The sequence below is a fragment of the Psychroflexus planctonicus genome, from assembly GCF_014640195.1.
Taxonomy (GTDB): domain Bacteria; phylum Bacteroidota; class Bacteroidia; order Flavobacteriales; family Flavobacteriaceae; genus Psychroflexus; species Psychroflexus planctonicus.
Genome location: NZ_BMGM01000001.1, coordinates 115,344 through 230,686 on the forward strand (window position 1 = coordinate 115,344; position 115,343 = coordinate 230,686).

Sequence of the window (115,343 nt, forward strand, 5' to 3'; positions counted from 1 at the left end):
AACAAAATAACTTCTGAAATTTGAAATGTTTCAGCACCTAGAAAATATCCTGCAACAGAAGAAAATACAACACTTAATGCCAAACGCATTTTAGTGATGGTCTTAAAGTCTTGAAACAAACTTGTAATGGAGTTGTATGTAAGATTATCAGGCAAAAATGCAGATATTTTTTTTGCAAAGATACTGCTAAAAAGTGTTTTACAAAGGGGAAGACTTCGTTAATATTACCTTCTTAGCTTAAGCTTAAGTTTATTTTAGTAATCGTAATACCAGTTGAAGATGTCTGTCCTAAAACCTAGGTTTAACCAAGATGTATTGCGATCGAAATTACGGCTATTATTTTCTGCAATATCAAATTTTCGCTGTATTAGATTTAAATATACTTTTAAATTGGTTGTAGGATTAACTATATATCCAACTTCTAATTCTCCGTAATACGAATTTGCTTTATTTCCTTGACCAATTTCAATTTCAGTGTCTCCTACTCGGTCGCGTTCATCCCCGAATAAATCTGAGCCATAAAACGGATTGCTGTCTGCGGAAGGCTCAAATCCACGTTCTCCAAGAATGAACTTAGCGTGACCGTAAAATCGGTCTTTTTTATAACGGGCGATCAGTATAATTTCTCTGAAGTTAGCTCCCCACAAATGAGCCATAGATTGATTGTTGTGTGTATAATGCAAAGAAAGCGTATTATGCGAATATGTATAAGGTCTAACTTGGTTATATTCCATTTGAAAATACAAGTTTTTCACTTTAAAAGCATCAAAGTATTTAAAACCCAATTGCAAGCCAAATTTATTTTTCCAACTTTTATTCATTGCAGTAACGTCTTCAACTGAAAGTTCGTCTATTAATACTTGACCATAGGTATTAAATTTATTGCTCCATTTGTATTTATAACTCAAACCAATCATAGATTTGCCTGACCGCGTTCCTGTTGCATATTCTACCATATTATAAAATATAACAGGATTTAAAAAGTTCCAATCGAAACCTCGGTTAGGTTCACTTTCAAATAAAGCAGTTTCAAACAATCCAATATTTAAACGCTCCGTTACATTGTAGCTTAAATAATGGGTTGCCATGTATTTTGTAGTGTAAGCACCACCTTCTGTTAAGGTATTTAGGTTTCTTGGTGCAGACCAAATACTGGTATATTTAAACTTCCAAAAAGTGGTGTTCATTTTAAAATAAGCATTCGGACTTGCATTGTCGCTTAAAAATAAGGAACGGTATCCATCACCAATGAAGTTTTTCCCTGTCCCGAATTGCAAATCTAAAAAGTTTGTAGCTTCATAGTTTAAGTAACCTTCTACAACTGGATAATCAAAACCACTGCCTCGAAAGGACTCTCCTATTCCTCGGCCAGGCACTAAGACACTATTTGTTCCTTCTCTACCTAAACTTCGAGCTAAGTCGTTGTAATATCCTGCAAATTTTCCTTGACTCTCGTATATAACGCTATAAAAATTTAATTTTTCGCCTAAACCACCTTGTATAATTCCAGCTCGTGTGTTGTTGTAGGTAGTAAAATTTTCTTCTGCATCTCTACCTATTTGTAGATCTGCAGCAATATCAAAAGTAAACCAATAATCTTCTCCTTGAATGCGGGCTGTATTTTCATTAAAAAACTTTCTACCAAACCAAGATTTTTTATCGTAAAAGAGTTTTTCATTTTCTTCAGCTATGTCGTAGTATGGTTTTACCTCACTATATTTAAATGGCTTTGAAGATGTGTGCGCATTAGTACCAATCAGGTTCATTTCAGAATCGAAACGATTGTAAAATTCATGAGAAAGTGGAATATTTAAAGCACTACTAGCTTGCTTATTTTGATAAGGTAAATTGATGATTTGCTGGTATTCATCCTGAAAAGATTTTCTTTGAGGCTGAATAATGGTTTCGGTCTTAGTTTCTTTCTGGTAATTTGAACGAAGTGGAATTCTTAATGGCGTTCTAAATTGAAAGTAAGTAGGTTTACCATCGTAAGTGGCTGGTTCGAGTTTGGGCATTTTATCAAAGGCTTCCTGAAGTGCTTGTTTTACTTCATCAAAGTCCGCTTCAATATAAATAATTTGAAAAATACCTTCTTTATCTACTTCAAAAATAAGCGATGCGCTTCCTTCATATTCTTCTTCTGAAATGATATCTGGCTCTTCATAATTAGCATAAAGCGCTTGTTGAAACGCTTTCCTAAAACAACTTTGTTCTTCGGCAACGCTTACCTCTTTACAAGCTTCGAAACGCGGATAACTTTTAATAAGTATGCCATTTTGAGCAACAGTTACAATTGTAAATAAACCAAAAAGAACTGATAAAATATTTTTCATAGGATAACTTGCTTAGCAATTAGCAAATTAACACAATTTAACTCAAATTGCTTCAAAAAAGTAGCACTGCTTAAGAATTTTCTTTTTCAGGGTCAGGATAGCTAAATTCCAAATCTATTTCAAGATCGTTTTTACTATTTGGGCTGTTGCGCTTAAGTTTATAATTTACTTCAAAATTAAACTCTACAGGTCTATCTTTATCGTTTAAAACTGCTTTCAATTTTGGAAGTTTTTCTACAGCTCTACTTATAGCTAGAAAAATTGGAGATTCTGGAGTATCATAACTTAGTTGTTTTATAACTCCTCTTCTATCTACCAAATAAGTTCCTTTTGTTTCTCTTTGGTAAGTGTAATCTGAAGCAATTTCTGTTTCTTTATAGGCTTCTTTAAACATCTTTCTGAAGTTATTTTCGAAACAAGATTTGCCAGCTTGGTCATCGGTTTCACATTCTTCAAATTGTGGAAACTTTGGTTTGCTTTCAGCATCTTCTTGCGCTATTGACACTTGAAAAAAACCTATTAATAGAATTAATATGTATTGTATTTTCATGGGGTATAATTAAAATTAACCCGAACAATGTTCGGGTTAAGTGGTAATTTAAATTATAATTTTAGTCTTGTACTTGAAAAGTAATGGGCAAAGTGTAAATTACACCAACTGCTCTACCGCGTTGTTTACCGGGTTTCATGCTAGGCAACTGTCCAACCACTCGCTCTCCTTCTCTTGTTAGTCTTGGATGAGAAGATCTTGCTTGAACATCTACTACTTTTCCAGTTTTGTCAATTTTAAAACGAACATAAACTCGATTTACACCAGAAAGACCTAATTCGCTACCAAGACTTGTATCAAATTTTTTATTTACGAAGTTTTGTATTTTTTTACTCATACAATTTCTTCTATCTTCATTGGTCTTTTCTTTTTCGCAACCTGGAAAAATTGGCACGTCTTGAATACTTGAAAATGGCACATCGTCAATTTCTTCTTCTTCTCCTATATCTGCAACATCTTCTACTTCTACAATTTCATCCATGCTTGTTTCTGTAGACTCGATAATTGTTTCTTCCACTTCTTCATCGTCTTCTACCACTTCAATAACTTCTGGAGCTGGCGGCGGCGGCGGTGGCGGTGGTGGCGTTTTTAATTGCTCGGTAATTGGCACATCTTCATCATCAAGCATATCTAGCTCAACAACACCAGTGTCTAAATCTTCTTTGTCGTAGGTTTTAAATTCAATTAAAAACAAAGAAGTGGCTAACATAAAAGCAAGCCCTAATTGGAAAAATAGAAAGCTCTTTTTGCTCAAGTCTGCTTTCTCACTTTTTTTAGATTCCATAATAATTAAATATTAGGCGTTAAAATTAAAAAAATAATCTGATTATACATTTAATTGATGTCTCAATTTTACAAGCTTGGTTTTATTTAATTTAAATATAAAATACACAATCAATGTCCCGGCCGAGTTAGATAGTATATCCCACCAATCAAATGTTCGGTAATCAGTAAGGGTCGACTGTAGAACTTCAACAACAATGCCAAAAACAATTAAGGCCGCAGCTATAATGTTAAAAGACAAGTTTTGTTGTTTATTTTTAAAAACAATAAAGTAACTAAACCAAGTTAAAGATAGAAAAACGTAAGCTATTAAGTGGTAAAGCTTATCGGCTTGTTCTATTTCTAAAGCTGGCAAATTATCGGTAGGCATTAGTGACAAGTACATTATAAAAAGTGTTGTACTTACAGCTAATACAAAAGAAAATTTATCCGTCAATATGGGCTTTATAAGCTTCAGCATCCATTAAATCGTTAAGCTCTTCTTGGTTTGTAAATTTCATTTTGATCATCCAACCTTCACCGTATGGATCTTCATTTACTTTTTCAGGCTCATCTTCAAGATTTTCGTTAAATTGTATAACGCTTCCTGTAAGAGGTAAAAATAAGTCAGAAACTGTTTTAACGGCTTCAACACTTCCAAAAACTTCATCTTGATCTAAGCTTTCGTCTACAGTTTCAACTTCAACATAAACAATATCTCCTAATTCGCTTTGCGCAAAATCGGTAATTCCTACTGTTGCCGTATCACCTTCAATTTTTACCCATTCGTGATCTTTTGTGTACTTTAATTCTGCTGGTATATTCATTTTTTATATGTAATTAGTTGTTTTAATTTCCGAAGTTATAAGTTAAGGTTAATCCTGTTCTAATTGTGGTTTGTGGAAAAATTGTAGAGATTGCATTTTCTGTGAAAATATGATCGTAGAAAAAGATTACTGTAAGTTGTTTGGTTATCATATAATCTGCTAAAAAATTGATACTCCATATATCTTGCCCTGCTGTTGTTCTGTTGTTTATTACGTCTAAGCCTCTAATAATGGTTTCATTTCTTCTATAGGCTACGTCTAATTTCAAGTTTAAATCGCTACTTATTACTCTTCTATTTCCTTCAAACTGAGTAACTATTCTCAAATCTTTAATTCTATAACCCAAACCTGCAATGTATTCTTGACCTATCATTTCAGTTAGCAGGTTATTATCGAAACTTAAGGACAAAGTACGGTCTTTTTTTATTTCTGTTAAAATACTAACGGAGTTTTTCATTTCAAAATCTACTTGAACCAATGGACTAAAGACTTCCATTAAGTTCATATTGGCAATGTAGAGTTCGTTTTTAAAGTTTCCGTTTTGATCTCTATTGAATTCGCCATAAGGATCTCTGCGGTCAAAATCTAAGTTAGACTGAAACGCGTTCATAGTATACGAAGACTGATAGCCATGTTGTATTGAAAAACGATTGAAGTTGTCTTTAAACCATTTCAATTTCATCAAGCCCGTGTACTTAAAATTCCAATTAGGCAGAGGCGTGTCTCGAAACGGACTTAAGCTCACACTTTCTGGATTTTGATCTGTGTAAGCAGATAAAAACGCTGGAATTAATACCGCTTGGTTGGTTCTTCCGAAACCGCTAGGGTAGCCATTATCATCTACGTTTTCTGGATCATCTGGATTTATTCCTGCTTGTATTGCTAATCTTCTTGCAATTGCCAACCTGTTTTCACGGAATTGCTCAAAAACCGGTGAGTTTTCTCGTGTACTTTCGCTAAAAGCAGTACCAATCATCATTGTAGAAATACTGAAGTTTCCGAAGGTGTTTGGTGTTAAAGATTGGTATTGTAATGATTCTCTATCTACTCTAAAGTTTTCTGTATAGGTTTCTGCATATTGTCTATTGGCAATTATATCTAAAGTCATTCCAGGAATAAGCTTCACCGATGCATTAAAATCTAATTGTTCTGTATTGGTTGCCATGTACTGTTCATTGAATTCTTGGTATTCGGTTAACCATCTATTCATTGCAGCTCTTTGTCTTACATCGCGTTGTCCACCAAAAGTAAATAAAGGCGAAGGTGTAAGCGTGCCTGTAAAACCAATATCGTGAGTAAACCCAGGAATAAAAGTTCCTCGATTTTCTGTATAATTTAATTGTACTCGGTCTACCATAGTTAATAGACTTACACCAAGGTTGTAAAAATGATCTCCAAAACTCAACTTATCTTTTGCGTCTTCATCATCCTGTTTCTGGTCGTTAGATTTAGTAAAACTACCTTTTGCACCTGCTCTTGGATTTCTTCTATCTGCACCACGTTGTAATTGCTGACCAGCAGCATCTCCTTTTGCTTTGCGCTTTTTAAGGTTGAGGTAATTATACAACCTAGACATATTAAGTGTATTGTTTATTTGGTGCGCAGATGAATTTTGAACGGTGTTTCCAATATTTGGGATTCCTTCTAAATTTCGAAGAATTTCTGAACCTTTTTGCCATTGAAAATCTCCAGTAAAAGAATAATTAGATTGAATAAATTTTAAAGCTGGGATTTTATCAAATGGCAATGAATAATTTAACTGCAAGGTTTGCATGTGTGTATTTGGAACACCCACATCAAAAAAGCCATCCCAAACTCCAACACTGTCGTCTTGGTTTAAATCTTCATCAAGAAAATTTCGTACTATTCGGTTTTGTGAAGCATTAAAGTTAATGTTTAAATTCTTTGTTAAGTCCCAATCTAAAGCATATTGCCAATTGTAAAAATAATTGCGTTGATACAGTTTTGGCAAACCAATGCTTCCAGGTGGCAGGTTTAATTCTCTAAACCGAACTTCACTATATTGTCTAATTACACTGCTTGATGCAGTTAAACTTGTTGGCAATAGATTTAAATTAAAGTCTTTTAACAAATCAAAATATTTGCTCTTATTTAAAAACTCAATATTTTTTAGTGGCTCTATTTCAACTTCAGCAAAATTGTAGGCATAATTTGCATTGAAATCTAAATTTTGATCAACGGATTGTTGAATTTCAAAATCACGATGCTCAACTTGATTATAAGTTCCTGAAAGGGTGAAATTTTCAATATCCCATGGCTTCGGAATTCTATCTTGATTGGTTCTATCCTTTCGTAAACCTATTATACTTATTGATTGTCTTTTGGTATACGCTTCTGCTCTTTCGCTAAATTCATCTCTTAATTGTGGATCTTCTGTATTATCTAACAGATTATCTAATTCTATATCTAAAAGTACAGGATCAAATCTTGGTGTGACCAATTCTTCACCACGTCCGTAATTAAAAGGAATTTTTATTCCCCAATCTTCAGGTAAAAGTTGCCCTACGTTTAATCCAGTTACAAAATCGTATTGTTGCGTATCTTCTATACTTCGCTGATTTGGTCCTTGGTCTATAGATCCAAAACCAATGGTGGTTCTGCTTGCTGAACCTGAAAAAGTAGCAAAATCTGCAATGTTGGTATCTAAATCTAATACAGCTGCCCAGCCACCTTGACTTTTCAATTCAGAAACACGTAATTCATTAAACCAAACCTGCCCAGAGATGTTTTGGTCTGATGCGTTTCTAAGACCAATCATAAGGACGCGTATGTTTCCAAAACTCGGGTTTCCTTTTATACCAAGCCTTAAACCTTCGGTTTGAAAATCTGGCGATGGATTTAAGTTTTCATCAAAAAAGTTTAAATCTAGGCTACTAAAGTTTTCGCTTCCAATAACAGTAGCTTTTATTTGTTGTAATAACTCCAAGTCTAACTCCAAATCATTTTCTAGTGGCCAAACGCCTCTAGGCGAAGTGTCTGAAATATCACTTACTTTTAAAGGAACTTCAATTTCATAAAAGTTATTGGTAAAATCGACTCCCATTCTAATGTAAGCAACCATTTGTCCGTCTTGTAGCTGTGTTTCTGGTGGTGGCAAAGCTTCAGCATGTAAAAACATTTCTAAAAAGCGATACTGACGCATATCTACTTGAAAATTCTTAAATACCGCTCGCGAATCTTCTGGTTGAAGGTTTTTTACACTAAGTGCTAAAGATTGTTCATCTTCTCTAATTACCACATTATTATTTACAATTTGTTCTCTAATTACTCCGGGTGGTGTTACATATCGCGAAGTAATTTCTTCACTTACTGGAGTAATGCTAAATGATGTAGAAGAAGTAGTAGTCGGGTCTGTGCCATCGGGAAGCACAGGTTGGTCGTAAGTTAAATAATCTCCACGCACTAAATCTAAAGAGCCCATTCTTAAAATGGTTTCTTGTGAAAAATCAGTCATAAACATCCGCATGAACCGGACAGCTCTTAAATCTGAAATCCCTCCAACAGAATATTCTGAAGAAGTGCGTAATGGAACTCTAAATTGAACCCATCGCACTGGGACTTCTTCCCCATTTGGTGCAGTTGTTGTTAACTCCTTCACATCGGTAATGTAATCTTCAGAAACGCCTGCAATAGCGCTTGTATTGTTATCTACACTCATGTTGGGATACATTGGCACTTCATATTCAAAGTAGCTATCAATAGTATTCATGGTGTTATCTCTATTTACATCTTCTACATCTGGAAGTGGTGAGTTTCCTCTAAAATTTTGAGTAACTTCAACAGGATTATTTCCTTCTGAACCATTGTATTTTTCATATCTATTTAAAATACCACCATCGCGTTGTAAGTAAAAGTCGTAATCATCTCCTGCGGGGTCTTCAAAATTGGCAAAATCTGGAAAGTTAGCTGCTTCAGCTTCATTATCGTAACCATCAAAACCTACATCCTGATTGGCTCTTTGAGCACCTTCCGTATCAAAGGCGTACACTAGAGATTGGTTTGCAGGAACTTTAGCAAAAGTTGTTTGTAATGTGTTTTGAGTCCCTCCATCTTCTGGTAAGCCATTTTCATATTGTTTTCTTCCGTCTTTTAAAACATCTTCTGAAACACTTCCGAAATTTAAAACTAGTTTTCCTCCATCATTTCCTGCATTTTCTGGATAAATGAACGGATCCATCACCCAAAACTCAACAAATTCAACATTAGAACGCTCAAAATCTGTAGTTTCAAGACCACGCATAATACCACCAAAGTTCTGATCTGGATTAGGTAGGTTTCCGTTACTGGCAGCGGCTGGATTGAAATTATACATTCCGCGTTCTGTAGGTTTAAAAACCAAATCGAAAGTTGGAATGGTTTGAAACTGACCTGGTACAATATCTCGATTTGGAAATATTTCATTAATTAAAATACGTCTGGAATACCAAAAAGATAGATCATCGTCCGTCATGTTGGCTGGACGTTGCGTGCTGTAAAAAATGGGATCTATGGTGTACCAATTCAATTTTGCTCGGTAATGATTGATACTAATATCATCATTAGCATTAAAATTTCCACCTGCGTCGTTAGGTCCACGATATCCAACTGGAACACTAGAAAGTGACCATGGCTGTGGATTTAAAAGTGAAATTGAAGTTTGTGAAGCTTCAAAATCATCTATATAGGAAGCATCTCTTCCACCAAAATTATCAGCGTCTGGAGTACCTGGTTGAATGTATGCAAACTCACCACGAATAGAAAAATTAGACTCTACTTCTGTATTGATATTTGGTAATTTATTTACAATTCGTGTAAAAAATGGAACGGTGGTATTGTAGTTGAAATTGATTCCATACATGGTATTGCTTATCGGCTCGCTACCATAATTTGATTTTTGGGTAAGCGGTCGCTCGTTCATGTTTAAAAAAGTACCGCCTAGAATAAAATTTTCTGAAAATTCATGCTGCACATCAATTCCTGTGAAGCGTTTGGTTTGTCTACCAAAAACAGCATTGTTTTCAGTTGAAACCTGTATAGGTGTATCGGAAGCTTTTAGTGCTTCATCTAATATTTGAACAAGACCCAATTCGTAATTCACCACATAATCTACTCCCTCTTGAAGCGTTCTTCCTCCAGCGGTAACTTCAACAGAACCACGCGGAACATTAAATGCACCTATGGGAATTCCTTCCTGCCCTGAAGCTCTATATTGACCGCGCAACTGAAACTTATTTCGCTCTGCTTCTTGTTGCATAGCTTGAGTCTTGGTTGTTTCATATAAAGCTTGAAAAACATATTGCAACTGGTTTTCATTCCAAGTAGATTGATCTTGATAAGTAGCTCCTGGAGTGTTATTTAACTCTTCAAATAAAAACTCTCCAAAGGGTTCTACTTTTGTAAATTTTATAAACCCGTTTTGCCGATCGATAGTTATACCTGGCACAAAGTCGAAAAAACCGTCACTTCCAGGTAAATCCCCATTGGAATTTAATCTATCAAAATTAAGCAATTGTAATAAATTTTGATCGGCTACATCTTCAGGCAAAGCTGTATTTGAACCAGGTGCTTGTTGCAGAAAATTAACAGGTTGTGGATCGGTGTATAAAATATTAAAGCGAAATCCTTCTTGTTCTATATCATAACCACCGATGCTATAAATGTTTTTCATCATCAAGTCCCAAATTGGTTCATTTACATTGGTAATAGGACTTTTCAACATCTTTACTACCAAGTTTTGGTTGATGGTAACGGGTTGGTTTTCTTGGCCAGGTTCTGGGTTTTGATTTTGAGAAGGTTGCGAAGAATCTACACCATCGTTAGCAAATTCTCCAACTTTATAAACTCTTCCATTGGAAGTATACTCGTAAGCAATAGCTAAAATTTCATCGTTAGAAATACGTTGATTTAAAGAAACGTATCCCAATTGTGGGTGCAGCGTATATTCATTGGGAGATAATTGTCTAGCATTTTCTAACACTCCGTAATCTCTACCTTCGGTAACAAATTGAGAAGCGGGACCAAAACCTTGTGCTACAGTAGAAATATCCCGTATTGCTGGTGTAAGAATAGAAGAGCCACCACCATTTATTCCTAAAGGATTAAAATCATTATTTCGGTTATCTGGAAGCGCATTCAACTGATTAATAAAATTAGGAATAGGTGGCGCAATTGGATTTCCATTGTTGTCTAAGAACAAACCTACTTTATCTGGATCAGATTCGCCTAAATCCTGAATGGCAACAATGTTTCTTGCGTTTTGTAAACTTTGCGGGTTATTATTTCTGTTGGTTACCCAAATTTGAACTCTGGTAATTTGAAATTTACTGTTTATAAAAGGGTAATTTAGTAAAGCCGTATCGTACTCATCACGAAAAGCTTGAGACAAGAAAAAGTGTTTATTCTCATCGTACTCCAATCCAAATTTATCAAATTCATCAACTGTTCCACCACCTTCAACATTTACGCTTTGTCGTTCAGAGTTCATTTCTGAAAATACTCCAGTTATGGTAGTTTTACCAAACTTCAATTGAGCTTTTACACCAAATAAACTTTCAGCACCTTGTATAAGCGAGCTGTTGAGCGGCATATTTACGTTACCTACTTCAATTTTTTGAACTATATCATCTTCTTCAGGTGTGTAATCTATTTTGATTTGGTTTTGAAAATCGAAAGTAGATTGTGTATTGTATTGTGCAGCAATGTTTACACGTGTTCCAACAGTTCCTTCCAAACTCAAGTTGATTCGTTGATCGAAATCTAGAGTAGTATTGCTTTGGTTTCTTGGAGAAAGTGAAGGGTTATCTTGTTTGGAGTACAAAACACCTAAATCCATAGAAACTTGACCTTGTGGAATTACTTCTATTTTACTGCCTCCAAAAATACTTTCAAAAAAACTGTTATTTACGTAAAAAGCAGGAATTAAGTTTTTAGACTCTTCATTTTCTGGATCTTTAGCAGCATCGCTTTTTTGTTTGAAGTATTCTTTCATTTGCTCCCTAAGCACCAAATCCTGATATTCTTCAGGAGTAAGCACCATGGGGTAGCTTATGTTAACATCTCCAATTTTTTGTGAAAAAATGTAGCGGTCTATAATTGGGTCGTAAGTATACAGATTTTGTATACTTTCTGGATCCTTGATTTTCACCTTCCCAAAAGTATAGCCTTCTTGAATACTATCCTGTTCGGTTTCTTCTTCTTGGGCAAAAGTAAAAGCAGTTATAAAAAGTATAACTGCTAAAAAAATAAATTTCTTATGCTGGCGTAAAAAGTTACGTTTGTTACTCAATGTGTTACAAGTTTTTTAATGCTTGTTTTAAAATAAATTCAACACTTGCTTCGGGCTCAATTTTAACAATTCTAGCAACAACTTTTTCAACTTGTTTTTTAGAATAGCCCAGTGTTTCTAAAGCTGATAACGCTTCTGTTCGGTTTGTATTGTTTGAAAATGTTAAATTTTCTAAAGAAGTATTTACTTCTGAAACTTTATCCTTTAAATCTACAATTACACGTTGAGCAGTTTTGGCTCCAATTCCTTTTACGCTTTTAATGGTTTCTACATCTGAAGTAGAAATGGCTTCTACAATTTCAGATGGAGAAAGCGAAGAAAACATTAATCTAGCTGTATTTGTACCAATTCCTGAAACTGAAATTAATTTTCTAAAGACTTCTCGTTCTACTTTACCCGCAAAACCATATAATATTTGCGCATCTTCTCTAACGTGCAAGTAGGTAAAGAGTTTGATGTTTTCGTCTTTTGGCAATTGTTCAAATGTATGTAATGAAATATTGACTTCATAGCCTACACCACCACAATCTATAACCACATGAGTTGGATTTTTTTCAATCAGTTTTCCTGATAGCTGAGTAATCATAAAAACAAGGAATTTGAGCGCTCAAATGTAGTAAAATAATCTAAAGCAATGCTTTTGAAAACTGATTTTTAAAGGATTCAATTTTTGAAATTCAATTTTCTAATTGAATTGTCCTATACCAGTCAATGAAGTAAGGAATATAAATTACACTGACTGGTTTATAATCATCTATCAGTCTCTTTTCCGCTTTGCTTTTTGTTGTGCATCTAATACGGCAACAGCACTCATATTTACCATTTCATCTACGCTTGCACCCAATTGAAAAACATGTGCAGGCTCATTTAATCCCATTAAAATTGGACCGATGGAATCTGCATCATTTAGTTCTTTAAGTAGTTTATAAGTTCCGTTAGCTGCATCCAGATTTGGATAAATTAGCGTATTTACTTTTCGATTTCGCAACTTACTGAATGGGAATTTGTCCATTCGCATTTTTCGATTCAAGGCAAAGTCTACTTGCAATTCACCGTCAACTGCAATTTCTGGATAATGTTCGTGCAAATAGGCCACTGCTTCGGTAATTTTTTTAGCCATTGGATTTTTAGACGAACCAAAGTTGGAATAACTGACCATAGCAACAATGGGTTCGATGCCAAACATTTTTACAGTGAAGGCGGTCATTTGAGCAATGCGCGCTAATTCCTGCGCACTTGGATCGATATTGATTGATGTATCACTTATAAAAATTGGCCCTTTGGAAGTCATCATTAAATTGGTAGACGCTACTTTTGAAACGCTGGGTTCTTTTCCTATAATTTCTAAAATAGGTTTCAATACAGAAGGATAAGCTCTAGAATATCCAGAAAGCATGGTGTCTGCATCACCTTCAACCACCATCATAGCGGCGAAATAATTGCGCTCACGCATCAACTTCTCCGCTTCATATAAAGTAATTCCTTTTCTTCTTCGTTTTTCCCAAAGGGATTTTCCGTAACGTTTTAATTGTTCCTTTTGCTTATCCGATTTAGGATCGATAATCTTTACATCTTCAGCTTCAAATTCAATTTCATGCATCAATTCCTGTATCACATCTCGTCTTCCTAGCAAAATAGGAATTCCGATGCCTTCGTCATAAACCGTTTGCGCTGCTTTTAGGACGTCTAAATGGTCTGCTTCTGCATATACAATTCGTTTTGGATTGTTTCTCGCACGGCTTAACAACAAACGGGTAATTTTATCTTCGCTTCCCATGCGCTCTAAGAGTTCACTTTCGTAAGCTTCCCAATCTTCTATTTGTTCTTGAGCAACTCCACTTTCCATGGCAGCTTTAGCAACCGCTGGTGGAATTTCAGCAATTAAACGCGGATCGAAAGGTTTGGGAATAATATATTCTCTTCCAAAAGCTAGTCGAGTTTCAGAATAAGCAATATTTACTTGTTCAGGAACGGGTTTTTTAGCCAGTTCTGCAATTGCCCTAACTGCCGCAATCTTCATTTCTTCATTGATTTTGGTTGCGCGAACATCTAACGCACCACGGAAAATAAATGGAAAACCCAACACATTGTTTACTTGGTTAGGGAAGTCTGTTCTACCCGTTGCCATAATTACATCCGATCGGGTTTCTACTGCCGTGGGATAATCAATCTCGGGATCGGGATTAGCCATGGCAAATACAATAGGATTTTTAGCCATGGATTCCAACATTTTTGGGCTCACAATTCCCGCTACTGAAAGACCTAAAAATACATCGGCATCTTTCATGGCATCTTCTAAAGAAAGGTCTTCTTCTGCAAATGCGTAGGATAATTTTCGGTCGGAAAGATTGTTTCTTCCTTTGTGTAACAAGCCTGAGCTATCGTACATTAAAATGTTTTTTCTTTGTACGCCAAGCATTACATACAAGTCTGTACACGCCATAGCAGCTGAACCTGCGCCTGAAACCACTAATTTTACATCTTCAATTTTTTTATCAGCAATTTCTAAAGCATTGAGTAAGGCGGCTGCCGAAATGATTGCCGTGCCATGTTGGTCGTCGTGCATCACAGGAATATTCAACTCTGCTTTTAAACGATCTTCAATTTCAAAAGCTTCAGGAGCTTTGATATCTTCTAGGTTAATTCCACCAAAAGTAGGTGCAATGGCTTTAACGGTTTCAATAAATTTCTCAGGGTCTTTGGCATCTACTTCAATATCAAACACATCGATGTCCGCAAAAATTTTGAACAACAGTGCCTTTCCTTCCATCACGGGTTTGGATGCTTCTGGACCGATATCACCTAAACCTAAAACCGCTGTTCCGTTGGAAATTACGGCAATCAAATTTCCTTTGTTGGTATATTTATAAACGTCTTCTACATTTTTGGCAATTTCATTACAAGGAGCAGCTACACCAGGCGAATAGGCCAAACCTAAATCGCGTTGGGAATTATGTTTTTTGGTTGGAACTACTTCCGTTTTTCCTGGCCTCGGTTTAGAATGATAAACTAATGCGTGACGTCTGAGTCTATTTTTATTGATGTCCATTTGTGAATGTGTTTAGTACAAAGTTAAATTTATTTGCTGCTGTACCTATTTTTTAAAATAAAATTAAAATTTGAATATTCTTACTCATCAGATACAAACTTGATGTTTCGTTTGAAACCTTCATATTTTGTTCGTTTTACAGCAGATTTTCGGAAGATATCCTGAAAAACGTCTTTGGTGATTTCTTCCCATTCTTTTTTAGAATAATTCAACAAACGTTCATCTGGATTAAATAAGGGTTCTTGGTGTGCTTTACTGAATTTATTCCATGGACAAACATCTTGGCAAATATCACACCCAAAAGCCCAATCGTTAAATTTTCCAGCCATTTCGGAAGGTAAATCGTCTTTCAATTCGATCGTAAAATACGAAATGCATTTGCTGCCATCTACCACATAAGGTTCTACAATGGCTTGGGTCGGGCATGCATCAATACAAGCGGTGCAACTACCGCAATGGTCGGTTACAGGCGTGTCGTATGCCAAATCTAAATCGATGATTAATTCGGCTATAAAATAAAACGAACCGACTTGTTTTGTTAGCAAATTGGAATGTTTTCCTACCCAACCCAAACCGCTTCTTTTTGCCCAAGCTTTGTCCAATACCGGAGCAGAATCTACAAAAGCTCTGCCATGTACTTCGCCTATTTCTTGCTGAATGAACTGCATTAAGTCTTTCAATTTGTCTTTGATAACAAAATGATAATCGCGCCCATAAGCATATTTACTAATTTGGTAGGTATCTTCCCGCTGAAGCTTTTGCGGATAATAATTGTATAGTAAGGAAACAACCGACTTGCTTCCTTCTACTAACTTGGTTGGATCTAAACGTTTATCGAAATGATTTTCCATGTATTTCATTTCGCCGTGCATGTTCTGTTGAAGCCATTTTTCTAAACGTGGGGCTTCGTCTTCCAAAAATTCAGCTTTGCTCATGCCACAACTCAAAAAACCTAATTCTTTGGCTTTTTGTTTGATGAGTTGGCTATGTTTTTCGGCAATGGAATTCATGTTCGCGCTTTAAAACTCAAATGAGCATTTTTAGGTTTTAAACTGATTAAAGGTAAAATTTCAATCGGTTTATCGGTGTATTCCGCTTCAAAATGGCTGAATAATTCGTGTAGAACTAAAGTGATTTCATACATGGCGAAATTGTTCCCTATGCATTTTCTAGGTCCAGCACCAAATGGGAAATAGTATGCCGAATGGTTTTTACCATTAAGAAATCGTTCAGGATTAAAGCTTAATGGATCTTCCCAAAAATCTTCTTTTCGATGCATTTCATATAAAGAAAATAACAAGCTTGTATTTTTAGGAATTTCAAAATCTTTAAAATGAAGGGGTTTGGTGTTTACCCGATCGATGAAATAAACCGGTGGATACAAACGCATGGATTCTTCAATAACCGCGGTTATGTAACGTGAATTCTTCAACTTATCCAGCAGCGATTCGTTTATATTTTTGTCTACTTCAGCACTGATTTTTTGTTGTACTTCAGGATTTCTAGCAATCAACTGAACACAAAAACTCAATGCGTTGGAAGTAGTTTCGTGGCCTGCAATAAACAAGATTAATATTTCATCTAGGAGTTTTTCATGGGTCATTGTGCTTCCATCTTCGTAGGTGGTGTGCAACAACATATCAAGCAAATCTTCACTTTGTTCATCCTGATTTCTACGTTGAGCTATAATTCCTTCAATGATTTGTAAAGCCTCTTTGGTAAGCAAAAGCGTTTTTTTGAGTTCGCCACTCCACATGAACCACCATTTTTTGTAAGGCTGGCGAAGTTCTTTTACCAACATTTTCTGAGCTTCTTCAGTAATGAATTGCAAACGTTGGATTTGCTCATCGCTAATGGCATCACTGAACAAACTTTTTGCCACGACTTTAAATGCTAAATCATTAAAAATAGGAAAGACGTCGATGGATTGCTTCGGTTGTATACGTTGAACTTCTTTTTTGATGGCAGCTTGCATCAAATCTAACAATTGAAAAATATTCTTCTTGTAAAAGGTGGGTTGTAGTAATTTTCGTTGGGTTTTCCATTCTTCCCCTTCTACCGTAAGCAAACCTTTACCAACATATTTTACTAAATCTTTGGTTTGAATGGGTGATTTAATAAAGTCTTTTTGTTGCTTTTGAAGTGCTAAAATGGCTAAATCTTGGTCTCTTGAAAACACCACATGATTGCCAAAGCCTAAATTAAGTTGAAATGTATCTCCGTGTTTTTTGAAATTTCGGTGATGAAAAGGCAAAGGATTTTTCAAAATTTGAAGCGAATTCTTCAAAAACAAATAAGCGGGTACTTGTGGTAGTTTTTTCAATCTTATGTTTTTAAACTTTTTAATACTCCTAACTATCGAGTTCATCATCAATAAGGAAGGCGTCGAGTAAAACGTACTTCTTCAGGCTGTTTAATATTTAGCGATGACTTTTCCGTTCATTTATTAATTTTTTCAATTCTTCTCTGCTCGGTAAAACAGTCTGATATTTACTTGCAAAAACCTGTTCATTGTTTTCTGGTAAAGTATATTCCACTACCGATTCACTTTTGTCTTTACACAAGACAATTCCAATTGTTTTGTTTTCATCTTCAAGCCGTACTTCACGGTCGTAGTAATTTACATACATTTGCATTTGTCCAAGATCTTGATGTTTGATCTCTCCAATTTTTAGGTCAATCAATACAAAGCATTTTAAAATTCGATTATAAAATACCAAATCAATTCTAAAGTGTTTATCATCAAACGATATTCTTTTTTGTCTAGCAACAAAAGTAAATCCGTTACCGAGTTCTAATAAAAAATGTTCGAGTTTATTTATTAATTCTTGTTCTAGGTCGTTCTCAGAATACTCTGAGTGTTCTGGAAGACCTATGAATTCAAGAACATAAGGGTCTTTAATTGCATCTTCAGGTGTTTCAATAACAAGGCCTTTTGTAGAAAGCTCTTTTACTTTTTCCTTATCTCTACTCAACACCAACCTTGCATACAATGCAGAATCGAATTGACGCTGTAATTCCCTAACGCTCCAATTGTTTTTAAAGGCTTCAATCTCATAAAACTTTCGCTCATTTTCATCACCTATCCGCATTAGTTTTAAGTAATGCGACCAACTTAAACTAAAATTTCTTGACAATGTTTTAGAAATGTCATTTTCAGATAATACGGATGATTTTTGGGGATTGCTTTTGAAATCGTCAGACAGTGTCTGACCAATTGAATAAACCAGGTAGAACTGTCTCATCTGCTTCAAATTGGTTGTAGAATATCCTTTACCAAACTTTTTTGTTAAGACATCGGAAAGTTCTTTTAAGATTTGTTTTCCATAATCAGCTCTTTCTTTACCTTCTTGCTCTTCTTCTACTAACATTTTACCAATTTCAAAATAGGTAATTACCATTGTTTGATTTACGGCACGCACTACTTTGCTTCTTGCAGATTGTAATAAATCAACAATTTGAGAGAAGAATTTAGTATTTGAAGTTTTTTGTTTGTTTGTCATAATTAAAAAGGGTCTTCTGTAAAATCTGTAGCACTTTATTTAATCATTTCATTAATTAGAATAGATTTTAAAACCTGTTGTTTAGCATTCGCATTTCTATTTAGTATTTAAGGTTCTATCTTCGTCAATTAACTTATATACAAATTCAATTACAATAGCTTAATATTCTCCTTCTAAAAGAGTCCACCTTGCTTAGCTTGCTTCACTTTTCCTAAATGTGTATAAGCTGCTTCCGTTGCTTCTCTACCACGGGGTGTTCGCATAATGAATCCTTTTTGAATTAAAAAGGGTTCGTACACTTCTTCGATGGTTTCTGCATTTTCACTTACTGCCGTTGCTAAGGTTGTTAAGCCAACTGGACCACCTTTAAACTTATCAATTATGGTCAGTAGTATCTTGTTGTCCATATCATCTAAACCGTGTGCATCAACATTAAGTGCATTCAGTGCATATTTTGAAATATCTAAATCGATTTTTCCGTTTCCTTTTATTTGAGCAAAATCGCGAACTCGTCTTAAAAGCGCATTGGCAATTCTTGGTGTTCCACGGCTTCTTCCTGCAATTTCAATGGCTGCAGTTTCAATGATGGGAACGTTTAAGATGGCTGCACTTCGCTGTACGATATGTGTAAGTAATTCAGTAGAATAATACTCTAATCGACTTGAAATTCCAAAGCGGGCGCGCATGGGTGACGTTAACAGTCCTGAACGGGTGGTAGCGCCAACTAATGTAAACGGATTCAGGTTAATTTGAACGGTTCTAGCGTTGGGACCACTTTCAATCATGATGTCAATCTTGTAATCTTCCATAGCAGAGTACAAGTATTCTTCAACTACAGAACTCAAGCGGTGTATTTCATCTATAAATAACACGTCTCTCGGTTCGAGGTTGGTCAATAAACCCGCTAAGTCGCCAGGTTTGTCAATTACTGGACCCGAAGTTACTTTAATGTTGGCATTTAACTCGTTGGCTAAAATGTGGGCTAAGGTAGTTTTTCCTAAGCCAGGTGGCCCATGCAACAAAGTATGGTCTAAGGCTTCATCTCTTAAATTGGCTGCCTTTACAAATATTTGAAGATTGTCTAAAGTTTTTTGTTGACCAGCAAAATCGTCAAAATTGAGCGGTCTGAGTGCTTTTTCAATTTCAAATTCTTCATTTGTGAAGTGCTCTCCGGATGCATCCAAATTTTCATTCATAATACAAATATAAAGATTAGCAAGCAGAAACACTCTTATTGCTTAACTGTAAACCAAAATAATTAAGACAAGAATTCAATAAAATAGAAATCAAAAAAAAAGTGCTTTTCTTAAATAGGAAAAGCACTTTTCATTGATCAACAAATCAAGTTAATGATTCATTTCTTCTTCATTTTCTTGAAGTGGGACATTTTGCGGGACATAATCCTGCCCAGCAATAACGTAGTCTGATTCGTCTTCGTTCAACTTACTATAATCATATGGCCAACGGTAAACGGTTGGTAATTCTCCGTACCAGTTACCGTGAATATGCTCAACAGGAGCAGTCCATTCAAGAGTATTTGCTTTCCATGGATTCTTCTCTGCACGTCTTCCATAGAAAATAGAATGAATGAAATTATAGATGAAAAACAATTGACCAGCAGCAGTTAAAAAGGCAAATAAAGTAATTAAAACATTTGTGTCCGCTAAATCATCAAAATATGGAAAAGCGGTATTGGTATAATATCTTCTAGGTAAACCAGCCATTCCGATAAAATGCATTGGGAAGAATACGCCGTAAGCACCTACAGCAGTAATCCAAAAGTGCGCGTAACCTAAATTTTTATTCATCATTCGTCCAAACATTTTAGGGAACCAATGATATACTCCTGCAAATAAACCATACAATGCAGAAATACCCATAACCAAGTGGAAGTGAGCCACAACAAAGTAGGTGTCGTGTACATTTATATCTAAAGTTGAATCACCTAAAATAATACCTGTTAATCCACCAGTAATGAAAGTGGAAACCAAACCAATAGAGAATAACATACCAGGATTCATTTGCAAGTTACCTTTCCACAGCGTAGTAATGTAGTTGAAAGCTTTTACCGCTGATGGAATAGCAATTAACAAAGTGGTAAATGTAAATACGGAACCTAAAAATGGATTCATACCAGAAACAAACATGTGGTGACCCCAAACAACTGTTGACAAGAAAGCAATAGCAAGAATGGAAGCAACCATCGCACGGTAACCAAAAATTGGTTTTCTAGCATTTGTTGCAATCACTTCTGAAGTGATACCAAGTGCTGGCAATAAAACAATATATACTTCAGGGTGACCTAAAAACCAAAATAAGTGTTCATATAAAACAGGCGAACCACCTGAGTGACTAAGCACTTCTCCTTGTATATAAATATCACTTAAAAAGAAAGATGTTCCAAAACTTCTATCCATGATTAATAAAAGAGCTGCCGATAATAACACAGGAAAAGAAACCACACCGATAATAGCAGTTACAAAGAATGCCCAAACTGTTAAAGGCAAACGCGTCATTGACATTCCTTTAGTTCTTAAGTTTAATACTGTTACTATGTAATTAAGTGAACCTAATAATGAAGATGCGATAAAAATTGCCATGGAAACTAACCATAATGTCATACCCATACCTGATCCTGCAATTGCTTCTGGCAAGGCACTTAATGGTGGGTAAACTGTCCAACCAGCTGAAGCAGGTCCAGATTCAACAAATAAAGAAGATACCATGATGACAGATGAGATAAAAAATAGCCAATATGATACCATATTCATAAAACCAGATGCCATATCACGAGCACCTATTTGCAATGGGATTAGAAGGTTACTAAACGTACCACTCAAACCTGCAGTTAACACAAAGAAAACCATAATTGTTCCATGAATGGTAACTAATGCTAAATAAGTTCCTGGCTCCATTACACCATCTGGTGCAAATCTTCCTAATAAAGTTTCGAAAATACCGAATGAACGCTCTGGCCAAGCGAGTTGCATTCTGAATAATAGAGACATGGCAATACCGATAAAGCCCATAATTAAACCAGTAATTAAATACTGCTTAGCAATCATTTTGTGATCGGTACTAAAAATGTATTTCTCTATAAAAGTTGGCTCGTGGTGATGGTGATCATCGTGAGCATGATTATCAATGTTTGCTTGTGCTGCTACAGACATAGTACGTTAACTTCTTTAGTTATTAATTAATTCTCCAAATGTTTGTTGGTTGTCTATCCAATCTTGAAATTCTTCTTCCGTTTCTACAACAATTTTCATTTGCATATTGTAATGAGAGACACCGCAGATTTTATTACACAATAAGTAATAATCGAATTCGTAGAGTTTGTCATCTTCAGCGATATCATCATTATTTTTGCGAATTTCGTTAATGTTTCTCACTTTGTCAACCATGTAATCGGTATTTCTGATTTCTTTAGAAGTTGTTGTAGGGGTAAAACCGAACTCGGTTACCATGCCCGGAACAACATTCATTTGAGATCTAAAGTGTGGGAAATATGCAGAATGCAAAACATCTTGAGATCTGAATTTAAATAATACAGGACGGTTTACAGGTAAATGTAATTCGTTTACAATAATATCATCCATAGCATACTCGTCAGATTCGTCTACTCCTAATTGATTGATGCCTTCGATGAAACGAACATTGGCTTTTCCAAGTGTTTTATCGTCTCCTGAGTATCGAGCTCTCCAATCGAATTGATAAGCATAAATCTCTACTACTAATGTGTCTTCTGTTTCTTCGGGATTCATGATTTCAGACCAACTGAAAAGTCCGTATAAAATTAAACCAGCTAAAACTACAACCGGTATAATAGTCCAGATGAATTCTAATTTATCATTATCTGCGTAAAATAATGCTCTTTGTCCTTTTTTACCACGGTACTTATATCCAAACCAATGCAAAAGAGCTTGCGTGATTACTTGAACAAACATGATAATACCAATTGAAATAAACATCAATCTGTCGTAATCTGAACCATGCTCAGACGAAGCTTCTGGTAAATAAAATTTGCTAAGGCTCCAAAAGGAATAAATCATTAAGCCGTAAAAGAAAACCATAAAGGCTAATAAAATCTTACCTTGTGTATTATTGTCTTTATCGTCTGCAATCTGGCTATCTGAAGCATCAGCAGGTTTTGACAATTCAAAAACTTTTGATATTTGCCAAAACGTTACTCCTAGAAGCGCGATTACAATTATAATTAAGAATGCTGTCATTGTATATAACTTTTTATCTAACTAAATTAATAATGAAAGTGTTTGCTTTCTTTCATCAATGGGAAATTTTTTGCTACTAATGGTGCTTTTGTTAATCCGTTGAATACGAAATATAAAAATAGGCCACCTACAAGTAATACTGAAGCAATTTCAGGAATACCGATAAACCAAGATTCACCAACTGTTCCTGGCATAATCATTACATAAAAGTTTAAGTAATGGCCGAAAAGGATAGCAATACCGGTCATAACAACAATCCAATTTACGCGTTTAAAGTCTGTATTAACCAAAACAAGTAATGGAAATATGAAATTAATAGCGACCATTCCGAAGAATAATAAATTGTAATCTTCTATACGCTGAATAAAGTATACAGCTTCTTCTGGAATATTGGCGTACCAAATTAATAAGAACTGAGAAAACCATAAATATGTCCAAAAAATACTAATGCCAAACATAAATTTAGCCAAATCATGAATATGACTATCATTTACTTCTTCAAGATATCCTTTTGACTTTAAGAATATTGTGATTAAAGCAATCATTGTAATTCCAGATACAAACATACTTGCAAAGACGTACCATCCAAATAATGTACTAAACCAGTGTGTATCTATACTCATGATAAAATCCCAAGACATCATTGATTCAGAGACAATAAAGAATACTAAGAAAATAGCTGATACTTTAAAATTCTTTTTAAATAAAGCTTCACTGAAGTTTTCATCCATTTGGCGAGAATTCTTTCTCATCAACCAAGACAAAAACACCCAACCGCCGATATAAATTACAGCTCTTAACAAAAAGAAAGGAACATTTAAGTAACCTACTTTGTTAGCAATTATTTCGTCGTGAGCTACAACTTCTGGATCCATCCAGATAAAAAGGTGATTGTAACCAAGTGAAGAAAGTACTAATAGAACAAAAACCAAGATTCCACCAGGTAGAATAAACGTAGATATAGCTTCCATAACACGAAATAAAATAGGTGACCACCCAGCTTGAGCCGCGTTTTGCACCGCATAAAAAGCAAATGCGCCGACTGCTAACAAAAAGAAAAATAAGGCAGCTGTATATATAGACGCCCAAGGTCTATTTTTTAATTGGTCATAAACGTGTTCTGCATGATGAGAATCATCGTGATGCGCATCTGCTGCTGCATGAGTTTCTCCATGTGCAGCATGTTCTTCCGCTAGCATAGTAGATACTTCATCTACTGAAGCTGGCGTATTCACAAAACCATAAATTAATCCAATAGCACCGAGGATTATTAAGATGGCAGCGGTTAATTTTATTTTACTTGATATGGTATACATAATGTAAAAACTTGTCGTTAATTTCTGTAATCGTTTATTTATTCAGCATCTTGATCTTGAACATCTTCTTGATCGTTTTCTCGAACCAAATCTTGTTCTTGCTCATCTGCATCAACAAAATCTTTAGGTTCCTTTTTTTCTAATCCATCTTTGAGACTCATCACGTAATGCGTTACTTGCCATAATTCTTCATTACTCATCTGAGAAGCATAAGAACCCATCGTATTTATTCCGTAATACATCACATGATAAACACTACCTTCAGTAATAGCACGTCCTTGATCATCATAACTAGGTACTCCTAGAATTTTTTCACGTTCTACCAAATAACCTTTACCATCTCCTTTTCCACCATGACAGGTTGCGCAATAAATATTGTATAGCTCAGAACCTTTATTGAAATTATCCTCAGTATAAGCTAACGGATTATCTAATTCGGTTTTAGCTAAATTATAACCTTCTTGATTATCTTCATAATCGTAAGGCAACCAACCACGAGAAATAGATTCTTTAACTGGCTCCATAGCTTGTTGTCCGTCTTCAAAAATTTCGTACTCACCGTAGGTTTCGTAAGAAACGGGTTGGTACATATCTGGGAAATATTGATAGTTAGGCTTACTCTTATCAAAACAAGATGTAAGCATTCCACTTAAGGCTATCAATACTATAAGTTTTGTTCCGCGATTAATCATGCTTCACTTATTTTTTTAAATCAATTTCTACTGCGCCTGTACTGTGTAAAAACTCGGCTACTTCTTGAATATCATTTGAACCTACACTTACTTCCATTAAAAAATGATCATCTGTAGTTCTAACATCTGGATTTTCTGCTTCTTTAAAAGGCCATAATTTACTTCTCATATAAAAAGTAATTACCATTAAGTGAGCAGCAAAAAATACAGTCATCTCAAAAGCTGTAGGAATAAAAGAAGGTAAGTTTTCTATAAGGCTAAAACTTGGTTTCCCTCCAATATTTTGTGGCCAATCTACAATCATGATGAAATTCATCATAGTAAGAGCAACGGCAAGACCTACACAGCCATATAAGAAAGATGTAATAGCCAATCTAGTGTGCGATAATCCCATAGCTTTATCTAGACCATGTACAGGAAAAGGACAATAAACTTCTTCGATATGATATTTTTGTTTACGAACTTTTTTTACAGCGTTCATCAAAATATCATCATCGGTATAAAATGCGTGCAATACTTTAGCTGCCATGATTAATTATTTTTTGATTGATGATTGTTATCAGAATTGTCTCCTTCATTTAAAAGTGCTTTGAAATCTTTTAAGGGTTTTTGCTTTGGCATTTCAAACAAATCGGCATCATCTCCTTTTTCTGCTCTAATTTTCTTGTATTTTTCACCAGAAGATTTCAATATTGTTTTTACTTCTGCTTGAGCAATCACAGGGAAAGTTCGTGCATAAAGTAAGAATAATACAAAGAAGAAACCAATTGTTCCTACAAAAATACCGATATCTACAAAAGTAGGTGAGAACATAGTCCATGCTGATGGCATGTAATCACGGTGCAACGAAGTTACAATAATTACAAAACGCTCGAACCACATACCGATATTCACTACTATAGATATAAAGAAAGAGAACATAATGCTTCTTCTTAATTTAGGGAACCACATAAATTGTGGAGAAAATACGTTACAAGTCATCATTGCCCAGTATGCCCACCAATAAGGACCAGTTGCTCTATTTAAGAATGCATATTGCTCATATTCTACTCCAGAATACCAAGCCATGAACAATTCAGTTATGTAAGCCACACCCACAATAGAACCAGTAATCATAATTACAATGTTCATCAATTCGATGTGTTGTATGGTTATGTAACCTTCTAAACTTACCACTTTACGCATGATAATCAATAGTGTATTTACCATAGCAAATCCAGAGAAAATTGCTCCTGCAACGAAGTATGGCGGGAAAATAGTGGTGTGCCAACCTGGAATTACCGAAGTAGCAAAGTCAAATGATACAATAGTATGTACCGAAAGTACAAGTGGAGTTGCTAAACCAGCCAAGACTAATGAAACTTCTTCAAAACGTTGCCAATCTTTTGCTCTACCACTCCATCCAAAGGATAAAATGCTGTATATTCTTTTCTGAAAAGGTTTCACTGCACGGTCGCGAATCATGGCGAAATCAGGTAACAATCCTGTCCACCAGAAAACCAACGAAACCGAAAGGTATGTTGAAATAGCAAATACATCCCATAAAAGCGGTGAGTTAAAATTCACCCAAAGCGAACCGTAAGCGTTTGGAATAGGAAGTACCCAATACGCTAACCAAGGTCTACCCATGTGAATAATCGGGAATAAACCCGCTTGTACAACAGAGAAAATAGTCATTGCTTCAGCAGAACGGTTAATTGCCATACGCCATTTTTGTCTAAACAATAACAATACAGCTGAAATTAAAGTTCCTGCGTGACCAATACCTACCCACCAAACAAAGTTGGTAATATCCCAAGCCCAACCAATGGTTTTGTTTAATCCCCAGGTTCCTATACCTGTAGATACAGTATATACTATACAGCCTAATCCCCACAAAAAGGCGATTAAAGCAATAGAAAAGACTATCCACCAAGTTTTATTAGCTTTGCCTTCAACTGGGCGAGCTATTTCAACCGTTACGTCGTGGTAAGACTTGTCACCCGTAACTAAAGGCTTTCTAATCGGTGCTTCGTAATGAGACATAATACTCTTTTAAATTATTCTTTTATAAATTAAGCTTCCGTTGTGTTTCTAACTTTTGTTTGATACAACACATTTGGTTTTGTACCTAAGTATTCTAATAAGTGATATTTTCTATCTTCTTGTGTTTTTTGGTAAACTACACTTTCTTCATCATTGATATCTCCAAATACAATGGCACCATTATCGCATGCATTCGAGCAAGCTGTTTGGAATTCTCCATCTTTAATTTCACGTCCTTCACGTTTAGCATCAAGAATAGTTTTCTGCGTCATTTGAATACACATTGAACATTTTTCCATTACACCACGAGCACGAACCGTTACATCTGGATTTAAGACCATTCTACCTAAGTCGTTATTCATGTGGTAATCAAACTCATCATTTTGGTTGTACTTGAACCAATTGAAACGTCTAACTTTATAAGGACAGTTATTGGCACAGTAACGTGTTCCTACACAACGGTTATATGTCATGTGGTTTTGCCCTTGTCTTCCATGTGCCGAAGCTGCAACTGGACAAACCGTTTCACACGGAGCATGATTACAATGCTGACACATCACCGGTTGAAAAACTACTTCAACAGATTCTTCAGCTGGGTTTTCTAACTCAGCAAATTCGCTTAAAGCACTTCCAAGACCTTGAATATTATTTTTCTTATCGTAATCTTCATTTAAAGTATCTTCAGAAGAATAGTATCGGTCAATACGCAACCAATGCATATCTCGACTTTTTCTAACTTCTTCTTTACCAACTACAGGAACATTGTTTTCACTATGACAAGCAATTACACAAGCTCCACAACCGGTACAAGCATTTAAATCGATAGATAAATTGAAGTGATGACCGATAGAACGATCAAACTCATCCCATAAATCTACATCTGGATTATCAACTGCGGTCTCTTGGTGATCAAGTGAAACTTCAGGTATTTTATTCCAAACATCTTTGTCTTTTGTATTGAAAATTTCAAGTGAAGTCTCCTTGATGATATCACGGCGACCCATCATGGTGTTGTGTAACTGAACACAAGCAAACTCATGATTTCCTGAAACTTTTTCTATTTCTACTTGTTGAACAGCTTTGAAGTTCTGATACAAAGGATATGCATTTATACCTACTTGCATTTCATCCTGAATAGCTTCTGTTCTACCATATCCAACGGCTAGTCCTACTGAACCAACAGCTTGACCTGGTTGGATATAAACTGGAACTTTTTCTAAAGTAACACCATTTACGGTCACTTTTGCATAACTACCATCTAAAGCACCATTGGCAACATTACGGTTTTCTAATTCTAAACGCTCTGCATCCGCTTTAGAAATAGTCAAGTAATTATCCCAAGATGTTCTGGTAATCGGATCTGGAAATTCTTGCAACCAAGGATTATTAGCTTGCTGCCCATCACCTAAACCAGTTTTGGTATATAAAGTTAACTCTAGGCCTTCATTTGCTTTCAGTAAACTGTTAGCAGCTTGCGATGCATTAAATGAAGCTACTTCAATTTCATCTTCATCATCTTCAGATTCGCTTACAACTTCATTTACATTAGCTGTAAAAAATCCATCATGCAAAGTTCTATTCCAAGAATTATCTGGAAAATCTTCACTAAATGAAGATTTTAAATATTCGTAATAATTTTCATTAGAGCCAGTCCATTTCAATAAGCAATCCTGAAATTGTCTAGTATTGAAAACGGGCTTAATAGTTGGCTGAACTAGAGAAAAATTCTTTTTAGTAAACTGCACATCTCCCCAAGATTCTAAATAATGTGGAGTAGCAGCAACAAATTCCGAAAGCATAGCAGTTTCATCTGCCTTCATCGCGAAATCTACCACTAAATCAACTTTCTCTAAACCAGTTTTGAAGGTATCCGCATTGGGTAAGCTGTAAGCTGGATTTACACCAACCATCATCAAACCACCGATTTTACCAGCATTCATATCTTTTACTAAGGAAGCTACTTTTTGGTCGTTTCCTTGTCTAATCATTCTTGGGTTTTGAACATCAACCAGTGAGCTATTTAGCGTCTCGTTGATTTCCATTGCCATCATTTGTGCTTCTACTTCATTGATTCCACAAAGCACAACTCCTTTAGAGCCAGCTTGCTTCAATTGTTGTGCAGCACTTGCTACAGCTTTGGCTTGTTTTTCATTTAAGTTGGTATTTCCAACTTTTCCAACAATTTGATTGTAAAGCTCTACTAAAACATGTTTTTGAACACTTGGTTTAGCTGCAATTCTAGTATCTGAATTTGCTCCAGAAAGCGTCATGTTCGCTTCAAACTGAACGTGTTTAGACATCTTACCGTCTTTTGGCACACGGGATTGCGAATATCCGCTGTCAAAACTACCACCTTGCCAATCTCCTAAGAAATCTGCACCTACTGAAACAATGGTCTCTGCTTTAGAAAAGTCGTAATTAGGAAGTGCACGGAAACCATATTTTTGTTGAAAAGCATCTAGCGCAGCTGATTCCGAAACAGCATCATACACTACATGTTTTGTATTTGGGTATTGCTCAACAAACTTGTTGATTAATTTTTTAGTTGAAGGACTGGCTAAAGTTTGCGTTAAAAATACAACAGGCTTATCACCCAGTTTTTCCATCTTCACTTTTATTGCATCATCAAATGCAGACCAAGTTGTGGGCTGACCACCAATGGTTGGATTTTGAAGACGCTTTACATCATATAAAGAAAGTACAGAAGCATGAATTCTTGCTTTACCAGCAGACATTACTCCGGCTTCTTTATTCGTTTCAATTTTAATAGGTCTTCCTTCGCGAGTTTTCACCAATACGCTTGCAAAATCAAAACCATCAGCAATAGTAGATGCGTAATAATCAGCAACTCCAGGCACTAAACGTTCTGGCTGAACCACGTAAGGTATAGACTTAATTACAGGGCCTTCACATGCAGCTAAAGATGCTGCTGCCGTACTAAATCCTACATACTTAAGAAAATCTCGACGACTCGTAGAAGAGTTTTCTAATTTATTTTTATCACCTAAAAACTCATCTGCAGGTATATGTTCTACAAATTCATTTTGTTCAAGCGAACTTACTATCGGACTGTTCTCCTTCAGCTCTTCTTCGCTTTTCCAGTATTTTTTTTCTGATGACATATCTCGATTCAAATTTCTTCAATTAATAATTTAGTAGTGGCATTTTCCACATTCCAATCCACCCATATCAGCTGCTGTAAATTTATCAACACCATACTTTTCTTTCAACTGATCGTGTATTTTCTTATAGTAGTCATTGTCTTCTGTCTTTACATTGGTCTCTCGGTGACAGTTAATACACCAACCCATGGTTAAAGAAGAATGTTGATACATGATTTCCATTTCTTCCACTGGACCGTGACAAGTTTGGCATTCTATCTGACCAACGCTTACGTGTTGAGCGTGATTAAAGTAAGCAAAATCAGGTAAGTTATGTATTCGCACCCATTTCACAGGCTTGGTTTCACCTGTATATGATTGAGTAGATGGATCCCAACCTGTAGCATCGTATAATTTCTGAATTTCCTTATCGTAAAATTCTTTTGAATATTCATCGTTTCCAGTTTCTTCTGAAACTTCTGCAATTTGCTTGTGGCAATTCATACATACATTTAAAGAAGGAATTCCAGAATGTTTTGAAACTCTTGCAGATGAATGACAATATTTACATTCAATTTCATTTTCTCCAGCATGTATTTTGTGTGAATAATGAATAGGTTGCAAGGGTTCGTAACCTTGATCAACTCCCACTTGCATTAAGTAGCCATAACCACCGTAAGCCACTCCAAGAAGCACAAAAACAGCAAGCACAAAAACCAAGAATTGATTTTCAGCAAAAGCAACCCATATCGGCTTGCGCTTTTCACGACTTGATGTGTAAATAGCAACGCCATTCGCTTCAGCAAATCTGCGTAATGTTTTATTCACCAAATAAAGAATAACAACTAACATTAACAACACAAAGGCTAGGATGCCGAGCACAATTTCTGTTGACAATCCTCCACCTGCTTGCTGGCCGTCTCCACCTCCTTCACCTCCTGCCACTTTAGCTTTTGGCTCAGGCTTTGGCTGTTCAACGTAAGCTAGTATATTATCAATGTCTTCATTAGACAACTGCGGAAATGCAGGCATCGCTGATTTATTGTACTCTTCATAAATAGCTACGGCTCTAGACTCTCCAGCATCAATTAGCTCTCTGTTATTTTTAATCCATTTGTAAAGCCACTCAAAGTCGCCATCATATTTATCTAAAACTCCATGCAATGCTGGACCAACCGCCTTTTTGTAAGGTTTATGACAAGCAGCACAAAGCGAGTTAAACAACTCTTTTCCCTGAGCAGGATCAGCTCCAGGAACAACTTCTTCTACTTCACTTTCAGACGTATCTGATTCTTCTGCATCTTGTGCAAATATTGAAACAGAGAACATTAAAGTAAAAATGAATAGAAATAACTTCAATTGCGAAGGGCGAAATAACACCTTTTTCATATTGCAAATGTTAATAATTGAATTAAGGACACTTTATTATTACACATGTATTGTCCACAAAATTGGTTACAAAAATAAGCTTTTTACAACGTTTTCACAGTTGCCATATTTGTTAAAGTCTAATTTATAATTTTTCTAAATAATAACTTTGTTCGGTTCGATATCATTAGCTTAACTTTGTGGTAAATTTTATTAAAATGCCATCATTCCAAAATTCATTTTTTTTATTGTTACTAACAATTAGTTTGTTCGCTAATGCTCAAGATGTTCAAAATACAAATCAAGACCAACAATTAAGAGAACTCATCAAAATAAAAAAGGAACTTACCAACAGTGATAAGCTAAAAGAATTCTATAAAATACAATTGTATTCGGGGAATTTAAATGATGCAGAAGATGTAAAAAAAGAATTTGATGATGAATTTGAAATTTCTTCAACTATAAAATACGAAACACCAAACTACAAAGTTTGGATTGGTAACTTTAGAACGCGTTTAGAAGCTGACCGTGCCATGCTTCAAATTAGTGAAGTTTTTGAATCTGCATTTATCATAAGACCAGGAAGAAATTAAAATTTTACTAAACTGATGTAAGGTTTTTTTGCGTATATCCTACTACAACTTAAAATAATATTAAAGTCACTTACTTTTTCGCCTGCATTAAAATTTGGCGCTTATATTGGTGTTTTTTAAATTTAGAAAATTATGGCAGATTCATATTACGATTCAAAAGACTTAAGAAACTTTCCAAAAATTAGCGAATGGAGCGAAGAATTAGGAGAAAAATTCTTCGATTATTACGGCAAAGTATTTGAAAAAGGAGCTTTATCCGAACGCGAAAAATCCTTAATTGCATTAGCTGTTGCACATGTTGTAAAATGTCCTTATTGTATTGATGCTTACACACAAGATGGTTTGCAACGCGGCATCACCAAAGAAGAAATGATGGAAGCAGTACATGCCGGAGCTGCTATTGAAGCGGGTGCCAACTTAGTACACGCTACCCAAATGATGAAAAAATACAACAAGCTGAGTCATTAATATAAAGTACAAACTCTAAAAAGGAAGCCTATGGCTACTAAATCGCTTTTAGCACGAAAAAAACGAATGGCTAAAGCCGAAGAACAATTGAAGTTTCTATCTAACGGAATTTTCAACGAAGAAGATTTACCTACATTTAAGGATAAATTGAAACAAACTGAAGACCTTCCGTTGAAACCAAACCCATTAGAGATTTTACAGATTAACTTAGGCTATATGTGTAATCAAGTTTGTGAGCATTGCCATGTAGACGCGGGTCCAGACCGAAAGGAAATCATGACCAAAGAAACCATGGAAGAGTGCTTAAAAGTGATTCAGCAAACCAAAGCTCATACTTTAGATTTAACCGGTGGCGCTCCAGAAATGAATCCGAATTTTAGATGGTTTGTTGAAGAAGCAGCTAAAATAGGCATCAAGGATTTTATTGTTCGTTCTAACTTAACCATTATCAGAGCGAATAAAAAGTACTACGATTTACCTGAGTTTTTCAAAAAACACAAAGTGCATGTGGTAAGTTCTATGCCACATTGGACGAAAGGAAAAACCGACAAACAACGTGGCGATGGCGTTTTTGATAAATCCATTAAAGCTTTACAAGACCTGAATGCCATTGGTTACGGAATGCAGGATAGTAACTTAAAACTGGATTTGGTTTACAATCCTTCTGGTGCGTTTTTACCTACCAATCAAGCAGCCTTGGAAGCCGATTTTAAAAAAGCGCTGAAAGCCGATTTTAACATTCACTTTCACAATTTGTTTGCTATTACCAATTTGCCGATTTCACGTTTTTTAGACTATTTAATCGCTTCTGAAAATTATGAAGATTACATGTATAATTTAGTAGACGCATACAATCCTGCTGCAGTAAAAAATGTAATGTGTAGAAATACGCTTTCCATCAGTTGGGATGGCTGGTTGTACGACTGCGACTTTAATCAAATGTTAGAGATGAAAGTGGATAGTAAAGTGCAACATATTAGCAACTATAATGAAGCCGAATTACAAAACAGGGAAATCTGCGTTTCACAACATTGTTATGGATGTACCGCTGGTGCAGGGAGTTCTTGTCAGGGAAATGTGGTGTAAAAATAGTTGAAATTCACAAATTGTAAAATACCACAAAAGCACGCAAGTTATACAGTTGGGTTCTTTTTAGGTGATGAGATTAATATAAAAGTAGCTATTAAATTATGGCGATGAATTATTTCACACAAAGACCGCTGAGTGGAGCGCAAAGTACGCTAAGCATTAATTTGCTTAATTTATCATACTTGTTTCAATTGAAACAAAACAGCTTTCATTTTCCATTCATTCAATTTTATAAAACATCAATTACAATATGGCTTTTTGTATTTGGTTTGTGTTTCAGTTTAAACTCATTCAGTCAGAAAAACATTGATGAAGCCATTGAAAAGTACAATGAGCATTCAGTAGAATACATTTCAACCCAACAACTTGTTCAACTTCAAAAAAACAACAAAAATTATAGTTTAGTGGATACGCGTTTAGTTGAAGAATATCAGGTGAGTCATTTGAAAGACGCTTTTCATGTGGGATACAAAAATTTTGATATTGAAAGGGTAAAGAAGCAATTCAAAAAAGATGAAACTTTGATTGTGTACTGCTCCATCGGAGTTCGATCTGAACAAATTGGCGAGCAGCTTCAAAATGCAGGTTTTACCAATGTTTATAATTTATATGGTGGTTTGTTTGATTGGTTTAATCAAGGCCAACCTATATATGATTCGAACAATGTAAAAACCAACCGCATCCATCCTTACGATTCGTTTTGGGGAAAATTCATAACAAAAGGACAAAAGGTATATGAATGAAAAACTAGTCATTATTTTTACAAGAAATCCCGAATTAGGCAAATGCAAAACACGTTTAGCAGCTTCCATTGGAAATAAAAATGCTTTGGAAATCTACAAAAAACTGATTCAACATACCTCACAATGCGTGCAACAAGTTAGAGCCGATGCGGTTGTGTTTTATACTGAAAAAATTCAACTCAAGGATGCTTGGCCAGATGAAGACTTTCAAAAGCAAGTTCAAATTAAAGGTCATTTAGGTGAAAAAATGCAAGCGGCTTTTGAGTGGGGATTTGCTAAAGGCTATACTAAAATTTGCATTGTAGGAAGCGATTTATTCAGTTTGGAAACTTCAGATATAAATGAAGCTTTTTTGCAATTAGAAAAAACCGATTTAGTTTTTGGGCCAGCCGAAGATGGCGGTTATTATTTAATGGGAATGAAAAAATTACATCCTGAAGCTTTCCTGAATAAAGCTTGGAGTACAAAAATGGTTTTAAAAGAAACTTTAGAAGTTTTACAAAGAAAATCAGTTACTTTGCTTCCGATAAAAAATGATATTGATACGCTTGAAGACTTAATGAAACACAGCGAATTGCATCAATTTATTCCAAAACAAGTACGCAGAAAACTACTATAAATTATGAAAGAAGATTTAGCTATTACTACTGAATATTTAAAAGAAAAAGGCTTTGACCAACCTGAAATCGGGATTATTTTAGGAACAGGTTTAGGTAAATTAGTAGAGCAAATTGATATTGAAAAGGAAATTAGCTACAATCACATTCCACATTTTCCAACTGCTACGGTGGAGTTTCACCAAGGAAAATTTATTTATGGCGAATTAGGTGGCAAAAAAGTGGTGGTCATGCAAGGACGTTTTCACTTTTATGAAGGCTATTCACTGCAAGATGTTACTTTTCCAGTTCGCATTATGAAGGAATTAGGCATTCAAAAATTATTGGTTTCCAATGCGGCTGGTGCTATTAACAAGACATACAAAAAAGGAGATTTGATGTTGATTGATGACCACATCAATCTGCAAGGTGGTTCGCCATTAGCTTTTAAAGGAGTTTCGCAATTTGGTGAGCGATTTGTAGATATGTCTGCTCCTTATGATGCTGAAATGAATGCCAAATTCAAAGCAATAGCCAAAGAAAATAACATCACTTTGCACGAGGGCATTTATGCATCGGTAGTTGGACCTCAGCTCGAAACGCGTGCAGAATATCGCTATTTGGGAATTATCGGCGCCGATGCTGTTGGCATGAGTACGGTTCCTGAAATTATTGTAGCAAATCATTTAAAATTACCTGTTTCAGCCATTTCGGTACTCACAGATGAATGTGACCCAGACAATTTACAAGCTGTAAACGTTGAAGAAATTATTGCCATCGCCAATCAAGCTGAACCTAAATTGGTGAAGTTGTTTAGTGAATTGATAAAGTCATTTGAGTAATAACAGCTAATTTTTCAGCTTTGAACATTTGCTTTCCAACATTCTTTACTTTTAATTGATTAATTTAACCATTCTAATTTTTCTTCAATTGTAGACTTGCGTTCTCCTTTGGGCATTTCACCATCGTAATATCCCATAAAAAATAAGCCTAGGCATTTTTCACCTTCATCAAAATTGAAAAACTTATGAAACTGACTTATAACTTTAGGTGAACTCCAATACGCACCAATTTTTTCTGCTGTACAAGACAACCAAATATTTTGAACCGCCATAGCTGTTGCAGCAATTTCTTCCCATTCAGGAAGACTTTCTTTAGGATCGCGTTGCATACAAATAGCTAAAATTGCAGCCGATGCTTCAAATTTTTGTAGTGTTTTTCTCTTTTTGAAATCGGATAAATCAGGGTTTTCAATTTGCATTTGTTTCAATACAAAATCACCTAGTTTCAATTTACTTTCACCTTGTACTATTTTAAACCGCCATGGTTCTGTTTTACGGTGAGTAGGCGCCCAATTTGCTGATTTTAAAACCTTCAATAATGTAGATTTACTTATCGGCTTTTGGTTGTATTGTACTGGAAATACCGATCTTCTATGTTCAATTAGTTCAAAAACATCCATCATAAATAGTTCTAATTTGAAAAACAGTTAGTAATCACTTTTAAGATTCGGTTGCGGTCACTGTCTGTTAAATTACTTCCTGAAGGCAGGCACAGTCCATCTTTAAACAGCTTTTCGCAAACTTGGTCTCCGTAATACGGATGTTGCTGAAATATAGGTTGCAAATGCATAGGTTTCCAAAGTGGTCTGCTTTCTATGTTTTCTTCTAAAAAAGCTGCACGCAAATCTTCACAGGTAAATCCTTTTGTTTTTTCAGGATCAACAGTAATGGCAGAAAGCCAGTGGTTAGCATAAAAATCTTCCGTTGGAGCTGAAAGCACTTCAACACCAACAATATTTTTAAAAGCTTCAACATAAAAGGCATGCATTTTCCTTCTTAAATCTACATGTTGGTCTAAAACTAGCATTTGTCCACGACCAATTCCGGCTACAATATTGCTCATGCGGTAATTGTAGCCAATGTGACTATGTTGGTAATGTGGTGCTTCATCTCTAGCTTGTGTTGCTAAAAACACTGTTTTTGCCTTGGCATCTGAGCTGGGACAAACCAAAGCACCACCACCAGAAGTAGTGATTATTTTATTACCATTGAAGGATAGTGCTGCAAACTCTCCAAAACTTCCACAATTTCTCCCTTTGTAATGAGAACCGAGCGCTTCGGCTGCATCTTCTAAAACAGGAATTTCATATTTATTGGCTACTTGATGAACTTCATCTACCAAATAAGGCATACCATATAAATGAACTGCAATAATGGCTTTGGGTTTTTTCCCTTTCTTTATTCTATCTTTTATTGCTTCTTCTAAAGCATCTGGACAAATATTCCATGTAGATTTTTCACTATCAATAAAAATGGGTGTTGCTCCTTGATAAATAATTGGATTTGCAGATGCTGAAAACGTAAAACTTTGGCACAATACTTCGTCTGCATAACCAACTCCAAGTTGGATTAATCCCAAATGCAAGGCTGCCGTACCACTTACTAAACAAGCTGCTTTTTTGTCTTCTTTTATATAGCGTTCTAAGTCTTCTTCAAAACCGTTTACATTTGGACCTAAAGGTGCAACCCAATTAGAATCAAAAGCTTGATTGACAAAATCCTGTTCCTGACCACCCATGTGTGGAGACGATAACCAAATGCGTGAAAGTTCTGACATAAAATGTATTATTGGAATGGTAAAAGTAAAGTTTTAAAGATGATTTGTAAATCTACAGCAAAGGAAATCTTCTCTCTATACTGTAAATTTAATTTTAACTTTTCAGGAAAAATAACTTCATCATTATATTTCAATGGGTTGGTTTGCTTTTTTAATAGTGCTTCTTCATTTGCAAATGCTAAGGAAGCATAACCCGTTATACCTGGTTTTAAATCTAAAATGGGTTTGTATTGATGTGGAAGCTGGTCGTAATAACCTGGAATATCGGGTCGCGGTCCAACTAAACTCATTTCAAACTTTAAGATGTTCAGCAATTGTGGAAGCTCGTCAATTTTGTAATTTCGAAGTTTTTGAAGAAAAAATGTTGTAATTCCGCTTTGGGTAATGGTTTTAAACTTATAAATGGTAAATACTTTAGCATTTTGACCAATTCTCTTCTGAGTAAAAATTGGATTTCCACTGTGGATATAAATTAGAATTATGACAACTAAAAACAATAAGGGAAAAAGTAAAATCAATGCCAAAAATGCAACCAAAAAATCAAAAGCAGGTTTAAAAAAATGGACGTACATAAATTTTACTTGTAAATTCAAAAGTAAATTGAAAACTTGAGATGTTTTAGTTAGTTTGTGTTTTATTTTAATAATCAGTTTATAAAATTTAAATACTGAATACAATAAGCTTAGTTCAAGCCTTTTTAGCTTTCAGATTATTAACCTACAATTCTCTTTTCCATAAGTTTAATTTAACTTTTAAAATGGATTTTAAGCTTATATTTACCACAAAATCAACTAATTATGAAACCTAAAAGCAGAATGAGCAGCAAAGGTCTTATATTAGAAGAACTAAGCCCTGAATCTAGACCTACACTAAGCTTTGAAACTCTAGCAAAAGCTTGGAAAACCAAATTAAATAAGGCTAAACTTTTAGAACAATTTGGAATTATAGAATAAGATTAGGAATTATTATTTTTAGGCTAACCTTATTTTATCTCCCAATCTTTTGATGTGCGATAAACCACACCTTTAAACAAAGCGACCATTTGGTTGTTGCATTTTATTTCTACCGTATGAAAGCCCAATTTATTTTTGGTAATTTCTACCGAAGATTCAGCTATTAATTCATCTCCTTCTGCTAATGCTTCAATGTGATTGATAGATGTTTCAATTGAAACGGCATATTTACCATGTGTGTTGGCAGCAAAACCAAAAGCGGTATCTGCCAAAGCATACGAAATACCACCATGCGCCTTGTTCATGGAATTCAGCATTTCTTTTCTCACTTTCATTTTGAGCTTACAGTAACCCAATTTTACATCCACAATTTCAATTCCCAACCATTGCGAAAAGGCATCTTGGGAAAGCATTGTATGCGGGATTTTTAGTTTTTCAGCTATAGTCAACTCCATTATAACTAATTGAAAAAAGTTTCTTTTTGTTTTGCCATCTTTCTCAACATTGGACTACAGCGATAGCGATCTTCTCGATAGGTGTCGTATAAATCATCCATTTGGTTTACACACCAATCTATGCCTTTTTCGTTTGCCCAAGCTAACAAACCTTTGGGATAATTTACACCGCCTTTCATGGCTAAATCAATATCTTTTGCTGAAGCCACTTGCATGAAAAGTGCGTCTGCGGCTTCATTGATTAACATGACTAAAACACGTTCGAAAATTTGCTTTCCTAATTTTTCGTCAGTATTGGGTTTTGGGTTTTGCGCATTTTCAGCATAGTCATAATATCCTCTACCTGATTTTCTGCCTAAATAACCGGCTTCAGCAAAACGTTTTTGTGTAAAAGATGGTTTATAGCGTGGGTCGTAATAAAATGCTTCAAAAACCGTTTCGGTTACGGTATAATTTACATCGTTCCCTATAAAATCCATCAATTCAAACGGACCCATTCTAAATTTCCCAAAGTGCTTCATCGTCCAATCAATGGTTGCAAAACTTGCTATACCTTCTTCATAAATGCGAAGTGCTTCACCATAAAAAGGGCGTGCAACACGATTAACAATAAATCCGGGGGTATCTTTCGCTAAGGCGGGCGACTTTTTCCAATCATTTAAAATGGAAATGACTTTTTGAGTAACTTCATCGCTAGTTTGTACCGCTGGAATTACTTCGACCAACTTCATCAACGGAGCCGGGTTAAAAAAATGCATTCCGATGCATCTATTCGGATTTTGCAATGCTGAAGCGATGGAAGCAATAGAAAGCGAAGACGTGTTGCTTGCCAAAATTGTTTCGTTAGCCACTAAAGTTTCTAATTCTTTAAATACACTTTTTTTAATATCTAAATTTTCAACAATGGCTTCAATTACTAAATTGCATTCGGTTAAATCGGAAAGTTGCTCGGTATAACTTAAATTCGATTGAATGCGTTGTTTTTCTTCTGCTGTAATTCTATTCTTTTCGATTAAACGATTTAATATTTTATCGAGTTTTTGCTTTGAATTTTCGAGTGCTTTGGTTTGTTTATCAAAAAGATAAACCTGGCAATTTGCGGCGGCTGCTATTTGAGCAATTCCGCTACCCATCGTTCCTGCGCCAATTACGCCTACTTTCATAAGTACTTTTTTTGTGTTGCTCAAAATTACGGATTTTATTTTGCTTAGCTCCAGTTTGATTGAATTGAAGTTGTGATTCAAGAGATTTAAAACAAGTTGTTTTTTTGGCATGAAGAATTTGTTCGCCACTAATGCACTAATAAACATTCGTGCATTAGTGGCGAAATAAAAATTTGCAAAACCAACTCACTTCAAAAAGCCGTATTTTTGAAGCATGGACTTCCGCGATTACCTTCGAAAAATTATTCATGTAGATATGGATGCATTTTATGCTTCTGTAGAACAATTAGATAATCCAAGTTTACGCGGAAAAGCTATAGTTGTTGGTGGAAGTTCAGATCGCGGAGTGGTGGCAGCCGCCAGTTACGAAGCGCGAAAATTTGGAGTAAAAAGTGCTATGAGTGGAAAACTTGCTAAACGACTTTGCCCCGAACTCATTTTTGTAAAAAGTAATTTTGATCGCTACCGAGAAATTTCTGAACAAATTAGAAGCATCTTTTTTGAATACACCGATTTGGTTGAACCCCTTTCTTTAGACGAAGCCTACTTAGATGTTACGCACAACAAAAAAGGAAATCCGAGTGCTACGCAATTGGCCACCGAAATTAGAAAACGCATAAAGGAAAAAACAGGCTTGAATGCTTCTGCAGGAATCTCCATCAATAAATTTATAGCTAAAGTGGCGAGCGACATTAACAAACCCAACGGACAAAAAACCATTCCACCAGAAGAAGTGATTTCGTTTTTAGAAGGTTTAGATGTGCGTAAGTTTCATGGTGTGGGTAAAGTAACTCAAGAGAAAATGTACAAAATGGGAATTTTCACGGGAGCCGATTTAAAAAAATACAACTTAGCAGATTTAGAAGATAAATTTGGTAAAAGTGGAAAGCATTACTACCAAGTAGTTCGTGGTATTCACCTAAGTGAAGTAAAACCCAACCGAATTAGAAAATCTTTAGGTGCTGAGCGTACTTTTTCTGAAAACATTTCTTCTGAAATTTTTATGCTCGAACGCTTAGAACAAATTGCGGCCGAAGTAGAACGCAGATTAAAAAGTAAAGATGTCGCTGGAAAAACAATCACCCTAAAAATTAAATACAGCGACTTTAGCATACAAACCCGAAGCAAAACTTTGGCTTATTACATTTCTTCAAAAAGTTTGCTGTTAGAAGAAGCCAAAAATCTATTATACCAAGAAGAAGTTCGGGAATCCGTTCGTTTATTAGGCATTAGTGTTGCCAATTTGAATACAGAAAAAGACAGTGCTTCAAAAGCAAAAGTGAATGTACAACTGAAGTTTCCTTTTTGAAAAACTAAAGTAACTCGAATCTACCTTTCTAAACTTTTAAAGTGGTATAAAAAAGGTATATTTCATTTCAAAAAAAAACCCTTTGCCTGTAGGTATTTTCCCTCTACGGGAAAAATTAATTCAAACTAAGGAATCAAGTTAATGGAATTCTGAAAAATCAATATAAAACTCAGAATATGTTCCAAAAAGTATTTTATTATATCCTTGTCATCTGCTATCTTTACACATCTAATTCAATTTTATGCTAACAACTATCCTTATTATTTTAGGAATTGTACTCCTTGTTGCAGGCTTAGTTGGCAGTTTTCTACCTGTAATTCCAGGTCCACCTTTGTCTTGGTTGGGTTTGCTTTCTTTGTATTTTATAGAAGGTGTTCCTGAAAATGTACTTTTATTGGTCATCACTTTTGGTGTAGCGGTGGGTATAAGTGTTTTAGATTATTTTTTACCTGCCATGGGTACCAAAAAATATGGTGGCAGCAAATATGGCGCTTGGGGAGCAACAATAGGTTTGATTTTAGGTTTGATCTTTTTCCCGCCGTTCGGATTTGTCATTGGTCCATTTGTCGGTGCATTTGTGGCGGAAATTATTTTCAATAAAAGCAATACAAAAAATGCATTGAAATCTGCTTGGGGTTCATTTATGGGTTTTCTGGTTTCTAGTTTTATGAAGTTTTTGGTTTGCCTGAGTTTTTTAATCATTTACATTTACAAAATGATTGAATATCGTGATTTCATTTTTTAAACTATAAAGCATGTCTAATACCAACATCGAGCAAGTAGCCGAAATACTTTACCACGCTAAAAACAGTAAAATTCCGTGTTTGCCTATTCGGGATGTGTTACCATCAGGAAGCATTGAAGAAGCTTACCAAGTACAAGCCATCGGAATTGAAAAAGAAATTAGCCTAGGAAAACAGATTACAGGTAAAAAAATAGGTTTGACATCCACAGCTGTTCAACAACAATTGGGGGTGAACGAACCTGATTTTGGGACCTTGTTAACAAAGATGGAAATTCAAAACAACCGATTGCCATTTACTCAACTCATGCAACCCAAAGCAGAAGCCGAATGGGGTTTTGTTTTAAAACAAAAAATAGATTCACCTATTACTAATATCGAAGCGCTTCAAGATTATATTGATTATGCTGTAGTAGCTATCGAAATTGTGGGTAGTAGAATCAAAAATTGGGACATTCAAATTACAGATACAGTGGCGGATAATGCTTCAGCAAGCCATTATATTATAGGTTCGCAAGCTATTCCGCTTAGCGAAATCAACTTCACCCAATGCCAAATGCAATTGTTCCAAAACAAGGAATTGGTTTCTCAAGGAAAAGGTTCAGCTTGTATGGGAAATCCACTAAATGCAGTGCAATGGCTAGCTAATAAAATGATTGAAATGAACACCCCACTTCAAAAAGGAGAATTAGTCTTGTCTGGCGCTTTAGGACAGATGATTAATTTAAAGAAAGGAGATCAATTGGAAGTGAAGATTGATGACTTTCAGCCGGTGTATTTGGAGATTACTTAAAAAAATTGTAACTAACTATTGGTGACAAGTCTTCATTATTAAAATTTTAATACTAAAATTAATATTGTCTAAGAAGAGATGAAAGACCGCTGCGCTGTTAGAAATAAGAATCAAGACTTCTTTGCTACTAATTAATTATTAAAGTGTATTTAAGGTTTAAGAATGTTATAAATTGAATTATATATTAAACATACTTTCATTTACAGGTGTGAAATAAAAGTATAGTGTAAAAGTCAATAAGGGTAAACCAAAATTTACTACATCAAAACCTTCTCCACTCGTTGAGCAGCTACCCAAGAAGCCAAAATTCCTAAAACCGAAATGGTTGCTCCAACAATCAATAGGTTGGAAATTTCAATTTTAACGGGATATGGTAAACTCGGAGTAATTAAAAACCAACCGAATTGCATTTGGCAAACTACCAACAACAAAGCTAAAACTAATCCAATTCCACCACCAATTAAAGTCATGTAAACGCCTTGTTTAAAAAAAATATTTTTCAGTTGAGCGTTTGTTGCTCCCAGATTAGAAAGTGTTTTTATGTCTTTTCGCTTATCTAAAATAGCCATGATCAACGACCCAATCACATTAAAAAGAGCAACGATAATGACTAAGGTAAAAATAAAATACACCGCTAAATATTCTGTATTCAGCATTTTGTAAAGTTGATCGTTCAATTGAACGCGATCTTTTACAAAAACGGCTTCATCAAAAACCGCTGCCACTTGTTCTTTTACTTCGCTCAAGTTGGCGTCGGGAGCTAATTTAATTTCAATTCCAGAAAATTCATCTTCTTCTAAACCAAGGTAATCTTTAGTAAAATCGATGTCTGCAAACATGTATTTGCCATCCAACTCTTCACTAATTCTATAAAAACCCGTTGCCATGGCGTTGGTGGTTCTAAAAGCGCCATCCAAGCTAGAAACCTGACCTTTCCCTGGCTTTGGCACCATAAAAGTAATCACGCCAGTGGGATCGTTTATGCCTGTTCCTAAAGTACGCGCTATCTGGTTTCCCAAAACTACTTGATATTCTTTAGTAAACCAATCGCCTAAATCTACAGCACGCTGCATCTGGCTTACATCTAAAAAATTAGCATCAACTCCTTTTATAAAAGCAGCGGTGGTGTTGTTTTTAAATTTCACTAAGCTTCGTTCTTCAACAAACTTGCTGTATAAACTCACGCCCGTAATGGCTTTCAGCTTCTCTTCTTCTTTATTAGAAAATTGAAGCGTTTTCCCAAGTTTGGGAGTCACTTTAAGGTCAGGGTCAAATTCGTTAGAAAATTGCAAGCTAAATTCCTTCAAACCTGCAAAAGTAGACATCACTACAAATAAGGAAAACGCTCCCGCAATTACCCCAAGAGCTGCGATTCCTGTAATCCAATTAATAGCATTACGCTCGCTTTTCGAAAACAAATACCGCTTAGCGATGTAGCTAGAAAACTTCACTTTTTCTTTCTCGGCTTCAATAAATCTTGATCGGTTAACGGATTATTTTCCCCTTTGGCAGCCTTGTCCAACTGCTCGATGTACTCCAAAGTATCGTCGTTATAAAAAGTCAATTCAGGCATTCTGCGCAACTGATTCTTGGTTTTCAAAGCCACTTGATGCTTCAATTTGTTTTTCATTTCGTTGATTTCCTTAATCAGAGCAACAGCATGCTCCGCTGGAAAAACACTCAAATAGGCTTTGGCAATTAGCAAATCCGGAGTTACCCGCACTTTCGTTACCGAAACAATTACATTTCCACGTCCCGCATCTCTCAACGTCCGCGAAATAATATCACTTAAATCCTTCTGGATAATACCAGCAATTTTCTTTTGTCTTGTCGTTTCCATGCTGCAAAAGTAAGGTATTCATTTTAAAGTTTGTCCCAGAATATACAAACTGTTTTTAACGCAATTCCGTATACTATTTGGGCGTTTATACGGGCTTTCCGTTCCAAGTACGCAGCCAAAGACCAACAAAATTACACCCATTCAAAAGCTTCTTAACCGCCATTATTTATAGATTTTAAAAATTCTGTCTTTTTTGGCGGTTAACCCCGATTTAGAAAAACTCAAATTTGAGGTACGAAAATTCTAGTTTTTCTTAGTCGCAACAAGTCAAGAATGCTTTTTAAATGAATATTACGGGTAAGGTCGCTTTTCCCTGATATATTTTGTAAGGCCTTTGGCTTTGTGGGCTTTTCTCTGCAATCCCTAACGCGGCATTCGAATTTCAAATTGAACTTCTTAGTGACATTCCAATTTTCCTAAAATCACTAACTTTGAAATTCAAACAAACCCATGAACAAAATTGAACATTTAGGCATTGCCGTAAAAGACCTGGAAGCTGCATCAAAAACCTATCAGACTTTGTTGAACACCGCTCCATACAAAGAAGAGCAAGTAGAAAGTGAAGGCGTAACTACCTTGTTTTTCAAAACAGGAGAAAGCAAAATCGAATTGCTTTCAGCTACCAACGAAAATAGTCCCATTGCTAAATTCATCGCCAAACGCGGAGAAGGAATTCACCACATTGCCTTTGCCGTAGACGATATCGAAGCAGAAATCAAACGATTAACTTCCGAAGGATTTCAATTACTCAACTCCACACCCAAATCGGGAGCCGACAACAAATTGATTGCCTTTTTGCATCCCAAATCCAGTAATGGCGTGTTAGTAGAATTATGTCAAGAAAAACCAAAATAAAATTTTGGTAGATATGGCTTTAATCTCTATTTTTGCCCACCTTAACAAAATACAATCAAGTTTTCCAGCAACTTGATTTTTACATACAAATTTGGTCCTATAGCTCAGCTGGTTAGAGCACCTGACTCATAATCAGGGGGTCCATGGTTCGAGCCCATGTGGGACCACAGTAGTATAGATAAGCCTTTCAAGAAATTGATAGGCTTTCTTTTTTTAGCTGTTGCAACTATGCTGAAACATTTTACTATTCTTACTTTATAGTGAAAAAGACTAATTAAAAATATTCATAATCAAGGGGTTCATGCCCCGATAGCTATCGGGGCGAACCGAGGTGGTACCACAATTAAAATCAAAGTCTTACAGAGTTGTAAGGCTTTTTTTTAATTCTTATTGTAACACATATCTATATCATTTGCATACTTAAGTACGCTTAATCATATCTTTATCTTCTAATTGCTGAAATTCAAATAATGCCAAAAAAGGAAATTTCTGATTAATTTTTAGCCAACCTAACCACTTCTTCAGCAATCTGTTTTCCTTTGTCTTTATTGAACCACATTTGCAAGGCTTCTTTTACTTCTGTTGTAATTTTTCCATCTCGGGCTCTAGCTTCTTCAAACAAAGTGGTTGCTCCTTTTGGACGTGGACCCCAAGTAAACAACACTTCTTGTTCTTTGGGTTGATAAGCAATCATTTTAGCTATAGACTTTTTTCCATCGGTTAAAAAAGTATCCATTAAGGCTTCATTTTCATCGCGTAAAACTATACGGAAATCGATTAAGGGATTGGCTTCTGCTAATTTTGAAATGATGGGTAAAGCGTGAGCAGCATCGCCACACCAAGCTTCAGTAATAACAATCCAAGTTTGAGCAGTACCAATTTTCTTGATGTGCTCCAAATGCTCAAGTGAAATTTTTGCGGTTTTATCCCAACGCTTCATCCGGCGAATTCCCAATTCGGTATAACCTAAAAAAGCTTCATTTTGGGTTAAACCAGTAGTTTTTCCCTCAGCAAAAAGTAGGTGAATTAAATCTTTATATTCAGTATACGAATAACTTCGCTGTAAAGCTTCTTCAATTAATTGAGCTATTTTCATGTATTATTTTTCTATTGTTGTCGAATCACCAAAGTTATGCTTACAAACTAAACTTGTCAAAATTTTTCATTTACATTAGCAATTGTAAACTACATCTTCACTAATTTCGTAGGTATTGTAAGTTGTTGTTTTAACTTACTACTACCTTAAAAAAATGATGATGCAGCATTTGAAATTTATCTTAATCAACTTCTTAAGCCTATTTTTAATAGCAGGACTAAGCAGTTTACATGCCCAAATTGAGCATTCATCCTTCACTAAAATTCTTCAACAAAATGTAACTGAATCTGGTTTTGTAAACTATAAACAACTTAAAAAGGATGAAAAAAAACTAGACCGCTATCTAGATGTATTGTCCGATAATACACCCAAATCCAATTGGACAAAAAATGAAAAAATGGCTTATCTCATCAATACCTACAACGCGTATACACTGAAGTTAATTTTAGATAACTATCCCGTAGAAAGCATTAAAGATATCGGGGGATTATTTAGCAGTCCGTTTACAACCGATTTTATTCCGTTTACAACCGATTTTATTCCGTTTAATGGTGAACGGATTTCTTTAGATGATGTTGAAAAAGGAATGTTGCTTGAAATGAACGACCCCAGAGTTCATTTTGCGATTAATTGTGCTTCAGAAAGTTGCCCAAAACTGCAAAATGAAGCATTTGAAGCTAAACATCTAGATAAGCAATTAGATGAAACTACCAAAGAATTTATCCTTTCAAAGGAAAATAAAATTACAAAAAATCAACTTCAACTATCTAAAATTTTTAAATGGTACGCATCGGATTTTGAAAATGCAGCCGGAAGTATAATCGAATTTATCAATCCATACATCTCGGTTCATATTTCAGATAATGCAAGTATTTCCTTTAAAGATTATAGCTGGAAATTGAATGGCAAATAAACAGCATGATTAGTATTGTAATTCCTGTTTACAACGAAGCTGAACTAATTCAGCAACAAATTTCGCTTTTGAAACAGCGAATTAGTAAGCAGAATTACATCGAAGAAATTATTGTTGTGGATGGCGGCAGTAAAGATAAAACGCTAGAAATCGCTGCTTCTATTGAAGGAATTAAACTTGTACAATCTGAAAAAGGCAGAGCCAAGCAAATGAATGCGGGAGCAAAATTGGCTTCCCAGGAAGTTCTATATTTCTTACACATCGACTCTACTCCACCAGAAAATTTTGACATCTATATTATTGAAGAAATCAAGAAGAAAAATTTAGCAGGATGTTTTTGTATGAAATTTAGAAGCAATCATCCTTGGTTGTTGTTGATGAGTTGGTTTACTAAAATTAACCACAAATCCTGTCGTGGTGGCGATCAAAGTTTATTCATCAAAAAAAATGTATTTGAAGAAATTGGGGGTTATGATGAAACTTATCAAATTTATGAAGACAATATTTTAATCGGTGAATTGTATAAACGAAATCAATTTACCGTGATTCAAAAATGGATAACAGCTTCTCCCCGATTGTACCACAAAGTTGGTTTTTGGAAATTACAATGGGTTTACATCATGATTTATTTCAAAAAATGGCGTGGTGCAAGTCCCAACGAAATTTATTCCTACTTTTTATTGAAACTAAAGTAAAACTAATGCATAGTACCAATTCCAACATAAGTTGAGATAGATAAAAAAAAACCCAAGTTAAACTTGAGCTTTTCATTTTATAACCAATGTAAATTGCAATTACATTGCAGCATCAATTGCTTCGGTATAAGTATCTTTTGGTGCAACGCCTACTTGACGATTTACCAATTCACCATTTTTAAACAACAATACGGTTGGAATGTTTCTAACTCCATATTTTGCAGCAAATTCTTGATTAGCATCTACATCTACCTTACCAACAACAGCTTTACCATCGTAATCTTTGCTGATTTCATCAATAATTGGTCCTACCATTCTACAAGGTCCACACCAAGCAGCCCAAAAATCAACCAATACAGGTTTATCACTTTTTAGTACTACTTCTTCAAAATCTTTATCTGTTATCTCTAATGCCATAATATTATTTTTTACAAAATTAATTTTTCTATTTATATCGTCGAACAAAACTAAATCAAATTACAAAATACTTGTATGCATTTAGCTAATCCTTAAGCTTTTCGTTTTACTACTTTTTTGGCTTTTTCTACAATTGAAGCTGCACTTAAGCCATACTTCTCCATGAGTTGTGCAGGTGTTCCGCTTTCTCCAAAAGTATCTTGCGTTGCCACAAACTCTTGTGGAGTAGGATGATGCATAGCTAAAGTTCTCGCTACACTTTCGCCTAAACCACCTAAAAAATTGTGTTCTTCCGCAGTTACTACCGCACCTGTTTTCTTAGCTGATGCAATAATCGCTTCTTCATCTAAAGGTTTAATGGTATGAATATTAATCACTTCAGCAGAAATTCCAGCTTCATTTAAAGTCTTGGCTGCTTCTAAAGCTTCCCAAACCAAATGACCGGTTGCAATGATACTAACATCGGTTCCATCTTGTAAGTGTATGGCTTTCCCGATTTCAAAAGTTTGATTTTCGGGAGTAAAATTCGCCACTTTTGGTCTTCCAAAACGCAGATAAACTGGACCATTATGTTCTGCTATAGCTAAAGTTGCCGCCTTGGTTTGATTAAAATCGCAAGTATTGATTACCGTCATTCCAGGTAACATCTTCATCAAACCAATGTCTTCTAAAATTTGGTGTGTTGCTCCGTCTTCGCCTAAAGTAATTCCGGCGTGAGAAGCGCAAATTTTCACATTTTTACCTGAATAAGCAACACTTTGTCTAATTTGGTCGTAAACGCGACCTGTAGAAAAGTTAGCAAAGGTTCCTGTAAATGGGATTTTTCCGCCAATGGTCATTCCTGCTGCAATTCCAATCATGTTGGCTTCTGCAATGCCGATTTGAAAAAAGCGTTCTGGGTGGTTAGCTTTAAATTCGTCCATTTTTAACGAACCCGTTAAATCTGCACACAAAGCAACTACGTTGGGGTTAGACATGCCTAACTCGGCTAATCCAACGCCAAAACCGCTTCTTGTATCTTTATTTCCTGTATTTTCGTAAACTTTCATGTTATAACTTTTATTTGAAGAAGTAGTTTTTAATAGTCACCAAGGGTTTCTGGATTTTGCGATAATCCCGTAACTAACTGTTCGTCGTTTGGTGCTTTTCCATGCCATGCGTGCGTGTGCATCATAAAATCAACGCCGTTACCCATAACGGTATGCAATAAAATAACTACTGGCTTTTGTTTACCAGATCTTGATTTGGCTTCAGCTAAACCTTGTAATATAGCTTCTACATCATTTCCTTGTTCAACTTCCAACACGTCCCAACCAAAGGCTTCAAATTTAGCTTTTAAGTTTCCTAGTGGCAGAACATCTTCAGTAGAACCATCGATTTGTTTTTTGTTGTAATCTACCGTTGCTATTAAATTGTCAACTCCTTTTGCTCCGGCGTACATGATAGCTTCCCAATTTTGTCCTTCTTGCAATTCGCCATCGCCGTGTAAAGTGTACACCAAATGCGTATCTTTATTTAGTTTTTTGGTCGACGCTGCACCAATGGCAACCGATAAACCTTGACCTAATGAACCAGATGCAATTCTAATCCCCGGTAAACCTTCGTGGGTTGTTGGGTGTCCTTGCAAACGCGAATTTATTTTTCTGAATGTATTTAGCTCTTCGACAGGAAAATAACCTGTTCTAGCCAAAACGCTATAAAATACAGGGGAAATATGCCCGTTGGATAAAAAGAAAAGGTCTTCATCTTTCCCATCCATGTGAAAATCTTTCTTGGTTTGCAATACTTCTTTGTATAAAACGCTAAAGAATTCTGCACAACCTAAACTTCCTCCGGGGTGACCTGAATTTACTTGATGTACTTGCCTTAGAATATCTCGCCTTACTTGCGAAACAAAATCTTCGAGTTGTTGTGTTGTAGACATTGAATTATTTTAATTTCGTGCAAAAGTAACTTTTTAAATATGCTTAAACAAGTTTTTATGAAAGGCTAATCATCAAAAATTGAAGTCATTACTATATCGCGACTTTTCCTTTAATGTGCGGATGTGGATCGTAATTTTCTAAAGTGAAATCTTCAAAATTAAAATCGAAAATATTTTTAATATCAGGATTTAGCTTCATCGTGGGAAGCGATCTTGGCTCACGCGAAAGTTGAAGCTCCACTTGTTCCATATGATTATTGTAAATATGAGCGTCTCCAAAGGTGTGAATAAATTCGCCAGGCTGAAAACCGCAAACTTGTGCTACCATTAAAGTGAATAAAGCATAAGAAGCAATATTAAAAGGGACACCCAAAAACACATCTGCACTACGTTGATACAACTGGCAAGACAGTTTACCGTCAGCTACATAAAATTGAAAAAAGGCATGGCAAGGCGGCAAGGCAGCTTTTCCATTTTTTACATTTTCTTCAAATGAAACTGAAGTGTCGGGCATCACACTTGGATTCCAAGCAGAAACCAACATTCTACGTGAATTGGGATTATGCTTCAAGGTATGAATCAATTCCTTGATTTGATCGATTTCTTCGCTGTTCCAATTTCGCCATTGGTGGCCGTAAACCGGACCTAAATCACCGTTTTGGTCTGCCCATTCATTCCAAATACGCACGCCGTTTTCTTGCAGATACTTCACGTTGGTATCGCCTTTCAAAAACCAAAGCAATTCGTATATAATGGATTTTAAGTGAATTTTCTTGGTGGTAACCATCGGAAAACCTTGAGCTAAATCGAACCGCATTTGGTATCCAAAAACCGACTTGGTTCCCGTTCCCGTGCGATCGCCTTTCTGTACTCCGTGGTCTAAAATATGCTGAACTAAATCGTGGTATTGTTTCATAGTAATCTAAAAATTGTTTTCAAAAATAACTAGTCTAATTCAGTTTAGCTTCGTTTTAAGCAGTAAATTTCTTCAAAAAATATCTTCATTTACAAATAAATTATTGCAGCTTAACTCAACAGCATATCTATAAAATTAATATTAACCCGTAAATTCATTCAAAAAGTATCTACGTCTTGAAGCGACTAAGAAAAACTAGAATTTTCGTGCCTCAAATTTGAGTTTTTCTAAATCGGGTCCCGTCTCTGTTTTAATTCAAGAAGTTGAATTAAATTACAGAACCGAGGACTCTCGAATAAAACACGAAATAAAGATTTCTTTTATTCGGAGGTTAACCGCCAAAAACAACAGAATTATTAATATTAGTGAATAATGGCGGTTAAGTTTACATTAAGACAATTGTTATGGTTAAATTTAGCCCATGAAAAAGACATTGGTTGTTGTATTGGTTTGTTTAGTATGCAGCAGTTGCACCAAACTATACAATTTAAAAGAACGCTTAACCTTAGACGTGAGCGTAATAGATGAAAGCAATACGGAACTAGCTAATGTAAATATAGATGTGTTTGCAGACAACTATAGAAGTTTATTTTTACCCGATGTAGTACAAGGAATAAATCCTAAATTTCAACCACCGGATTATAACAACGATTTAATCAGCTTTGGTGAAACAGATTTAGATGGAAATGCCAGATTACATTTTCCTAGAGATGGTGGCGGTAGCAAGGACAACGATTATCAAGTCATTTTATCTAAAGATGAAGAAGGTAGAAAGCCACTCAGAATTTTCTTAAAAATTGATGACTTTCAGGATTTTTATGTTCAAATCCCTCCACAAAAACTTTATCTGCAAGCTGATTTGACACCGTTTTTGGTTTCCAGTAACTTAAGTGCAGACTACAGTTTAGTAGAATACGAACTGATTGGAGAAGTGGCTCATGATTTTATTACTGTTGATGAATTTTCGGCTCCCAAAAAATACACACAAGTACAAGAAATCATCGATGTACAAAAAAACCAAACACTTCAACTGAACTATACCTTGTTAGAAAATATACCAGGTAATTCTAACGAAATTACCTATCAGGTTTTTATTGAAATTGGAGAAGAACTCACCGAATATGCTATTGAAAATCCATAAAATGAAACATCTACTTTACCCGGTTATTTTTCTATTTTTCTTTTCCTTGAAGCCTGTTTTAGCACAAGAGAAAAACAGTATTAATCAGAATGAAATAAGCATTCAAAAAACGGATAACGATATTTTTGAAATGGGTTACATCGATTTTAGAATCATTTCGCCTACTGCCTTAGGAAATCATTTTTTAAATGAAGGCTATAATCAAGATGTTGCTGGCTTTGAATTGTATATGAATATCTATAAAGTTTATAATTTTAGAATTGGATTTGGACATTCTCGTTTTGGCTCTTCTTTAACCGATGCATCCTTGGCGGGCAATTTTAAACGCGCTAATTACCGAAGTTATTATGTACAAGTCTCCTATGCAATTTATCGAACCAATTTACTAGAAACAGGCTTAAATTTGGGTTATGGAATTAATTATTTTAGGCAAATTACACGTGGAGATCGTCGGGGAAGTTACAACACAGGTGAATTAAGAGCTGGCATTTACGGTCGCTATCAATTTGCTGAAAATTTTGGATTAAGTTTTGGGGCAAATTATTTAACTACAAATAAAGACATTAAAAGCTCAAATGTTGGCAAAGATTTATTTGGAAGTACGCATATAATTTATCCTTATATTGGTTTATATATCAATTTTGAATAGCATTTTATAATTTAATTTTATATTTGCTTTAAAATAGGCAATGATGTCTGCCTCGAACCGCCCAAACGCTAATGACGTCTACTTAACAAACTATATAAAGTAGTCATTTTGCGTACACAACAATTTTATCCGTATTTAAAAAAAGTAATTTCATACCTTTTAAAATGGACTTTGCTGAGCTTACTCGTTGGCAGCCTTGTTGGTAGCGCTTCCGCTTTTTTCTTAGTTGCCTTGAGATGGGCAACTCAATTCCGGGAAATGAATATCTGGGTAATTGTATGCTTGCCTTTAGGTGGTTTGTTAATTGGTTACATTTATTATTGGTTAGGCAAAGCAATAGAAAAAGGAAATAATTTGGTTTTGGAAGAATATTACCAACCCAACAAAACCATTCCTTTTAAAATGGCTCCTTTGGTTTTGTTTGGCACCGTAGCAACTCACTTTTTTGGTGGTTCAGCCGGTCGAGAAGGCACCGCCATACAAATGGGCGCGGCTATCGCCGATCAATTTTCTAAAATTCTGAAGCGTTTTCACCTCGATCGAAAGATTTTACTCATCATGGGAATAAGCGCTGGTTTTGCATCGGTTTTTGGAACACCGCTCGCTGGTTGTATTTTTGCATTAGAAGTTTTAGTGATTCGAAAAATAAATTGGAAAGCCATTTTTCCGAGTTTACTGGTTGCGTTAGTAGCCGATATTTTTTGTGCTCGAGGTTGGCAAGTTCCACATACGCATTACTACATTACAGAAATAGCCAATTACAGCATCATTAATTTACTTTGGGCCGTATTTGCGGGAGTTGCGTTTGGTTTTACTGCAATGGTATTTTCTAAATCGAAAGTATTCTTTAAAAATGTATTCCAAAAAATCAAGTTTGCACCACTTCGTCCTTTTATGGGTGGAATTGTAATTGCGCTTTTTGTATTTTCCATAGGAAGCACAAAATACTTGGGTTTAGGAATTCCGATTATTGAAGCGGCTTTTTCCAGTCCTTTAGAACCCTATGATTTTGCTATAAAAGTTCTTTTAACCGCTTTTACTTTAGGCGCAGGTTTTAAAGGTGGTGAAGTTACTCCGCTTTTCTTTATGGGCGCCACTTTGGGAAATGCCTTATTTTTATTTGTACCTCTGCCTATGTCTTTGTTAGCAGGAATGGGATTTGTAGCCGTTTTTGCAGGAGCAACCAACACGCCACTAGCTTGCATGGTTATGGGAATGGAATTATTTGGGGTAGAAGGTGGTGTTTTCATTGCTATAGCTTGTGTAACAGCTTATTTTGTTTCCGGTCAAACCAGTGTGTATACTTCACAAAATAAGAGCAAACTTAAACATGGATTGTATGCTTTTTTGAAATTGAAGAAGGTCTAGGGTTTTGAATAAATTATTGCATTTAGTATAACTTTTAATTCCCAATTTTAGCCACTAATACACGAATAACTATTCGTGCATCAGTGGCTTTATTTTAGAATTACTGTTGAAAATTTCTGCTATATCAACCCAAACTGCTCAAAGTGATGATTGAAATGTTTTCTATTTAAAAGCTTCCATTCAAAAGCGGTCAATTCGCCAAACACTGCATTTTTGGTGGTGGTATCTGGGTTTTCTCTAAAGAACACTTCGTAAGTTTCATAAGCTTCTAAAAGTGCTTTTTTGGCTTCATCTAAATTTTCGTGCTTCAAATCTTCCAATTCATCTTTCTTCATCAAAGGCATTTTGTAGCCTTGGGGCATTTTCTCGTAATTGTATAAAGTTTCTTGTACCTTTTCAATGTATTCATCTGGAGTGGCGACTTCAAAATCAGAAATTTCTCCTGTGGCAATTCGAAGTCCCATTTCCAAATGTTCCACCATGTGTTGTGGTGTCATCATTCCCCATTTGGCTTCGGCTTCTTCTGTTAGCGAATTCAATTTACTTTCAATAAAATCTTTATCTACTTCATGAAAGGTTTCTTGTTTTTTCTGAACCATGGTCAGAATGGTGGCAATGGCCACTAATTTATCTTCTTCTTCCACGGCTTCCACATCAAATACTTCTACATACCATTTTACGATGCCACTAGGCAGTTCTTTTCCTTTTGGGTCACGATCTACTTTTTCTTTGCAAGTCAATCGCACATTGATGGTATCATTGTGATACAAGGGTCTTAAAAAACGAATTTCTTCCAAACCGTAGTTTGCTGCCACTGGTCCTTTATTGGGATAAACGAATAATCCCGCTGCAGCGGAAATAATGAAATAACCGTGCGCCGTTCGTTGTTCAAAAATACTGCCTTCCAAAGAAGTGATGTCGGTGTGCGCATAAAAATGATCCCAAGTTAGGTTACCGAAATTGATGATGTCAGTATCCGTTAAAGTTCGGTTATGTGTTTTGAGCGACATGCCTGGCTGAATGTCTTCCCAATGGTAAGCAAACGGATGTTTTTCAGCTTCCTTGTATTTTGCTTTAGGCTGATAAATTCCTGTGATTTCCGTTAAAGTCGTCGGACTTCCTTGAATGGCACAACGCTGCATAAAATGTTTGATACCGCGTTTTCCACCCATTTCTTCGCCACCGCCAGCTCGTCCTGGACCACCGTGAACCAGGTTGGGCAATGGCGAACCATGACCTGTACTTTGTTTAGCCGATTCACGATTGATACACAAAATTCGACCATGATGTGAAGCAGCTTGTATGGTATAATCGCGAGCAATGGCATCGTCATTGGTAAAAATGGAACTCACCAAAGAACCTTTTCCTTTTTTTGAAAGTTGAATGGCTTCATCTAAGGTTTTGTAAGGCATCAAGGTACTTACAGGGCCAAAAGCTTCCGTAACATGAGCTGCTTCATTTTGAAACGGATGATCTTCTCTCATCACAATCGGTTTGATGAATGCTCCTTTCTCGAAATCGGCATTGATGGTTTCGGCAATATCAAAATTACCATAAACCATCTCCGCTGTTTTTGAAATTTCGCTGACTGCTTTTTTTACCGCTTCCACTTGCTTTTTATCGATAAGGCTTCCCATACGAACTTCCTTCAATCGTGGGTCGCCTAAAGTCACTTTATCCAACGCTTTTCCTAAAGCAATTTGTACGTCTTCAATTAAGGATTCAGGAACGATGGCACGACGAATTGCCGTACATTTCTGACCGCATTTTACCGTCATTTCATTTCGCACTTCTCGAATGAATAAGTCAAATTCAGGTGTCCCTGGAACAGCATCTTCACCTAAAATAGAAGCATTCAAAGAGTCCGCTTCCATGGTAAACGGTACAGATTCTTCTAACAATCTGGGGTGGTTTTTCAATAGTCGACCTGTTGAAGCTGAACCTGTAAAGGTGACGATGTCTTGAGATTCGACACTTTCTAGAATGGTTTTTTCCGTTCCTGAAATCAGCTGTAAAGCACCTTCAGGTAAAATTCCTGAAGCGATGATTTCTTTCACTACCGCTTCCGTTAAGTAAGCCGATTGTGGTGCAGGTAAAACTACAGCAGGAACACCAGCCATCCAGTTGACCGCGCATTTTTCCAACATTCCCCAAACTGGAAAGTTGAAGGCATTAATATGCACCGCGACACCTTCTTTAGGAACTAAAATGTGATGTGCCATAAATCGGCCACCGCGAGATAAATCGATAGGATCGCCTTCCACATCAAATGGCTGATTGGGGAATAATTTTCTTAAGGAAGCATTGGCAAACAGATTACCAAAACCACCATCGATATCAAACCATGAATCCATTTTGGTTGCTCCTGTTCGGTAGCTTAATTCGTAAAAGGCTCTTTTTTTCTTTTGAAGGTAAAATGCTAAAGATTTCAGCATATTTCCGCGTTCTTGGAAAGTCATTTTACGAAGTGTGTCCCCTTTTTCTCGACCGTAAGCCAAGACTTCAGGAATGTTGAATCCTTCAACATTTACCGAAGTAAAATGTTCGCCGGTAATGGAGTCATAAATCGGTTGACCTTCGCCTTCGCCGCTTGTCCATTTTCCTTGTATGTAACTTTGAGTGGTTTGCATGTTTAGTATTTTAGAATTTTATTGAGTGTTTCTTTAATTTTTTCTAGTTCTTTATTAGAAATTCTACCAACCTTTTTTTTGAATCTTAATTTAGATAAGGAACGAGCATGAAATACCATAATCTCAGATTCTTTTTCTAGACCATTAGTTTCATTAGGCGTCAAAATAGGATGCCCTTTATAATTTTTGATAGAAGAAGTAATAGGACATACTATAACTACATTGAAAAATTCATTCATAGTATCACCACTAATTACAACAGCAGGTCTATTTCCAGCTTGCTCACTTCCGACTATTGGGTCAAAATGAACCTGCCAGATTTCTTTTTGCCTAATTTTCATTTTCATAATCTAATAGCATTTGAAAATAATCTGCCATACCTTCTTCTGCCATAGCCATCATATCTTTATCCTTGGCTGCCCTTTGAAAAGACTTTCTATAAGCTGCTTTATCTAATTCTTCTAAATATACTTCAACAGCCTTTTCTATGATTTTGTTTTTAGGCATTTTCAGATTTTCTGAAGCTTTTGCAAGCTCTGTTAGAAGTTGATCGGGTAATGTTGATGTGTAAGTTGCCATTATCAAAATTTTAATTTAAATATAAAAAATATTTACATATCATATTTAAAAAGTATAAACATAGTCGTGAACTTGTTTATCAATTATGAATCACTGACTCCTATTCTTTAGAACATTCACCACAGAGCCTGTCCCGACTTTTCGGGAGACACAAACTACACAGAGCGCTTAAGTATTTCAATAAGAATAGTAAACCGAAAATTTGCTCTCGGGACTTCGTTTCACTCAGCATACTAAACTCTTTCAATAACAGCAGCATAGCCTTGACCAACTCCTACACACATAGTGATGAGTGCATACTTTTTATCAGTCAATTGAAGCTGAAGCGCTGCCGTATGTGCTAATCTTGCGCCGGTAACACCTAATGGATGACCGATGGCAATGGCGCCACCATTGGGATTGATTCTTGGGTCGTCGTCTTTTAAACCCCAAGCGCGAATGCAGGCCAAAGCTTGTGCAGCAAAGGCTTCATTTAATTCGATAATATCCATATCTCCCATGCTTAAGCCTGCTTTTTTCAAGGCTTTGTTGGAAGCTTCAACTGGACCGATGCCCATAATTCGTGGCTCCACTCCAACCACGGCTGAACTTAAAATTTTAGCCATGGGTTTCAACTTATATTTATCGACTGCTTGTTGTGAAGCTACAATCGTAGCTGCAGCTCCATCGTTTAGTCCTGAAGCATTTCCAGCAGTAACACTTCCTTCTTTTCGAAAAGCTGGTCGTAATTTGCCTAAAATTTCGAGTTTGGTTTGTGGTTTAATGAATTCATCTTGAGCAAAAATTAAATCGTCTTGCTTTCTACGTGGAATACTAACCGCCACAATTTCTTTAGCTAATCTTCCATTTTCTTGTGCTTTTGCTGCTTTCATTTGCGAATGGTAAGCAAACGCATCTTGATCTTCGCGTGAAATTTTATGAATATCGACTAAATTTTCAGCTGTCATGCCCATACCATCGGTGCCGTACATTTCTTCCATTTTAGGATTCACAAAACGCCATCCAAAACTGGTATCGTACATTTTGGCGTCGTTTCCATACGCCGATGATGTTTTAGATATAGCAAAAGGTCCACGCGTCATGTGTTCTACGCCTCCAGCAATAAATAAATCTCCATCGCCCGCTTTTATGGCTCGGTTGGCGTGAATGATGGCCGAAAGTCCACTGCTACACAATCTATTCACAGTTTCACCAGGAACGGAATGCGGCAAACCCGCTAAAAGTGAACACATTCTAGCTACGTTTCGGTTGTCTTCTCCAGCTTGATTGGCACAACCTAAAATCACATCATCAAAAGCTTCTTTTGGAATATTGACATTTCGTTTTACAATTTCTTTAATTACCAAAGCGCCTAAATCGTCTGTTCGTACTGGCGAAAGTGTTCCTTTGTAATTTCCGATTGGGGTTCGAATTCCATCTATAATATATGCATCCATTGCGTATTCTTTAATTTTAGTTCAAATATGAATTATTGATTTGCTAAAATTAAAATATTTAGACTGAAAACTGAAGATATTCAATTAGATTTTAAAATTTTGATTTGTTCACAGCAAACATTTCATAAAAGAAAATTTGAATTTACTTAATTAAAACTGAAACCTAAGGTTTAGCATTATATTCCTCCCAGGACTAGTTACGCTATTAGCTCGTAAAAGAGACATGTGGTCTACGTAAGTTTCATTTAAAAGATTATTTCCTGTAAGACCAACTTGAAGTTCATTAGCGCCTAATTCAAAGTAATGAGAAACGCCTAAGTTGAATAAAGTATATCCATCCGTTTGCTCTTCATTAAAACCAGGGCGACTTTGCTCACCGATTAGTCTCAGTCCAGCTGAAAAAGTAGTGGGAGTGTTGAAGGGCAACCAATTTACATTAAAATTCATATTATCCGGCGGAATAAAAGTCAACGGTTCATCTATATCTACATTATCGCCACGCACCATCGCACCCGATAAATTAAAACGTAAGGAATTATTGGAAAAAGGAATGTATTGAAAATTAAATTCACCCCCATAAAGTCGTGCATCAACTTGTTGGTAAGTCCAAATGTTCATGCCTGTTTCTGGTTCGGTTTGGTCTGAAGATGAAAAAAAGATGTAATTATCTACCAAGCTACTAAAAACAGAAAGCGATGCAGAGAATTGCTGATGGGTGTATTCATAATTGATATCAGCTTGATAGCTTTGTTCTCTATCAAAATTAGCATTACCAATTTCAAAACGCGTAGTTCCGGGATGTGAGCCATTCGAAAATAACTCTGCTAAATCAGGAGTTCGAAATCCAGTAGAGATATTGGTTTTTACTTTGTGTTTATTCATGGTTTTGCTGACTCCTAAAGAACCCGTAATTCCATCAAAAGAAGAAGATAGTTTTCTGTTTTCAGGTTCACCTGGCAATATAAAACCATCGTTAATTAAAGCTTGAGAACTTGCATCTGCAGTAACTTCTCGAAAATCGTAACGCAAAGCTCCTTGAAAAAAATAGTCTTTCACTTCATATTCTGCCATATAGTAAACGCCTGTTTCAAAAAAACTGGCATCTGGCACTAAAAATTCTTGTGCTTCATCTAGGTTTTTATTGTTTAAAAAACTTCCTTGCAATCCAAAACTGTGTTTAATTTTGGTGTTGGTTAAACTAATTCTTCCATTATAAAACGTATGCATTTGTCGAAATCCTAAATCTACTTCATCAAAAGCTTCTTCTATTTCTTTACGGGTGTTGACGTGATGTGAAAGATGCAATGAAGTTTCAAAATTTTCATGTTGTGTACTTTGCTTATAGGATAACAAATAGTCTTTTACTTCTTGAAAAGGAAGCTGCATAGAACGATCGTTTCGAGATGTAGCTAAAGATGAATCATCTTGCATTTCATTTTCACTGATAATGCCTAAATTTTGATTATGAAATGTAAAAGAAAGTTTATTTTGAAATTGCTCCTTTTCTATACCAGTATGCAAACGAATTGAGCTTGTATTGAAGCGCGAATTGCCAATTATTCTTCCATCACCATCTTTGTAATCTGCATGATTTTCATAAGCTAAATCGGTAGCAAAATAAAAATCGTTTTCTAATTTTTTACCAATTGAAGCAAATGTCCTGTATCCATTGGAAATGGAATTGAAACTTGAACCCACATTTCCAGTCCAATCCGTAGATTTTAAGTAATCTTCGTTATCTTTTATTAACAAAACTCCACCTAAAGCTCCTGAGCCGTATAAAACTGAAGCTGGACCTTTAATGACATCTACTCTGTCTACACCTAAGTCGTTGACGCCTAAACCGTGGTCTGCTCCCCATTGCTGGTTTTCAAGTTTATTGCCTTGAAAAACGGTAACCACACGAGAAAATCCAAGACCGCGAATAAAGGGCTTGACAATACCTTGACCAAATTCAGCTCCGTACACACCCGGAACTTCGCGAAGCGTTCCCATTAGTCCATTTGGTGAACTTTTTTGCTGAATTGCTCCCATGGAAACACTTGTAAAACTGTAAGGTGTTTTAGAACTAATTCCGGATTGTTCATCTAAAATAATAACTTCATCTAAGGCGTCTTCAGGTATTTGTAACAGAATATCAAGTTTCATAAGTTGACTTGGCTTCAATTCAATTTCCTTTTGAAATAGCTCGTATCCAATAGCCTGAACTTGAAGTGTGTATTTACCTGGCTTGACGTCTTTAAACTGAAAGCCTTTCTCCAAAATTTCAGCATCAACCGAACTACCGATTAACTTAGCATCAAAAAAAACATCAAATCCATCTTCGGTTGAAACATTTACATCTAAAGTTGCATTTTGAGCAAAACTGAAAAAACCAATGCATAAAAAGAAACTTATAACACAATATTTCATTTACAATAAATTTATTTTTAGTCAAACCTAAATATATTTAATTTATGATACAAACATTAATTTAGTTTTATAAAAATATTATATTTGTATAAAATAATTTTGATGTTTAGTTTATCTGAAGAAAATTATCTAAAAGCCATTTTTCATTTAGAAAAAAAGATAAATGCGGAAGTAAGTACGAATGCATTAGCAGAAGAAATGAATAGCAAAGCATCTTCTGTAACCGATATGCTAAAAAAAATGGCCGACAAAGACTTGGTCATTTACAAGAAATACCAAGGTGTAAAACTAAGCGAACTCGGCAGAAAAACAGCTGTTGAAATAATTAGAAAACACCGATTATGGGAAGTTTTTTTAGTTGAAAAACTCAATTTTTCTTGGGATGAAGTTCATGATGTAGCTGAAGAGTTAGAGCACATCAAGTCTAAAAAATTAATTACCGAGTTAGATAATTTCTTAGGAAATCCAAAACGAGACCCGCATGGCGACCCCATACCTGATGCAAGTGGAAACTTTTTAGTTGTAAACAAAGCCATATTAAAAAACCTAAATGTCAGTGAAAAAGGAATTTTTGTAGGTGTAAAAGATTCTTCTGTTGAATTTTTACAATATTTAGATAAAAATGAAATTGCCTTGGGAAAAAGCATCAAAGTAATTGAAAAAGAAGCCTTTGATGGATCCATGCGTATTCAAATTGAAAATGATCAAACCGTGAATATTTCTGAACAAGTCAGTGAAAATTTATATATAAAATCTATTTAATGAATGAAATCATTACATTTTTTAGTAACCTAGACCCTGTTTTAGCTGCGCTCTATGCTACTTTGTTTACTTGGTTATTAACCGCTGTTGGTGCTTCTTCAGTGTTTTTTATCAAAAAAATGAATCGTGTATTTTTTGATGGAACATTGGGGTTTACTGGTGGGGTTATGATTGCTGCCAGTTTTTGGAGTTTGTTAGCGCCAGCTATAGAAATGAGTGAAGGAGATGGTTTTACCAAAGTTTGGCCAAGTGCAATTGGATTTGCTTTGGGAGCGATATTTATTTTTGGTTTAGACAAAGTCTTACCACACCTTCATGTCAATTTTAGAGAAAGTAGAAAAGAAGGAATTAAAACACCTTGGCATAAATCGGTTTTGCTCACCTTAGCAATCACTTTGCATAATATTCCTGAAGGACTTGCGGTTGGCGTTTTGTTTGGCGGAGCAGCTGCTGGCATTGAAGGTGCAAGCATTGGTGGTGCTGTTGCATTGGCGCTTGGTATTGGAATTCAAAATTTACCTGAAGGTTTTGCGGTTGCCGTACCACTACGAGGATTAGGTTTAAGTAAATTGAAAAGCTTCAATTATGGACAACTCTCTGCTATTGTTGAACCTTTTGCGGCGGTATTAGGTGCTTGGGCTGTTTTGAGCTTTACAGAAATATTGCCTTATGCGCTAAGTTTTGCAGCAGGAGCGATGATTTTTGTGGTTATTGAAGAAGTAATACCAGAATCCCAATTGGAAAAAAACACAGATATTGCTACACTAGGATTTGTAGGTGGCTTTATTTTGATGATGATTTTAGATGTAGCATTGGGCTAAACAAAAAAGTCAACTTATAGAAAAGTTGACTTTTCATGTTTAGATATAGTAATGAAACTTAAACCTTCATAATTTCAGCATCTTTAGCTTCATACACTTTATCGATATCTGCAATGTATTTATCGGTAAGTTTTTGCACTTCATCTTCTGCATCCTTCAGCATATCTTCTGATATGTCTAGTTTTTTCAACTCAGCATTGGCGTTTCTTCGGGTATTTCTAACTCCAATTTTAGCTTCTTCAGCTTCCGATTTAGCTTGTTTAGAAAGTTCTCTTCTTCGTTCTTCTGTTAGAGGCGGAACATTTATAATTACGCTTTCACCATTATTCATCGGGTTAAAACCTAAATTAGCATTCATAATTGCCTTTTCAATTTCTTGAATTAAAGATTTTTCGAAAGGTTGAACCGATAAGGTTTGTGCATCTGGTGTATTGATGTTACTCACTTGGCTTAAAGGCGTCATGCTTCCGTAGTATTCTACTTGAACACCGCTGAGCATTGTTGGGTTAGCTTTGCCTGCTCTAATGTTTACGTATTGCTTTCTGAGGTGCTTCACTGCACCTTGCATATCATCTTCTGTAGATTCTATAATAAAGTCAACTTCTTCATTCATGGCTTACGATATATATTTTTATAAATTTACTTTGGTTCCAATATTCTCTCCAGAAATTACTTTTTGTAAATTTCCTCTTGTATTCATATCGAATACAATTATGGGTAATTCGTTTTCTTGACTTAAAGTAAACGCAGTAGTATCCATTACTTTCAAACCTTTTCTGAGTACATCATCAAAAGTAATAAAATCAAATTTAGTTGCTTTTACGTCCTTTTCAGGATCTGATGTATAAATTCCATCTACTCGAGTTCCTTTTAAAATAACATCTGCTTCAATTTCAATTGCACGCAGAACGGCTGCAGAATCTGTGGTAAAATAAGGATTACCAGTTCCTCCACCAAAAATAACAACTCTTCCTTTCTCAAGATGGCGCATGGCTTTTCTTCTAATAAAAGGCTCTGCAACTTCATTTATTTTAATAGCAGATTGCAGCCTAGTTTGTATTCCTGCATCTTCACAAGCACTTTGTAAGGCCAAGCCATTAATTACAGTAGCCAACATTCCCATGTGATCGCCTTGTACCCGATCCATTCCTTTACTCGCTCCCGCTATACCTCGGAAAATATTACCTCCACCAATTACTATTGCAACTTCAACACCTTGATCTACAATCGATTTTATTTCGCTTGCATACTCTGCTAAACGTTCTGGATCTATCCCATAACTTCGATTTCCCATTAAGGCTTCACCAGATAGTTTCAATAATATTCGTTTGTATTGCATAAATTGGAATTTGTTTGCAAAAGTACATTATTTTTTAATATTGAAATCATCAAATAAAGCATAGATATTTCTTATAAAATTTCACAAAACTAAATAAGGTAAATATAAGGTCTCATTGTTTTTATTAAGTTAGAAATATGTTCATTCACTCAAAAATGATTAATTGTTTCATCTCTTTTGCTCATGCAATTTAGCCACACTAAAACTACTTGATTGCCTATTACTAATTTGATTGAAATCGTAAGTTTTTCAATATTTCTTAAAATTTAAATCAATAAAAAAACCGCTTCAAATTGAAGCGGTTTCACATATATAACTCAATTAAAAATTAACCTAGTGCTACTCTTTCAAAAGCAGTAATTTCAACATCTTTACCAAGTGTATTTTGCACATGGTCTGATACGCTTATTTTACTATCTTTAATGAAAGCTTGATGCACTAATGTATTGTCTTTAAAGAATCGCTGAATTTTTCCTTTTACAATTTTATCCAACATATTTTCAGGCTTACCTTCTTGACGTAATTGGTCTTTAGCAATCTCTGTTTCGCGCTCAATGGTTTCGGTATCTACACCATCTTCATTTAAAGCAACTGGATTCATTGCTGCTGCTTGCATAGAAACTTCTTTTGCTACTTCTTCTGCTCCGTCTGCAGATTTAGACAAACCAGTTAAAACCCCAATTTTATTACCTGCATGAATGTATGAACCAACAAATGGAGCTTCTAGAGTTCTAAAATCGCCTATTTCGATTTTTTCGCCAATAACACCAGTTTGTTCAGTTAGTTTTTCTTCTACGCTAATACCCTTATAATCTTGCTTTAGTAATTCTTCTTTTGAAGATACCGATAAAGCTAAATCTGCAAAATCATTTGCCATTTTAACAAAGTCGTCATTTTTAGCAACGAAATCTGTTTCACAATTTAGGGAAACAATCACCCCTTTGTTAGCTTCAGCATTTACTTTGGCAATTACAGCACCTTCGCTAGACTCTCTGTCTGCTCTTTTAGCAGCCACTTTTTGTCCTTTTTTACGAAGCACTTCTATCGCCTTGTCAAAATCGCCTTCGGCTTCTACAAGTGCTTTTTTGCAGTCCATCATACCTGCACCTGTACTTTTTCTTAATTTGTTTACTTCTGCAGCAGTTATTTTAGCCATAATTCTATTTTTTAAGAAAGTCGCTTAGTAAAACTAAACGACTTGAAGTATTTTTATTTGTTTAAAATTATTCTGATTTAGCAGACTCTTCTTTAGAAGCTTTTGCATCTTCAGCTTTAGCTGCCTTTTCAGGAGTTGCTTTTGCTTCTGCTTTAGGCGTTTTTGCTTCGTCTGCTTCTTTAGCTTCTTTTACTTCTTGAGCTTTTTCTGCTTTCTTAGTTTCTTTAGCATCTTTTGCTTCTGCTTTCTCCTTTTTTTCTTCTTTACGAGAAGTAATTCCATCTATAATAGCATCGGCAACATAGCTTACTACTTTTTCAATAGACTTAGAAGCATCATCGTTAGAAGGAATTGCATAATCTACTTCACGTGGATCTGAATTGGTGTCTACCATTGCAAAGATAGGAATGTTTAATTTGTGTGCTTCTTTAACTGCAATGTGTTCACGCATGGTATCCACAACAAAAATTGCACCTGGAAGTCTAGTCATGTCGGAGATAGAACCTAAGTTTTTTTCCAACTTTGCTTTCATACGGTCAACTTGTAAACGTTCTTTTTTAGAAAGTGAATTAAAAGTTCCATCTTTCTTCATGCGGTCTACTGCAGCCATTTTCTTAACCGATTTTCTAATGGTTACGAAGTTGGTTAACATACCACCAGGCCAACGCTCAGTAATATAAGGCATGTCAGCACGCTCAGCTTGTTGAGATACAATTTCTTTTGCTTGTTTTTTGGTAGCAACAAAAAGGATTTTTCTGCCACTTGCAGCAATCTTGGCTAAAGCAGTTCCTGCTTCTTCCATTTTTGCTACGGTTTTGTATAAGTTGATAATATGAATTCCGTTACGCTCCATGTAAACGTAAGGTGCCATATTTGGATTCCATCTTCTAGTCAGGTGACCAAAATGAACTCCAGAATCAAGTAATTCTTTTACTTCTATTTGTTTTGCCATTTTTTGTAATAGTTTACGTTCTGTTGAGATAGCAATAAATAAGTGGCAATAAAAATTGGCCTTATTTATTTAGATGCTAAACTAACTTTTCGCTTAAAGCGAAATTGAACAGCTGTTTTTTAATAATTTTTGAACTTTTCAAAAAGACCACGAGAGCCTTGATGACATCTTCAATTGAATTGAAAATATTAACGTTTTGAGAATTGAAATTTCTTTCTCGCTTTCTTCTGACCAAATTTCTTACGTTCAACCATTCTTGGGTCTCTAGTAAGTAATCCTTCTGGTTTCAGCGCGCCTCTATGCTCAATATCAATGTGGCATAAAGCTCTAGAAATTGCTAAACGAATTGCTTCAGCTTGACCAGTTATCCCGCCGCCGAATACATTTACATTTACATTGTAACTTCCTTCGGTACCTGTAAGTAAGAAAGGCTGATTTACTTTATACACTAATTGTGCAGTTGTAAAATAGTCTTTTGCTTCTTTACCATTTACCTTTACTTCACCTTTACCATCTGAAAGATAAATACGAGCTACGGCTGTTTTTCTACGACCTATCTTGTGAATTGTTTCCATTTACACGAGTTCGTTTAAATTAATGTTTTTGGGTTTCTGAGCATCTAATCCGTGCTCTTCCCCAACTACTACTCTCAAATTTCTGAATAAAGCAGCTCCTAATTTGTTTTTAGGTAACATGCCTTTAACTGATTTTTCTACAAGACGCTCTGGTCCTTTTCCGAACATTTCAGTTGCATTCATACTTCTTTGCCCACCTGGGTAACCTGTGTAACGCAAATATTCTTTGTCGTCCCATTTTTTTCCCGTCAAGTTGATTTTCTCTGCATTGATAACAATTACGTTATCTCCACAATCTACGTGAGGTGTAAAATTTGGCTTGTGTTTACCACGAAGAAATTTGGCTACAACAGAAGAAAGACGTCCTAGAGACTGTCCTTCTGCATCTACTAACAACCATTCTTTTTCTACGGTTTTTTTGTTAGCTGATACCGTTTTGTAACTTAATGTATCCACACTTTTAAATTTACTAATTAAACATTCCTTTCCTAAAAAATTTTAGGAGTGCAAATGTACAATTAATAATTTTAAATTCAAGTTGTTGTTTGTAATAATTTAAATTGCTCGTAATCAAAGTTAAACATCTATTGTTTAAGATCTGAAAAATCAGCTACCTTAAGCATTTTAAAGCTTAATAAAATTAGTACTGCTCTAACAACTACAAATTTAACAAGCTTTGATATCACTTTCGGAATTTTCTCTGAATTTTGTTTTTTGAAGTGGATAAAAATTCAAATTGAGAACAAAATTCTACAAAAAATAATAAAATATATTTTTGCTTCGTATTAAGTTCATTTACTTTTATATTTTTACCAAAACAAAATAAATGTCTTCATCTTTTGAACGATACCAACGCAGAAGGCTAATTTCTTCTTATTTTTCAGTAGTAATTAGCATAGCGCTTGTTTTATTTATACTTGGCGGACTTGGTTTGCTTGTTTTAAACACCAAGAAAGTTGCTGATTATTTTAAAGAGCAAGTAGCGCTTAGCGTATTTTTTCACGATACCGCTAAAGAAACTGAAATTGAAGAACTGAAAAAAAGTTTATCCTTATCCGACTATACCAAAAGCGCAAAATTCATATCTAAAGATGAAGCAGCAGAAATTTACAAAAAAGAAATAGGTGAAGATTTTATGGATTTCCTAGGATACAATCCGCTTCAAAACAGCATTGATGTATATTTTAATGCAGATTATGTTACTGAAGTCCAACTTGCCGAAATAAAACGAGACTTATTAGAAAACGATTATATCGATAAAGTGGTTTACGACAAACCTTTAATTGCCTTATTAAACGACAATATTAAAAAACTGAGTTTTTGGATTCTTATTATATGTGGCATTTTCACTTTTATTGCCGTTTTACTCATTAATAGCTCTATACGTTTATCGGTGTATTCCAAACGTTTCATAATAAAAACCATGCAAATGGTGGGCGCTACCAAAGGATTTATTCGAAGACCTTTTATATGGAAAAGCATTAAATTAGGAATTATTGGATCTATACTTTCACTTATAGGTATGGCGGTTTTACTGTATTACTTAAATGAATCTTTTCCCGATTTAAACTTATTGAAAGACGAACTTTTAGTCGCTTCGGTATTTATTGGCATTTTTGTACTCGGGATCCTAATTACGTGGATCAGCACCTTTTTTGCCACCCAACGTTTCTTAAATTTAAAAACAGATGAACTCTACTACTAAACATAAAAAGCAAACTGCTACATCATCAAAAAACCAGGTTCAAAACGAATTTATTTTCGAAAAGAAAAATTACGTTTTTATGTTGATTGGTCTAGGTATTATTTCGCTTGGATTTATTTTAATGACTGGTGGCGGAAGCGATGATCCCAATGTTTTTAATCCTGAAATTTTTAGCTGGAGAAGAATTCGCCTAGCACCCACTTTAGTCATCATTGGTTTTGCAATTGAAGCTTACGCCATACTGCTGAATCCGCACAAAAAATAATTTTACAACAGCTATATGAAGCTTGCTTCAACCTTAGAAGAATTTCAGAAAGGACAAGTTTTACTTTTTGATAAACCCTTGCATTGGACGTCTTTTCAATTGGTGAATAAAGTGCGGTGGCTCATCAAAAAACAATTTCAGATCAAAAAATTGAAAGTAGGTCACGCAGGAACTTTAGATCCGTTAGCGACGGGGTTAGTGATTATTTGTACCGGGAAAATGACCAAACAAATTGAAAGTTTCATGGGGCAAACCAAAATCTACACGGGTGAAATTACCTTAGGCACCACGACTCCGTCCTACGATCTGGAAACTGAAATAGACCAAACTTTCGATATATCGCATCTAACGGAAGAATTGTTACACAAAACCACAGCTCAATTTATTGGCGAAATCGATCAACAACCCCCTATTTTTTCAGCTTTAAAAAAGGAAGGAAAACGCTTGTACGAATATGCCCGAAAAGGGGAAGAAGTTGACATTCCCACTCGAAAAGTGCATATTGAAGATTTTGAAATCACTAAGATTCAGCTTCCAAAAATTGAATTTCAAGTGGTTTGCAGCAAAGGCACTTACATTAGAAGCTTAGCGCATGATTTTGGAAAAGCTCTGAATGCAGGCGCACATCTTTCCGCATTACGAAGAACTGCAATTGGCGAATTTAAAGTTGAAGATGCCTTGAATTTAGAACAATTTCAGGAAGATTTGACGATGTAAAGCAATTGGCTTAAAAGTCAATACTTATTCAAAATTGCCTACCTTAGTGTAAGTAAATTAATGGGTTTTCGACCTTAACTAAAAACAATCTCTTTTGGAGCAAGAACACATTGTCATTATAGGAAATGGCATCGCAGGAGTCACAGCAGCTCGGCATATTCGGAAAAATTCAGATAAACGAATTACAATCATTTCTGCTGAAGCGGAACATTTTTTTTCGCGCACTGCTTTGATGTATGTGTACATGGGACACATGAAATGGAATCACTTAAAGCCTTACGAAGATGATTTTTGGAAAAAAAACAGGATCGAATTAAAGCAAGCTTATGTGGAAGAAATTCAGCCAGAAAACAAGCGATTATTGTTCGCTTCTGGTGAAACATTCGCATACGATAAGCTGGTGATTGCAACGGGCTCAATACCCAATAAATTTGGTTGGCCAGGTCAAGATTTGCCTCAAGTACAAGGTTTATATTCCAAACAAGACTTAGAGAAGTTAGAACAAAATGCACCCAATAATCAAGTTTGTAAACACGCCGTAATTGTAGGCGGTGGACTAATTGGTATTGAGTTAGCCGAAATGCTTAACACGCGAAATATTCCTGTTACTTTTTTGGTAAGGGAAGAAAGCTTTTGGCACAATGTTTTGCCATTAGAAGAATCGCAACTACTCAATAAACACATTGTAGAACACGGCATCGATTTGCGTTTACAGACCAATTTAAAATCCATTGAAGCTGATGAAAATGGAAATGTAAAATCGGTTATTTTAGCTGAGACAGAAGAAGAAATCCCTTGCAATATTGTGGGATTAACCGCTGGCGTTTCACCGAATATTGATATTGTAAAAAATTCTCCTATTGAAACAAATCGTGGAGTTTTAGTCAATCGAGATTTACAAACCAATATCCAAAACATTTATGCCATTGGCGATTGTGCCGAACAACGAGAAGCCATCGGAAATCGACCGCCTATAGAGGCTGTTTGGTACACCGGCAGAATGATGGGTGAAACCTTAGCCCAAACTTTAACAGGAAACCCAAGAAGCTATAATCCCGGAAATTGGTTTAATTCTGCGAAGTTTTTTGATATTGAATACCAAACCTACGGTTGGGTTTTTCCGAAACCAAAAGATGGGCATTCCGATTTGTATTGGGAACATGAAGATGCAAAAAAATGCATTCATATTCATTTTGAAACCAAATCTAGAAAATTTTTAGGCATCAACACGTTTGGTATTCGCTTACGGCACGAAGTTTTTGACCGATGGTTAACCCAAGAAGCCAGCGTTGATGAAGTAATTAAAAATTTAAAACAAGCCAACTTTGATCCTGAATTTTTTAGGCGATATGAAAATGAGATATTTGATGTTTTTAAGAGAGAGTTTGTTGGAGTTTAAAATCAGACCTCACAGGTCTTTGAGACCTGTGAGGTCTCTATTAATGCAACACATATAAGATAAAAACAAGAACACATGAAATACGAACCTTTAACATCCGATCATTTTTATCACATTTACAATTGTGGAAACAACAAGGAGAACATTTATATTGAAGAAAGAAATTATAGTTATTTCTTGAAGTTATTAAAAAAATACATCCTACCGATAGGTTATATTTGGTCGTATTGTTTATTAAAAAATCATTTTCATTTATTGATTAAAACAAAGGAAAACCTAAACGAAAAAGATAACTCCCAAGCTTTTTCCAACCTATTTAATGCCTACACAAAAGCCATTAATAAATCATATAATAGAACAGGGAGTTTGTTTAGAGATCGGTTTTCAAGAATTAAAATTCACGATGAAGTGTATTTAAAAAAAGTAATTGTTTACATAAATGCGAACGCCGTTCATCATGGTTTTGTAGACAAAGTTGAAGACTATAAACATTGCTCCTATTTAGCATTGATTTCTAATAAACAAACACTTTTAGAAAGAGATGAAGTCATTGAACTTTTTGATGATAATGAAAATTTCAAATTCGTATTGAAACAAAAGCAAGAGATCATTGAAGAATTAGCTCTCGAGTAAAATAAAAAGACCTCACAGGTTTTAATCCCGAACCGTCGGGACTGTGAGGTCTAAAAAAATTAGACAATGGAAAATCCACAAAATTTATCAGTAACCGCAGCCAGTGCAGAAAGCTTAAGCAATGCACAAAAAGCTTATTTGTTTTTAGGCTTTACTGGATTATTTATTTTAGTTTTAGCAAGCCTAAACGTAAATTTTCAACACAAAGCAATCTGGTTATCGGCATCCTTAATTGCTATGAGTATCGGCATAATTGGTTATGCTAAAACCTTGTATGCAAATAAAATTCCAGGGATTAAAAATGACCAAATTTACTTTAAGTCCCTGACCAATCGTGGAATTTGGGCTTATGCTTTGGGAATTTTTATCACGGGTTTTTACATTGTTCTCTATTTTTATCCTGAATATCTAGGCTTGGTAAAAGATGGAGAAAATACAGGACTTGTAGCACTTTTCGATCCGCTGAGCAGAGCCATCAGTGGTAATCCAGCAAGCCAATGGTTCATGTATGGTACTTTGTACACCTTGGCTATTTTAGGTTTTGGTATAAAATTTCTATGGAAGTACAGACACAATAGTTACCAAAGTTTACGTACGTTTTCGGTGATGTTTTTCCAATTGGGTTTTGCTTTTCTGATTCCTGAATTGATGGCTAGACTAAACAGTGATAGCTTCAGTTTGCCTTATTACAACATCGTCAACATCTGGCCACTGAATTATTATAATTTTGAACAATATCGGGTAGATGAATTCATAAGCGCTGGAACTATTGGTTTGGCCTTATTGTTGTTTGGAGTGGCTTCCATCTTTATCATTACGCCTATTTTAACTTACAAATACGGAAAACGCTGGTATTGTTCTTGGGTTTGTGGATGTGGAGGTTTAGCGGAAACCGCAGGCGATTCGTTTCGGCATTTAAGTGACAAATCTACTAAAGCTTGGAAGTTTGAACGCTGGTCTGTTCACTTGGTTACGGTGTTTGTACTCGTTATGACTACCGCGGTAATTTCAACTTATTTGGGATACGATGCTGAAAAATACTGGCTGACCAAAGACGCATTTTTAATAGGCGTAGGCGTTCTACTCACTTTAGTTGTTGCTTTAATTTTTACCTTTAAACGAAAAGCGCTTCAAAAAGATGCGAAATATGCAGCTATAGGGTTTTTGGTCATTATACTTGCTTTAATCGGTTTGCACTTTGCTGGCAGTAGCAACCAAGTATTTTTCCTTGAAGCCGAAACCTTGCGTTCCAACTACGGTTTTTTAATCGGAAGTATTTTTTCGGGAGTCATTGGCACGGGTTTTTATCCCATTTTTGGAAACCGAGTTTGGTGCCGATTTGGTTGCCCCATGGCTGCTATTTTAGGTTTGCAACAACGCTTGTTTTCTAAATTCAGAATTACTACTAACGGTGGACAATGCATTTCCTGTGGAAATTGCTCCACTTATTGCGAAATGGGAATAGACGTTCGCGCTTATGCCCAAAAAGGCGAAAACATTGTTCGCTCATCTTGTGTAGGTTGTGGCATTTGCGCTTCCGTTTGCCCTCGCGGTGTTCTGAAACTGGAAAACGATAGCCTTAACGGAAGAATTAACAGCAAGGAAATTTTGTTGGGTAACGATGTAGATTTGATGGATTACGTCAACCAGAAGAATTGACACCATACCAACTCTGCAAGGGTTTTGAACCCTTGCAGAGTTAAGAATTATAAGTGACGAAATTTTACTCGGCAACGATGTGATTTGATGGATGATGCAAATAATTAAATTGTTGATTTATAAACATTGGAAATAGCAAAGGCAAACAACTGAAGCTTAATAACCCCATTTTTCATAAATTTATAAAAACAAAAACACTTTCGCTAATTTAATTTTTATTTTTCAATTTCAAATTGAAACTAGTATGCTTTACCCCAATTTCAGAATTTTCACATTCATATTACTACTCAATTTTTTCAGTTTCAAACTATATGCGCAAGACCCAAAACCACCAAAAACTTTATCCTCCGACGTTTCTTTTGCGAAAAAAGGTACGCATTGGCTGGACCTCAACCTAGGCTTGAGTATAATGAATTCCAATTTAGCTGATTTTGAAGATCCGTTTTTGCTAGCGGATGAAAACCGCAGAAACTTCGGATTAATCCTTCAGCCTAAGTTTCAAGTGTTCTTAAAAGATCAATTTTCCGTTGGCTTTCATCTTGGTGTGGCTTTGGATGAATTTGAAAATAAACAAATTGATTTTCAACAAAACAAAAACAATTATTTTGTGGGTTTACAAACAGAATATTACTTTGTGAATGTAAAAAACATCTTCTACATCAGTAGCGAATTGGATGCTGGAATACATTATTTAGAAAATAAATTCAGTTCCAGTTCAATTGGAATCAATAATTCCTATCGTACTTATTTTAAAAGTGGTTTACACCTCAACTTTAATTTTATGCTTAATGATGATTGGGTATTTTATGCCAAGTTTTATGATTTGGTAAGTTATACCAATTCTGAAAATAACTTTTTTGGATATGATGAAGGAATTCAATTGAACAATAGCTTAGATAACTTTATCAGTTTCCCACAATTTGGTGTCATGTTGAAATTGTTTTAGTATGGTTATTGAAGGTGAATTTTTCAACTAAGCACATAGAAAGTTGTATTTTTACTTTATTAACGAACTAAAACTCGATTTACATGAAAAAATACATAACACTATTGATTATTTTTTCAGTTTTATCATGTGGAGATAAGGCTAAAAAGAATTCGGAAAACAAGACAAATACAAAGCAAGAGTCCAAGCAGGTTAAAAATAAAATGCAAGCTGATGTTGAACAACTAGCTGGCGATTTTAAATTTACAGAAGGACCTGCCGTTGATGCAGAAGGAAATGTATATTTTACCGATATTCCAGAAGCTAAGATTTGGATTTGGACTGTTGATAATAAAATGGAATTATTTAAAGAAAATTCTGGTGGTGCCAACGGATTGTATTTCGATAAACATCAAAACCTTTGGATTTGTGAAGGTTGGGAAGGGCAAATTAGCAAAATAAGCCCTGAAGGCAACTATGAAGTTGTAGCTTCAACATACAAAGGAAAACGCTTTAATCAACCCAACGATATCTGGCCAGATGCAAAAGGGGGTGCGTATTTTACCGACCCCGAATACAATGAAAATCCTGACTTGCCACAAGGTGGAATGCACGTGTATTACATTCAACCTAATCACTCAGAAGTAATTCGCGTAACCGATGATTTGGTAAAACCCAACGGTATAATAGGAACTCCAGACGGAAAAACACTTTACATCACAGACCATGGCGACGATAAAACGTTTAGCTATACTATTGAAGAAAATGGAAATTTATCGAATAAAACCTTATTTACAAACGTAGGTGGCGATGGCATGAGCATCGATCAAAACGGAAGCATTTATCTAACTACAACTGGAAAAAAGGCAATTGATGTATTCAACAAAAATGGAGATTTGTATTATTCTATTGCCTTACATCAACAACCTTCTAATGTGTGTTTTGGCGGAAAAAATCGAGATGAATTGTTTATCACCGCTCGAACTTCTGTCTACAAAATAAAACTAGATGCAAAAGGCGTAAAATAATTTGTAGATGAAACAATTAAACTGGGGAATAATTGGTTTAGGAAAAATGGCTCGCATTTTTGCTGAAGATTTAGTCCAAGTTGAAACAGCTCGACTTTACGCTGCGGCTTCTCGAACGATAGACAAAGCTACTGCATTTGCAACCGATTTTAATGCTGAAAAAGCTTACTCTTCTTACGAAGAATTAATTGAAGACGAAAAAATTGATGTAGTCTATATTGCTACACCGCATGCTTTTCACTTTGATTTGGCAATGCAATCTTTACGCGCTAAAAAACATGTATTATGCGAAAAACCCATGTGCATGAATGTTCAACAAACAAAAGAACTCATTGCAGAAGCAAAAAAACAAAAGCGTTTTTTAATGGAAGCCATTTGGACGCGCTTTATGCCGACAACTAAAAAGTTGCTTGAGCTTTTAAATGAAAATCGGATTGGCAAACTCATTTCAGTTGAAGCTGATTTTGGTTTTAAACCAAAAATGAATCTCGAAAGTAGGCTTTTCAAGAAATCACTCGGTGGCGGTTCGTTGTTAGATATTGGTATTTACCCCGTTTTTTTGAGCTTGTTATGCTTAGGCAAACCTAGTAAAATAAATGCTTTGGCAAGAAAAACCACAACTGGCGTTGATTATTCCTGCTACATGCTTTTTGATTATGCAACGGAAGAAAAAGCTATTTTGAAATCTACTTTTGAAAACCAAACTCCTTGTGAAGCTGAGCTTTTCGGAACAAAAGGAAGCATTAAATTACACAGCCGTTTTCATCATTCTGAACAACTGGAAGTCTTAGACGAGCAAAGAAATACAGTTGAAATTTTTGAACTTCCCTACCAAGGAAACGGTTATATTCATGAAATTGAAGAAGTGAATTCTTGCATACAACAAGGCAAAACAGAAAGCAATTTACTTTCCCACCAATTCAGTTTGGATTTGGTAAAAATTTTAGAGGATGTGAAAAAGCAAATCGGTTTGACCTACTAATCTGTAACAATATTGAAAATTTATACACTTATTTATCAAACAAATAACTATGATTGTAACAACCACAAACACCGTTGAAGGTAAACACATTTCTGGATACCTGGGTATTGTAACAGGAGAAACCATTATTGGAGCAAATTTATTTAAAGATTTATTTGCCAGTATTACCGATTTAGTTGGCGGTCGCTCATCTTCTTACGAAAAGGTACTGCGCGAAGCCAAAGAAACCGCATTGCGTGAAATGGAACAAAAAGCAGCAAGTTTAGGAGCCAATGCCATTGTAGGTGTAGATTTAGACTACGAAACACTGGGTAAAGCAAACGGCATGTTGATGGTTACCGCTTCAGGTACCGCTGTAAAAATTTAGTTTGCAAGTTGAATTGAAGTTTGCATTTCGGTTAGGGATGGAGGCTTTGTTGGAGCTCTTTCTTTGCCCGAAAGGCAAAGGAAAGCGACTGCCGAGAGCCTGACCGCAAGCTGAACGTAAATATGGTAATGTGTTAAAATGTTTATTCAGCTTGGGGTAACCGCCAGAAAAAGACTACCTTAAACAGGTTTGGTCATTTTGAAATACTTCTGCATCACCAATAAGGAAATGAGCTCTTCCCGTTCGCTGTCTTGAAATTGCTTTACGTATTCGTTTGCATTTTTGATGATTTGCAAAGCTTCATCCTCGTGTTCGATATAGTAATTTAGTCGTTCTTCTAGGTCTGAAAAATCGGGTTTGATTTCTACATAATGGTAGTTGGGAATGAGTTTAGCTTCCATGAACCAGGTTTCAAAACTAGGCTTGGGCATGACCGCCAAAGAGTTGGAAGACATGACCCATTTTAGGTTGCTGGCCACATCGATGCCTTCGATTGCCAAGATGAATTTGTATTGCAAGAGATAGTGAATGCTGGTCTTTTTTACTTTCCACTCGTCTGGGTTAATTTGTTTTTGCTGCGTATCGCCCAAATCGCACATGGGGTGGTTGAAGTACATTTCAAAAAACTTTCGGCGTTGTTCTTTAAAGGTGACTTTGCCGCGAAACACCAATTTATTTTTCTTTTGCTGAAAGGCTTTGTCTTTTTTGATGTAGACAAAATGTCGAACACGGTTCAATTTTAAGACCACCGAATTTTGGTTGTTGTTGCTTATAGGTCGGCTTTTTAAAATGGAAGGCGTTTCGGGAATATGCACCACATCGCCAAATTCGTGGCAAAATTGATAGTTTTCTGGAAATCCGCGTAAAGTCTGGTAAGCATCAAAAAAATATACTTTTTGATCGATATCCTTTAGTTTGAAATCGGTTATAGAAACCGGATTTTCTAAAGGCGTTTGTTTTTCTAATTTGTTGTAATAATTTACCCTTTCCATCAATTGATGAAAATCTTTTCGAGAAGGGGCGTTTTCCAATCGTTTTTTGGCTTGATTTCGATAAATGAAATTGGGCAACAAACGAAGACTGTAGTGTTTTAAATAGTATTTCCACTTGGGATTTTTACCGTTGTTGAAAACAATTGGAGAATTCATTTATGCGAATTAAAAATGAACTGTAAAACTAACTAAAAACTTGCAGTTTGATATAATTGAAAAAAAGTATTGTTGGAATAGGAATGAAATGAAGATCAATTTTTGAGTGAAATTTTTAGTTTAAATCAAACACTTAAAGTAATCGAAGGTTTCTTCGCAGTCTTGGCATTTGAACATGGCTTTGCAGGCGGTTGAAGAAAACTGACTAACCAGTTTGGTTTTGGTAGATTCGCATTGTGGACAAGGTATGATTTGTTCGTTGCCAAGTAGTGCTTTTTTGTCGGCTTCGGCACTTTCGGGCGGAGCAATGCCGTATTCTTTAAGTGCTTGTTTTCCTTCTTCAGTCATCCAATCGGTAGTCCAAGCAGGCGACAAGATGAGTTTAACTTCAGGTTGGTATCCGTTTTCTTGTAAGGCTTTTTTTACATCATCGCCAATTACATCCATGGCTGGACAACCGCTGTAAGTTGGGGTAATTTCTACTTTTACACGATTGTTTTCAAGTAATTTAGCTGAACGTACCACACCTAAATCAAAAATAGATAAAACCGGTATCTCTGGATCGGGAACCGATTTTAAGATGGAAAACAATTTGGGATCGATGTCTTGTGTTGGGTTCATTATTGGAAACTGTTTTATAATTACAAGTTTTTAATTATGAATTTATACTTTCTAAATATCTTAGATAAACTAAATTATAAAGGTTTCAAGAATTTCAAAATAGTCTAGTTAACATCAAAAAATAAAAGATTTAAAAACTTCTATTACTGAGTCTTTATTCTAATCTCTAACTTCTTAGTTCTGTTTACTAAAATCTCACTTCTAAAAAACTACCACTTCATATCAGGAAACGTACGTTGCATGTACTGCATATCAGCTAAGATATATCCCATGTGTTCGGTGTGAATTCCTTTCTTACCTCCTTTTTGAAAATACGGTGTTGATGGAATTTCTATAGTAGCTTTTTTCAACAAAGCTTCAACTTCGTTGTAATAGGTTTCTTTTAGTTCGGTATTATCTACACCAAAACCAGCTTTTGCCACCACTTTATCATCTTCATTCATATGAAACAATTCATCGGTATACACCCATAAATCGTTTACAGCTTGTTGCATTTTTTGATGACTTTCTTCAGTTCCGTCGCCTAAACGCTTCAACCAATCGCCTGAAAAACGTTTGTGGTAAGCCACTTCTTTCATGCTTTTTTTGGCGATAGCTTGTAAGTTTACATTTTTAGACTCCATCAACTTTTCTAATAAAAGAAAATGATACACATCAAAAAAGTATTGACGGGCGATGACATAAGCAAAATCCGTATTGGGTTGTTCAACTATCAATACGTTTTTGTACTCGCGTTCATTTCGTAAAAAAGCAACATCGTCTTCAGTTAAATCTTCTTTACTGAGCTCGCCAACATATTGATAATAACTTCGCGTTTGACCTAGTAAGTCTAATGCTATGTTGGTTAAAGCAATATCGGTTTCCAAAGTTGGACCATGGCCACAAAGTTCGCCCAACCGTTGACCAAGAATCAATGAATTATCGGCTATGCTATATATATATTGAATTAAATTTTCGTTTGTCATAAGGCTAATGATTTAGCTGAAATTTACATGTGTTCTATATCGTCTGGTAAATCATAAAAGGTTGGATGTCTGTAGGCTTTATCTGCTGCTGGCTCAAATAATTCGCCATTGTGTTCAGGATTAGATGCGGTAATGTTTTTAGATTCTACTACCCAAATGCTAACGCCTTCACTTCTACGGGTGTACACATCGCGGGCATTATTCATTGCCATTTCTGCATCGGCTGCTCGTAAGCTTCCAAAATGGCGATGTTCCAATCCGTTTTTACTTCTTACAAATATTTCCCAAAGGGGCCAATTTTTATTCATATTATATTATTTTTAAAGACTTTGTAATTATTTTTCTAGCAAAGCTGCCTAACGGCGAGGCAGAGTCGCAAAGGCACAAAGATTTTTGCAGTGCGAACAGTGTGTTAGTTTTTTTTAAAGAGATACATCTATCATTTAACTCCTCATTCCTTGTACCATATTTCATTTCAGCACAAAGTCGCAGAGTACGCAAAGATTTTTTATTCTCTATTTTTCTAATTTCTTAATTCTAATCTCTAATATCTCATTTCTTTCTACTAAATACTTTATACTAACTAAACCGCTTTCTTCACTTCATCCTTCTCCACTTGCTTTTCAGCATAAGCAACCGCTGCATCACGAACCCATTCACCGTTATCCCAAGCATTTTTTCTAGCTGAAATACGTTCTTTATTGCACATTCCATGACCTTTTACAACTTGCCAAAACTCATCCCAGTCAATTTTACCAAAGTCGTAATGACCTGTATCGTTGTTGTATTTTAAATCTGGATCGGGTATAGTTAAACCCAAAATATCAGCTTGTGGAACAGTTTGGTCAATAAACTGCTGACGTAACTCATCGTTGGTTTTACGCTTTAATTTCCATTTCATGGATTGTTCGGTATGGATAGATTCATCGTCAGTTGGGCCTAACATCATTAAAGATGGCCACCACCAACGATTCAATGCATCTTGCGCCATTTCTTTTTGTTCTTGAGTTCCGTTGCAAAGCGTCATCATAATTTCATAACCTTGACGTTGGTGAAAACTTTCTTCTTTACACACACGCACCATGGCTCTGGCATATGGACCAAAAGATGTGTTACACAACGGTACTTGATTGATAATGGCTGCGCCATCTACCAACCAACCAATGGCTCCCATGTCTGCCCAAGTAAGTGTGGGATAATTAAAAATACTTGAATATTTGGCTTTCCCAGAATGCAATTGATCGTACAATTCTTCTCTAGAAATGCCTAAAGTTTCGCAAGCGGAATACAAATATAAGCCGTGACCAGCTTCATCTTGAACTTTAGCCAATAAAGCAACTTTTCTTCTTAATGAAGGAGCTCGAGTTATCCAATTACCTTCGGGGAGCATTCCTACAATTTCAGAATGTGCATGCTGCGAAATCTGTCTGATATGTGTTTTTCGATATTTTTCAGGCATCCAATCTTTCGGCTCGATTTTTTCATCGCGTGCGATTTTGGCTTCAAATATCTCTTCTAAGTTTTTGGTTTGCTTTTCATTCTCGTTCATGTTTTCTTTATTTTTCATAGCAATTTATTTTAGTTCTTAATTCTCAATAGTTTGTATTGTTCTTTAACCAAACAGCACAAATAGGGTTTTTATTCATTTTGTAACTTCTGCTGTAGAAGTCTATGTTCTTTGCTCTAAATTCTAAAAAAAACCACACAGCTAAAAGCTAAAGGCTAACAGCTAACAAATTACACATCAAAATCTACTACCACACTTTCTGAAGTGGGAATGGCTTGACAGCTTAAAATAAACTTCTTCTCTACCTCATCTTTTTCCAATGCGTAATTTACTTTCATTTCTACTTCGCCTTCTTTCACTTGGCATTTACAGGTGCTACAAACACCACCTTTACAAGCAAATGGCAAATCAGCTCCCGCAGCTAAAGCGGCATCTAATATGTTATCGTAATCTTTTGTCATTTCAAAATGAAACTCTTTTCCGCCATCTAAAATGGTAATTTGTGTTCCATCTTTTCGTTTCGCCATGGCAGCTTCAGCACGTTTTTTGTCTTCTTCACTCAAACCAGAAACAAACAACTCAAAATGAACTCGGTCTTTAGGCATACCCAATTTTACCAATTCATCCTGAATCATGAAAATCATTTCTTCGGGTCCGCAAACAAAAACTTCACTTACTTCATCAACATCAAAAACTTGCGAAGCTAATTGCTGAATTTTTTTGGGTGTGAATCTTCCGTTTAATAATTCAATGTCCCGCTGTTCGCGAGTTAAGAAATAAAAAATTTCTAATCTACCGAAAAATTGATTTCGCAATTGCTCAATTTCTTCCTTAAAGATAATGGATTTTGCGTTCTTATTCAAATAGAATAGCTTGCAATTGGCATTCGGCTCTTTTGCCAAATGGGTTTTCAGCATCGAAAGTATCGGTGTAATACCACTTCCTGCTGCAAAAAACAAGTAGTTTTTACTGGTTTTTTCGTCTATATTAACGCCAAAATCTCCACTAGGCGGCATTACTTCCAACACATCCTTAGGCTGCAATTGCTGATTTACAAAACTGGAAAATTTTCCTTCAAAAATCTGCTTCACCGCTACACGCCATTCATTATCTAGCGGACTAGAGCACAGCGAATAAGATCGCCTTACATCTTCTCCATCAATTATTTTTTTCAAGGTAAGATGCTGCCCTGGCGAATAGGTAAATTCAGCTCTCAAATCTTCGGGAACTTCAAACGAAATCACCGAACAATCATCCGTTTCTTTATAAACATCCTTAATCTTTAAAGGAAAAAATTTAGCCATGTATATTTGATTATACTAACAAAACTAACGATTGTTAGTTTTACTTTCAAAAAATTGATGTTAAATTTAACTTTTAGACTTTTCGGAAGAAGCTAATCCCGCTATTCATTTCAAGTCCGCAGCCATCACTAAGCAAAGACATCGGCACCCCAAGAGCTTCCTTTTGGTCGCTTTGTGGCTTGTGTTTTGTTAAGTTCAGGCTTTACGGGCTTTACATTGCTATCGGGGCTACAAGTAGTGATGAGAAAATCAGTTAAAAGTAGTTGAGATCTACATTTAAATCAAATTTATCAGCTCACAGAAGTTGATAGACGTGGCGCAGAATAAAAAAATATCCAACAAAAACTGTAATTCCGCATACAGATGCGGAATAAAAAAGAACATCCAAAAAACCTGTCATTCCACACGTAGATGTGGAATAAAAAAACAACACCCATCAAAACCTGTCATTCCGCACGCAGATGTGGAATAAAACAACAACACCCATCCAGAACCTGTCATTCCGCACCAAGATGCGGAATCTATTTGTCGTTAGTTCTGGTGTTATTAAGGACTTGCTTTGTGCTTCCATAGTTATAAGATTCCGTATAAATTTGCTACGCAAATTTTACGGAATGACAGCACAAAGTGAGTTCTACGGAATCACAGTCAACTAGAAGTTTTACGGAGTGACTGAATAACAGAACAAAAACCTACAAAACCCGCTTGCGTTCCCGATTGCTAATGTACTCCATCACGGCATCTTTGGTGGTTAGCCAATTTCTGCCTTCTTTGTAAGCATCAATCTTACCTTGCCTTGCCAAAAGACTAATGTATTCTTGACCATAGGGCAAACTTTCTTCTTTAACCAAATTAGAAATTTCCATAAAACCCATATCATTGTCTGGCAACGAACCGATGTAAATATTCATGGTGCGTTCAAGGGCTTGTACCATGAGCAAACTAAGATTATGGTAGTTGCCTTTATTGGCTGCATTTAAAGCCGTATAGTATTTTTTGCGGTCGGTGCTTAAAATAATGGCTGGCGTAAAACCTACTTTTAGCAATAGTAAATTCATGGCCAACCTAACTGTGCGGCCGTTTCCATCGAAGAAAGGATGAATCCAGACAAACTTATGATGAAAAACAGTAGCCAACTCGATATCGTTAAGTTGCAAAGGATTTTCTAACACAAACTGAATAAGCTCATCGAGTAGATCTGGCACTTTACGCGCATTTGGCGGAACAAAGTTTGCTCCAGAAATACGAACTCCTCCCGTACGCAACCTTCCTGCATAATCTTCTTCGATGCTTCTGAGTACATAACGGTGTAAATCTAAAATATCGCTGGCATTGAGTATGTAATCCGACTTGATTAATTTATACAAATGCTGTAAAGCCAACTCATGGTTTTTGGCTTCAAAATGCTCACGAAGCGATTTGCCTTTTATGGTAATGCCTTCTTGCAAAACCAATTGGGTTTCTTGCAAAGTAAGCGTATTGCCTTCTATGCTGTTGGAATTGTAGGTCCACTCTACAGATAAGGCTTCTTGAATTTTTTGCAAAGCGATTTTTGGTAGCGGTCTGGCTTCGTGCAACAGCGCTTTTTTTTCGTACAACCGATTGAAACTGGGTTGTAATTTTTCGCGATATGTTAAATCTATATTCCACACACTCCAAAGATACTTCTTAATATCGGTAATTTAAAATTTTTAACACATCCGATATTAAGAAATTCCGTTTAATAAAACTTGATGAAGTTCATTTTTAAGTTGTTCGGCTGGAATTGAACCGCGTTTTTTAATCCAGACATTTAAATTGCGAAGCGTAGACAGTAACGAAAACAAAACCAATTCGGTATGCAATGCTTTCAATTCGTTGTTTGCTTTTCCTTGGTTGATAATTTGCCGCAGTTGTTCTTCATATTGATTTCGCATCGTTTTAAAATCCGCAAGCGATTGCCCTTCCAAATGCATCCATTCGTTATTTAGCAAAGCTAATTTATTGGGGTGATGCAAACTTAAATCTACATGATGTTCGATAATTTGCTTCAATTTATCTAGGCTTGATATTGACTTAATAGCAACATGTTGAATTTGCGAAGTAAAATCTTCAGCTAAATGAAGAATAATTTCAGCAAGAATTGCTTGTTTAGATGGAATGTGATTATACAACGAAGCTGCCTTAACTCCAATGGCTTTGGCTAAATCGCGCATACTTAAACCCACATATCCTTTTTCGCGAATAAGTCGTGCCGAAACTTGAAGTATTTCATCTTTTCTAGTCATCAATCAAGTTGTAATCTGGGTTCTAAAGTCAATAATTCTTGTCTCATTGGACCCAATTTAGCCTGATGTGAAACTTCAGCATCAGGACTTTGCTGCATAGGTCTGTGGGACGAAAATTTTCTAAACTGATTTACTTTTTTCATGCTTTGCAAAGTAGCTTCATCAAAAAAAGCATGGCTAAATTTTTCCCAAACATAATCGACAGCAAGTGGATCGGGGTGCAATAAATCACGATCATAAAAACGATAATCTCGCAATTCATCCAACACGATTTCATAAGCCGGAAAATAGCTAACCTGTTTGTTTTTTGAAATCACTTCATGAACAGCAGTCAATAAATGTGCTTTACTCCGATTGTTTTCAACAAATCCATCTTTTGCATGCCGAACAGGCGAAACACTGATGTACACTTTTGCCTTGGTGAAATTCAAAAAAGTGTCGATGCTTTTCTGAATGGCTTCAACTAAAGCTTCAACTTTAATCAATTCTTTTTGAAATAAAGCTGCTTTTTGTTTTTGGCAGTTGGCAACATATTTTTGAGTAGAAAGATGCTGGTAAGCGAAAGCCGTTCCATAAGTTATAAAAATGCTATCGGTTTTGGCTAAGTAATTTCGGCTTGCTTCAATCTGTTGTTTCAAATTGGTTTTCAATTCAAGTTGAGTTTCTGCATAGACTTGCGAATGTGCCTGAAGCGATTTCCAAATGCCATTATCTTCTACAAACAAATGTTCATCGATGGGTTCGTCATCTAACCATTTGCAAAACTGCTGAATGGCAAAGGGATGAAACAAAATACCCACCGGGTTTTGCTGAGTATGAAACCCAAAATGTTTCAGCTTATTAGCTAAATGATTAGCAAAACACGAACCGATATTAAAAAATTGGCTCCCATAAGTAAGTGGCAAATCAGGCGATTGTACAGATATGGGCGTCGTCAATTTCATTTTTAACTGATGTATTTTTTAGCTTCTTTAAGTGCATCGGCGATTCCATGTGGATTTTTGCCACCTGCCGTTGCAAAAAACGGCTGACCGCCGCCGCCGCCTTGAATATGCTTGCCTAACTCACGAACAATTTGGCCTGCATTCAGCTGCTTATCTTTAGCCAATTTTTTATCAATATAGCAAGTTAATACAGCTTTTCCATTAACTTCTGCTCCTAAAACAAGGAACAAATTGTTGACTTCTCCAGCCAATTGAAAAGCTAAATCCTTCATTCCATTGGCATCTAAATCTACTTGCTTAGCTAAAAAATGTATTCCGTTTATTCCTTGTAATTCAGATTTTAAATCGCCTTTTAGGTTTTTGGCTTGGGCTTTCTTTAAGTTTTCAATTTCCTTTTTAAGCTGAAAATTTTCATCGTGTAAATTCTGCAAAACCTTTTCAGGCTCGTTGCTGTTGTTCAGCATTCTTCGCAACTTATCGAAAGCTTTTGCTTTGTCTGTTAAATGGTTTTTGGCTGCATTACTAGTAATGGCTTCAATTCTTCTAATTCCTGAAGCTACCGAAGTTTCTTGGATAATGATAAAATGCCAAAGTTCTGATGTGTTTTTTACATGTGTGCCACCACATAATTCAGTTGATTTTCCAAAATTTATTGTTCGTACTTGGTCACCGTATTTTTCACCGAATAAAGCAATCGCCCCATTTTCAATAGCTTGTTGATATGAAATATTTCTATTTTCAACCAACGGAAGCTGTTCTTGTATTCTGGCATTCACAAAAGCTTCCACTTGCTTAACTTCATCATCAGTGAGTTTTGAAAAGTGTGAAAAATCAAATCGCAAATATTCAGCATTTACCAAAGAACCTTTTTGTTCTACATGCGTTCCTAAAACCACGCGCAAAGCTTGGTGTAATAAATGCGTGGCGGTATGATTCCGAGCTGTAAGTTCACGGTGTTTTTGATCTACAACTGCTGTAAATTTCTTTTCCGGTTGCTGGGGGAGTTCTTTCGAAAAATGAACAATTAAGTTATTTTCTTTTTTGGTATCGGTAATGTAAGTCACATCGCCATTGGCACTTTCTATATAACCTTTATCGCCTACTTGTCCGCCGCCTTCTGGATAAAACGGGGTTTGATTAAATACCAATTGGTACAATTCACCATCTTTTTGGCTAGTAATTTTACGGTATTTCACCAATTCTACTTCCACTTGAAGCCTATCGTAGCCTATAAATTCTTCATTTTCTGTTTCTTGTAAAACTTCCCAATCGCCTGTTTTTGATGCAGCTGCATTTTTAGAACGGTCTTTTTGAGCTTGTAATGACTTTTGAAAGGCTTCTTCATTTAAGGTCATGCCTTTTTCTTCCAAAATCAAGGAAGTTAAATCTACAGGAAAACCATAGGTATCATATAATTCGAATGCTTTTTCACCGGGCAATTCTTTTCCTTTATTTTTTTCGACCATTTGGTCTAAAAGAGAAAGTCCTTGTGCCAAGGTGCGTAAAAAGGAATTTTCTTCTTCTTGAATTACATTTTCACATAAAGTACGCTGCTTCTTCAACTCAGGAAAAGCTTCACTCATTTGAAAAACAAGCACTTTTACCAATTTGTAGATAAAAGCTTCTTTGGTGTCTAAGAAGGTAAATCCGTAGCGAATGGCTCTTCGCAAAATTCTTCGAATAACATAACCTGCGCCAGTGCTGCTAGGCAGTTGTCCGTCTGCAATGGCAAAAGTTACCGCACGAACGTGGTCGGCAATAACCCGCATGGCAATATCGGTAGCTTCATTTTTAGCGTAAGTATGACCCGTAATGGTTTCAATTTCAGAAAGTAAAGGAGTAAACACATCCGTATCGTAATTGGATTGCACACCTTGCATCACCATGCTTAAACGTTCAAAGCCCATTCCCGTATCGATGTGTTTGGCAGGGAGTTCTTGCAATTTTCCGCTAGCTAAGCGGTTATACTGAATAAACACCAAATTCCAAATTTCAACTACTTGCGGATGGTCTTGGTTCACTAAATCTTTACCTGGAGTTTTTGTTTTTTCTTCGGGAGAGCGAATATCCACATGAATTTCGGACGCTGGTCCACATGGACCTTGGTCGCCCATTTCCCAAAAATTATCTTTTTTGTTTCCGAGTAAGATTTTGTCTTCATCTACAATATTCTTCCAAATTTGAAAAGCTTCATCGTCTTTTGCAATGCCATCTTGCTGATCACCTTCAAAAACAGTGACATAAAGTGTTGATTTGTCAATTTTTAATTCTTCTGTTAAAAATTCCCAAGCCCATTCAATGGCTTCCTTTTTAAAATAGCCTACAGAAGCATCTTTAGGATCGCCAATGCTCCAATTTCCTAACATTTCGAACATGGTATGGTGGTAAGTATCTTTACCTACTTCTTCTAAATCGTTGTGTTTTCCACTTACACGTAAACATTTTTGTGTATCGGCTAATTGATGGTGCTTGGGTGTAGAATTTCCTAAGAAATATTCCTTAAACTGATTCATTCCTGCATTGGTAAACATCAAAGTAGGATCATCTTTTAACACCATAGGTGCAGATGGCACAATTACGTGAGATTTATTTTCAAAGAAGTTTAAAAAACGCTGTCTAATTTCTTGTGATTTCATAAAAAGAAGCTATAATTATTGAGGTTTCTGTGCATAACAAAACAATTTTTATCTTTGTGAAATGTTTTATTACTACAAAACGTATTTTGAAGCGCAAAAATAGTATAATTTAAAGAATGAGTAAGGTAAAATATTATTACGATTCCGAAACACTATCTTATAGAAAGATAGAAATTAAAAAAGGAAAAAAACTAGGTTTAAGCCTTCTGTTTTTATTGGCTGTAATGGTTACTTCTATCATCTTACTTATTATATATTTAAACATTCCTAATTTAGAAACTCCAAAAGAAAAAGCTTACAAAAGAGAGTTGCAAAACATGAAACTCCAATACGAATTACTTAACCGAAAAATGGATCAAGCTGTTAATGTTTTGGAAGATTTAGAAGATCGAGACGATAATATTTACCGTGTGTATTTTGAAGCCAATCCCATTTCTGATGAACAACGTAAAGCTGGATTTGGCGGAGTAAACCGATATAGCAATTTAGAAGGTTTTGACAATTCTGAATTAATTATAGGCACAAAACAAAAACTTGACCAACTTACCAAACGCATAGTTGTACATTCAAAATCTTTAGACGACGTTACTAATTTAGCTGAAAACAAAGAAGCTTTACTTGCCAGTATTCCAGCCATACAACCCATTAGAAATAAAGATCAAAAAAGAATGGCTTCTGGATATGGCATGCGTATGGATCCGATATATAAGTTCAGAAAAATGCACAATGGCATGGACTTTTCTGCTCCTACAGGAACGCCGGTTTATGCCACGGGTAATGCAAAGGTGAAAGAAATAAAAAGACCCAATCGGTCTGGCGGCTATGGAAACTTAATAGTTCTTGACCATGGATTTGGAATTGAAACTTATTACGCGCATTTAGACGATTTTAATGTTCGTAGAAATCAAAAAGTAATGCGAGGTGAAATTATAGGATATGTTGGAGACACAGGAAAGTCTACCGCTCCACATTTGCATTACGAAGTGAGAAGAAACGGAAGACCCGTTAACCCAATTAACTATTATTACAACGACTTGAATTCAGAAGAATACGAAATTATGATGAATCAAGCTTCACAAGAAAACCAATCTCTAGATTAATGAAAACCCAACTAAAAGATAAACTGTATTATGGAATTGGAGAAGTTGCCGAAGCTTTTGAAGTGAATGCATCCTTAATTCGATTTTGGGAGAAAGAATTTGATGAGATTAAACCCAAGAAAAACGCAAAAGGAAATCGGAAATTTACCAATGAAGATATCAAAACCATTGAGTTAATTTATCATTTGGTAAAAGAACGCGGATTTACTCTAGAAGGTGCTAAAACACATCTAAAAGAAGAAAAAAACAAAACTTTGACCACTTTTGAAATGATTAGCAAACTGAAAAACGTAAAAGCAGAACTCTTAAAAATCAAGGAGCAGCTCTAAATTCTGCTTGAAAATTGGATTTGCCCAAGTTGGAAGCTTTCCTTATTTTGCTTCAAAATAAAAAAACAGTTTTTATGAAAAATAGCTTTTTTACATGGGTATGCCTTTTGGTTTTACCATTTCAACTTTTAGCACAAAGCGAAACAGAAAAACACCTTGAATATTTATCTTCAGACCAACTTACAGGAAGAGAAACGGGAACCGAAGGAATAAATCTAGCAGCAACTTATATTGAAAAGGTTTTTGAAAAAAATAAGGTTCAACCTTTTTATGAAACCTATCGAGATAGTTTTGAAGTAAAAAAGAAATTTGGGTATAACATAGTAGGTTTTGTTGAAGGTACTGATAATAACCTGAAAGATGAGATCATTCTCATTGGAGCGCATTACGATCATATTGGAATTCAAAAACCCGTGGCTGGAGACAGCATTGCTAATGGAGCAAACGACAATGCCTCTGGAACGGTTACTGTAATGGAATTAGCTGCACATTTTGCTAAAAACCCAACCAAAAGAAGTTTAGTTTTTGCCTTATTTGCTGGAGAAGAAATGGGATTGCTCGGTTCTAAGCATTTGGCTAAACGCATGAAAAAAGAAGACCAAAACCTGTATACCGTTTTTAATATAGAAATGGTTGGTGTTCCTATGAAAGACAGAAGTTATGCTGCATACCTTACAGGTTTTAAAATGTCTAATTTTGCAGAAAAATTCAATACTTATGCAGGAAATGAAACACTAGGCTTTCTGCCTCAAGCCAAAGATTACCAATTGTTTAGTAGAAGTGATAATTTTCCATTTTACCAAGAATTTAAAATTCCAGCACAAACCGTTTGCACTTTCGACTTTACCAATTACGAATACTACCATCATGTAAACGATGAAACAACAGAATTGGACATCCCACATATGCAAAATTTAATTGAAACATTTATTCCTGGAATTGAAGGAATGGCCAACGCAAGTAAAAAAGAAATCAAGTTAAAGTAAGATGAGAAAAAATATAGTAATAACTGGAACAAGCCGAGGTATTGGTTTTGAAATGGTTCAGATTTTAGCCGAACAAGGACATCAAATTTTGGCACTCTCTAGAAACGAAAAACCTATAACTAATTTAAAATTACCTAATGTAACGGCTCTATCTTGCGATTTAGGCGAAGAAAAACAAATTAAAAAAGCGGTAGATTATGTCAAGCAAAATTGGGATGCGGTAGATGTACTCATCAATAATGCAGGATTGTTTTTAAAACAAGATTTTGCTGAAACCAAAATGAAAGACGTAAAAAAAATATACGAAGTAAATGTGTTTTCAGTTTTTAATCTAACACATCAATTATTGCCTTATTTAAGTGAAAATGCACATGTAGTAACAATTAGCAGTATGGGCGGTGTGCAAGGTAGCGTTAAATTTCCTGGCTTAGCCGCTTACAGTTCAAGCAAAGCCGCTGTAATAACCTTAACTGAACTTCTTGCTGAAGAATACAAAGAAAAAGGGCCAAGTTTTAATGTTTTAGCTCTGGGCGCGGTACAAACTGAAATGCTTGCTGAAGCTTTCCCCGGTTTTGAAGCTCCAGTAACGGCAGAAGAAATGGGAAGTTATATTGCTAATTTTGCACTTACAGGACATCAGTTTTACAACGGTAAATTGCTTCAAATTTCCAACTCAACACCTTAAAAGTGAATGAAGTTTTAAAAAAATATATTCCTGAACGTGCAGTAGAACCATGTATTGAGTTAATTAAAAAACATGGAGTGTATTTGCAAATTGTAGGTCAGCGTAAAACCCGTCACGGAGATTACCGAAAATTACCTACTGGGCAAGTAAAAATAACTGTAAATGCCAGTTTAAATAAGTATAAGTTCTTAATGACTTTAATACACGAGTTTGCTCATTTAGCAGCTTATCAAAACTATGGAAACTACATCAAACCTCACGGCAGAGAATGGAAACACTGCTTTCAACAACTCATGCTACCTTTTTTAAATCCAGAGATTTTTCCGAGTAAACTTTTGCCTTTGCTGGCCAAACATTTTAGAAATCCAACTGCAAGTAGCGATACAGACGCAGTTTTATCGGTAGCGTTAAAAGAATTTGATGCACCTAGTTTAAAAAACTATATATTTGAAATTCCTTTTGGTAGACGTTTTAGAATTGATAACGGACGCGTTTTTACCAAAGGAAAAAAGCGCATAAAGCGTTATGAATGTGCTTGCGAAAAAACAGGGCAAATTTATGTTTTTCAACCCCATGCAGAAGTTGAACCACTTTAACGAAAACACAAATGACCAATAAAAATAATTATGCAATTTTAATGGCTGGCGGAGTAGGTTCACGATTTTGGCCTGTAAGTAGAGCAAGTTTCCCAAAGCAATTTCATGATATGCTGGGTTCAGGAAAAAGCTTGCTTCAGTCTACTTTTACAAGGTTAGAGAAAAGTGTTCCTACCCAAAACATTTTCATTTTAACCAATGCCAATTATGCTAGTTTAGTAAAAGAGCAACTTCCGCAGATAGAAAACAGGCAAATTGTTTTAGAACCCGCAATGAGAAATACTGCACCTTGTATTTTATTGGCAGGATTAAAAATTCAGAAGGAAAATCCTAATGCTCAAATTTTGGTAGCCCCAAGTGATCATTGGATAGAAAATGAAGAAGCCTTCACCAAAGATATTCTTGCTGCTTTTGATGCTGTACAACGCCAAGAAATATTGATGACTTTAGGCGTCAAACCCACTTTTCCGAACACGGGTTACGGTTACATAAAGGCAGAACAATTTGATAAATCTCCAGTAAAAAGAGTAGAACGCTTTACAGAAAAACCTGATTTTAAAACCGCTCAATCTTTTCTGTCTGAAGGAAATTATTTCTGGAATGCAGGAATTTTCATTTGGAGTGCAAAAGCGATTGTAAAGGCTTTTGAAAAACATGAACCCCAAATGTTTGAGCTATTTAAAAGCGGTTTAGCCGCGTTCAATTCAACTGAAGAAACACAGTTTTTAGATGAGCATTATGCCAAAGCTGAAAACATTTCAATAGACTACGCTATTTTAGAAAAAGCAGATAATGTGTACGTTTTAGAAGCAAGTTTTGATTGGAGCGATTTAGGAACTTGGGGCGCATTGTACGAAGAACTGCCAGAAGACGAAAACCAAAATGTTTTGGTAAATACCACAAAAGTTATTGCAGATACAGCAAATGGTAACATTGTGCGGACTTCAAAAGACAAGTTGGTAGTAATAGACGGTTTGCAAGATTATATTATTGTAGACCATGATGATGCATTAATTATTGTACCTAAAGAAAAAGAACAAGACATCAAACAAATAAGAGCAAATGCCGTTAAGAAGTTTGGTAGCAATTATCAATAATGGAAGAAAAAAACCAACAAAACCAGAACCCATCTGATAAAAAAGGAAGCGATGTACAACGTAATGTAAAACAAACTTACGGCAGTATTCGTTCTTTTTTGCACGAATTACTCGATATCCGCGAAGATACCGATCGGGATTCTACAATGGAAGCCATTTTAAAAGACATTCCATTTAAAGGACATACTGCGTGGATTTTGGTTTTCTCGATAATTGTTGCTTCGGTTGGACTTAATGTGAGTTCTACAGCAGTTGTTATTGGCGCCATGCTTATTTCCCCATTAATGGGACCAATTGTGGGTGTAGGCTTTTCTGTAGCTATAAACGATATTGATACACTGAGAAGATCGCTTGTAAATTTAGGTGTAATGGTAGGTTTAAGTTTGCTAACTGCATTTTTATATTTCCAACTTTCGCCTTTAACTGAACTTACTCCAGAATTGGAAGCAAGAACTTATCCTACCATTTTAGATGTGTTGGTTGCCATCTTTGGTGGTTTAGCATTGATTATTGCTAAAACTAAAAAAGGAACAATTATTACGGTAATTTCTGGTGTAGCTATTGCAACTGCCTTAATGCCGCCATTGTGTACCGCTGGTTATGGTTTAGCCGTTTGGAATTTAAGCTACTTTGGCGGAGCTATGTATTTGTTTACCATTAATGCCATTTTTATTGCGCTTTCTACCTTTTTGGTTTCCAAAATTTTAAAATTTCCTTTGGTAAAATATGCCAATTCTATTCGTAGAAAACGCATTGCGCAAATTGCTTCTACTATTGCGGTAATTGTAATGATTCCTAGTGTTTATCTTTTTTACAACTTGCTAAAAGAATCTTATTTTGAACAAGATGCAAAGCGTTTTGTTGAAGAAGAATTAATGGTATATAAAAATGCTTTTATTCAAAAAAATGCAACGGTTTACAACTATAATTCTGGAGTTGAGCCTGAGATAGAAGTTTCCTTTTTAGGAAAAGAAATACCGCAATCTGTAATTGATATATGGAAAGCTAAGTTGTCTTCGTATTCTGCTCTTGAAGATGCTAAGTTAAAAATTCTTCAAAATGAAAACTCCGAAAATTTTGACCAAATGACTTACATCATGGAGTTAAAATCCCGTGATTCATTAGAAATAATTAGCAAAGGAAAAGAGATTGAGCAGCTCAAAAAAGAAATGGAAAAAATAAAAGCTAGCGTAAAATATGTGCCATTTGGAGACATTGCTCAGGAGATAAAATTGAATTATGGCGATGTAGCTAATGTAGAATTTGCAGAGTTACTTTCTACCGATTTTAATAAATTAGACACCATTCCATACTTTAAAATTACCTGGAAAACCGAATTAGATAAAGAGCATAAAGACGATTTCGAAAAGAAACTTTCCAATTGGTTGAGCTTCAAATTAAAGCAAGACAAGGTAAAAGTAGATATTGTTGAAGAGTAAAAAATGAAATCACCATCAATTCATTGATTAAGATTGAAACCACTAACTACAATCCTTTCTGATAAGCTACTTTTACTTTTCTGAATAGGTTTGAAGAATACACAAAATCAGTTAAATCTTTGTTCTCACTAACATGAATTTCTTCTTTAGTACCTTCCCAAGCTAAGTGACCATCTTGTAAATACACAATTTTTTCTCCAATTTCAAAAACAGAGTTCATATCGTGTGTGTTTATTACGGTAGTAATATCGTACTCTTTGGTTAATTCCTGAATTAAATTATCTATAACAGTTGCTGTTCTTGGGTCTAGTCCAGAATTGGGTTCATCGCAAAACAAAAATTTAGGTCTGTTAACAATTGCTCTTGCAATAGAAACCCGTTTTTGCATACCTCCACTAATTTCAGCCGGAAAACGAGTGTTTACATCTTTTAAATTTACCCGTTCTAAGACTTCTTGTACACGGTTTTTCATTTCAGCATTGTTTAGCTTGGTAAACATTCGCAAGGGAAATTTTACATTTTCTTCTACATTCATCGAATCGAACAGAGCTCCACCTTGAAAAACCATTCCCATTTCTTTACGCAAATTTCTTCTTTCTGATGCAGATAGATTTTGATAGCGTCTGTCTTCATAATAAATGTAGCCTTGTTCGGGTTCAAATAAACCCACCAAATTTTTCAAAAACACAGTCTTACCAGAACCTGATTGACCAATAATTAAATTGGTTTTTCCCTTGTCAAAAACCGTACTAATTCCTTTCAACACGTCTGTGTCTCCAAAAGATTTATGTAAATTTTCTACTTTAATCATTAGCTTAGTAAAAGTTGAGTGATAATGTAGTTGGTTATAATAATAACAACACTTGTCCAAACAAATGAAGTGGTACTAGCTTTTCCTACTTCTAGAGCGCCACCTTTCATATAATAGCCATGAAAAGCAGGAATGGTTGCTAACAAGAAGGCAAAAACTATGGTTTTAAAGAAAGCATAAAAAATATGAAAAGGAATAAAATCGTCTCTTAAACCTTTTAAAAACTGAGCTCCATCTAAAAAGCCTCCGTAGACTCCAGCCAAATATGCGCCCATAATTCCCACAAACATCGAGATGCCAATTAAAAAAGGATAAATTAACATGGCTATTATTTTTGGAAAAACCAAATAATTTAAGGAATTGATTCCCATGACTTCGAGTGCATCAATTTGTTCTGTAACACGCATTGTTCCAATGCTTGATGTGATGTAAGACCCTACTTTACCTGCCATAATAACAGAAACAAAAGTAGGAGCAAATTCCAGTAATATAGATTGTCTTGCCGCGTAACCAATTAATTCTTTCGGAATTAAAGGATTGGTTAAGTTTAAAGCGGTTTGAATAGTTACTACCGCACCTATAAAGAAGGAAATGAAAACAACAATTCCAAGTGACTTCAAAATCAAGTCGTTAATTTCTTGAAAAATCAATCTCCATAATACTTTTCTCTTGGTCATCCTACGAAAGGTGTCCTTGATCATTATCAGGTAAAGTCCAATGGAAGAGATGTAATTCATCTATATTATTTGAGACCTTAAAAATAGAAAAAATGAATTTATCTTTCTGCTATTTTCACAGCTTATCTTTTAGGAAGTTTTTTTAAACAACAAAGCCTGCGAATGTGCAGGCTTTGTTAGTGCATTTTAATTGAGCTTATGCCAGCATGGTTACTGGATTTTCTAAATAGGTTTTTAAAGTTTGTAAAAACTGAGCTCCAGTTGCGCCATCTACTGTTCTGTGATCGCAAGCTAAAGTTAACTTCATGGTGTTTCCTACTACAATTTCTCCGTTTTTAACAACAGGCTTTTCTACAATAGTACCTACTGACAAAATACAAGAATTAGGCTGATTAATAATGCTGGTAAATTCTGTAATTCCAAACATTCCTAAATTAGAAACCGTAAACGTACTGCCTTCCATTTCTTGTGGCTGTAGTTTTTTATTTCTCGCTTTTCCAGCTAAACTTTTTACATTATTCCCAATTTGACTAAGCGTTTGTTGGTCTGCAAATTCTAAAACAGGAACTACCAAGCCTTCATCTACTGCAACAGCAACACCAATGTGAATGTGTTTTGCATATCGCATAACATCGTCTTTCCACTGTGTATTAACTTGCGGATGTTTACGCAATGCCATTGCAGAAGCTTTAATTACCAAGTCGTTAAACGATACTTTAGTGTCTGGCATTTCGTTAATTTGCTTACGAGAAACCATTGCATTATCCATATTTACTTCTACGGTTAAGTAGTAATGTGGAGCAGAGTTTTTAGATTCTAACAAACGTTTAGCAATAGTTTTACGCATTTGCGAATTCTTCACTTCTTCAAAAGACTCTTCTCCAGCTGGAACATAAGTTTCTACTGGTTTTTCTTCTTTTGCTGAAGCTTTATCTTCCGCTTTAGGTTGCTCTTCTTTTGCACTTGAAGCTTTTGGCTTGTAACTTTCTACATCTTTCTTTACAATTCTTCCGTTTTCGCCTGTGCCTTCAATTTCAGCTAAATCATATCCTTTGTCTTCAGCAATTTTCTTCGCTAATGGAGATGCAAAAATACGTTCGCCGTCTTTTTTCTTCGTTGAAGAGCTTTCTGAACTTGAATCTTCTTTTGAAGTTTCATCTTCAGTTTTCTCTTTTTTATCTTTATTATCTTTTGAAGCTTTTTTAGCTGAACTTCCACCCGACTTAATCGATTTGAGAACCGCATCTACATCTGTACCGCTTGGTCCAATAATAGCCAAAACATCGTCTACAGGAGCAGATTCGCCTTCATCTATACCGATGTGAAGTAATTCGCCTGCGTAGAAAGATTCAAACTCCATAGTAGCTTTATCAGTTTCAATTTCAGCAAGAATTTCTCCTTCTTCAATTGTATCACCAACTTTTTTCAACCAAGTTGCCACGGTACCTTCTTCCATGGTATCACTTAATCTTGGCATTGTAACTACTTCTACATCATCAGGAATTCCAGATTCTTCATCATGATCTGCAGAGTCTTCGTCTTGGTCTTCTTCATCTTTTGAAGAAGATTTTTCTTCTTTATCATCATCAGAAGATTCTTTATTTTCTGCATTGGCATTTTCAATAAGGTCGCTAATATCTTCACCTTCTTCGCCAATAATAGCCAAAAGTGAATCTACTGGTGCGCCTTCTCCTTCTTCAATACCAATATGCAGTAAAGTACCATCATGAAAAGATTCGAATTCCATGGTGGCTTTATCAGTTTCAATTTCTGCTAAAATATCACCTTCTTCTACTTTATCTCCTTTTTGTTTTAGCCACTTAGCAACCACACCTTCTTCCATGGTGTCGCTAAGTCTAGGCATGTTTACTACTTCTGCCATAAGATATTATAATTTATGTGGAATAAAAGGATAGTCTTCTTGTTCGTATACAACGTCGTACATTACATTTTTCTCTGGAAAATCAGAATCGTCAGCAAACTCTTCGCATTCTTTAACGCGTTCCTTCACTTTCTTATCCATTTTTTTCAACTCATCTTCAGTTGCGTATTTTTTCTCTAAAATAGTTTCTTTTACCTGCGCAATTGGGTCTATTTTTTGGTACTCTTCTACTTCGTCTTTGGTTCTGTATTTTTGTGCATCACTCATAGAATGTCCACGGTAGCGGTAGGTTTTTAAATCTAAGAAAGTGGGTCCTTTTCCAGAGCGTGCTCTATCTATAGCTTCATCTAAGGCTTCGGCCACTTTAACAGGATTCATGGCATCTACTGGTCCACATGGCATTTCGTAACCCAATCCGAGTTTCCAAATGTCTTCGTGACTTGCTGTACGTTTCACAGAAGTTCCCATAGCGTAACCGTTATTTTCTACACAGAAAACTACAGGCAAATTCCAATTTACGGCCATGTTGAAGGTTTCGTGTAAAGAACCTTGTCTTGCTGCACCATCTCCTAAGAAACATAAAGTTACGCTGTCTCTTTTAAAATATTTATCTGCAAAAGCTAGACCTGCACCTAGTGGAATTTGACCACCAACAATTCCGTGACCACCATAAAAACGATGTTCTTTAGAAAAAATGTGCATAGAACCGCCCAAACCTTGCGATGTTCCTGTTCCTTTACCGTACAATTCTGCCATTACGCGTTTGGGATCTACACCCATACCAATAGGCTGAACGTGATTTCGGTAAGCTGTAATCATTCGGTCTTTTGTTAAATCCATAACATGTAAAGAACCGGCTAAAATAGCTTCTTGCCCGTTGTATAAATGTAAGAAACCTCTTACTTTTTGCTGAATGTAAACTTGAGCAAGTTTATCTTCAAACTTGCGCCAGAAGGACATTTCTTCGTACCAATTTAGGTAAGTCTCTTTGGTGATTTTTTTCATCTCACAATTTGTTTTAATACTTTTATCAAACTGTTTAGCAATAAAGCCTAAAAACCTAGCTTATGGCAAAAAAACAGAGTTACAAAAGTAATATAATAAATAAGAATTGAAAACACTTTAAGATTTATAATAAGACTATAAATCACGAAACCGTTTTCGTTATCAGACTACAAGAAATGACGATCGAAAGCTAAGGGAAGTAAACTTAATAAAGATGCTACTTTACACACTTTTCCAGATTTACCCATAAAATAAACTTCGATGGGTTGCTTTTGCTTTTGTTCGTATTCTGCAATGGCTTGTCGGCACGCGCCACAAGGCGGAACAGGAACAGTATTTGCTCGTTCTCTAGGACCTGCCGTAATGGCTATTTGCAGTATTTTTTGATTTGGAAAGTTAGCTCCCGCAGCGTAAATTGCAGTTCGTTCTGCACACAATCCAGAAGGATATGAAGAATTTTCTTGATTGCTACCGCTCACTATTTCTCCATTGCTTAACAACAAAGCTGCACCAACTAAAAATTGAGAATAAGGTGCGTAAGCATTTGCTCTTACTTCTTTGGCTTTTTGCATTAAATGCTGCACTGCAGCTGGAAGTTCGCTTACATCTTCATAAATTTCAATTTCGGTTGTAATCTGCTTTTTTTCCATTCAAATAATTAAAATTCTACGTAAGCTTTTTCTCCAATATTAAATGAAATAGAGAAACGTAAAGTTCCTTCTAGCGGATTGGTAACTCCTTGTGCTGTTGAAAATAAGTAAGAGGCATCAATAATAACAGATGTGTATTTGAATCCGAAACCAAACGTGGCGTATTGTCTGAATCCCTTTTCTGGAGCTTCATAAAAATATCCTGCTCGAATAGCAAAACTATCTTCATACCAATACTCGGCTCCTAAAGACCAAATTACTTCTTTGAATTCTTCAGACAAACCATCAGGCGCATCGTTCCAAGATGAGAAAATAGCTCCAAATTGACTTTGAGACCTATATTCTTCCGCGAGTTCATTTCTCTCTTGATTAGTTGCATCCTCTGGAATATCTGGCGGCGTAGGCACTAAAAGTTTGTTAGCTTCTAAATAAACACCTATTCGGTTGGCATCATCTAAAATAAAGTCGAAGCCTCCACCAATTTTAAATGTGGTGGGTATAAAATTATCTTGTTCAGTTGAGTTAGAATAGCTAATTTTTGGTCCAATATTGGTAATGGCCGCTCCTGCTCTCCATCTCCCAGCAAAATCTTGATATGCTTTAACTGGACCACGGTAAAACGCATGAATGTCTGCTGCAAAACTATTGGCAGCGGATGCATCTTGTCCGCCTTCAGATGGTATTCGTAAATCTGAACGCAAATAGCGTCCGGTTACTGCCATGGAGAAATTTTCGCTCAATCGTAAAGCATAGCTTACATCTACTGCTAATTCGTTAGGCTCTACTTCTCTTGCAACTTGATCAGCAGTTTGTCTTAATTCTACTCCACCTAAACCAAAATAACGCAAACTACCAGAAAATGAACTTCTCTCGTTGATGCGATTATAGTAGGTAAGTGTACCTAAATTAATATCGTCTACCAATTCTCTTAAATAAGGTGTATAACCAAATCCAACTCCTTGTTTGGTTTCCGAAAAAGCAAATTTTGCTGGATTCCATTGTTGTGAAAATGCGTCTACCGGAGTAGCAATACCTTGGTCTCCAATAGCTGAAGAACGTGCATCTGCTGCAATAGATAAAAAAGGAACAGCTGTAGTAATTGGTCTTACGGGTTCTGTTTGACTAAATGTTGTTTGAGTAAGTAAGAAACAAGCTATTAGGGGTAAAAAAATCTTCTTCATAAATTTCTAAAATGTTTGCAAATATAGGTTTTATTTGAGACTATAAAATGACGAGTTTTTCGTATTTTTCTGTTTTATGATTGGTTAAGGTTGAGCGAACTGTTAATTTATATACATAAACTCCTTTTCCTATTCGATCTCCAAAATCGTCTCTTCCATCCCAAGTAATGTCTCTGGACAAGAATCCATCGGTATTGATTAATTGGTTTTGAGACCAAACCACTTTCCCTGTTACCGTAAATACTTGCACTTGCACTTCTAAAGGTTCGAATGGACGGTTATGGTTAAACCAAAATTCTGTATAATCTGTAAATGGATTTGGATAATTTAAAACACGTGTAACGCTTAACTCTTCTTCGCTAGAAACGGTGAAATGGATTTCTGCTATGGAAGAATTGTTGTAGGTATCCCAAGCCCTAAATCGCAAGACGTGCGGACCTTCTTCCAAATCGCGTAATTGATAATAAACTGTACCGCGAGTAAAATCGTCTGCTTCTGCCTCGTAATATTCGTTAAGCACAACCGGATTTTCATCGTCTTCATCTAAAATGGCTACAATATCGTGACCAATTCCACCGGCGGTATTAATGCCACTCATGTCTTCTAAATTGGCTAATATAAACGGTGAACTATCTGTAATTCCGCCATCAACAAAAGTTTCATCATTCATAAACAACTGAATAAGTGGACCTTCATTATCTTCGGGTGCATCTTCATTGATTCCGCCTACTAGAATTTCATTGGAGTGGCCAACTTGGTCTTCTAAAATATTGTCTCGAACAGCGTACATACTAATCCGACCGTTATCTACTGGAACACGTGTATCTTTTGGCAAGATAAATTCTACTTCAAAAGTTCCATCAGCAACAGTAGACTGACCTTTGAAAAGGGTTTCGCCTAAAGTAGTAAAATCTAAAACCAATATTTCACCATTATTATTAGTAGTACCATCGTTTGCTAGAGTAGAGCGATCAATGCGTTTATCGAAAATAGTGGTGCTTAAACTTCCACTATAATTGGTCATTCGATCTCCATTAGCATTTACAATTTCTCCAGTAATTTTATTTCTGCTTAATCCTTTTAAGGTATCCGTTGATTGAGCAAAAGGTTGATTATTTAGCGTAGTTAAACGAATTTGTGGTTCACCATAAGGCAATCTTAGTGCGGGATCACCCAGATAAAAGACGATTCTTTTTCCATCTGAACCCAAATTGTTTTTAGTTTGCATTACCGCTTCACCCACAGTATAACCAACTTCATCATAATCGAATAAAAAAGGAGCAAGTACATTGTTAAAACTAACTCCCGCACCAACTCCAATGGCTCGCGTGGTCGTAATCATAGAAACAGGTCCGCCTTGTGGGTTTTGATAACATAATTCGCCTGCGGTAATTCGCAACGGGTTATCAAACTTTGTAAATTCACAAGTAACCGTTACAAACACATTGTACCTGAGCGGGTTTCGCCAAGATTGCACATTTTCTGCAGTTACTAAGCGTTCTTGGCCTAAACCTTCTTCGCCGCCGTGCCCAAAATAGTTCACTACAGAAACTCCTAATTCAATTTGGTCTGTTATGGCTTTATTCACTTCTGGATACCGATCGCCACCTGCCGAAGAAATTTGCTGAAATGCATCTGCATGAATTTTCTTTACATTAATATTGGGTTTATTCAATGAAATTTGATCTCCCAAATTATCCAATTGTACTTGTATTTGTTGGTGTTCCCAACTTAAATCTACGTCATCAGAAATCAACAAGAAGTTATTTCTCCAACTTGCATAAGAAGGTCTACTTTCAAATTCTTCAATTTTAGTAATCATTTGGTCTGCAAGTTGCGGTGTGTCTGCAACAATTCTACCAATTGCCAAATCCATTAAATTATTAGCACTCATGTTGCCTTCGCTCGGATCCATCATGGTGTAAAAATCGTCTGACATAAACGAACTAACAGTAGTTGCAAAACTACCTAAATTTTGAAATGTTGGAACAATATTGTTATTGTCCTGCAAACGGTCTTTGTAGTCTACAGAAGTATCTCCTATTAAAGCAACAAATTTTAGGCGGTTTTCTGGAGAAGATGCATTGTAATAAATGTATCTGATAAAATTTCTAATTGCAGCAATATCTTGTTTTCCAGAATTAAACTCGTTATAAATCTGGTCTAAAGATACCACACGCGAAGTTAGGTTGCTTGTTGATGATCTTAAATCGGCCAATCGATTAGCTTGAGCTAAAAAATCACTATGCGTTATCACCAAGTAGTCTATATCTTCAAATTGACCTTGGGCATTGGTTAAAATTGTTCCTTTTAAATTTTGGTTGCTTACATTCTTATTACTTTGGTCTATTAAAGGCGTAAATGCATCTGAAGGAACAAAAGCTTGATATTTTCTTTGTTCACCTAAATTAGCTTTAAAAGAAAAGCTAGCTTGATTGGTTTCATTTTGATAAGAACTAACTTGATGCATGTCTGTAATATCCCAAACCTGGCTAATCCTACTAGCATTGCTAATTACATATTCACCAACACCAATTTGCGTATCTATATCATTTTTCTGAAAAGTAAATTGTAGGTTGTTATTGGTTCCCGATAATTCCCTAACCGCTTCTAAGCGAATATAATCTAAAAAGCCTCTAGCCGCCGGATTACCTTGTTTGTTGTAAGTTAAGGAAATAGAAATGTCATCTTGGTTTACATTTAATACTCTATTGAAACTAGCTCCTCTAGATGGCAAATCTCTTCCTGTAGAAAGTATGGTAGCATTCCCTAGAAATTCTCCGTTTACACCAACCGTCATTGAAGTTGTACTAATGGAAATCCCGCCTAACAAAATATTTAACTCAACAGGCTCCGTAGTTACTAAGTTTGGAAAATTAAAGCTGTAATCCCGTTGAGTAGTAATATCAAAACGATCTCCAAACCAGCGTCTACCAACTAAAGAAAGGGATGTTTCATCTACTTCATAATACCTAGAATCATCAAAAGTTGAAATTACAAGGTTTGGATTTGCTGTTGGCTCAACAGCAGGCTCAACTCTTTTTCCTTGTCCACCACTAAAGGTAACATAATAATAAGCACGGTCTGCATATAGGTTTAGGTGAGTTTCGTTTTCTGGTGAGTAATTCCCATCGGTAGCTTCAGCATAAAAAAGCGCATCATCTCCTTGTGAAAAAGAATTGGGATTGGCCAGATTAAGTTGAAGCGGAATTTCAGGTAAATCGTAAAATTTTTCTGGTGTATTTGCATTAATTAAAGGAAGCATTTGCCCGCCGTGACCATAAATTTTAAGTGTGTTGGGATTGATTTCGTCTTGCGTAAAACCTAGACTTCGTAAAAAGTTAAAATCGATGCGGTGTATTCCTGATTTTTCAACGTAAAACTTTCGCCATTTACCACTTTCTAATACAGAATTTACAACTGGCGGTACTTGGTCTTGATTTTTGTTTTTCGCATAGGTATTAGGACGAGAAGAAACGGTATTAAGTGTAAAACTTACTAAGCGCTGCACGCGATTGTTAACTTTTCGAAAAGGATTTAATTCAAGAATGGTTTTTGATTTGCCACGTGCATTTGCAATGCTAAATTGATAGTTGAAATCTGAATTTTCTAGCTTAATATTTTCAAGTAGATTTTCATTTACATCTTCAAATACTGGATTTGAAATTTCGTAGAATACGGTACCATCAAAATTGCGCACATACATCAACTTTTCTTCAGCTAAGTCATATTGGCGAAAATCTGCATTAAAACTTGGAATGTAGACGGGCTTTTCTGGATCTGAAGAAATGTTTTCCTGATCATTCCATTTTAAATCAATTTGTTGGTTTTGAGCAAAGCCAACAAAACAACTCATTAATAGTATAAGTAAAGTGATTTTTTTCATTCCCATGCAAAAGTTATATCAAGATAACGCAAACAAGGCTCGCGTATTATTTTAGTTCAAAAATACTTTATTTGAATAAAATATAAAGACAATCTCTAATTATTAAAAATAAACTTGATTTTACATCGTTAATTAGTATATTGCGAGCCTATTTTTAGGATAAAATTATCATTATGAAGTGTATATCTTTTTGGAAACTATCCCTTTTCTTAGTTATTGTTGGAAGTGTAACAAGTTGTTCTCTTTTTCAAAACGAAGACAAGTATTCTAGCGCAACTGGCTGGGATTTAAGCGGTGGCGAAGGCGGTGTTGAATATCAAACTGACTATCGCGAACAGGAGCCTGGACCAAATTTAATTTTTGTGGAAGGCGGAACTTTTACCATGGGTAAAGTTCAGGATGATCCGATGAAGGATTGGAACAACACCCCTACTCAGCAACACGTTCAATCTTTTTATATGGATGAACATGAAGTTACCAACTTAATGTACTTAGAATACTTAGATTGGTTGAAGAAGACTTTTCCACCTTCAGAATCTAATTTTAGAAATATTTATTACGGTGCTGTTCCTGATACCTTGGTTTGGAGAAATCCACTTGGTTTTAACGAAAACATGACCAATAATTACCTAAGACATCCTGCTTACAGAAAATATCCTGTTGTAGGTGTAAACTGGGTACAAGCTGTGGAATTTAGCAAATGGAGAACAGACCGAGTTAACGAATTACGTTTAGAAAGAGAAGGCTACACAAGTCTAGAAGCAAGAACAAGCACAGACCCAACTTCTATATTTACCACAGAAACTTACGTGAATACACCTACTCAAGTTTATGGTGGAGACGAAGAAAAGTTATTAGGTGGAAGAAAATCTGACAAAAAAGGATATGAAGACGAAAACGGTGAACGCCGTGATAAGTTTGTACAGCAAAAAGATGGTGTTTTATTACCAGATTACCGCTTACCAACAGAAGCAGAATGGGAATATGCAGCATTAGGACAAAATTCTATTCGCGATTTTAATTCTTACCGTGGTAGAAAAAAATATCCTTGGGATGGTCGCTACACTCGTTCTGAAAGTAGAAAATCTTTAGGAGACCAAAGAGCAAACTTTAAACAAGGTTCTGGAGATTATGGTGGAATTGGCGGATGGAGTGACGACGGCGCTGACATTACAGCTGAAGTAAAAACTTTTGAACCAAACGATTATGGATTGTATGACATGGCTGGAAACGTTGCAGAATGGGTAGCCGATGTTTACAGACCTACCGTAGATAATGAATATAACGATTTTAACTATTACCGTGGTAATGTATACACCAAAAACGTAATCAACGACGACGGAACAGTAAAAGTTTTAGATGCTTCTGAAGTAGTTTACGACACTTTGCCTAATGCTAAAATTGTAGCGGTAAATTTACCTGGTGAAATTAAAAAACAACCTATTGATGAAAATGAAACCTACATGCGTACTCAGTTTGACGAAAGTTACAATGTAGATTATAGAGATGGAGACAAACAATCTTCTATTTATTTTGATCAATCTTCAACTAATGTTGAAAATAAAATGTACAACTCTCCTGAAAACGAAGTAACTGTAAATCCAAACACAGATAACTTAGTAAGAAAGAAAGACGAAAGTAACAACCGTACAACACTTATTGATGACAAAGTAAGAGTGTACAAAGGTGGTTCTTGGAGAGATAGAGCATATTGGTTAGATCCAGCTCAGAGAAGATATTACCCACAACATATGGCAACCGATTATATAGGCTTTAGAAATGCAATGTCTAAAGTTGGGGCTAAATCAGATCAAAAAGGGAGAACTAGAAAATAATCTAAGTTATCCAATACTTAACACTAAGCCCATTCTTTATGTTTGGGCTTTTTTAATACTCAGCAATGTAGAATTATGGATATTTCAAAATTACATCAGCATTTTTTAAACAGTAGAGGAGTTTCAACAGACACGCGTAAAATTGAAAAAGACTCTATCTTTTTTGCTTTAAAGGGAGCTAATTTTAATGGAAATGAATATGCTCATCTAGCTTTAAAAAAAGGAGCCAAACTAGCCGTTGTAGACGATGCAAATCTTAAAGATGAACATTTTTTAAACTGTGATGACGTGCTGAAATGTCTTCAAGAATTAGCCAACTTTCATCGGAAATATTTGGGCTTACCTATTATTGCCATTACAGGAAGCAATGGAAAAACAACTACCAAAAAATTGATTTTTAGTGTGCTTCGACAAAAATTCAACACCAAAGCCACGCAAGGAAATCTAAATAATCACATTGGTGTTCCGCTTACCTTGTTGTCATTCAATAAAGAAACCGAAATCGGAATTGTAGAAATGGGAGCCAATCACCAAGGAGAAATTGCTGCACTTTGTAAAATAGCGGAACCTGATTATGGATACATCACTAACTTTGGTAAAGCTCATTTAGAAGGCTTTGGTGGTATTGAAGGTGTTATAAAAGGCAAGTCTGAATTGTACCGACATATCATAGCAAATAAAGGCTTCCTTTTCATCAACGCAGATGATGATTTACAAGTAGAAAAAACAAAAGAAGCAAAACGATTTAGCATTGGGGCTAATTCTGCAGATTGTGAAGTAGAATTGGTAAAAACACATCCAACAGTAGTGGTGAGTTATCAAAACCAGCAAATTAAAAGCAAACTATTAGGCGCCTATAACTTTAAAAATATTGCTGCTGCTATTGGAATTGGAGCTTATTTTAAAGTTCCAACAGATGCTATTAAAAAAGGAATTGAAAGTTTTATGACGGAAGAAAATCGTTCACAACTGCTTCAAACCAAAAACAACGCTATTTTATTAGATGCTTACAATGCTAACCCAAGTAGTATGCAAGCGGCTTTAGAAAACTTTCATGGTCTAGATGCCGAACATAAAGTACTTATTTTAGGCGACATGTTTGAAATTGGTGAAGATTCCATGAAAGAGCACCAACACATTATTGAACTGGCGAATCAACTTCAATTTGAAGATGTTTTGGTCTGTGGTGAAGCCTTTTACGAAGCCAATCAAAAATTAAATCATCCTGTTATTGCATTTCAGAAATTTGAAGATGTATCCAATTACTTAAAAAAGAATGTCTTTAAAGACAAAACAATTTTAATTAAAGGTTCGCGTGGAATGGCATTAGAACGTTGCTTGGATGAATTATAAAACCCAAAAAGTAAGTTTTAAAGAGATCAATAAAATAGCTGTCCCAGCTATTATCGCCGGTATTGCTGAACCCTTAATTTCTTTAGCCGATATTGCCATCATTGGAAATGTTCAAGAAAATCCTGTTGAAGCTTTGGCTGCGGTAGGCATCGTTGGGTCTTTTCTTTCGGCTATAATTTGGATTATCGCACAAACCAAAACCGCAATTTCAGCAGTGGTTTCACAGCGTTTGGGTCAACAGCGAATTAACAGTGTAAAAACATTAGTGCCACAAGTTATTCTGTTTAATTTTATGCTCAGTTTACTTATATACTTCAGCACAGCACTTTTAGCAGAGTTTATTTTTAGCGCTTATAAAGCTGAAGGTTTGATATTGAATTATGCTGTAGATTATTACCGAATTCGTGCGTTGGGCTTTCATCTTACTTTGGTTACGTTTGCTATTTTTGGAGTATTTCGTGGGCTTCAAAATACATTGTGGGCCATGAAATGTAGCTTGGTTGGTGCAACGGTTAACATTGGTTTAAATTACGTTTTAGTCTACGGAATAACAGGCTGGTTTGAAGGATTTCATATTGCTGGAGCTGCTTGGGCAAGTCTTGCTGCACAGTTAGTCATGCTGCTCATGGCATTGTATTTCTTTTTCAAAAAAACACCTTTTCATTTAAAATTGAGTTTCACGATTAATCCAGAAATGAAACCGCTTTTATTAATGAGCGCCAATTTATTTATCCGAACATTATCACTCAATATTGCTATTTACTTAGCCAACACCTACGCTACTGGGTATGGCAATTCTCATATTGCAGCGCAAAGTATTTTAATGAATATCTGGTTGTTTTTTTCCTTTTTTATAGATGGTTATGCCAATGCAGGAAATGCCATTGGTGGAAAATTATTGGGAGAAAAAGCTTATCTCAAACTATGGAATTTAAGCAAAGACATCAGCAAATATGCGGTTGGAATTGCAATTCTGCTCGGTATTATTTGCAGTCTTTTTTACACTGAAATCGGATTGATTTTCAATAAAGACGAAAACGTACTGCGTTTATTTGAAAGTGTTTTTTGGATGGTCTTAATCATGCAACCTGTAAATGCAATTGCTTTTATGTTCGATGGAATTTTCAAAGGAATGGGGGAAGCTAAATATTTAAGAAATCTATTGTTAGTGGCTACTTTTCTAGGCTTCATTCCTAGCTTATTAATAGCAGATTATTTTAATTTGAAGCTGTATGGAATATGGATTGCCTTTTTTGTATGGATGTTAATTCGCTCGAGTGTTTTGGTGTATAAATTCAAAAACAAGTATGTTGCTAAAGCCAAAATAGAGCAAGATGCTTCTGCTTAACTCACTGTTTTTTTTTTAACAAAAACCCCTTAGCTTTTCAGCTTAAAATTTAGCCGCAGTTTAACAATTAGTTATTCAGTATTCGTTCAAATACTTCTATTTTTAAGCTATGAGAAAAGATTTTAATTCTACAGGTTTTCGCTTTAGTCAATTTGAAGAGAAAAACACATCTCAATTCGATCGCATATTCGAAGTATTTAAAGAACTCATCACCTACACTTCTGGCGATTTTGATGAAGCGATGGACTGGCTAAAACAGCTGGATAAAGAATACAAACTAACTACAGACGAGTATAGTTTAGACGATTTTATTGAAGACTTAAAAAAGAAAGGATATCTAAGAGAAGAAGTTCAACCCGATGGAAAAAACGGTTTAAAAATTACAGATAAAACCGAACAAGCCATTCGAAAAAGAGCTTTAGAGCAAATTTTCGGAAAACTGAAAAAAACACGATCCGGACAACATAAAACCAAATATACTGGATCCGGTGACGAAGAAACAGGTGTTCTGCGCGATTATCAATTTGGTGATGCATTAGATAAAATTTCCATGACCGATTCCATTAAAAATGCGCAAGTAAACCATGGAATTAGCGACTTTCAACTTACCGAAGACGATTTGGTAGTCAAGGAAACTTCGCATAACAGCCAAATGAGCACAGTCTTAATGATAGACATTAGCCACAGCATGATTTTGTACGGCGAAGACCGAATTACACCTGCCAAAAAAGTAGCGATGGCTTTGGCCGAATTAATTACTACACGCTATCCAAAAGACAGCATAGATATTATTGTTTTTGGAAACGATGCATGGCCAGTTAAAATTAAAGATTTACCGTATTTACAAGTTGGTCCTTTTCATACCAATACCGTGGCAGGATTACAATTGGCAATGGATATTTTAAGAAGAAAAAGAAATGCCAACAAGCAAATTTTCATGATTACCGATGGAAAACCGAGTTGCTTAAAAATGGCTGACGGAAGTTACTACAAAAACAGCGCAGGTTTGGATCCGTTTATTACTGAAAAATGCTACAATATGGCTGCACAATCCCGAAAATTAAATATTCCGATTACTACTTTCATGATTACTTCCGACCCGTATTTACGAAGATTTGTAGAAGAATTTACAGCTTCTAATCGCGGAAAAGCCATTTATGCAGGTTTAGAAGGTTTGGGCGAAATGATTTTTGAAGATTACGAAAACAACCGAAAAAAAAGAATGCGATAATATGAAAATCAAGAATATAAAAACCCTAGGTGAATTGAAGGCAGCTGGCTATCAATCTCAACATATAAAGGATGAATTACGGTCGAATTTAATTCAAAAAATTAAAAATAAAGAAAATGCTTTTGAAGGTATTCATGGTTTCGAAAACACTGTAATTCCTGAATTGGAGCGTGCCATACTTTCTAGGCACAACATTAATTTATTGGGTTTACGCGGCCAAGCCAAAACCCGAATTGCTCGGAATTTAATTCATTTATTAGACGAATACATTCCCGTTGTAGAAGGTTCTGAAATCAATGATGACCCTTTGCAGCCCATTTCACGATTTGCCAAAGAACAAATTGAAAAGCATGGCGACAAAACTCCCATTGCTTGGTTGCATAGAAGCGATCGTTTTTTTGAAAAATTAGCAACTCCCGATGTTTCTGTAGCCGATTTAATTGGCGACATCGATCCGATTAAAGCAGCCAATTTAAAATTGAATTATACCGATGAACGCGTAATTCACTTTGGAATGATTCCGCGTGCACACCGATGTATTTTCGTGATAAATGAACTTCCCGATTTACAGGCTAGAATTCAAGTTGCCTTGTTTAATATTTTACAAGAAGGCGATATTCAAATACGTGGTTTCAAATTGCGTTTGCCATTGGATTTACAATTTGTATTTACAGCCAATCCAGAAGATTATACGAATCGCGGTAGCATAGTAACTCCGTTGAAAGACCGTATTGGATCTCAAATTTTAACGCATTACCCAAAAGAAATTGAAATTGCCAAAACCATTACACAGCAAGAAGCTAAATTAGACACAGCTCAGCAAATGGTTAGCGTTCCTGAAATTGCAAAAGATTTATTAGAACAAATTAGTTTTGAAGCTCGCGAAAGCGAATATGTAGATGCTAAAAGTGGCGTGAGTGCAAGGTTGAGTATTACTGCTTATCAAAATTTAATTAGTACAGCAGAACGCAGAGCTTTAGCTAATGGCGAAAAATCTACCCAAGTACGCTTATCTGATTTTGTAGGAATTATTCCTTCCATTACTGGAAAAGTTGAATTATTATATGAAGGTGAACAAGCAGGAGCCGATCATGTTGCTTTTCAATTGTTAGAAGATGCCATAAAAAAACAGCATGAAAATTACTTTCCTCCACTCAAAAAATTAGAAAAAGAAAGCGACAAAGCTCCGTATAAAGAATTGTTGGAATGGTTTTATGAAGGCAATCAAGTTGAATTATTCGACCATGTTTCTGACGATGAATACAAATCAGAGCTTTTACAAATTGAACCTTTAGTAGCATTTGTAAAAAAACATGTGAAAGATGCAAATGAAGATGAAACCTATTTTTATATGGAATTGGTACTTTGGGCGTTAACTGCGCATCAAAAATTGAGCAAGCATCGATTTACTGATGGCAATCAGTTTCGAGATTTACTAGGGAATTACCTAAATAATTTATAAATTGAAAATTATGCAAAGTGAACTACCTAAACAAGAAACCTTACCAGATGATTATGAATTTATTCTCGCAGAATTTTTAAGCGAAAACTGGTTTTATCTAGTAGCCTTCGTATTAATTGTAGCGATTGTAATTTTTTATTCGATACATAGGAAACAGCAAAAAAATAAGTAAAACTCTACGTGTTTTGAGCTTTTAACAAATAAAAAGGAGCTTTTTCGAGCTCCTTTTTCTACATATAAACGAGTTAATTAAGCCTTCAGTTTTCTAAATCCCAAATAGCTTCCTATTAGTGCTGTCATTCCTATAAACATACTAATGGGTGCTTCTGGAACATCATCTACGGTTTCAGAAAAACCAAGCGCATTACCTAGTTCACCGGCAGAAGCTTGACCTAAGCTTACTTGCGTTAGCAAAAGTGCTGCCACAAAAAGCAATAAACCAAGTTGCTTACTGTTTATTTTTTTCATGTCTCTTGAAGTTTTCTATAATACGAATTGGTATTTTACATGTCACGCAATCAAGTTCTTTTAAAATACGTTCCTGACTGGTGTAAATGGCAAATACCATAACAAAATGTCTAGGACTAAGTACCTAGATATCTAATAATAAATATGATGTTACTTTCAAATGAGTTTAAACCATAAATTCATAAAAAAAGCCGTTTCAAAAATGAAACGGCTTTTACATATGATTTAAAATTCTGAAATTGAACTTACTTCAGCTTTTTCTTTACTTCAACTTCTTGATACGCTTCTATAATATCGCCTTCTTTAATGTCGTTGTAGTTTTTAATTTGCATACCACAATCGTAACCTTTAGCTACTTCTCTTACATCGTCTTTAAAACGTTTTAAGGTAGATAAAGTTCCAGAGTGTACTACAATTCCATCACGGATAATTCGAATATTGGAGTTTCTGTAAATTTTACCAGAAGTTACCATACAACCAGCAATGGTTCCAACTTTAGAAATCTTAAAGGTTTCTCTAATTTCAGCATTACCTGTAATTTCTTCTTTCAATTCAGGAGAAAGCATGCCTTCCATCGCATCTTTAATGTCGTTAATAGCATCATATATAATAGAATACATTCGGATGTCTATTTCTTCTTTATCTGCTAACTGTCTTGCAGCACCTGCAGGTCTAACATTAAATCCGATAATTACAGCGTCGGATGCAGAAGCTAACAATACGTCAGATTCGGTTATGGCTCCAACTCCTTTGTGTATAATTTTCACCTGTATTTCTTCGGTAGATAATTTTTGTAAACTATCGCTTAAGGCTTCAACAGAACCGTCTACATCTGCTTTTAAGATGACGTTTAATTCTTTGAAATCTCCTAAAGCAATACGTCTTCCAATTTCATCTAAGGTAATGTGTTTCTGTGTACGCACATTTTGTTCCCGCATTAACTGCGTACGTTTAGCTGCAATATCTTTAGCTTCACGTTCGTCTTGCATTACTTTAAAGGTATCTCCAGCTTGTGGCGCACCGTCTAAACCTAAAATAGAAACCGGTGTAGATGGTCCAGCTGTTTCAACTCGGTTGCCACGTTCATCTTGCATGGCTTTAATTTTACCAGAAGTTGTTCCTGCAAGTAAGTAATCTCCTACTTTTAAAGTTCCTGTTTGTACTAAAATAGTAGACACATAACCTCTACCTTTATCTAAGAATGCTTCCACTACCGTTCCTTTCGCTAAACGATTCGGATTGGCTTTTAAATCTAATATTTCTGCTTCTAAAAGTACTTTTTCTAATAATTCTGCAACGCCTGTTCCTTGTTTTGCAGAAATATCATGCGATTGAATTTTACCACCCCAATCTTCTACCAATAAATCCATTGCTGCTAACTTTTCCTTAATTTTTTCAGGATTAGCCGTTGGTAAATCTACTTTATTAATCGCAAAAATGATAGGCACTTCTGCTGCTTGGGCATGCGCAATTGCTTCTTTGGTTTGCGGCATCACGTCATCGTCTGCTGCTACTACAATAATAGCAATATCGGTTACTTTTGCCCCACGAGCACGCATTGCCGTAAAGGCTTCGTGACCTGGTGTATCTAAGAAAGATATTTTTTGTCCGTCTTTTAACTCTACTGCATAAGCTCCAATGTGTTGGGTAATTCCACCACTTTCACCTGCAATTACATTTTCTTCTCTAATGTAATCTAGTAAGGATGTTTTACCGTGGTCTACGTGACCCATTACGGTAACAATTGGTGCACGAGGTTCTAAATCTTCTGGATTTTCTTCAACAATTTCGGTAGTAGGTTCAATTTCTTCAGAAACAAACTCTACGTCATATCCAAATTCTTCTGCAACAATACTTAATGTATCGGCATCTAAACGTTGGTTCATGGTTACCATCATTCCCAAAGACATACATGCCGAAATAATTTTGGTAACGGGAACGTCCATCATGGTAGATACTTCGTTAACTGTAACAAATTCTGTTACTTTAAGTACTTTGCTATCTAGTTCTTGTTGTTCTTGTTCCTGTTGTGTTTTTTGCTTGTGTTGATCTCTTTTATCTTTACGGTAGCGAGCGCCTCTTCCTTTGCCACCTTTTCCTTGAAGTTTTTCAAGCGTCTCTCTAATTTGTTTTTGTACTTCTTCTTCTGTAGGCTCAGCTTTTGGAGTTGTTTTTTGTGGTCCACGAGCTTTGCCTTTGGTGTTTCTTCTATTATCTGAAGCACCTCTTCCTGCATTCGGGTTTTTAGTAATGCGTTTTCTGCGTTTTTTCTTTTGGTCTGCAGCAGAAGTTGTTTTCTTCTCTTCTGGTTTTTTCTTTTTCTTGAATTGATCAAGATCAATTTTTTCACCAGTAAAGTTTGGTCCTTTTAACTTCGTGTATGAAGTTTCGTGGGTTTCCGTTACATCTCCAGGTTCGGCTTCTTTACGTTTAGCAGGTTGACTAGGAGTATTCTTGTCTTGTGGTTTAGGTTTTTGCGCCTGTGGTTTGTTATCTTGTTTAGGCGTTTTAGTTTCCTTGGATTCTTCTTTTTTAGCCGCTTCTTTAGGTTTTTTTGTATCTGAAGGAGCTTCTTTTTTCTTTTTGTCTTTATCCAAGTCTATTTTACCTACTTGCTTAGGTCCTGCAAGTTTAGCTTTTTCCTTTGCCTTAATAATTTCTTCTTCTCGAGCTTTGGCTTTGGCGGCTTCAGCATCTTTGATTTTTTGAAGTTCTTTTTCTCTGGCAAGACGTATTTCTTCCTTCTCTTTCTTTTTCTCTTCGCTTACTTCTTTTGAAGCTACCTTTTTACTCTTATCGGTTTCGAAATTATCAGAAAGTACCTGATATACTTCGTCAGAAATTTTGGTAGTAGGTCTAGCTTCAATTTCGTAACCTTCAGAATTAAGAAATTCTACAGCCCGGTCTAAAGAAATATTAAACTCTCGTAAAACCTTATTTAACCTTATTTTTTTTGCTTCCGCCATATATTGCTCTCTAATTTGCAGTCCAAAAATACATAAAGATTAGCTGAAATTGCTAATCTTCAAATTCTTCTTTTAAAATTCTAATTACTTCTTCAATTGTTTCTTCTTCTAAATCAGTTCGTCTAACTAAATCTTGAAGATCTTGTTCTAATATACTTCTTGCTGTATCTAAACCAATTTTCTTAAATTCATTGATGATCCAGGTTTCAATTTCGTCTGTAAACTCAGTAAGTTCAACATCT

104 protein-coding genes, 1 tRNA gene and 1 riboswitch (2 of these 106 cut by a window edge) are annotated in these 115,343 nt (G+C 35.6%); of the genes, 41 read left to right on the plus strand and 64 right to left on the minus strand.

The features are described 5' to 3' along the window. From cyoE to IEV72_RS00690, 21 genes are all read right to left on the minus strand, one after another. Nucleotides 1-155, minus strand: the 5' end (the start) of a protein-coding gene (gene cyoE / locus IEV72_RS00590) for a heme o synthase (RefSeq protein WP_188457135.1). The gene continues 748 nt to the left of window position 1, outside the view; 155 of the gene's 903 nt are visible here — the first part of the coding sequence; the start codon lies at nucleotides 153-155; the stop codon falls past the left edge of the window. Nucleotides 156-254: 99 nt separating this feature from the next. Further along, a complete protein-coding gene (gene remB / locus IEV72_RS00595; RefSeq protein WP_188457136.1) occupies nucleotides 255-2,333 on the minus strand; it encodes a gliding motility outer membrane protein RemB in 2,079 nt (692 codons plus the stop codon). A gap of 70 nt (nucleotides 2,334-2,403) precedes the next feature. After that, nucleotides 2,404-2,883 carry a hypothetical protein gene (locus IEV72_RS00600; protein WP_188457137.1) on the minus strand — a complete coding sequence of 160 codons (480 nt, stop codon included), beginning with the start codon at nucleotides 2,881-2,883 and terminating at the stop codon, nucleotides 2,404-2,406. Between the two features lie 61 nt (nucleotides 2,884-2,944). Beyond that, nucleotides 2,945-3,667, minus strand: coding sequence for an energy transducer TonB (locus IEV72_RS00605; protein ID WP_188457138.1), 723 nt, complete (start codon nucleotides 3,665-3,667; stop codon nucleotides 2,945-2,947). Between the two features lie 42 nt (nucleotides 3,668-3,709). Further along, complete coding sequence (locus IEV72_RS00610; protein WP_194428391.1) at nucleotides 3,710-4,051, minus strand: VanZ family protein; 342 nt, start codon at nucleotides 4,049-4,051, stop codon at nucleotides 3,710-3,712. A 40-nt stretch (nucleotides 4,052-4,091) separates the two neighbouring features. After that, entirely contained in the window at nucleotides 4,092-4,472 is a 381-nt protein-coding gene (gcvH, locus tag IEV72_RS00615) for a glycine cleavage system protein GcvH (RefSeq protein WP_188457140.1), read from the minus strand. A 22-nt stretch (nucleotides 4,473-4,494) separates the two neighbouring features. Continuing rightward, complete coding sequence (gene sov, locus IEV72_RS00620) at nucleotides 4,495-11,757, minus strand: T9SS outer membrane translocon Sov/SprA (protein ID WP_188457141.1); 7,263 nt, start codon at nucleotides 11,755-11,757, stop codon at nucleotides 4,495-4,497. 4 nt (nucleotides 11,758-11,761) lie between these two features. Beyond that, nucleotides 11,762-12,343: a Holliday junction branch migration protein RuvA gene (gene ruvA, locus IEV72_RS00625; protein WP_188457142.1), complete on the minus strand. Its 582-nt coding sequence runs from the start codon at nucleotides 12,341-12,343 to the stop codon at nucleotides 11,762-11,764. A gap of 171 nt (nucleotides 12,344-12,514) precedes the next feature. Continuing rightward, nucleotides 12,515-14,806: an NADP-dependent malic enzyme gene (locus tag IEV72_RS00630; RefSeq protein ID WP_373283978.1), complete on the minus strand. Its 2,292-nt coding sequence runs from the start codon at nucleotides 14,804-14,806 to the stop codon at nucleotides 12,515-12,517. Between the two features lie 80 nt (nucleotides 14,807-14,886). Further along, entirely contained in the window at nucleotides 14,887-15,816 is a 930-nt protein-coding gene (gene queG, locus IEV72_RS00635) for a tRNA epoxyqueuosine(34) reductase QueG (protein WP_188457143.1), read from the minus strand. Beyond that, complete coding sequence (locus IEV72_RS00640) at nucleotides 15,813-17,129, minus strand: cytochrome P450 (protein ID WP_308420146.1); 1,317 nt, start codon at nucleotides 17,127-17,129, stop codon at nucleotides 15,813-15,815. Before IEV72_RS00640 ends, queG begins: the two co-directional genes overlap by 4 nt. A gap of 97 nt (nucleotides 17,130-17,226) precedes the next feature. Next, entirely contained in the window at nucleotides 17,227-18,309 is a 1,083-nt protein-coding gene (locus IEV72_RS00645; RefSeq protein WP_188457144.1) for a PDDEXK nuclease domain-containing protein, read from the minus strand. Between the two features lie 173 nt (nucleotides 18,310-18,482). Next, entirely contained in the window at nucleotides 18,483-19,505 is a 1,023-nt protein-coding gene (gene ruvB / locus IEV72_RS00650; protein ID WP_188457145.1) for a Holliday junction branch migration DNA helicase RuvB, read from the minus strand. A gap of 150 nt (nucleotides 19,506-19,655) precedes the next feature. Continuing rightward, nucleotides 19,656-21,479 (minus strand): cytochrome c oxidase subunit I, encoded by a 1,824-nt coding sequence (locus tag IEV72_RS00655; RefSeq protein ID WP_188457146.1) that lies wholly within the window; start codon nucleotides 21,477-21,479, stop codon nucleotides 19,656-19,658. Nucleotides 21,480-21,494: 15 nt separating this feature from the next. Further along, the gene (locus IEV72_RS00660; protein WP_188457147.1) at nucleotides 21,495-22,541 is read right to left on the minus strand and encodes a cytochrome c oxidase subunit II; all 1,047 of its coding nucleotides are present in this window, start codon (nucleotides 22,539-22,541) and stop codon (nucleotides 21,495-21,497) included. Nucleotides 22,542-22,567: 26 nt separating this feature from the next. Then, nucleotides 22,568-23,857: a quinol:cytochrome C oxidoreductase gene (locus tag IEV72_RS00665; protein ID WP_188457148.1), complete on the minus strand. Its 1,290-nt coding sequence runs from the start codon at nucleotides 23,855-23,857 to the stop codon at nucleotides 22,568-22,570. 38 nt (nucleotides 23,858-23,895) lie between these two features. Then, on the minus strand, nucleotides 23,896-24,549 hold the full coding sequence (locus tag IEV72_RS00670; protein WP_188457149.1) for a c-type cytochrome: 654 nt from the start codon (nucleotides 24,547-24,549) through the stop codon (nucleotides 23,896-23,898). Nucleotides 24,550-24,556: 7 nt separating this feature from the next. Next, the gene (locus IEV72_RS00675) at nucleotides 24,557-25,078 is read right to left on the minus strand and encodes a DUF3341 domain-containing protein (protein ID WP_188457150.1); all 522 of its coding nucleotides are present in this window, start codon (nucleotides 25,076-25,078) and stop codon (nucleotides 24,557-24,559) included. A 2-nt stretch (nucleotides 25,079-25,080) separates the two neighbouring features. Then, complete coding sequence (gene nrfD / locus IEV72_RS00680) at nucleotides 25,081-26,574, minus strand: NrfD/PsrC family molybdoenzyme membrane anchor subunit (protein WP_188457151.1); 1,494 nt, start codon at nucleotides 26,572-26,574, stop codon at nucleotides 25,081-25,083. 29 nt (nucleotides 26,575-26,603) lie between these two features. Beyond that, the gene (locus tag IEV72_RS00685; protein ID WP_188457152.1) at nucleotides 26,604-29,696 is read right to left on the minus strand and encodes a TAT-variant-translocated molybdopterin oxidoreductase; all 3,093 of its coding nucleotides are present in this window, start codon (nucleotides 29,694-29,696) and stop codon (nucleotides 26,604-26,606) included. Nucleotides 29,697-29,726: 30 nt separating this feature from the next. Further along, on the minus strand, nucleotides 29,727-31,064 hold the full coding sequence (locus IEV72_RS00690; RefSeq protein ID WP_188457153.1) for a c-type cytochrome: 1,338 nt from the start codon (nucleotides 31,062-31,064) through the stop codon (nucleotides 29,727-29,729). A 197-nt stretch (nucleotides 31,065-31,261) separates the two neighbouring features. Between IEV72_RS00690 and IEV72_RS00695 the strand changes: the two genes are divergently transcribed. The 6 genes from IEV72_RS00695 (at nucleotide 31,262) to IEV72_RS00720 (ending at nucleotide 35,374) form a co-directional block, all read left to right on the plus strand. Further along, a complete protein-coding gene (locus IEV72_RS00695; protein ID WP_188457154.1) occupies nucleotides 31,262-31,636 on the plus strand; it encodes an SPOR domain-containing protein in 375 nt (124 codons plus the stop codon). Nucleotides 31,637-31,768: 132 nt separating this feature from the next. Then, nucleotides 31,769-32,104, plus strand: coding sequence for an arsenosugar biosynthesis-associated peroxidase-like protein (locus IEV72_RS00700; protein WP_188404975.1), 336 nt, complete (start codon nucleotides 31,769-31,771; stop codon nucleotides 32,102-32,104). Nucleotides 32,105-32,134: 30 nt separating this feature from the next. Further along, nucleotides 32,135-33,190 carry an arsenosugar biosynthesis radical SAM (seleno)protein ArsS gene (arsS, locus tag IEV72_RS00705; RefSeq protein ID WP_188457155.1) on the plus strand — a complete coding sequence of 352 codons (1,056 nt, stop codon included), beginning with the start codon at nucleotides 32,135-32,137 and terminating at the stop codon, nucleotides 33,188-33,190. Nucleotides 33,191-33,300: 110 nt separating this feature from the next. Further along, a complete protein-coding gene (locus tag IEV72_RS00710; protein WP_188457156.1) occupies nucleotides 33,301-33,936 on the plus strand; it encodes a rhodanese-like domain-containing protein in 636 nt (211 codons plus the stop codon). After that, on the plus strand, nucleotides 33,929-34,555 hold the full coding sequence (locus IEV72_RS00715; RefSeq protein ID WP_188457157.1) for a TIGR04282 family arsenosugar biosynthesis glycosyltransferase: 627 nt from the start codon (nucleotides 33,929-33,931) through the stop codon (nucleotides 34,553-34,555). Before IEV72_RS00710 ends, IEV72_RS00715 begins: the two co-directional genes overlap by 8 nt. Nucleotides 34,556-34,558: 3 nt before the next feature. Further along, complete coding sequence (locus IEV72_RS00720; protein ID WP_188457158.1) at nucleotides 34,559-35,374, plus strand: purine-nucleoside phosphorylase; 816 nt, start codon at nucleotides 34,559-34,561, stop codon at nucleotides 35,372-35,374. Nucleotides 35,375-35,433: 59 nt separating this feature from the next. On the opposite strand, the gene IEV72_RS00725 is transcribed toward IEV72_RS00720, so the two are convergent. Genes IEV72_RS00725 through IEV72_RS00735 form a run of 3 tightly spaced genes read right to left on the minus strand, consistent with a single transcriptional unit; the run spans nucleotide 35,434 to nucleotide 37,723 of the window. After that, nucleotides 35,434-35,997, minus strand: a complete 564-nt coding sequence (locus IEV72_RS00725; protein ID WP_308420147.1) for a nitroreductase family protein — start codon at nucleotides 35,995-35,997, stop codon at nucleotides 35,434-35,436. Between the two features lie 8 nt (nucleotides 35,998-36,005). Further along, on the minus strand, nucleotides 36,006-37,151 hold the full coding sequence (locus tag IEV72_RS00730; protein ID WP_188457159.1) for a DegT/DnrJ/EryC1/StrS family aminotransferase: 1,146 nt from the start codon (nucleotides 37,149-37,151) through the stop codon (nucleotides 36,006-36,008). An 8-nt stretch (nucleotides 37,152-37,159) separates the two neighbouring features. Next, complete coding sequence (locus IEV72_RS00735; RefSeq protein WP_188457160.1) at nucleotides 37,160-37,723, minus strand: sugar transferase; 564 nt, start codon at nucleotides 37,721-37,723, stop codon at nucleotides 37,160-37,162. Between the two features lie 225 nt (nucleotides 37,724-37,948). Here IEV72_RS00735 and IEV72_RS00740 point away from each other — a divergent pair, with 225 nt between their 5' ends. Then, the gene (locus IEV72_RS00740) at nucleotides 37,949-38,104 is read left to right on the plus strand and encodes a hypothetical protein (protein WP_188457161.1); all 156 of its coding nucleotides are present in this window, start codon (nucleotides 37,949-37,951) and stop codon (nucleotides 38,102-38,104) included. Between the two features lie 29 nt (nucleotides 38,105-38,133). Here the strand turns inward: IEV72_RS00740 and IEV72_RS00745 are convergent, their stop codons facing one another. Both IEV72_RS00745 and IEV72_RS00750 read right to left on the minus strand, forming a co-directional pair. Then, a complete protein-coding gene (locus tag IEV72_RS00745) occupies nucleotides 38,134-38,559 on the minus strand; it encodes a PaaI family thioesterase (RefSeq protein WP_188457162.1) in 426 nt (141 codons plus the stop codon). 5 nt (nucleotides 38,560-38,564) lie between these two features. Continuing rightward, complete coding sequence (locus IEV72_RS00750; protein WP_188457163.1) at nucleotides 38,565-39,722, minus strand: 3-hydroxyacyl-CoA dehydrogenase NAD-binding domain-containing protein; 1,158 nt, start codon at nucleotides 39,720-39,722, stop codon at nucleotides 38,565-38,567. A gap of 214 nt (nucleotides 39,723-39,936) precedes the next feature. On the opposite strand from IEV72_RS00750, the gene dinB reads away from it, so the two are divergent. The 3 genes from dinB to IEV72_RS00765 all read left to right on the plus strand — a co-directional run bounded on the left by dinB (nucleotide 39,937) and on the right by IEV72_RS00765 (nucleotide 42,566). Then, on the plus strand, nucleotides 39,937-41,031 hold the full coding sequence (gene dinB / locus IEV72_RS00755) for a DNA polymerase IV (RefSeq protein ID WP_188457164.1): 1,095 nt from the start codon (nucleotides 39,937-39,939) through the stop codon (nucleotides 41,029-41,031). Nucleotides 41,032-41,272: 241 nt separating this feature from the next. Then, the gene (locus IEV72_RS00760; protein ID WP_188457165.1) at nucleotides 41,273-41,776 is read left to right on the plus strand and encodes a DUF456 domain-containing protein; all 504 of its coding nucleotides are present in this window, start codon (nucleotides 41,273-41,275) and stop codon (nucleotides 41,774-41,776) included. Between the two features lie 10 nt (nucleotides 41,777-41,786). Further along, a complete protein-coding gene (locus IEV72_RS00765; protein WP_188457166.1) occupies nucleotides 41,787-42,566 on the plus strand; it encodes a 2-keto-4-pentenoate hydratase in 780 nt (259 codons plus the stop codon). 257 nt (nucleotides 42,567-42,823) lie between these two features. Here the strand turns inward: IEV72_RS00765 and IEV72_RS00770 are convergent, their stop codons facing one another. Then, the gene (locus IEV72_RS00770; RefSeq protein WP_188457167.1) at nucleotides 42,824-44,017 is read right to left on the minus strand and encodes an ABC transporter permease; all 1,194 of its coding nucleotides are present in this window, start codon (nucleotides 44,015-44,017) and stop codon (nucleotides 42,824-42,826) included. Then, complete coding sequence (rbfA, locus tag IEV72_RS00775) at nucleotides 44,014-44,406, minus strand: 30S ribosome-binding factor RbfA (protein WP_188457168.1); 393 nt, start codon at nucleotides 44,404-44,406, stop codon at nucleotides 44,014-44,016. The genes IEV72_RS00770 and rbfA overlap by 4 nt, the downstream gene beginning before the upstream one ends. Before the next feature lie 450 nt (nucleotides 44,407-44,856). Here rbfA and mce point away from each other — a divergent pair, with 450 nt between their 5' ends. Continuing rightward, entirely contained in the window at nucleotides 44,857-45,261 is a 405-nt protein-coding gene (gene mce, locus IEV72_RS00780; protein WP_188457169.1) for a methylmalonyl-CoA epimerase, read from the plus strand. Nucleotides 45,262-45,354: 93 nt separating this feature from the next. Beyond that, nucleotides 45,355-45,428: transfer RNA gene (locus IEV72_RS00785), tRNA-Ile, on the plus strand. A gap of 326 nt (nucleotides 45,429-45,754) precedes the next feature. Here IEV72_RS00785 and IEV72_RS00790 read toward each other — a convergent pair. Next, nucleotides 45,755-46,357 (minus strand): thioredoxin family protein, encoded by a 603-nt coding sequence (locus IEV72_RS00790; protein ID WP_188457170.1) that lies wholly within the window; start codon nucleotides 46,355-46,357, stop codon nucleotides 45,755-45,757. A 160-nt stretch (nucleotides 46,358-46,517) separates the two neighbouring features. Between IEV72_RS00790 and IEV72_RS00795 the strand changes: the two genes are divergently transcribed. Together IEV72_RS00795 and IEV72_RS00800 are read left to right on the plus strand one after the other, a co-directional pair. Beyond that, entirely contained in the window at nucleotides 46,518-47,270 is a 753-nt protein-coding gene (locus tag IEV72_RS00795) for a DUF547 domain-containing protein (protein ID WP_188457171.1), read from the plus strand. 5 nt (nucleotides 47,271-47,275) lie between these two features. Beyond that, nucleotides 47,276-47,965, plus strand: coding sequence for a TIGR04283 family arsenosugar biosynthesis glycosyltransferase (locus IEV72_RS00800; RefSeq protein ID WP_188457172.1), 690 nt, complete (start codon nucleotides 47,276-47,278; stop codon nucleotides 47,963-47,965). Between the two features lie 99 nt (nucleotides 47,966-48,064). On the opposite strand, the gene trxA is transcribed toward IEV72_RS00800, so the two are convergent. The 4 genes from trxA to IEV72_RS00820 all read right to left on the minus strand — a co-directional run bounded on the left by trxA (nucleotide 48,065) and on the right by IEV72_RS00820 (nucleotide 51,222). After that, nucleotides 48,065-48,382: a thioredoxin gene (gene trxA, locus IEV72_RS00805; protein WP_188457173.1), complete on the minus strand. Its 318-nt coding sequence runs from the start codon at nucleotides 48,380-48,382 to the stop codon at nucleotides 48,065-48,067. Between the two features lie 92 nt (nucleotides 48,383-48,474). Beyond that, the gene (locus IEV72_RS00810) at nucleotides 48,475-49,431 is read right to left on the minus strand and encodes a transketolase family protein (RefSeq protein WP_188457174.1); all 957 of its coding nucleotides are present in this window, start codon (nucleotides 49,429-49,431) and stop codon (nucleotides 48,475-48,477) included. A 29-nt stretch (nucleotides 49,432-49,460) separates the two neighbouring features. Next, nucleotides 49,461-50,306, minus strand: a complete 846-nt coding sequence (locus IEV72_RS00815; protein WP_188457175.1) for a transketolase — start codon at nucleotides 50,304-50,306, stop codon at nucleotides 49,461-49,463. A gap of 91 nt (nucleotides 50,307-50,397) precedes the next feature. Further along, a complete protein-coding gene (locus IEV72_RS00820) occupies nucleotides 50,398-51,222 on the minus strand; it encodes a thymidylate synthase (protein ID WP_188457176.1) in 825 nt (274 codons plus the stop codon). Between the two features lie 421 nt (nucleotides 51,223-51,643). Here IEV72_RS00820 and IEV72_RS00825 point away from each other — a divergent pair, with 421 nt between their 5' ends. From IEV72_RS00825 to IEV72_RS00835, 3 genes are all read left to right on the plus strand, one after another. After that, nucleotides 51,644-52,363: a hypothetical protein gene (locus tag IEV72_RS00825; RefSeq protein ID WP_188457177.1), complete on the plus strand. Its 720-nt coding sequence runs from the start codon at nucleotides 51,644-51,646 to the stop codon at nucleotides 52,361-52,363. A 1-nt stretch (nucleotide 52,364) separates the two neighbouring features. Further along, on the plus strand, nucleotides 52,365-53,012 hold the full coding sequence (locus IEV72_RS00830; RefSeq protein ID WP_188457178.1) for a hypothetical protein: 648 nt from the start codon (nucleotides 52,365-52,367) through the stop codon (nucleotides 53,010-53,012). A 27-nt stretch (nucleotides 53,013-53,039) separates the two neighbouring features. After that, nucleotides 53,040-53,100, plus strand: a riboswitch (Fluoride riboswitch). Between the two features lie 20 nt (nucleotides 53,101-53,120). Further along, nucleotides 53,121-54,380: a voltage-gated chloride channel family protein gene (locus IEV72_RS00835; RefSeq protein WP_229731752.1), complete on the plus strand. Its 1,260-nt coding sequence runs from the start codon at nucleotides 53,121-53,123 to the stop codon at nucleotides 54,378-54,380. Nucleotides 54,381-54,499: 119 nt separating this feature from the next. On the opposite strand, the gene paaZ is transcribed toward IEV72_RS00835, so the two are convergent. The 5 genes from paaZ to IEV72_RS00860 all read right to left on the minus strand — a co-directional run bounded on the left by paaZ (nucleotide 54,500) and on the right by IEV72_RS00860 (nucleotide 61,437). Beyond that, nucleotides 54,500-57,010, minus strand: a complete 2,511-nt coding sequence (paaZ, locus tag IEV72_RS00840) for a phenylacetic acid degradation bifunctional protein PaaZ (RefSeq protein WP_188457179.1) — start codon at nucleotides 57,008-57,010, stop codon at nucleotides 54,500-54,502. 2 nt (nucleotides 57,011-57,012) lie between these two features. Continuing rightward, nucleotides 57,013-57,357 carry a type II toxin-antitoxin system PemK/MazF family toxin gene (locus IEV72_RS00845; RefSeq protein WP_229731753.1) on the minus strand — a complete coding sequence of 115 codons (345 nt, stop codon included), beginning with the start codon at nucleotides 57,355-57,357 and terminating at the stop codon, nucleotides 57,013-57,015. Continuing rightward, entirely contained in the window at nucleotides 57,341-57,589 is a 249-nt protein-coding gene (locus IEV72_RS00850; protein ID WP_188457180.1) for a ribbon-helix-helix domain-containing protein, read from the minus strand. The genes IEV72_RS00845 and IEV72_RS00850 overlap by 17 nt, the downstream gene beginning before the upstream one ends. Before the next feature lie 233 nt (nucleotides 57,590-57,822). Then, entirely contained in the window at nucleotides 57,823-59,025 is a 1,203-nt protein-coding gene (gene pcaF / locus IEV72_RS00855) for a 3-oxoadipyl-CoA thiolase (protein WP_188457181.1), read from the minus strand. Nucleotides 59,026-59,175: 150 nt separating this feature from the next. After that, nucleotides 59,176-61,437: a TonB-dependent receptor gene (locus IEV72_RS00860; protein WP_188457182.1), complete on the minus strand. Its 2,262-nt coding sequence runs from the start codon at nucleotides 61,435-61,437 to the stop codon at nucleotides 59,176-59,178. A gap of 102 nt (nucleotides 61,438-61,539) precedes the next feature. Between IEV72_RS00860 and IEV72_RS00865 the strand changes: the two genes are divergently transcribed. Together IEV72_RS00865 and IEV72_RS00870 are read left to right on the plus strand one after the other, a co-directional pair. Then, on the plus strand, nucleotides 61,540-62,199 hold the full coding sequence (locus IEV72_RS00865; RefSeq protein WP_188457183.1) for a metal-dependent transcriptional regulator: 660 nt from the start codon (nucleotides 61,540-61,542) through the stop codon (nucleotides 62,197-62,199). Continuing rightward, a complete protein-coding gene (locus IEV72_RS00870) occupies nucleotides 62,199-63,020 on the plus strand; it encodes a ZIP family metal transporter (RefSeq protein WP_188457184.1) in 822 nt (273 codons plus the stop codon). The genes IEV72_RS00865 and IEV72_RS00870 overlap by 1 nt, the downstream gene beginning before the upstream one ends. Before the next feature lie 58 nt (nucleotides 63,021-63,078). Here the strand turns inward: IEV72_RS00870 and frr are convergent, their stop codons facing one another. The 6 genes from frr to rplM form a co-directional block, all read right to left on the minus strand. Further along, complete coding sequence (gene frr / locus IEV72_RS00875) at nucleotides 63,079-63,633, minus strand: ribosome recycling factor (protein ID WP_188457185.1); 555 nt, start codon at nucleotides 63,631-63,633, stop codon at nucleotides 63,079-63,081. Nucleotides 63,634-63,651: 18 nt separating this feature from the next. Further along, on the minus strand, nucleotides 63,652-64,359 hold the full coding sequence (gene pyrH, locus IEV72_RS00880; protein ID WP_188457186.1) for a UMP kinase: 708 nt from the start codon (nucleotides 64,357-64,359) through the stop codon (nucleotides 63,652-63,654). Nucleotides 64,360-64,687: 328 nt separating this feature from the next. Continuing rightward, nucleotides 64,688-65,515 (minus strand): translation elongation factor Ts, encoded by an 828-nt coding sequence (gene tsf / locus IEV72_RS00885; protein WP_188457187.1) that lies wholly within the window; start codon nucleotides 65,513-65,515, stop codon nucleotides 64,688-64,690. A 67-nt stretch (nucleotides 65,516-65,582) separates the two neighbouring features. Continuing rightward, on the minus strand, nucleotides 65,583-66,467 hold the full coding sequence (rpsB, locus tag IEV72_RS00890) for a 30S ribosomal protein S2 (protein ID WP_188457188.1): 885 nt from the start codon (nucleotides 66,465-66,467) through the stop codon (nucleotides 65,583-65,585). Nucleotides 66,468-66,655: 188 nt separating this feature from the next. Continuing rightward, the gene (rpsI, locus tag IEV72_RS00895; RefSeq protein ID WP_188457189.1) at nucleotides 66,656-67,042 is read right to left on the minus strand and encodes a 30S ribosomal protein S9; all 387 of its coding nucleotides are present in this window, start codon (nucleotides 67,040-67,042) and stop codon (nucleotides 66,656-66,658) included. After that, the gene (gene rplM, locus IEV72_RS00900; protein ID WP_188457190.1) at nucleotides 67,043-67,498 is read right to left on the minus strand and encodes a 50S ribosomal protein L13; all 456 of its coding nucleotides are present in this window, start codon (nucleotides 67,496-67,498) and stop codon (nucleotides 67,043-67,045) included. It lies immediately after the preceding gene. 370 nt (nucleotides 67,499-67,868) lie between these two features. On the opposite strand from rplM, the gene IEV72_RS00905 reads away from it, so the two are divergent. The 10 genes from IEV72_RS00905 to IEV72_RS00950 all read left to right on the plus strand — a co-directional run bounded on the left by IEV72_RS00905 (nucleotide 67,869) and on the right by IEV72_RS00950 (nucleotide 76,722). Then, nucleotides 67,869-68,747: a cell division protein FtsX gene (locus IEV72_RS00905; RefSeq protein ID WP_188457191.1), complete on the plus strand. Its 879-nt coding sequence runs from the start codon at nucleotides 67,869-67,871 to the stop codon at nucleotides 68,745-68,747. After that, nucleotides 68,731-69,012, plus strand: a complete 282-nt coding sequence (locus IEV72_RS00910) for a DUF3098 domain-containing protein (RefSeq protein ID WP_188457192.1) — start codon at nucleotides 68,731-68,733, stop codon at nucleotides 69,010-69,012. The genes IEV72_RS00905 and IEV72_RS00910 overlap by 17 nt, the downstream gene beginning before the upstream one ends. A 15-nt stretch (nucleotides 69,013-69,027) precedes the next feature. After that, complete coding sequence (gene truB, locus IEV72_RS00915; protein ID WP_188457193.1) at nucleotides 69,028-69,729, plus strand: tRNA pseudouridine(55) synthase TruB; 702 nt, start codon at nucleotides 69,028-69,030, stop codon at nucleotides 69,727-69,729. 94 nt (nucleotides 69,730-69,823) lie between these two features. After that, entirely contained in the window at nucleotides 69,824-71,128 is a 1,305-nt protein-coding gene (locus IEV72_RS00920) for an NAD(P)/FAD-dependent oxidoreductase (protein ID WP_188457194.1), read from the plus strand. A gap of 75 nt (nucleotides 71,129-71,203) precedes the next feature. Further along, nucleotides 71,204-71,761 carry a transposase gene (locus tag IEV72_RS00925; protein ID WP_188457195.1) on the plus strand — a complete coding sequence of 186 codons (558 nt, stop codon included), beginning with the start codon at nucleotides 71,204-71,206 and terminating at the stop codon, nucleotides 71,759-71,761. A 66-nt stretch (nucleotides 71,762-71,827) separates the two neighbouring features. Beyond that, complete coding sequence (locus IEV72_RS00930; protein ID WP_188457196.1) at nucleotides 71,828-73,420, plus strand: 4Fe-4S binding protein; 1,593 nt, start codon at nucleotides 71,828-71,830, stop codon at nucleotides 73,418-73,420. A gap of 409 nt (nucleotides 73,421-73,829) precedes the next feature. Then, on the plus strand, nucleotides 73,830-74,366 hold the full coding sequence (locus IEV72_RS00935) for a hypothetical protein (RefSeq protein WP_188457197.1): 537 nt from the start codon (nucleotides 73,830-73,832) through the stop codon (nucleotides 74,364-74,366). 83 nt (nucleotides 74,367-74,449) lie between these two features. Further along, nucleotides 74,450-75,373, plus strand: coding sequence for an SMP-30/gluconolactonase/LRE family protein (locus IEV72_RS00940; protein ID WP_188457198.1), 924 nt, complete (start codon nucleotides 74,450-74,452; stop codon nucleotides 75,371-75,373). Nucleotides 75,374-75,380: 7 nt separating this feature from the next. Beyond that, complete coding sequence (locus tag IEV72_RS00945; RefSeq protein WP_188457199.1) at nucleotides 75,381-76,355, plus strand: Gfo/Idh/MocA family protein; 975 nt, start codon at nucleotides 75,381-75,383, stop codon at nucleotides 76,353-76,355. Between the two features lie 49 nt (nucleotides 76,356-76,404). Continuing rightward, nucleotides 76,405-76,722: a heavy metal-binding domain-containing protein gene (locus IEV72_RS00950; protein ID WP_188457200.1), complete on the plus strand. Its 318-nt coding sequence runs from the start codon at nucleotides 76,405-76,407 to the stop codon at nucleotides 76,720-76,722. Nucleotides 76,723-76,901: 179 nt separating this feature from the next. Here IEV72_RS00950 and IEV72_RS00955 read toward each other — a convergent pair whose 3' ends face one another. From IEV72_RS00955 to alaS, 10 genes are all read right to left on the minus strand, one after another. Next, nucleotides 76,902-77,870 carry a glycosyl transferase family 90 gene (locus IEV72_RS00955; RefSeq protein WP_188457201.1) on the minus strand — a complete coding sequence of 323 codons (969 nt, stop codon included), beginning with the start codon at nucleotides 77,868-77,870 and terminating at the stop codon, nucleotides 76,902-76,904. Nucleotides 77,871-77,990: 120 nt separating this feature from the next. Further along, entirely contained in the window at nucleotides 77,991-78,491 is a 501-nt protein-coding gene (paaD, locus tag IEV72_RS00960) for a 1,2-phenylacetyl-CoA epoxidase subunit PaaD (RefSeq protein WP_188457202.1), read from the minus strand. A 209-nt stretch (nucleotides 78,492-78,700) separates the two neighbouring features. After that, on the minus strand, nucleotides 78,701-79,456 hold the full coding sequence (gene paaC / locus IEV72_RS00965) for a 1,2-phenylacetyl-CoA epoxidase subunit PaaC (RefSeq protein WP_188457203.1): 756 nt from the start codon (nucleotides 79,454-79,456) through the stop codon (nucleotides 78,701-78,703). 23 nt (nucleotides 79,457-79,479) lie between these two features. Further along, a complete protein-coding gene (gene paaB, locus IEV72_RS00970) occupies nucleotides 79,480-79,764 on the minus strand; it encodes a 1,2-phenylacetyl-CoA epoxidase subunit PaaB (RefSeq protein WP_188457204.1) in 285 nt (94 codons plus the stop codon). Between the two features lie 275 nt (nucleotides 79,765-80,039). After that, on the minus strand, nucleotides 80,040-81,023 hold the full coding sequence (gene paaA / locus IEV72_RS00975; RefSeq protein ID WP_229731754.1) for a 1,2-phenylacetyl-CoA epoxidase subunit PaaA: 984 nt from the start codon (nucleotides 81,021-81,023) through the stop codon (nucleotides 80,040-80,042). A 170-nt stretch (nucleotides 81,024-81,193) separates the two neighbouring features. Further along, the gene (locus tag IEV72_RS00980; RefSeq protein WP_188457205.1) at nucleotides 81,194-82,267 is read right to left on the minus strand and encodes a 2Fe-2S iron-sulfur cluster-binding protein; all 1,074 of its coding nucleotides are present in this window, start codon (nucleotides 82,265-82,267) and stop codon (nucleotides 81,194-81,196) included. 692 nt (nucleotides 82,268-82,959) lie between these two features. Then, nucleotides 82,960-83,919, minus strand: a complete 960-nt coding sequence (locus IEV72_RS00985) for a Fic family protein (RefSeq protein ID WP_188457206.1) — start codon at nucleotides 83,917-83,919, stop codon at nucleotides 82,960-82,962. 54 nt (nucleotides 83,920-83,973) lie between these two features. Continuing rightward, entirely contained in the window at nucleotides 83,974-84,534 is a 561-nt protein-coding gene (locus tag IEV72_RS00990; RefSeq protein ID WP_188457207.1) for a TetR/AcrR family transcriptional regulator, read from the minus strand. Next, nucleotides 84,534-85,478, minus strand: coding sequence for a GSCFA domain-containing protein (locus IEV72_RS00995; protein WP_188457208.1), 945 nt, complete (start codon nucleotides 85,476-85,478; stop codon nucleotides 84,534-84,536). The genes IEV72_RS00990 and IEV72_RS00995 overlap by 1 nt, the downstream gene beginning before the upstream one ends. Before the next feature lie 2 nt (nucleotides 85,479-85,480). After that, nucleotides 85,481-88,114 carry an alanine--tRNA ligase gene (gene alaS / locus IEV72_RS01000; protein WP_188457209.1) on the minus strand — a complete coding sequence of 878 codons (2,634 nt, stop codon included), beginning with the start codon at nucleotides 88,112-88,114 and terminating at the stop codon, nucleotides 85,481-85,483. A gap of 116 nt (nucleotides 88,115-88,230) precedes the next feature. On the opposite strand from alaS, the gene IEV72_RS01005 reads away from it, so the two are divergent. The 7 genes from IEV72_RS01005 (at nucleotide 88,231) to IEV72_RS01035 (ending at nucleotide 94,346) form a co-directional block, all read left to right on the plus strand. After that, nucleotides 88,231-89,214, plus strand: a complete 984-nt coding sequence (locus tag IEV72_RS01005) for a M23 family metallopeptidase (protein ID WP_188457210.1) — start codon at nucleotides 88,231-88,233, stop codon at nucleotides 89,212-89,214. Next, nucleotides 89,214-89,543 (plus strand): MerR family transcriptional regulator, encoded by a 330-nt coding sequence (locus IEV72_RS01010; RefSeq protein ID WP_188457211.1) that lies wholly within the window; start codon nucleotides 89,214-89,216, stop codon nucleotides 89,541-89,543. Before IEV72_RS01005 ends, IEV72_RS01010 begins: the two co-directional genes overlap by 1 nt. Before the next feature lie 74 nt (nucleotides 89,544-89,617). Beyond that, a complete protein-coding gene (locus IEV72_RS01015; RefSeq protein ID WP_188457212.1) occupies nucleotides 89,618-90,529 on the plus strand; it encodes a M28 family peptidase in 912 nt (303 codons plus the stop codon). 1 nt (nucleotide 90,530) lies between these two features. Next, complete coding sequence (locus IEV72_RS01020) at nucleotides 90,531-91,214, plus strand: SDR family NAD(P)-dependent oxidoreductase (RefSeq protein ID WP_188457213.1); 684 nt, start codon at nucleotides 90,531-90,533, stop codon at nucleotides 91,212-91,214. Between the two features lie 2 nt (nucleotides 91,215-91,216). Beyond that, a complete protein-coding gene (locus IEV72_RS01025) occupies nucleotides 91,217-91,810 on the plus strand; it encodes a SprT-like domain-containing protein (protein WP_188457214.1) in 594 nt (197 codons plus the stop codon). Nucleotides 91,811-91,821: 11 nt separating this feature from the next. Continuing rightward, nucleotides 91,822-92,907, plus strand: a complete 1,086-nt coding sequence (locus tag IEV72_RS01030) for a mannose-1-phosphate guanylyltransferase (protein ID WP_188457215.1) — start codon at nucleotides 91,822-91,824, stop codon at nucleotides 92,905-92,907. Further along, nucleotides 92,907-94,346 carry a DUF389 domain-containing protein gene (locus tag IEV72_RS01035; protein ID WP_188457216.1) on the plus strand — a complete coding sequence of 480 codons (1,440 nt, stop codon included), beginning with the start codon at nucleotides 92,907-92,909 and terminating at the stop codon, nucleotides 94,344-94,346. Before IEV72_RS01030 ends, IEV72_RS01035 begins: the two co-directional genes overlap by 1 nt. A gap of 46 nt (nucleotides 94,347-94,392) precedes the next feature. On the opposite strand, the gene IEV72_RS01040 is transcribed toward IEV72_RS01035, so the two are convergent. From IEV72_RS01040 to porU, 7 genes are all read right to left on the minus strand, one after another. Beyond that, complete coding sequence (locus IEV72_RS01040; RefSeq protein ID WP_188457217.1) at nucleotides 94,393-95,157, minus strand: ABC transporter ATP-binding protein; 765 nt, start codon at nucleotides 95,155-95,157, stop codon at nucleotides 94,393-94,395. Beyond that, on the minus strand, nucleotides 95,157-95,894 hold the full coding sequence (locus IEV72_RS01045) for an MlaE family ABC transporter permease (protein WP_188457218.1): 738 nt from the start codon (nucleotides 95,892-95,894) through the stop codon (nucleotides 95,157-95,159). Before IEV72_RS01045 ends, IEV72_RS01040 begins: the two co-directional genes overlap by 1 nt. 136 nt (nucleotides 95,895-96,030) lie before the next feature. Further along, complete coding sequence (locus tag IEV72_RS01050; protein ID WP_188457219.1) at nucleotides 96,031-97,716, minus strand: pyruvate dehydrogenase complex dihydrolipoamide acetyltransferase; 1,686 nt, start codon at nucleotides 97,714-97,716, stop codon at nucleotides 96,031-96,033. 6 nt (nucleotides 97,717-97,722) lie between these two features. Next, nucleotides 97,723-98,721, minus strand: coding sequence for a pyruvate dehydrogenase (acetyl-transferring) E1 component subunit alpha (gene pdhA / locus IEV72_RS01055; RefSeq protein WP_188457220.1), 999 nt, complete (start codon nucleotides 98,719-98,721; stop codon nucleotides 97,723-97,725). A gap of 167 nt (nucleotides 98,722-98,888) precedes the next feature. Continuing rightward, nucleotides 98,889-99,371 (minus strand): cytidine deaminase, encoded by a 483-nt coding sequence (gene cdd, locus IEV72_RS01060; protein ID WP_188457221.1) that lies wholly within the window; start codon nucleotides 99,369-99,371, stop codon nucleotides 98,889-98,891. A gap of 8 nt (nucleotides 99,372-99,379) precedes the next feature. Next, on the minus strand, nucleotides 99,380-100,552 hold the full coding sequence (gene porV / locus IEV72_RS01065) for a type IX secretion system outer membrane channel protein PorV (protein ID WP_188457222.1): 1,173 nt from the start codon (nucleotides 100,550-100,552) through the stop codon (nucleotides 99,380-99,382). A 40-nt stretch (nucleotides 100,553-100,592) separates the two neighbouring features. After that, nucleotides 100,593-104,438 (minus strand): type IX secretion system sortase PorU, encoded by a 3,846-nt coding sequence (porU, locus tag IEV72_RS01070; protein WP_188457223.1) that lies wholly within the window; start codon nucleotides 104,436-104,438, stop codon nucleotides 100,593-100,595. A 173-nt stretch (nucleotides 104,439-104,611) separates the two neighbouring features. On the opposite strand from porU, the gene gldJ reads away from it, so the two are divergent. The 5 genes from gldJ to IEV72_RS01095 all read left to right on the plus strand — a co-directional run bounded on the left by gldJ (nucleotide 104,612) and on the right by IEV72_RS01095 (nucleotide 111,667). Next, a complete protein-coding gene (gene gldJ / locus IEV72_RS01075) occupies nucleotides 104,612-106,273 on the plus strand; it encodes a gliding motility lipoprotein GldJ (protein ID WP_188457224.1) in 1,662 nt (553 codons plus the stop codon). 75 nt (nucleotides 106,274-106,348) lie between these two features. After that, on the plus strand, nucleotides 106,349-107,626 hold the full coding sequence (locus IEV72_RS01080; protein ID WP_188457225.1) for a UDP-N-acetylmuramoyl-tripeptide--D-alanyl-D-alanine ligase: 1,278 nt from the start codon (nucleotides 106,349-106,351) through the stop codon (nucleotides 107,624-107,626). Beyond that, nucleotides 107,616-108,974, plus strand: a complete 1,359-nt coding sequence (locus IEV72_RS01085; protein WP_188457226.1) for an MATE family efflux transporter — start codon at nucleotides 107,616-107,618, stop codon at nucleotides 108,972-108,974. The genes IEV72_RS01080 and IEV72_RS01085 overlap by 11 nt, the downstream gene beginning before the upstream one ends. Before the next feature lie 109 nt (nucleotides 108,975-109,083). Further along, entirely contained in the window at nucleotides 109,084-110,205 is a 1,122-nt protein-coding gene (locus IEV72_RS01090; protein ID WP_188457227.1) for a vWA domain-containing protein, read from the plus strand. A gap of 1 nt (nucleotide 110,206) precedes the next feature. Further along, entirely contained in the window at nucleotides 110,207-111,667 is a 1,461-nt protein-coding gene (locus IEV72_RS01095) for a P-loop NTPase family protein (RefSeq protein WP_188457228.1), read from the plus strand. Between the two features lie 249 nt (nucleotides 111,668-111,916). On the opposite strand, the gene IEV72_RS01100 is transcribed toward IEV72_RS01095, so the two are convergent. The 3 genes from IEV72_RS01100 to nusA all read right to left on the minus strand — a co-directional run. Continuing rightward, complete coding sequence (locus IEV72_RS01100; RefSeq protein ID WP_188457229.1) at nucleotides 111,917-112,135, minus strand: hypothetical protein; 219 nt, start codon at nucleotides 112,133-112,135, stop codon at nucleotides 111,917-111,919. Between the two features lie 245 nt (nucleotides 112,136-112,380). Further along, nucleotides 112,381-115,101 (minus strand): translation initiation factor IF-2, encoded by a 2,721-nt coding sequence (gene infB / locus IEV72_RS01105; RefSeq protein ID WP_188457230.1) that lies wholly within the window; start codon nucleotides 115,099-115,101, stop codon nucleotides 112,381-112,383. A gap of 52 nt (nucleotides 115,102-115,153) precedes the next feature. Next, on the minus strand, nucleotides 115,154-115,343 hold the 3' end of the coding sequence (gene nusA, locus IEV72_RS01110; protein WP_188457231.1) for a transcription termination factor NusA. 1,046 nt of this gene lie beyond the right edge of the window; the window shows 190 of its 1,236 coding nt (coding positions 1,047-1,236); the start codon falls outside the window, past its right edge; it ends in the stop codon at nucleotides 115,154-115,156.

Coding starts and splice junctions, on each gene's coding strand:
- remB (WP_188457136.1), bottom strand. CDS start 2,333: ATGAAAAATATTTTATCAGTTCTTTTTGGTTTATTTACAATTGTAACT.
- IEV72_RS00600 (WP_188457137.1), bottom strand. CDS start 2,883: ATGAAAATACAATACATATTAATTCTATTAATAGGTTTTTTTCAAGTG.
- IEV72_RS00605 (WP_188457138.1), bottom strand. CDS start 3,667: ATGGAATCTAAAAAAAGTGAGAAAGCAGACTTGAGCAAAAAGAGCTTT.
- IEV72_RS00610 (WP_194428391.1), bottom strand. CDS start 4,051: ATGTACTTGTCACTAATGCCTACCGATAATTTGCCAGCTTTAGAAATA.
- gcvH (WP_188457140.1), bottom strand. CDS start 4,472: ATGAATATACCAGCAGAATTAAAGTACACAAAAGATCACGAATGGGTA.
- ruvA (WP_188457142.1), bottom strand. CDS start 12,343: ATGATTACTCAGCTATCAGGAAAACTGATTGAAAAAAATCCAACTCAT.
- IEV72_RS00630 (WP_373283978.1), bottom strand. CDS start 14,806: ATGGACATCAATAAAAATAGACTCAGACGTCACGCATTAGTTTATCAT.
- queG (WP_188457143.1), bottom strand. CDS start 15,816: ATGAATTCCATTGCCGAAAAACATAGCCAACTCATCAAACAAAAAGCC.
- IEV72_RS00645 (WP_188457144.1), bottom strand. CDS start 18,309: ATGACAAACAAACAAAAAACTTCAAATACTAAATTCTTCTCTCAAATT.
- ruvB (WP_188457145.1), bottom strand. CDS start 19,505: ATGAATGAAAATTTGGATGCATCCGGAGAGCACTTCACAAATGAAGAA.
- IEV72_RS00655 (WP_188457146.1), bottom strand. CDS start 21,479: ATGTCTGTAGCAGCACAAGCAAACATTGATAATCATGCTCACGATGAT.
- IEV72_RS00660 (WP_188457147.1), bottom strand. CDS start 22,541: ATGACAGCATTCTTAATTATAATTGTAATCGCGCTTCTAGGAGTAACG.
- IEV72_RS00665 (WP_188457148.1), bottom strand. CDS start 23,857: ATGTATACCATATCAAGTAAAATAAAATTAACCGCTGCCATCTTAATA.
- IEV72_RS00670 (WP_188457149.1), bottom strand. CDS start 24,549: ATGATTAATCGCGGAACAAAACTTATAGTATTGATAGCCTTAAGTGGA.
- IEV72_RS00675 (WP_188457150.1), bottom strand. CDS start 25,078: ATGGCAGCTAAAGTATTGCACGCATTTTATACCGATGATGATATTTTG.
- nrfD (WP_188457151.1), bottom strand. CDS start 26,574: ATGTCTCATTACGAAGCACCGATTAGAAAGCCTTTAGTTACGGGTGAC.
- IEV72_RS00685 (WP_188457152.1), bottom strand. CDS start 29,696: ATGTCATCAGAAAAAAAATACTGGAAAAGCGAAGAAGAGCTGAAGGAG.
- IEV72_RS00690 (WP_188457153.1), bottom strand. CDS start 31,064: ATGAAAAAGGTGTTATTTCGCCCTTCGCAATTGAAGTTATTTCTATTC.
- IEV72_RS00695 (WP_188457154.1), top strand. CDS start 31,262: ATGCCATCATTCCAAAATTCATTTTTTTTATTGTTACTAACAATTAGT.
- IEV72_RS00700 (WP_188404975.1), top strand. CDS start 31,769: ATGGCAGATTCATATTACGATTCAAAAGACTTAAGAAACTTTCCAAAA.
- arsS (WP_188457155.1), top strand. CDS start 32,135: ATGGCTACTAAATCGCTTTTAGCACGAAAAAAACGAATGGCTAAAGCC.
- IEV72_RS00710 (WP_188457156.1), top strand. CDS start 33,301: ATGAATTATTTCACACAAAGACCGCTGAGTGGAGCGCAAAGTACGCTA.
- IEV72_RS00715 (WP_188457157.1), top strand. CDS start 33,929: ATGAATGAAAAACTAGTCATTATTTTTACAAGAAATCCCGAATTAGGC.
- IEV72_RS00720 (WP_188457158.1), top strand. CDS start 34,559: ATGAAAGAAGATTTAGCTATTACTACTGAATATTTAAAAGAAAAAGGC.
- IEV72_RS00725 (WP_308420147.1), bottom strand. CDS start 35,997: ATGATGGATGTTTTTGAACTAATTGAACATAGAAGATCGGTATTTCCA.
- IEV72_RS00730 (WP_188457159.1), bottom strand. CDS start 37,151: ATGTCAGAACTTTCACGCATTTGGTTATCGTCTCCACACATGGGTGGT.
- IEV72_RS00735 (WP_188457160.1), bottom strand. CDS start 37,723: ATGTACGTCCATTTTTTTAAACCTGCTTTTGATTTTTTGGTTGCATTT.
- IEV72_RS00740 (WP_188457161.1), top strand. CDS start 37,949: ATGAAACCTAAAAGCAGAATGAGCAGCAAAGGTCTTATATTAGAAGAA.
- IEV72_RS00745 (WP_188457162.1), bottom strand. CDS start 38,559: ATGGAGTTGACTATAGCTGAAAAACTAAAAATCCCGCATACAATGCTT.
- IEV72_RS00750 (WP_188457163.1), bottom strand. CDS start 39,722: ATGAAAGTAGGCGTAATTGGCGCAGGAACGATGGGTAGCGGAATTGCT.
- dinB (WP_188457164.1), top strand. CDS start 39,937: ATGGACTTCCGCGATTACCTTCGAAAAATTATTCATGTAGATATGGAT.
- IEV72_RS00760 (WP_188457165.1), top strand. CDS start 41,273: ATGCTAACAACTATCCTTATTATTTTAGGAATTGTACTCCTTGTTGCA.
- IEV72_RS00765 (WP_188457166.1), top strand. CDS start 41,787: ATGTCTAATACCAACATCGAGCAAGTAGCCGAAATACTTTACCACGCT.
- rbfA (WP_188457168.1), bottom strand. CDS start 44,406: ATGGAAACGACAAGACAAAAGAAAATTGCTGGTATTATCCAGAAGGAT.
- mce (WP_188457169.1), top strand. CDS start 44,857: ATGAACAAAATTGAACATTTAGGCATTGCCGTAAAAGACCTGGAAGCT.
- IEV72_RS00790 (WP_188457170.1), bottom strand. CDS start 46,357: ATGAAAATAGCTCAATTAATTGAAGAAGCTTTACAGCGAAGTTATTCG.
- IEV72_RS00795 (WP_188457171.1), top strand. CDS start 46,518: ATGCAGCATTTGAAATTTATCTTAATCAACTTCTTAAGCCTATTTTTA.
- IEV72_RS00800 (WP_188457172.1), top strand. CDS start 47,276: ATGATTAGTATTGTAATTCCTGTTTACAACGAAGCTGAACTAATTCAG.
- trxA (WP_188457173.1), bottom strand. CDS start 48,382: ATGGCATTAGAGATAACAGATAAAGATTTTGAAGAAGTAGTACTAAAA.
- IEV72_RS00810 (WP_188457174.1), bottom strand. CDS start 49,431: ATGAAAGTTTACGAAAATACAGGAAATAAAGATACAAGAAGCGGTTTT.
- IEV72_RS00815 (WP_188457175.1), bottom strand. CDS start 50,306: ATGTCTACAACACAACAACTCGAAGATTTTGTTTCGCAAGTAAGGCGA.
- IEV72_RS00820 (WP_188457176.1), bottom strand. CDS start 51,222: ATGAAACAATACCACGATTTAGTTCAGCATATTTTAGACCACGGAGTA.
- IEV72_RS00825 (WP_188457177.1), top strand. CDS start 51,644: ATGAAAAAGACATTGGTTGTTGTATTGGTTTGTTTAGTATGCAGCAGT.
- IEV72_RS00830 (WP_188457178.1), top strand. CDS start 52,365: ATGAAACATCTACTTTACCCGGTTATTTTTCTATTTTTCTTTTCCTTG.
- paaZ (WP_188457179.1), bottom strand. CDS start 57,010: ATGCAAACCACTCAAAGTTACATACAAGGAAAATGGACAAGCGGCGAA.
- IEV72_RS00845 (WP_229731753.1), bottom strand. CDS start 57,357: ATGAAAATGAAAATTAGGCAAAAAGAAATCTGGCAGGTTCATTTTGAC.
- IEV72_RS00850 (WP_188457180.1), bottom strand. CDS start 57,589: ATGGCAACTTACACATCAACATTACCCGATCAACTTCTAACAGAGCTT.
- pcaF (WP_188457181.1), bottom strand. CDS start 59,025: ATGGATGCATATATTATAGATGGAATTCGAACCCCAATCGGAAATTAC.
- IEV72_RS00860 (WP_188457182.1), bottom strand. CDS start 61,437: ATGAAATATTGTGTTATAAGTTTCTTTTTATGCATTGGTTTTTTCAGT.
- IEV72_RS00865 (WP_188457183.1), top strand. CDS start 61,540: ATGTTTAGTTTATCTGAAGAAAATTATCTAAAAGCCATTTTTCATTTA.
- IEV72_RS00870 (WP_188457184.1), top strand. CDS start 62,199: ATGAATGAAATCATTACATTTTTTAGTAACCTAGACCCTGTTTTAGCT.
- frr (WP_188457185.1), bottom strand. CDS start 63,633: ATGAATGAAGAAGTTGACTTTATTATAGAATCTACAGAAGATGATATG.
- pyrH (WP_188457186.1), bottom strand. CDS start 64,359: ATGCAATACAAACGAATATTATTGAAACTATCTGGTGAAGCCTTAATG.
- tsf (WP_188457187.1), bottom strand. CDS start 65,515: ATGGCTAAAATAACTGCTGCAGAAGTAAACAAATTAAGAAAAAGTACA.
- rpsB (WP_188457188.1), bottom strand. CDS start 66,467: ATGGCAAAACAAATAGAAGTAAAAGAATTACTTGATTCTGGAGTTCAT.
- rpsI (WP_188457189.1), bottom strand. CDS start 67,042: ATGGAAACAATTCACAAGATAGGTCGTAGAAAAACAGCCGTAGCTCGT.
- IEV72_RS00905 (WP_188457191.1), top strand. CDS start 67,869: ATGTCTTCATCTTTTGAACGATACCAACGCAGAAGGCTAATTTCTTCT.
- IEV72_RS00910 (WP_188457192.1), top strand. CDS start 68,731: ATGAACTCTACTACTAAACATAAAAAGCAAACTGCTACATCATCAAAA.
- truB (WP_188457193.1), top strand. CDS start 69,028: ATGAAGCTTGCTTCAACCTTAGAAGAATTTCAGAAAGGACAAGTTTTA.
- IEV72_RS00925 (WP_188457195.1), top strand. CDS start 71,204: ATGAAATACGAACCTTTAACATCCGATCATTTTTATCACATTTACAAT.
- IEV72_RS00930 (WP_188457196.1), top strand. CDS start 71,828: ATGGAAAATCCACAAAATTTATCAGTAACCGCAGCCAGTGCAGAAAGC.
- IEV72_RS00935 (WP_188457197.1), top strand. CDS start 73,830: ATGAATTCCAATTTAGCTGATTTTGAAGATCCGTTTTTGCTAGCGGAT.
- IEV72_RS00940 (WP_188457198.1), top strand. CDS start 74,450: ATGAAAAAATACATAACACTATTGATTATTTTTTCAGTTTTATCATGT.
- IEV72_RS00945 (WP_188457199.1), top strand. CDS start 75,381: ATGAAACAATTAAACTGGGGAATAATTGGTTTAGGAAAAATGGCTCGC.
- IEV72_RS00950 (WP_188457200.1), top strand. CDS start 76,405: ATGATTGTAACAACCACAAACACCGTTGAAGGTAAACACATTTCTGGA.
- IEV72_RS00955 (WP_188457201.1), bottom strand. CDS start 77,870: ATGAATTCTCCAATTGTTTTCAACAACGGTAAAAATCCCAAGTGGAAA.
- paaD (WP_188457202.1), bottom strand. CDS start 78,491: ATGAACCCAACACAAGACATCGATCCCAAATTGTTTTCCATCTTAAAA.
- paaC (WP_188457203.1), bottom strand. CDS start 79,456: ATGACAAACGAAAATTTAATTCAATATATATATAGCATAGCCGATAAT.
- paaB (WP_188457204.1), bottom strand. CDS start 79,764: ATGAATAAAAATTGGCCCCTTTGGGAAATATTTGTAAGAAGTAAAAAC.
- paaA (WP_229731754.1), bottom strand. CDS start 81,023: ATGAAAAATAAAGAAAACATGAACGAGAATGAAAAGCAAACCAAAAAC.
- IEV72_RS00980 (WP_188457205.1), bottom strand. CDS start 82,267: ATGGCTAAATTTTTTCCTTTAAAGATTAAGGATGTTTATAAAGAAACG.
- IEV72_RS00990 (WP_188457207.1), bottom strand. CDS start 84,534: ATGACTAGAAAAGATGAAATACTTCAAGTTTCGGCACGACTTATTCGC.
- IEV72_RS00995 (WP_188457208.1), bottom strand. CDS start 85,478: ATGAAATTGACGACGCCCATATCTGTACAATCGCCTGATTTGCCACTT.
- alaS (WP_188457209.1), bottom strand. CDS start 88,114: ATGAAATCACAAGAAATTAGACAGCGTTTTTTAAACTTCTTTGAAAAT.
- IEV72_RS01005 (WP_188457210.1), top strand. CDS start 88,231: ATGAGTAAGGTAAAATATTATTACGATTCCGAAACACTATCTTATAGA.
- IEV72_RS01010 (WP_188457211.1), top strand. CDS start 89,214: ATGAAAACCCAACTAAAAGATAAACTGTATTATGGAATTGGAGAAGTT.
- IEV72_RS01015 (WP_188457212.1), top strand. CDS start 89,618: ATGAAAAATAGCTTTTTTACATGGGTATGCCTTTTGGTTTTACCATTT.
- IEV72_RS01020 (WP_188457213.1), top strand. CDS start 90,531: ATGAGAAAAAATATAGTAATAACTGGAACAAGCCGAGGTATTGGTTTT.
- IEV72_RS01030 (WP_188457215.1), top strand. CDS start 91,822: ATGACCAATAAAAATAATTATGCAATTTTAATGGCTGGCGGAGTAGGT.
- IEV72_RS01035 (WP_188457216.1), top strand. CDS start 92,907: ATGGAAGAAAAAAACCAACAAAACCAGAACCCATCTGATAAAAAAGGA.
- IEV72_RS01040 (WP_188457217.1), bottom strand. CDS start 95,157: ATGATTAAAGTAGAAAATTTACATAAATCTTTTGGAGACACAGACGTG.
- IEV72_RS01045 (WP_188457218.1), bottom strand. CDS start 95,894: ATGAATTACATCTCTTCCATTGGACTTTACCTGATAATGATCAAGGAC.
- IEV72_RS01050 (WP_188457219.1), bottom strand. CDS start 97,716: ATGGCAGAAGTAGTAAACATGCCTAGACTTAGCGACACCATGGAAGAA.
- pdhA (WP_188457220.1), bottom strand. CDS start 98,721: ATGAAAAAAATCACCAAAGAGACTTACCTAAATTGGTACGAAGAAATG.
- cdd (WP_188457221.1), bottom strand. CDS start 99,371: ATGGAAAAAAAGCAGATTACAACCGAAATTGAAATTTATGAAGATGTA.
- porV (WP_188457222.1), bottom strand. CDS start 100,552: ATGAAGAAGATTTTTTTACCCCTAATAGCTTGTTTCTTACTTACTCAA.
- porU (WP_188457223.1), bottom strand. CDS start 104,438: ATGAAAAAAATCACTTTACTTATACTATTAATGAGTTGTTTTGTTGGC.
- gldJ (WP_188457224.1), top strand. CDS start 104,612: ATGAAGTGTATATCTTTTTGGAAACTATCCCTTTTCTTAGTTATTGTT.
- IEV72_RS01080 (WP_188457225.1), top strand. CDS start 106,349: ATGGATATTTCAAAATTACATCAGCATTTTTTAAACAGTAGAGGAGTT.
- IEV72_RS01085 (WP_188457226.1), top strand. CDS start 107,616: ATGAATTATAAAACCCAAAAAGTAAGTTTTAAAGAGATCAATAAAATA.
- IEV72_RS01090 (WP_188457227.1), top strand. CDS start 109,084: ATGAGAAAAGATTTTAATTCTACAGGTTTTCGCTTTAGTCAATTTGAA.
- IEV72_RS01095 (WP_188457228.1), top strand. CDS start 110,207: ATGAAAATCAAGAATATAAAAACCCTAGGTGAATTGAAGGCAGCTGGC.
- IEV72_RS01100 (WP_188457229.1), bottom strand. CDS start 112,135: ATGAAAAAAATAAACAGTAAGCAACTTGGTTTATTGCTTTTTGTGGCA.
- infB (WP_188457230.1), bottom strand. CDS start 115,101: ATGGCGGAAGCAAAAAAAATAAGGTTAAATAAGGTTTTACGAGAGTTT.